Origin of the sequence: Psychromonas sp. SA13A (assembly GCF_011378715.1) — a bacterium.
In the GTDB taxonomy this organism is placed as follows: domain Bacteria; phylum Pseudomonadota; class Gammaproteobacteria; order Enterobacterales; family Psychromonadaceae; genus Psychromonas.
The window spans coordinates 57,672-158,111 of record NZ_WTKU01000009.1 but is presented as its reverse complement, the minus strand read 5'-3'; the positions used below and the strand labels follow the sequence as shown (position 1 = coordinate 158,111).

Here is a 100,440-nt window from a genome sequence, read left to right as displayed (position 1 = left end):
CTCATCTGCAGTAGTTCAGTTGGTTGACTCTTTATTAGAGCACGCGACCTGTCTCGCCAGAGTTCACGTATTCAAATTCCATCCACCCCGCCAACAGTGTATAAACGTTTACTTCCAGATACATTCTGGTAATTAATTCTTAAAAAAAACTATAGAAAATTAAATTATTATTACTCTAATGAATAATAGCTCAGTTGGTTGACTCTTTATTAGAGCATGCGACCTGTCTCGCCAGATCTCACGTAATCAAGCCCAGTTCACTCCGCCAACAGTGTATAAACGTTTACTTCCAGATAAATTCCAATTATTAATTCTTGTGAAAAAATCCTATAAAAAATTAAACTATTATTACTCTAATGAGTAATAGCTCAGTTGGTTGACTCTTTACTAGGCTCCTCATTTATAAGAATGCGGGGTATCCCTCGCCAGAGCTCACGTATTCAAACTCCACTCTTTTCGCCAACAATTTATAAGAGATACTTTCGATGGTTTTAAAGTCTTGGATTCAATAAATGAGTGAGGTTAGTGGTTAGTTAGGGAATACCCATGAAAAAAGCGCCGAAGCGCTTGATGGGAATAATTGGCAGATTAAACTCTTAAATGAATAACTTTTTATTTACGAAAAGCTGAGCTCATCATCGCTTTTTGGTTCAAGGGTCAAACCACCACTTTTTTTACTGCTATCTTCTTCTAAATCGGCAATATTGCCTTTATCGAGTTTAAATTTAAGTGCTAAGTTAGTTGGCGAGTCTGAATTTTTTATCGCTTCCTCTTCGCTAATGCGCCCTTCTTTTACTAAATCAAATAATGCACTATCAAATGTTTGCATACCAAGCGACTTCGATTTTTCCATTACTTCCTTTAATAACTCAAATTGACCACGTTTAATCATATCGCGAATGGTTAATGTGCCCATCATGACTTCTACTGCGGCACAACGCTTTCCATCTACAGTTTGAATCAGACGTTGTGAAACAAAAGCTTTCAAGTTATTACCTAAATCATTTAATAATTGAATACGTCGATCTTCAGAGAAAAAGTTAATAATACGGTCGATTGCTTGATTGGCATTATTAGCATGCAATGTTGAAATAACTAAATGTCCTGTTTCAGCAAAGGATAATGCATGCTCCATAGTTTCTTTATCACGAATTTCTCCAATTAAAATAACATCCGGCGCTTGGCGTAAGGTATTTTTTAATGCGGCATGAAAACTTCGCGTATCAACACCTACTTCCCTTTGATTAATAATACTTTTTTTATGCCGATGCACAAATTCAACGGGATCTTCAATAGTGATAATATGGCCAGATGAGTTTTCGTTTCGATGATCGATTAACGCCGCTAAAGATGTTGATTTACCCGACCCAGTCCCACCTACAAATAAAGCTAAACCACGCTTCATCATAATCACTTCTTTAAGTACTGCAGGTAGTCGTAAATCATCGAACTTGGGGATATCTAATTTAATATTACGCGCGACGATAGAAATTTCATTGCGTTGTTTAAATATGTTAATACGAAAACGACCAACACCACTTAATGAGATAGCAAGATTCATCTCTAATGTTTGTTCAAATTCAGCTTTTTGTTCTCCATCCATTATTTGATATGCGATGTCACTCACTTCACCAGGTTTTAAAGTAGTCTCTATCAGAGGTATTAATTTTCCCTCAAATTTTCCAGAAGGTGGCGCCCCAGTAGCTAAGTAAAGGTCTGAACCATCCCTAGTTGCAAGTTCGTGTAACATTTTTTCAAATTCCATAACTTCTCTACTAACCTATTAATTTTAAATTGCATTGATTATAGTCTTGAATTACATTTTTTTATTTATTTACTAATTATTCTGCTTATTTTATTACACCAAAAATAGCATTTACGTGTGTCAACATCAGCAGTATTTATAATCCACTCAATATAAGCCTAAAAAGCGAACTTAAATGTGAATTAAATGTTAATAAAAGTGCATAAAAATTCATTTTTTAATTTTTTATCTTTTCTATAAAGAAATTCATCTTCCTAAAGTCATACTAAATACTCATCTTCACTATGTGAACTTTAATCACAAAAACAATACTATAGATTCCTTATGTGACGAACTGCTCAATTTTCATTCGATAAAATATGATCTAGCTCTTTGTCTCGGCGTACTAAAATAGTGAATTTAACATACTATTAACGCACGCTTATTTGATAAGGAAATTATTTTTTAAGTCGTTAGATAAGAGCTAGAAAGTGAATGCTTATTTTTTGTTTGATTAATGTTTAAATTAAGCACAAAAAGCCTGTTTTCGCTTTTAAATCTCTTCTTCGTTAAGACCATTAAGGAGAATGACAGTGAGTTTTGAAGACGCAGAAAAAGCAAAGGGATATTGGAATGAAAATCTAAAACTAGTGATTAAATTATTGGCTATTTGGGCTTTTGTCTCATTTGGTTGCGGCGTATTACTCGTTGATATATTAAATCAATTCAGTTTTATGGGCTTTAAATTAGGATTTTGGTTCGCTCAACAAGGTTCAATTTATGTCTTTTTAATACTGATTTTTGTATATGTAAAAAAATCAAACACACTTGACAAAAAATATGGTGTTGACGAATAACAGGGAGTAGTAAAAATGGATGTTCAAACATTAACCTATATAGTGGTTGGGGTTACATTTGCCATGTACATTGGCATTGCAATTAAAACACGAGCGGGTTCAACAAAAGAGTTCTATGTAGCAGGCGGTGGTGTACCACCTATTTTAAACGGTATGGCAACAGCAGCGGACTGGATGTCAGCCGCTTCATTTATATCACTAGCGGGTATTGTTTCTTTCGTTGGTTATGACGGTAGTGTTTACATTATGGGTTGGACAGGCGGTTATGTACTGCTTGCGCTGTTGATGGTTCCTTACCTTCGTAAATTTGGTAAATTCACCGTGCCAGACTTCATTGGTGACCGTTACTATTCACAATCTGCTCGTACCGTGGCGGTTGTCTGTGCAATCTTCATCAGCTTTACTTATATTGCTGGTCAAATGCGTGGTGTAGGTGTTGTATTTTCTCGCTTCCTAGAAGTAGAAGTTGATACCGGCGTTTATATCGGTATGTGTGTAGTATTTTTCTATGCTGTTTTAGGCGGTATGAAAGGGATCACTTACACTCAAGTAGCACAATACTGTGTCATGATTTTTGCTTTCATGGTACCTGCTGTTTTCCTTTCAATCATGATGACAGGTCATATCTTCCCTCAATTAGGATTCGGTGCAGAATTATTGGATGCAACGGGTAATAGTTCAGGTGTTTATTTAATGGATAAACTGGATGGACTTTCTACAGATTTAGGGTTCTCATTATATACCCAAGGCTCTAAAGACATGATTGATGTGCTATTTATTACTGGTGCATTAATGTTTGGTACTGCGGGTTTACCACACGTAATCGTTCGCTTTTTCACCGTACCAAGAGTGAAGGATGCGCGTAGCTCTGCTGGTTGGACATTATTGTTCATTGCCATTATGTACACGACTATCCCTGCACTTGCTTCATTTTCCCGAGTAAACATGATCCAGTCTATTAATGGTCCAGAAAGCCAAGGTGTACCTCATGCCGAAGCCCCTATGTGGATTGAGAACTGGGAAAAAACAGGTTTAATCAAATGGGAAGATAAGAACAATGACGGCAGAATGTTCTATTCAAATACTGAAACAAATGAAATGAATGTTGACCGTGACATCATCGTATTAGCAACACCAGAGATGGCAAATTTACCTGCATGGGTTATTGCATTGATGGCTGCAGGTGGTCTAGCTGCTGCACTATCTACATCGGCAGGTCTATTGTTAGTTATTTCAACTTCTGTTTCTCATGATTTACTGAAAAAGAACTTAATGCCCAATATCTCCGATAAAAAGGAGTTAATGTATGCGCGAATGGCATCCGGTGCCGGCATCATCATGGCAGGTTACTTTGGTATTAACCCACCAGGATTTGTAGCCGCCGTGGTCGCCATCGCCTTTGGTCTCGCCGCTTCCTCTTTATTCCCAGCGATTACGATGGGCATTTTCTCTACGAAAATGAATAAGGAAGGTGCTATCGCAGGTATGCTTGCAGGTTTATCATTTACAACGGCTTACATTGTTTATTTTAAATTTGTAAACCCAGCTGCGAATATGTCTGAAAACTGGTTGTTTGGTGTGTCTCCAGAAGGTATTGGCATGCTAGGTATGGTGATCAACTTTGCAGTTGCCATTATAGTCTGCAAAATGACTGCACCAACGCCGCAAGCAGTAGTCGATATGGTTGAATCAATTCGTTTCCCTAAAGGAGCAGGCGAAGCACACGATCATTAAAATAATCTCTAATTTAAAAGCGCTTCGGCGCTTTTTTTTAGATCTTTTAACCTCAAAATTTCCCACAACTTATAGCTAGGTGCTTATGGATAACAGTGAGTTACAACCCATTTTTGATTTCATGCGCAGATTAGCTCCTTTTGATTCTTTACATGAACAAACTATAAAAAAATGTTGTCAGGAATTAACTATTTCCTACTACAGCAAACAACAAAAGTTAGTCAATGTAGATAGTGACGAGCCCCAATTATATATTGTACGTAGTGGTGCATTTGAAGTAACCACACAACAAGGAGAGCTCATTGATAGAGTCGCAGAAGGCGAATATTTTGGTTTTAGCGGCATGCTCTCGGGTGAAAAAGTTGTCAATCAAGTACATATTTTAGAGGATGCACTGGTTTACCACCTTTCAGCTAAAATGTTTGATCAATTACGCGCCAATAGCCATTCATTCGATCGTTTTTTTAATCAAGCCTTTGCCAAACGATTACGCAACCAAGGGTCATTACAGCATAGCCACATCAGTACTGCACGTATTACTCACATTATGTCCAGAGATCTCACCACCATCACTGCCGATGCCACCATTCATGAAGCTGCACAGCTAATGTCTAAGAAACGTCTCTCCTCTCTTGTTGTTGTTAACCAAGATAAATTATGCGGAATCTTAACCGATCGCGACTTACGTAATCGTGTCTTAGCAAAAGGACTGGGCGGTGACCTACTAGTCGAACAAATAATGACCAAAGAACCAACTGTTATCGAACCAAATGCACTAATCTTTGAAGCGATGTTAAAAATGAGTGAAAATAATATTCATCACTTACCCGTGGTCGACCAAGAAAGACCAATCGCGATCATTACTAGTACAGATTTAATCCGCAGTCAAAGCTCTCAGCCGTTATTATTAATTGGTCAAATAGAACGTCAGAATAGCTTAGAAGCACTGATACAAGTTAGCCAGAAGATACCAGACCTATTACATAACCTGATTAGTAGCGATGCTAAAGCCATTGAAATAGGCCGTATTCTGACCTCTGTTACCGACTCATTAACACGTCGTTTAATAGTATTAAAACAAAAACAACTTGGCCCTGCCCCAATGGCATTCTGTTGGTTGGCATTTGGCTCACAGGGTCGCCAAGATCAAATGGCAGGGTCAGACCAAGATAGTGCATTGATTTTAGAGAAAACGCCTTCTGAACAAGATAAATGTTATTTTAAGCAACTTTCTGAATTTGTTTGTAGTGCTTTGAATGAATGTGGTTTTCCATTTTGTCCCGGTAATATCATGGCACAGAATCCACAGTGGCAATTAACACTACAACAGTGGCAACAACAATTTTCAAAATGGGTCAATACTCCTCAGCCCAGTGCATTATTAAACGCGACTATCTTCTTTGATATGCGCGGTATTTACGGAGATTTAAGTTTATTCACAACCTTGCAAACAACAGTATTAAACAAGACCAAAGGAAACGACATATTTCTTGCAGCGCTAAGTCAAAATGCATTGCAATCAACAGCGCCATTAGGATTCTTCAGAAGCTTTGTCATTGAACGAGATGGTAGCGAAGTAAAAGGAATAGATTTAAAGCATAAAGGTAATGCTTTAATCAATGATATCGTTAGAACCTACGCACTAGCAGCAGGTATAGAAGAAGTAAATACTAGCAAACGTTTAGAAAGTTTAATCGAAAAATCTAAAATAGATAAAGAAGTTGCGATGAATTTATTGGATGCTTGGGAGTTTATTGCCCATAAACGTCTTACCAATCAAGGACAACAATTTAATAATACACAACCTGTTTCTAACTATATTTTACCCGATAGTCTGTCTTCATTAGTTCGCCATCAATTAAAGGATGCCTTTAAAGTGATTCATGAAGCACAAGGCACAATTAGGTTAAAATTCTTAAGGCAATTTTAATGTTTCAACGATGGTGGTTACAGTATCAATTAAAACGCTTGGTTAAAAATAGCAAGCTGAATGCCCTACAAGATCATTATCAATATTTATTAAGCCAACTAGATAGTCCTATTTCAGACATTAAGCTATTAGCATTAGATATTGAAATGACAGGCTTAGACAGCAAAAAAGATCAAATGGTGAGTATCGGAGTGATCCCTATCATCAATGCCAAGATACAGCCTAAACTTGCACAATATAAGCTCATTAAAATACAAGGAACCGTAGGACAAAGTGCCGTTATTCATGGTGTTTTAGATAGGCATCTGACCAATGCGCTACCCTTACAAGAGGTGCTGCAATGGTTATTTGAGCAGTGTAAAGATAAAGTCATCGTTGCTCATTATGCGAGCCTAGATTTACAGTTTTTACAGCAATCATTAGTAGGTGCGGAAAAACAATCTTTTGCACTATTTGCCATTGATACCTTACTGATAGATAAAAAAAGAGAACTACGTAAACATCAATCTTTAAACACCAGTAGCTTGCGTTTAAATGCCTGTAGAGAGCGCTATAATTTGCCTATCTATAACGCACATAATGCATTAACCGATGCTTTAGCTTGTGCTGAATTATTACTAGCCCAATTAAGTAAAATGGGCGGCATAGATAAAGTCACGCTGCAGCAGTTACTAAACAAACATTAGAATTTATTGCTATTACAGACTTGGTATTAGATGTTAGATATTTTTTAATCAAGATAAATTATTGAGTCTGCAACTTTAGGAGTCATTAAAAAGTATTAATAGTTGGAAAGTATGAATGGTTGGAAAGGGTTATTAAAGAAAATAGTTAAGCAGCAATAAAAAGGTCTGCTTTGAGCAGACCTTTTTAGTCACATATTTATGGTTATATTAACCAGCCCATGAGTCACGTAATGCAACCGTTCGGTTAAACACTAACTTATCAGCACTTGAATCTTTATTATCAGCACAGAAGTATCCTTCACGCTCAAATTGATAAGCGACTTCAGGTTGTGCGTCCACTAAGCTGTTTTCAACAAAACCATGTTTTACAACTAATGAATCAGGGTAAATTACACTATGGATATCTTCCACTGCCGCAGGATTTTCTACCGTAAATAAACGGTCATAAATACGGAATTCAGCAGGATGATTTGACGCGGCACTCACCCAATGGATAACCCCTTTTGGCTTACGTCCATCTTCAGGATTTTTACCTAATGTAGTTGGGTCGTAAGAACAAAGAATTTCAGTAATATTACCTTCTTGATCCTTAATAACCTCTTCAGCTTTAATCATATAAGCATTACGTAAACGCACTTCTTTACCTAATACCAAGCGCTTATATTTTTTATTCGCTTCTTCTCGGAAATCAGCAGCATCAATATATAACTCACGTGAGAATGGTACAGTACGCGTTCCCATGCTTTCATCTTTAGGGTGAGCTGGTGCAATTAATTGCTCTAACTTACCTTGTTCATAGTTTGTAATCGTTACTTTGATCGGATCAAGCACAGCCATCGCTCGTGCGCCATTAGCTTCTAGATCTTCACGAACACAAGCTTCTAATGAAGCAAACTCAACGGTATTTTCTTGCTTTGTTACACCAATTCGTTTTGAAAATTCGCGTAATGATGCCGCAGGGTAACCACGACGACGCATACCAGAAATAGTAGGCATACGAGGGTCATCCCAACCGGTGACGATGTTTTCTTCAATTAATGCATTTAATTTACGCTTAGACGTTAATGTGTATTGCAAGTTTAAGCGTGAAAACTCTATTTGACGTGGTTTACACTCGATACTGATATTAGCTAATACCCAGTCGTATAATGGACGGTGATCTTCAAACTCTAACGTACATAAACTGTGAGTAATCCCCTCAATCGCATCCGAAATACAATGTGTAAAATCGTACATAGGGTAGATGCACCATTTATCACCTGTTTGGTGATGGTGTGCAAAACGAATACGGTAAATAACCGGATCACGCATTTTCATATTTGGAGAAGCCATATCGATTTTAGCACGCAGCATCATCGACCCTTCTTCAAACTCACCTGCACGCATACGTTTAAATAGATCTAAGCTTTCTTCGATCGGGCGATTTCTATATGGGCTATCTTTACCAGGAGACGTCAACGTACCGCGGTATTCACGTGTTTGCTCTGCATTTAATTCACAAACATAAGCTTTGTTATTTTCGATTAACTCAACAGCATAATCAAAAAGTTGTTCAAAATAATTAGATGAATAACGTACATCACCTTGCCATTCGAATCCTAACCAAGAGACATCTTTTTCAATCGCTGCAACGTAATCAGCATCTTCTTTAACCGGGTTAGTGTCATCAAAACGCAAGTTACAAGCAGCATTAGGATAATCACGGGCTAAACCAAAGTTTAAACAGATAGATTTTGCATGACCAATATGTAAATAACCGTTTGGTTCAGGCGGGAAACGTGTATGGATTGTCTGGTGTTTACCACTCTCAAGGTCGTTTTCAATAATGGTGCGAATAAAATTACTTGGGCGTGTTTCCAGTTCAGACATTGTGACCTCTAAAATACATGATTCATAAAGAGGCAATCATCGTATATTCTAGCGCTAAGCTCAAGTGAAATAATGGTAAATGAAAGGTTCGCGGTGATATCTACACCGATGTGACTTTAATATGCAAAAATCAGTATCTTCTGAGGTGAGCAGATTGTCTGCCATAAAGATGAAAATATATCCACTAACAATTGAAATTTTGCCTAACGCCAGCTTTATTGCGAAGAACAGGTTTAAATAACAACCCTCTACCAAAACGAAAATAGGCACTCATTGAGTGCCTATTGAAAAAAGTAATTGCCGTTTATTTTAGCAACTTCATTCTATTAGCAATGCTTTCAGCTTGCGGCCCAATGATCACTTGAAGATTATTATCTCCTAGTTTCACAACACCCATTGCACCTAGCGCCTTCAGTTCTGATTCTTTTATGATGCTACGGTTTTTTAAGGTCAAGCGTAATCGAGTAATACAGGCATCAATCACTTCGATATTATCAGCGCCACCTAGTGCAGCAACATAACTAGTGGCTAATTGGTCATTACCTTCAACAGCTTTAGTAGCGGTATTAACTACTTCCGTCTCGTTATCTTCGCGACCTGGTGTTTTAAGATTAAGTGTTTTAATTAATGTTAAAAATACAAAATAATAAATACCAAAGAAGACAACACCCTGAACTAACAGCATATACCATTGTTTAGCGAGTGGGTTTTGTGAAGAGAGTACCATATCCACTAAACCAGCAGAGAAGCCAAAACCAGCCATCCATTCCATATTAGCGGCAATAAATACTGAAACACCTGTTAATACTGCATGCACGACATACAATAACGGCGCTACAAACATAAATGAAAACTCTAAAGGTTCTGTCACACCAGTAAAGAATGAAGCTAATGCTGCAGCTAACATAATAGAAGCCACTTTTTGCTTATGTTCTGCTTTTGCTGTCGTATAAATTGCTAATGCAGCACCAGGTAAACCAAACATCATAATAGGGAAGAAACCAGCTTGATACATACCAACAGTACCGATTGCATTTTTACCTTCAGCAGCGAATTTAGTGATCGTATCCTGACCAGCTAAAAAGTTAGGGATATCATTAATGCCCGCCACATCAAACCAAAATACTGAATTTAACGCATGGTGAAGTCCAACAGGAATCAATAGACGATTAAAGAATGCATAAATACCAGCTCCAATATCCCCCATACCTGAAATCGTTTCACCAAAATGCTGTAAACCTGAGAAAATAATTGGCCAAACTGCCATTAAAATAAATGATACAACAATCATTACTACAGAAACGATGATAGGCACTAATCTACGACCAGAGAAAAACGCCAATGTATTGTGTAATTCGACTTCTGAAAACTTGTTATATAACTCAGCAGAAATAATACCGACTAAGATACCAACAAATTGATTTTCAATTCGTCCAAAAGAAGCATTAGCAGCTTCTCCAGTAATTTGCTCAACCGCACCAGGTGCCAGTAGTGTAGTAACCACTAGCCAACCTACTAAACCAGATAACGCAGCAGCACCATCTTTATCTTTAGACATGCCATAAGCAACACCCACGGCAAATAATAGCGCCATGTTGTCAATTACTGCAGCACCCGCTTTAATTAAAAAAGCCGCTAGTTGAGAATCACCACCCCAGCCATTTGGATCAATCCAATAACCAATCCCCATTAAAATTGCTGCAGCGGGTAATACTGCCACTGGAACCATTAAGGCCCTGCCCACTTTTTGCATATATCCTAAAATATTCACTATTTTACTCTCCTTGAAACAGCGACTTAATTCGCATTGATTATTATGATTAAAACCTGTTGTTATAACGTGGGTTCAATAGAACGCCTTTCATCAACATGTCTAGGCTATGACTCTAAAGAGTTTCTTAAATCGCGCAAATGCAATCACCCTATTCTGTGACTTAAATCACTTATATTTGACCTAATAAGTGAAAATGAGTGGCATTAAACCCAAACTTAATTTACGATGAGAATTAAGTAGAGATATTCATTACCTGGAGATTAAAATGCGCCTGATTCCACTTAACAACTTAGCCGATGTTGGTTTATGGTCTGCTCAATACATCGTTAATAAAATTAATAAGTTTAACCCCACTGCAGATCGACCTTTTGTTTTAGGCTTGCCCACGGGCAGTACGCCCTTGGCCACATATCAACACCTAATTGAGTTACATAAAGCAGGAAAGGTCAGCTTTAAACATGTTGTTACCTTTAATATGGATGAATATGTTGGCTTGGAGCCTGCTCATCCAGAAAGTTACCATAGCTTTATGCATAATAACTTTTTCAACCATGTCGATATTCAGGCACAAAATATCAATTTATTAAATGGTCTAGCTGATGATCTGAGCGCAGAGTGCCAACGCTATGAAGATAAAATAAAAAGCTACGGCAAAATTAATCTATTTATGGGCGGCGTAGGTAGTGATGGTCATATTGCTTTTAATGAGCCAGGTTCATCATTAGCATCACGCACTCGTGTTAAAACATTAACACCCGACACTCGCCTTGCTAACTCACGTTTTTTCGATGATGATATTAATAAAGTGCCTAAGTTAGCGCTGACTATCGGTGTAGGTACATTATTAGAGGCAGAGGAAGTATTAACTCTTGTCACTGGCCACCATAAAGCGTTAGCATTGCAAACTGCTGTAGAAGGCAGCGTCAACCATCTCTGGACTGTTACCGCATTACAACTACATCAAAAAGCAATTATCGTATGTGATTCAGCATCAACGATGGAGCTTAAAGTTAAAACACTTAAGTACTTCACGGAACTAGAAGCAGAAAATATTCGCTTCCTATAATCACTTCACATCAGGTTTAACGCAACAGACATACCGTTAGACCTGATTTATCACTTAGATTCAAATGCATCCATTTGTCTAATAAAGTATGCCTAGGAGAGATTTATAATGTATGCACTTACCAATTGCACTATTTATACAACTCAATCGATTCTTATTGATCATGCAGTCGTTATTGAAGATCAAAAAATCAGCGCTATTATTCCCATCACTGCATTAACCAATGATATTGATCGTATTGACCTACAGGGTCAGAATTTAACACCTGGATTTATTGATTTACAATTAAATGGTTGTGGTGGTGTTATGTTTAATGGCGCAGTAACAGAGCAAACACTAGCAACAATGCAAGCTGCTAATCTGAAATCAGGGACCACCAGCTACCTTCCAACCTTTATTACTGACACCGACCAAGGCATTAAGAAAGCATTGCATGTAACACGCGAATATATGCAAAAAAAGCCCAATGAAGTACTCGGATTACATCTCGAAGGCCCTTATATTAACGTGCAGAAAAAAGGTATCCACCGCCAGGAATTTATACGCCAACCCGATCCTGAAATGATTGATTTGATCTGTGCAAATAGTGATGTCGTCAGCCAAATAACCATGGCACCGGAGAAGACGCCGAACCAATTTATTGAGCAGCTAGCCAATGCAGGTATTGTGGTTTCTTTAGGGCACAGCAATGGCACTTATCAACAGGCTACTGAAGCGATTCAACACGGCGCATCTTCTGCCACGCATCTATTCAATGCAATGACATCTATTACCGGACGAGAGCCTGGCGTAGTAGGTGCAATTTACGATAATAATATCTACGCAGGCATTATTGTCGATGGTTTTCATGTGGCTTACGAAAATGTACGTTTATCAAAAAGAATCATGGGTGATAAATTAATACTAGTGACCGATGCAACGGCGCCTGCTGGGGCTGATATTAGTGAGTTTGATTTTGTAGGCACGACTGTTTATTACAAGCAGGGGAAATGTGTAGGCAAAGATGGCACTTTAGGGGGCTCTGCAGTCACCTTAATAGAGTCAATTGAACAATGTGTAAAATTTGTAGGCATTAGTTTAGAAGAAGCTATTCGTATGGCGACTATTTATCCTGCGAAAGCGATTTCCGTAGATAATAAACTAGGCAGCATTGAAGTGGGTAAAATTGCCAACTTAGCAATTTTTAACAATGATTATCAAGTCACCGGGACCGTCGTTAACGGTTGTTATAAAGCAACTGAATAACAAAAGTTTAATATAACGTTTAATGGATGAACACTAATGACGTGATCGATTGTCATGATCGATTGTCATTACCAGCTCAGCAAGCTCCGCATAACAATTATTATGGTCAATAGGCATACTTTTTTAAAGTTAATGCCTTTTGATTAAACCTCATCTGTGACCTAAAAAAATCTGCTATCATTGCGGCGAGATAAACACCACTGTAGGTATTCACTTAATGAACACAGTCAATCACGATACGATGCAAACAACCATTGCTAATATCGAACAAATCAAGCAATTAAATAGTGCCATCATTTATAAAATTATTGAGCAATACGCCCCTATTTCTCGCGTTAAAACAGCAAAGATAAGTAGATTAGCCCCAGCAAGTGTGACCAAAATAACACGCCAGCTAATCGAAAATGGATTGATTGCAGAAGTTGAATTACAAGCATCTACGGGTGGCCGCAGAGCCATCTCTTTAGCGCCAAATTCTGATGCGGTAAATGTAATTGCCATTAAATTAGGCCAAAAATTATTATCGATCGCGCATTATAATTTATCTGGCATTAAGTTAATGAGCAAACAAATAACTATTCCTAAGATTGAGACCAGTGCTTTTTTAATTGACTTTTTGATTGCTGAAATTGCAAAATTTATGACTCAACCACCGTTAATTAATGAAAAAATATCTGCTATTTCAATTACCCTTTCTGGTTTGGTTGATCCTAAAAAAGGTATCGTGGTTTATACGCCAACTTATCCTTTAGATGATTACTCTTTAGTGAATAAAATTGAAAGTACATTTAATATTCCTACCTTTATCGGCAATCATACACGCTGCCTTGCATTAGCTGAAAATTACTTTGGTGCCACCAAGAACACACAAGATTCAGTGCTTATTAGTGTCCATCACGGCGTTGGTTCAGGTGTTATTATCGAAAATAAAGAGCTACTAGGTAAAAGTTGTAATATAGGGGAAATAGGTCATATCCAAACAAACCCTGCAGGTAAGCGCTGTCATTGTGGCAATATTGGTTGTTTAGAAACAGAGGTCAGCGATCTGGTGATTTACGACAAAGTTAAAGAAGCGATTAATGCTGGTAGCGATTGCGTCTTGAATGTGAATACCATGAACATTGATGATATTTATCTAGCCGCGGCAAGTGGTGATAAATTATGTTATACAATCACTCAACAAGCAGCCCACTACTTGGGGAAAAATATTGCCATATTAGTGAATCTATTAAGCCCCGAAAAAATAGTGATCACAGGTAAAATACTACAAGCTGGTGAGGTTTTATTTTCTACCATTGCAGATTGCATTAAACAACAAACCCTGCCAAATTTTCATGATCAACTGATCGTCACTTCAACTGAGTTAAAACCCGATTTAACCATTGCTGCTTTTGCTTTAATTAAGCAGGCGATTTATGAAGGTGATTTATTACAAAGGATCAAGGTCTAACTGTTTTTCATATAAAAAGCTTAGCTGCTTTCTTTACATAAAAAGCTTAACAGCTTTCTCCACTTAAAATAGTTAATCACTTTCTGCAAATAAAAAGGCCAACGACATTAATCATTGGCCTTTTACTATTTTTCTTTCAGTTATTCTACATTTACTGAGCTTTCACTGTGTAATATCATTCAATATGAGTTAGCTCAGTAGAAACAGTGACGGCACACTATTGTTGTACAAACACTATTTTCCCCTCTTCAACGTCTGCCAATATGTTACTACCCGTGGTTAACTCTCCCGATAATATTTTCTGTGCTAATGCATTCTCTAGTAACTGCTGCACTGCTCTTTTTAAGGGACGAGCACCATAGGCAGGGTCATACCCAGCACTAACCAAAAATTCAATAGAAGCATCATTAAACGTTAGGTGGTAATCCCTTGCTTTAAGACGCGTCTGTAATGCGTGTAATTGAATCGTTGCGATTGATTTAATGTGTTTTTCACTTAATGGGTGGAACACGACCGTTTCATCAATACGATTCAAAAATTCTGGTTTAAATTGTTTCGCTAACACACCTAGCAAAGTATTTTTAACTTCGTCATAGGAAGCACGAGGGAACGCTTCTTGAATGATCTCTGACCCTATGTTGGAGGTCATGATGATCACCGTATTACGGAAATCAACGGTTCGTCCTTGCCCATCGGTTAAACGTCCATCGTCTAATACCTGTAATAGGATATTAAAGACGTCGGGATGTGCTTTCTCTATTTCATCCAATAAAATAACAGAGTAAGGTTTACGGCGTACCGCTTCCGTTAAGTAACCGCCCTCTTCATAACCTACGTAACCTGGAGGAGCACCAACTAAACGAGATACAGAGTGTTTCTCCATAAACTCAGACATATCAATACGCACCATATTATCGACACTATCAAATAAGAAGTTAGCAAGCGCCTTACAAGATTCGGTTTTACCGACCCCAGTAGGACCTAAGAACAAGAAAGAGCCAATAGGACGGTCAGGATCACTTAACCCAGCACGACTACGTCTAATCGCATTTGCAATAGCGTCAATCGCCTCATTTTGCCCAACAACTTGAGAATGAAGATGTTTTTCCATTTTCAATAATTTATCACGTTCACCTTCAAGCATTTTAGACACGGGAATACCGGTCCAATGCGATAGGATATCCGCAATTTCATTCTCTGTGACAGAGTGTTTTAACAATGTCATCTCTTGCATTTCAGCTTGAGACGCTAAATCTAATTGTTTTTCTAAATCAGGAATACGTCCATATTGAAGTTCAGACATACGTGTTAAATCAGCCGCGCGGCTAGCGACTTCTAAATCCATACGCGCTTGCTCTAAAGCTTGCTTGATATTTTGCGTACCAGATAGCGCTGCTTTTTCTGTTTTCCACACTTCATCTAAAGACTTATATTCTTTACCTTTAATTCTTAAGGTCTGGTCTATATCATTTAACCGTTTCACACTGGCTTCATCGGTAGCATTCTGCAGTGACTTTTGCTCTACGGTTAGTTGAATAATTTTACGCCCTAATTTATCTAAACTTTCAGGTTTAGAGTCCATTTGTAAGCGAATGCTCGACGCAGCTTCATCAATTAAATCAATGGCTTTATCGGGTAATTGGCGGTCAGAAATATAACGATGTGATAACGTTGCCGCAGCCACAATCGCAGGATCCGTTATTTCAACTTGATGATGTAATTCGTAACGCTCTTTTAAACCACGTAATATCGCGATCGTATCTTCAACCGTTGGTTCATCAACTTGTACTTTTTGGAAACGACGCTCTAGTGCCGCATCTTTTTCAATATACTGACGATACTCATTTAACGTAGTCGCGCCAACACAATGAAGCTCTCCTCGGGCTAACGCAGGCTTAAGCATATTACTCGCATCCATAGCGCCATCGCCTTTACCAGCACCTACCATAGTATGCAATTCGTCGATAAATAAGATGATTTGCCCTTCTTCTTTATTTAGCTCCGCTAACACTGCTTTTAAACGTTCTTCAAACTCTCCTCGATATTTGGCACCCGCAATAAGCGAACCCATATCCAATGATAATACACGTTTATTTTTTAAACCTTCCGGTACTTCACCGTTCACAATACGTTGCGCTAAACCTTCAACAATAGCTGTTTTACCGACACCTGGCTCACCGATTATCACGGGGTTATTTTTAGTTCTACGCTGTAGCACTTGTACCATGCGACGTACTTCATCGTCACGTCCAATTACTGGGTCCAGTTTACCTGCCGCAGCACGCTCGGTTAAATCGATGGTATATTTTTCTAGGGCTTGTTCAGGGCCGTCACCATTAACGTCATTAACAGTTTGACCTTGACGAATTTTCTTTAAAGAACTTTCAACTTTACTTTTTGTTAAGCCAAGTTTATTTAACACTTGTCCTAGTTCACCTTTATCTTCACAAACGGCGACTAAGAAAATTTCCGATGAAATAAATTTATCTTTTGCTTTTTGCGCATACTTATCACATAAATTAAAGGTAATGCCCAACTGATTAGAGAGCTGTATTTCGCCTCCAATACCAGATACTTTGGGCATTCTATCTAACATTGCAGATAGCTGTGAACGCATTAGGTTAATGTTAATTTCAAGATCAGACAAAATACCGCGGATTGCGCCACCGTCTTGATTAAGCATTGCTAACAAGACATGTGTCGCTTCGATATATTGGTGATCACGGCCTAAAGCAATAGATTGAGCATCGGATAATGCCAATTGAAATTTGCTAGTTAATTTATCTAAACGCATGATGATTCTCCTGAAATGTTTACCCTATAAAAGATGGGGGTAAAGAGAATTATTTCAAGGTAGGAAAGATAAAATAATGAACAAAAAAGAATATATTTATAAATTAAATATTAGAAAATTAATTATAAGAGAGTTAATTTTAAGAGTAGATTAGTGAACTTAAGATTGGATATAAAACTGAGGGAGGATAACTGCTATTTCAACATGTAAAATTGCAATAATTGAAGTTCTAATAAATGAAGCTTCAATAACTACAGTGCTATAAAAGCATCGCAACTATTTTTAGTTTTAATCAATCCAGATAAAAGAAGCAAGACGACCTGTTCTGCCATCTCGACGATATGAGTAAAATAACTCTGCATCGTTAAAGGTACACAAATCACTTTCTGTAATAGTAATACCTGTAAATTTTGTTAAACGTAACTTGGCTAGGAGATGCAAATTAGCTAACCATTTATCGTTAGACGCGACAAAAGCTTCACTTGCTTGTGTATTTTGTTGAACAAACTGCGCTCGAACTTCATCACCAACTTCAAAGGCAGTAGGCCCAATACAGGGACCTAACCATACTAATAGTTGATCGGGTTTGACTGATAACGTATTGCAAATATGTTCAATACTGTTTTCAATAATACCATCACATAATCCACGCCATCCGGCATGGATAGCCGCAACAAAACTGCCCTGTTTATCTGTCACTAGCACAGGTAAACAATCCGCAGTCATCACCACACAAGTTCTTTCATTATCATTAGTCCAACTTGCATCGGCATTAATTGCTTGCGCTGTCGTGGCTGATAATTTTATTAAATCATGACTATGAGTTTGATTTAACCAACAAAAATCAGGAGCATATAGTTGTTCATTAGCGAGTAAATGTTCTGTGAGTAATGCTCGATTTTTTAATACATGTAGATCAATATCCGCAACGTGAGTAGCCAGATTCAAACCTAAAAATTCACCTTCACTGATCCCACCTAAGCGAGTAGTTGAGTAAGCATGAATATGGGCAGGAGCTGCCCAATTAGGTTTAATTAATTGCATCTAAGTAAACTATAATAAACTATAAATCTAATTCGTTTTCATGCGAAATAGTATCCGCACGTAACGCAGCCGCTAACACTTTAAAATCTTCAGGTGGTTCAGCGTGCCATTCCATCTCTTCACCGGTAATTGGATGCTCAAGACGTAACATAGTCGCATGTAGTGCTTGGCGTCTAAATCCACGTAATGCTTCACTTAATTTTTCAGAAGCGCCTTTAGGTGGACGAGGACGACCACCATAGACAGGGTCACCCGCCAATACATGGCCGATAGACATCATATGCACACGAATTTGGTGAGTACGTCCAGTTTCTAAACGCAAACGTAAACGTGTATGTGCACGATACTTTTCAGCAATACGATAATGCGTGATCGCATCTTTGCCTCCCGTATGGTTAACGGCCATTTTAGTGCGGTGTACTTTATCACGACCAATAGGCGCATCTACTTTACCACCAGCAGTAAAACATCCCGAGGCAATCGCATCATATTCACGTGTCATCTGGCGTGCTTGCAAGTTCATCACTAAATGAGTTTGTGCAGGAACATTTTTCGCTACTACCATCAATCCTGATGTTTCTTTATCTAATCGATGTACGATACCAGCACGTGGTACTTCAGCAATACTTGGGTAATGGTACAATAATGCATTTAATAATGTGCCACTTGCATTACCTGCACCCGGGTGAACAACTAACCCAGCAGGTTTATTGATCACTAAAATATCTTCGTCTTCATAAACGATATCAATTTCAATTTTTTGTGCAACAAAGGTGACTTCATCTTTTAATACTGCGTTAACTTCTAACATCTGACCCGTAAATACTTTTTCACGAGGAGTAGAAGAGACAGTGCCATCAATTTGTACCAGGCCCGCTAATATCCATTCTTTTATACGAGAACGCGAATAATCTGGGAACAAAGCGGCAACCGCTTGGTCTAATCGAAATCCTAACTGTTCATCTGTTACTTCTGCAGATAGGTTTAATGCTTGGCTCATAATGCTCTCTTCTTGTAATTTTGTGCTGTTGTAATTGATTTTTAAAAAGTATTTTGTCAGACAGACTTATCTTGTCACATTTTATCTTTTTTTACTTTTATTTCTTTCGGCGATAGCCGATACTGTACTTTTTAATATTGGCCGACATTATAACACTTATGAATAAGATCCTTAGACTAATAACGACCAGTTTTTTCATTGCCATTTTTATTACTGGCTGTTCATCGAAAAAAAGCAATAAACCAAAGATTGCTGACAAACCTCCTGTCATTTTATATCAAGAGGCTTCTGTAGCGCTAGAAACAGCGAACTTTGAAAAAGCCACTGACATTTTAGAAGCGCTAGATAGCCGCTACCCTTTTGGACCTCACTCAGAACAGGTGCAATTAGACCTTATTTACGCTTATTACAAACGTAATGAAATGGCGCTTGCATTAGCTAATATTGATAAGTTTATTCGTTTAAATCCAACCCATAAAGATTTAGATTATCTTTATTATATGCGTGGACTAACTAACTTATCTTCTGACGATCACTTTTTCCAAAATCTATTTGGTGTGGACCGTTTTAATCGTGACCAAAGTTATGCACAACGTGCTTTTAAAGACTTTAATCACATTCTAAAGTATTACCCTAATAGCCAATATGCAAAAGATGCTCGCCAACGTATGGTGTTTATCAAAGATAGAGTCGCACGTTATGAAATATCAATTGCTGAATGGTATATCAAACGTGAAGCTTATATAGCAGCGATCAACCGTGGTAAAACTGTTCTCAATAACTACCCTGATACAGAATCTGTAAAAGATGCCCTAGAGATCATGATCATTGCCTATAGGGAGTTAGGGTTAGTAGAACCAGAAAAGAATGCATTAGCGGTATTAAAGCTTAATTACCCAAATAGCCGAGTGGTAAAACGCACAGAAAGCTGGAGCGTATTTGACTGGTAATAATCTTTGTAAATAATCAGCGTAATATAGGATTATTTATAGGGTCCAAACAATAAAAAGGAGAACTTAGTTCTCCTTTTTATTGTTTGTTATTTAACAGAAATCAGTTTAATACTGTCATAACGGCTATATCAACGATTACTTAAAAATCGTTTAAACTGCTTCGCCGTCTTCTTCACCGGTACGGATACGAATAACTCGCTCTACAGGAGTAACAAAAATCTTACCGTCACCAATTTTACCCGTTTGAGCCGTGCTCATGATCGCTTCAATACAACGCTCAACATCTTCTTTTCTAACTACTAATTCAATTTTAACTTTTGGTAAAAAGTCCACCATGTACTCAGCACCACGGTATAATTCAGTATGCCCTTTTTGGCGGCCAAAACCTTTTACTTCTGATACTGTCATACCTGTCACATCAATCTCTGCAAGTGCTTCACGTACATCGTCCATTTTGAATGGTTTAATAATTGCTTCTATTTTTTTCATAAATAACTCTTAATGTTAATTCAAAGTAAAAGTACATAAACCTCAAGTAGCTCTAAGTAGCATTATTTTTCTTTGAGCTTTAGGCTCCATATAATTAGTAATCTTACACTATTACCAAATCAATGAAATATAAAACTTAATCCTGATTTATTTCATTATATCCATCATTATTATTAACTGTCTGTCGTATGTGTCACTGATAAATAATCACACTAATAAAATAGATAATTAACTAAATCTACAAAATGAAAAAATATGAAATTGAAAAAACAATTCTACTTGGTAGATATTTCTATCAACAAGCAAAAAATAAATGAAATTTTACTTCACTCTATGGAATTTACATCAGTAATTGAGTAGCGATAATAAATAATTTTATTTTTATTAGTTTATGTAAAAAAATCCGGCAGACATTTAAATATAAACTAATATGTTTATTGATCTTATACTTTAGAGGTATGTAGAATGAATTCAGTCGATATTTGAATATATAATAAGTCAAAGAGTGTTGTATGAAAAAATCAGGTTTTACTATTACTGAAATGTTAATCACTTTATCTATATTAGCAATCTTATTAGCGCTTAGTGTTCCAAATTTTAGAAATTTAATCAGTAACGGCAATATGGTTTCAAATACCAATGCGATGATCGGTGCATTTAATTATGCACGCATGGAAGCAATTAAACGGGGCAGTACCGTAAATGTAAATCAAATTGGAGGAGATTGGACCGAAGGTATTGTTGTTTGGGCAAATACTGATGCTATTAATGCAATGTCGACTGATGAAGTATTGCGTATATGGCCTGCATTTGACGATGCGAGTACCGTATCGAGCGCTCAATCAACTTTCTCCTTTAATGCAGTAGGAGGGGTTAATAACAACAGTGTTTTTGAAGTTTGCGATAATCGAACCGGTGAACAAGGAATGCAAGTTTCTATTTTAATATCTGGTGTAATTATCGCTGATAAGGTGAATTGTGAATAACATGGATACAATTAAACGGTATCAAACCGGAAGTTCAATGATCGAGATTTTAGTCGCAGTATTTGTTCTCGCTGTTGGGTTGCTCGGGCTAGCATCAATTCAGATGATTAGCCTTAAAAATATTAACAACACACAATTTCATACCTTAGCGACAACTTATGCCTACGACATGGGGGAACGAATTAGATCTAACCGAGGAGGTCTAAGTGGTTACAATAATCTTTTATCTACAGTAGCTGACCCAGGTTGTACAACTTGCACTCCAGCGCTAATGGCGCAACTTGATGGTTTTGAATGGAATCAATTAATACAATCAGCTGTTATAGACGGAGGTTTGCCTGAAGGTCAAGGGACTGTCACTAAAATAGGGACACTCTACAATATAACAATTACATGGAAAGAGCAGCAAAGAACAAATTCAGGCGGAGAGGTTGGCGATGCAAGTTTTACCTTAAGCATTCAAATTTAAAGCTGTGTAAGTAAGCTATAGGTTATTTAGCAATGAAAAAAGTCCCAAGCTTAAAATAGAGAGAATGATGAGTGTGTTGAAAAATAAAAGTCACGATTTACCGAGCCAAACTGGTTTTTCAATTGTAGAACTAATGATATCGATTTCTTTGGGATTATTGGTGCTAGCTGCCGTACTTAAAATTTTTACCGCTAGCATGGAAGGTGTTCACTTGCAGAGTGCTTTTTCACGTGTACAAGAAAATGGACGATTAGCGACTGAATTAATAATACGCGACATTCGCGGTGCTGATTATTGGGGTTGTGTCGGAGATATAGATGAGATCACTAACAATCTGAATACTACAGATAGTGATTATGATGCATCAGTACTACCGACTGCAGGCGACGGCATTGGTGGGAGTAATGATGTGACATCTCAGACAATTTCTAGCATTAATGTTAAAGATAACACTGATACTCTAATACTCCGAGGTGCAAGCAGTATTTCTGGCGTAACGGTTACAACTCCTTATATGCCGACAACCGCCGCTGTTCTCCATATAAACACTGGTAGCAGTATTGCAAAGGGCGATATTATTTTAATTTCTGATTGCCAAGAAGCAGATCTTTTTTCTAATACGCAACAAAATACACCTACCAATGGAAATATAGGTCATAACACAGGTAATCTTGCTAGTGGAATAAATAACATAAGAAATACCTTATCCCATACTTATGGGGGAAATGCTCAAATTTTAAAACCATACTCTAAGCAATATTTTATAGGCGTTAATAGCGCAGGCTCAGACTCTTTGTATCGAGCAGATAATGGCGTTGCTAACGAATTAGTTCGAGGAATTAATAATTTGCAAATTATGTATGGAGAAGATACTAACGCTAATGGTTCGATAAACATATTTACCGCAACCCCTACTAATATGGATCAAGTACTTTCCATCAGAGTAAACCTTACCTCTGAAAGCGGCGAAAGCACACCAGGCTCTCCACTTGAGAGAACCTATCAGACAACAGCGAATATACGTAATAGAACATTACAATAGGTATTGAAAAAATGTTAAAAAAACAATCTGGGGCGGTATTAATTATCAGTCTAATTATATTAATTGTTCTCACCGTATTAGTATTATCTGGGACGCAATCGACGCTTATGCAAGAAAAAATGACCTCTTCAACTCGAGATTCCCATATTTCACTGGAAATTGCAGAATCAGGCCTAAAAGATGCCGAGGATATGATTGATACCTTGGTTGGAGTTAGTACATTTAATGATTTAAATGGATTATACAGCGTAAATAATGGGCCTAGCGATATTTTTTCAGACTCAGTTTGGACTGACAGTTTAAGCATTGCAGCGACCACAGAAATAACAAACGCAGGAATAGTGTCTCGATATTTCGTCGAAGATCTAGGGATACTCATATTTAATGATAATTTACCTGAACTTAATATAACAGGTTACGGCGAAACCACTGGCGGGGGAGATATTCGAGGTTTTAAAATAGTCTCTCGCTCAGTTGGTAGAGATGGCAATACCGAAAGAATAATTGTGGGTTATTACGGAAAACGTTTTTAATCTATCAATAGCGTAAAGGAATATGAAGATGAAGATGAAAAAATTATTCACCAAAACAGTAGTGGCTGAGGCGGTTATACTTGCAATCGTAGTTTGTTCAATTTCACCTACTGTGATGGCTGCTAAATTAAATTTACCAACAGACCCCTTAATTACGTCAACATCAGTTGAGCCGAACTTGATGATATTGTTAGATACCTCCGGCTCTATGAGTAATATTGTTCCTGATAGCCCTTACGATGAAAATATTGATTATTATAATTGTCCTTCTGACAATGAATTCAATACTGCTAAACAAATTGATATTCGGATTAGAAATGATGGCCTTATTTATTTGTACAGGAATGGTTATAACTATGATTTCTGGCAAGGTTCTCTTGGTGGTGCTAATAACTTAACCGAAAGATGCTTTAACGATGGCTGGACTTATACTGCTCGTCTCCTTGGAGATTCAGGAGGTTCGCCAAGTAGTTATTTAGCATCAAAATACACTGGCAATTACTTAAACTGGTATTTTTCTAATAGCACTAACACTGCCGCAGATGATTTTGATGATTTTGATAAAAAACCAGGCACTAAAACACGTATGGAAATAGCTAAAGCTTCTGCTGCAGCCATGGTTGATGATTTAGTAGGCATGCGTGTGGGTTTAGCGACTTATAATGGAAGTAGCGGCGCAAAAATTCGACAGAACATAAAATCGATTGGAACTAGCAGCGATATAACAACATTAAAAAATGCGATAAATTTGATTACAAACAGTGGTAGCACACCGTTAGGAGAGTCACTTGCAGATCTGGGCCACTACTTTGCGCAGAGAGCCGGTGGAAGTATATCTGGTCAATTAACGCTTCACCCAGATGGTATTGGAGATAAACCAGAAAAAGTTGTCAATGCAAGCAGTTTTTTTTCACATACGCCTAGCAACTCCCATTCACCAACAACAGATGTCATTACAAACTGGTGCCAAGACAGTTTTATAGTGGCCATGACCGATGGTATCCCTACAAGTGATACTAGTGTTAGCAATGATATGAAAAACTACTTTAATGGCGCAGATATCGTAGATGATGTAACTCGAGCGATGTATGATATAGATCTCAGACCAGATCTTACAGAAGGTTCGCTTGGAACACCTTGGAAAAATAACGTCATCACTCATATGGTTGGTTTTGCTGATACGCAAGTAACGAATAATTCACTAATAAGGAGTGCTGCTACGCAAGGTGGAGGAGAGTATTTGACAGCGAATAATAGCGCGGAATTAGTTACTGCATTTAGAAACGTAATAGATAGTATTGTTGATAAAGTAGCCGCAGGATCTGGAATCACCTTCAATACGAGTCAATTAACGGCTGGCACCTCGATTTATGCAGCTAGTTTTGATAGTGGCGAATGGTCTGGCAGTTTAAAATCCTATGCATTATCAGGGACAGGTGAAATAAGCAGCACAGCTAGCTGGGACGCAGCAACTAAGTTAGATAATTTAGCAGATTATAATACTAGAAATATATTCAGCTTTAACGATTCAACTAAGCAAGGCATTGTGTTTAACAAAACAAATATAGATTCAGCTCCTTCGCTTCTTGCTGACCTTCAAGCAGGCCCGGAAGGTAGTGCAGGTGTTGATAATTTAATTAGTTATCTAAAAGGTAATAAAGTAAACAACATCGGAACTGCTGCAACTAACTATCGTGACCGAGCTAGCCGGCTTGGTGACCTCGTCAATTCAACTGTAGTTTATGTGGGTGCTCCTGAACTAGATTGGCCAGATTATGACTCGACAGCTTCTGTTTCTTTTGGTGGTACTGGCCAAAACTATAGTGATTATAAAAATACTAGTAGAACAGCTATGTTATATGTGGGTGCCAATGATGGTATGCTACATGGCTTTAGTGCAACAGACGGTGAAGAAAAATTTGCTTATATTCCAAGTTTAGTTGCATCAAGTGCATCGGAAGAAGGCCTACACTATTTGGCTAGTACTGGTTATCAACATCGTTTTTATGTTGATTCTACACCAACGATCAGTGACGTATATTATGGTAGCACCTGGCACACAGTGCTTATTAGTGGTTTGCGTAGTGGTGGAAAAGGATTATTCGCGTTAGATATCACAGACCCAACTAAATTTGATGCTACCGTTACCGGCAATGCGGATGCGTTGTCATTATGGGAGTTTAGTAGTGCTAATGATCCAGATTTTGGGTACAGTTACAGTGAACCTACTGTCGCTAAAATGGCAAATGGTGAATGGGCTGTTATCGTAGGTAATGGGTACAATAATACTGGTGATGGCAATGCAAAATTATTTATTTTATACATCGATGAAGGATTAGATGGTGAATGGTCGGCAAGTGATTATAAGGAAATAGATACCGGAGTTGGTGCTGATAGTTCAGGCATTCCAAATGGATTATCAACACCACGAGCTGTTGATCTTGACGGCGATAGTGTTGTGGACCGTATTTATGCTGGCGATTTACAAGGGAATATGTGGGCATTTGATGTTAGTTCAAGCAATACAAACCAATGGAAGGTTGCTCATAAAACCGGCAGCACTTATGAAGCATTGTTTACTGCAAAAGATGGTAACGGTAAAGCACAACCAATTACCACTGCCCCTATTGTTGCTGACAATGTAAATGCTGCATCAGGCGCCCCAGATCTCCTTGTCTTTTTTGGGACAGGTAAATACATTGAAGAAACCGATAAAACCTCAACAGATCTTATGAGTTACTATGGTGTATTGGATAATGGAGAAGGCGCACAAACTCGCTCAAATTTAACACCAAGAGAATTATATTCTACTTCAACGACGCGTGTTATCAGCGGAACAACAATGACCTGGTCAAACAGTCGAGGTTGGTATTTTGATTTTGAAGATCAAGCTAATTCATTAGCGACTCCTACTAATATTGGTGAGCGAGTGACCTCTAATTCCCTAATAACAAGCAATATCTTATTATTTAATACGGTTATTCCAACGGTTGTAAATAGTGATATTTGTGTATCCAATAGTGAAAGCTGGATCATGGCGGTAGACTTAAATACGGGTAAAGCGCCAAACTATACTGTTTTTGATATCAATAATAATCGTGTATTCGACGACACAACTAGTATTTATGATATTGATGGAGATGGTGAGGTTAATTTAGACGATGTAACTAGTCATGCAGGCATCAAAGTTAATACTGCTATGATTGCCGGAGACATCGCAATTTTAGGGAATACCATTTATAGCAATGATGTTGATGGGAACTTAAACGAAGAGTCGGTAAGGATCGAAACAACAGCTAAACAAGGTCGATTGTCATGGGAAGAACTGATTCAGCAGTAAATACCATATGCTTATAATTAGGAACTAACAATGAAAAACAAGAAAGGCTTCACTCTGATAGAACTATTGATTGTGGTTGCTATCGTTGGTATTTTGGCATCAATAGCATACCCCTCTTATCAAGACTCAGTGACAAAATCACGTCGTGCTGATGCACAAGGTGCTTTACAAGGCTTAGCACAAGCAATGGAAAGGCACTATACGACTGAAGGTACATATACCGGAGCGGCAAGTGCTGGGTCACCTACAATATTTTCTACTAAATCACCAATTGATGGCACGGTTATTTATTATAATTTATTAATTGCATCAACAACTGCTTCTACCTATATCATTGGTGCAGAACCAACGGGTGTTCAGGCAGGCGATGGAGTGCTTTTATTGAGGTCAACTGGAGCGCGAGCTTGGGATGAAAACAACAGCGCTGCCGGTTCACTCGCAACTTTTATAACTGAAACAACTCCCTCTGAGCAATGTTGGAACTGTTAAGTATGATAGTTATGTTCGTTAGAAAATAGCATAACTAGCTACAGAGGCATCAATGCCAGTAATAATTTACTGGCTCAAATTCTACAAATATTCAAACTAAAATATTCTATTTCCAGTAAGATTAAAAATACTGAAAGCTCAGCATATTATTTTAATTAACCATTTTAATACGCAATTCTGCAGGGACTTCGAATACTGTGTTTTCTTCAACACCAGGATTCTCAATAACCACGTTTCCACCTATTTTTTGTAACTTTCTAATCACCGCTTGTACTAGTACATCGGGAGCTGATGCGCCAGCTGTTACACCTACCGTTTGTATATTCTCAAACCATTCATCTTTGATGTCGAACTCATTATCAATTAAGTATGAGGTGACGCCAACACTGGCTGCTTTTTCACGCAAACGATTGGAATTAGATGAATTAGTTGATCCAACAACTAAGACTAAATCCGTTTTATCAGCGAGATCTTTAACCGCGTCCTGTCGGTTTTGAGTCGCATAGCAAATATCATTTTTTCGTGGGCCTTCGATACTTGGAAATTTAGCTCGCAACGCATCAATAACATGCGCAGTATCATCAACTGATAAAGTTGTTTGAGAGCTATAACACAAGCTGGCTGGATTTTTAACTTCCAGTAAAGCTACATCTTCAGGTGATTCGACAAGGTAAATACCACCTTCCTCACTATCGTATTGCCCCATCGTACCAATAACTTCAGGATGGCCTTGATGCCCAATCAAAATACACTCTTGATGACGGCGACTGGCACGAGTTACTTCCATATGTACTTTAGTCACTAATGGGCAAGTCGCATCAAATACTTTTAATGCACGACGTTTTGCTTCTTCGCGTACACTTTGTGCCACACCATGTGCGCTGAAGATAACAATATTATCATCGGGTACTTCATCAAGTTCTTCAACAAATACCGCACCACGTGCTTTTAAATCATCAACCACATATTGATTATGAACAACTTCATGGCGCACATAGATAGGGGCTGGAAAAAGCTCTAACGCACGTTCAACAATATTGATCGCACGGTGTACACCTGCACAAAAACCACGAGGATTAGCTAAAATAATTTTCATAATGCTCTCAATATTTCAGTTATTTATAAAACTTCTAAGACATCAACGTCAAAAGTCACTGTTTGTCCTGCTAGTGGATGGTTAAAATCAACAGTCACACTATCCGCCACTATTTCACGAATAATACCTGGAATTTCATTACCGTCCGGTTGCGTAAAGCTAATGATAGTCCCTATTTCTGCAGGCACATCGGCAGAAAATTTGCTGAGTTCAATATAATGAAAGTTATCTGGATTCGGTAATCCAAAAGCAGACTCAGGCGCAAGCGTAAAACTCTGCGAATCCCCTTCTGTCAAACCTAACAGACACTCTTCAAAACCTGGTGTTAAGCTACCGTCACCCATTACAAATTTAGCCGGCTTATTATCGACCTTAGTACTATCAACGGCAGAGCCATCTGTGAGCTTAATTGAAAAGTGCATTAAAACTTCACTATCTGCAGTGATCACTTTGCTATTCTTGACTGTTTCATTGGCCATTTTTACTGTCATTACTATTATTCCTTATTTGTTCTCGTTTGCTTGTTTTTCACGCTTTTCAGCCCACAGTAGTGCATCGATAATAATCATTGCAGCACCAATAAAAATAGCAATATCCGCCACATTAAATGTTGGCCAACGATAAAAACCTAAATCAAAATCTAAAAAGTCGACCACATAACCAAACATTAAACGGTCCATTACATTGCCTATCGCACCAGATAAAATAAGAGCATATGCACTATTCATCCAACGGTGAGTTGCACTTGTAGTTTTCATTGAATACAAAAGATAAGCAGAAACTACAAAAGCAATCGCTGTGAATAAGTACTTCTGCCAACCTCCTGCATCACCTAAGAAACTAAAAGCTGCACCATAGTTACGTGCATAGGTAAAATTAAAGAAGGATAAAACCTCATAGGATTCATACAAATCTAACATTTGTATCGTTAAATATTTAGTCACTTGATCAATAATTAAAACCACAACAGTTAACCATAAACAAGATAAACCAGAACGTAAACTAACGTTAGAGGATGTTGATTTCTGTGTCATTGATATTCCCAAATAATGGTGATGGCAAAAATTAAAAAAAACGCCTTAAATCATTTTCATAACCAAGGCGTTTAGTCAAAATGCATTTAATATAAAGGCATTAATGTGTGTTATTGCCTATTAAGCAAATTGGCGAGTTTCACCTTCACCGTCAACGTTGGTAATACAACGTCCACATAACTCAGGGTGTTTCTCATCTTGACCAACTTCTTCACGATGATGCCAACAACGATCACACTTAGCCGCAGCACTTTTTTGTACTTGTACCGATAAGCCTTTTAATTCTGTTGCAACCGCATCAGCAGGCGCATCAGCAAAAGGTTTAACTGTAGCTTGTGAAGTAATTAGTACAAAACGTAATTCGTCTTCTAAGGTATTCAGTAATGCACTGATTTCATCTGAAGCATATAAAGTGACTTCAGCTTCTAACCCACCGCCAATCACTGCTTCTTTACGTGCAAGTTCTAAAGCTTTATTCGCTTCAGCACGAATCGCAATCAACTGAGTCCATTTATCATTACTGATCACTTCGCTATCAGATAAACCAAACAAACCTTCATACCAAGTTTCAGTAAACACAAATTCATTACGCTCACCCGGTAAACGTCCCCAGATTTCATCAGCAGTGAAGCTTAGAATTGGCGCAATCAGACGCACTAGAGATTCAACAATATGATACAACGCAGTTTGACAGCTTAAATGAGCATTACTGCCTGTTTTAGCTGTGTACTGGCGATCTTTAATAATGTCTAAGTAGAAACTACCTAAGTCAATTGAACAGAAGTGCATTAGTTTTTGATAAACAACATGCAGGTTGTAATTGTCGTAAGCTTCAATCACTTCATTTTGTAACGTTAAGGCTTTAGCAACAATCCAACGATCCAACGCAACCATATCTTCTGGCGCCACTAAATCAGTTTGCGGATCAAAACCATTCAAGTTCGATAATAAGAAACGTGATGTATTACGAATACGGCGGTAACTATCTGCACTACGGTTTAAGATTTCATCAGAAACGGTAATTTCACCCGTGTAATCTGTAGAAGCAACCCATAAACGTAAAATATCAGCACCTAGGTCATTCATCACCGTTTGTGGAGACATAACGTTGCCTAATGATTTAGACATTTTCTTACCATCGCCATCAACCACAAAACCATGTGTTAATACTTCTTTATATGGCGCTACGCCGTTAATTGCAGTACTGGTTAACAATGAAGATTGGAACCAACCACGATGTTGATCTGAACCTTCTAAATACAAATCAGCCGTAGCTTGAGAACCATCTGGTTGTGTATATTCTTCGCGTACACCAACAACTGATGCATGTGTAGTGCCAGAGTCAAACCAAACATCTAACGTATCAGTCACTTTACGGAACTGCTCTGCTTCAAAACCCAAAATAGATTCTGGCTCTAAATCGAACCAAGCTTGAATACCTTCTTTTTCGATTTTTTGTGCAATCAACTCCATCATTTCAATAGAGTTCTCGTGCAATTCATCGGTTTCTTTATTAACAAATAAAGTGATTGGTACACCCCAAGTACGTTGGCGTGAAACACACCAGTCAGGACGTCCTTCAATCATTTTTTCAATACGGTTTTGGCCCCAGCTTGGGATCCATTTAACGTCTTTAATTTCTGATAATGCGCTATCACGTAAGCCTTTTTGATCCATAGAGATAAACCATTGAGGTGTCGCTCGGAAGATAATAGGCGTTTTATGTCTCCAACAATGCGGGTAGCTATGTTTAATATTAACATGATGGATTAATGCATTACGTTCAGTTAAGACTTCCAATACTTTATCGTTGGCTTTAAATACATGCAAACCAGCAAAGAATTCCGTGTCTTCACGGAAAACACCATTGTCACCAACAGGGTTAGCAACTTCTAGTTCGTATTTTAAACCCGCAGAGTAATCGTCTTGACCATGGCCAGGAGCTGTATGAACACAACCAGTACCCGCATCGATAGTCACGTGATCAGCAACAATGGCTGGCACTTGTAATGCTAAGAACGGATGTTGAAATAACTGTTTCTCTAGTTCAGCACCTTTAGTGTTCGCTAAAGTAGTAAAGTTTTCGATACCGTAACGTGCCATACAGTCAGCCACTAAATCAGTCGCTAAGATCAAACGACGTTCGCCGGCTTGTACTAATGAGTATTCAACTTTTGCAGCAAGTGCAATGGCACGGTTAGCTGGCAGTGTCCAAGGTGTTGTTGTCCAAATAACAGCAGAAATATCGCCATGACCAAAGTCATCGGCTTGTTTTTCAAAACACGCTAAAACTGCATCAACATCAACCGCATTAAAGGCAACATCGATTGCTGGCGATAATTTATCTTCGTACTCAACTTCTGCTTCTGCTAATGCAGATCCACAATCTGTACACCAATGAACAGGTTTTGAGCCTTTGTGTAGATGATCATTTTTAATGATATTCGCTAGCGCACGAACTATATTTGCTTCTGTTTTAAAGTTCATGGTTAGGTATGGGTTATCCCACTCACCTAATACACCTAAACGTTTAAAGTCTTTACGTTGGCCATCAACTTGACGCGCAGCGTATTCACGACACTTAACACGGAACTCAGCAGCCGTTAGCTTTTTACCTGGCTTACCGTGCTTTTGCTCAACTTTAAGTTCGATAGGCAGACCGTGACAATCCCAGCCAGGAATGTAAGGCGCATCAAAATCAGATAACGTTTTAGATTTAACAATAATATCTTTTAGAATTTTATTAACCGAGTGACCGATATGAATATCGCCATTTGCATAGGGAGGTCCATCATGCAGAATAAATGTCTTTTTACCTTTCTTGGCAGCACGAATCTTGCCGTAAAGATCCTGTTTGTACCAATTTTTAAGCATGTTAGGCTCACGATTAGCCAAGTTTGCACGCATCGGGAAACCAGTTTTTGGTAAATTTAATGTACTTTTGTAATCACTCATCGGTTTTTATTCCATCTAACGATTTATTAATTAAGCTGATGCCATGCTCTAGCTTGCTGAATATCTTTATCAATCTGTATTTTTAGTTCTGCGAATGAATCAAAACGTACTTCATCGCGTAATTTTTTCTCAAGTAACACTTCAAGGTGACGACCGTATAAGTCACCTTCAAAATCAAATATATGTACTTCTAATTGTTGTCGTTCGCCATTAACGGTCGGGCGACAACCAATATTTGCAACACCTCGATAAACTTGTTGTTCAGTGCCTTCTTTATTCACACCAAGTACTGACACAACAAACACACCCGATACGGGTGAAACACGGCGTTTTAAAAATAAGTTAGCAGTCGGCACGCCGATTGTACGGCCCAACTTCTTACCATGTCCAACACGACCAGCAATACTATATTTCCTGCCTAGCATTTGCTCTGCTTGTTGTAATTGGCCTTTTGCTAATGCGCTACGTATTCGCGTGCTACTAACACGACAAGCATCTTGTGACAGACTTCTTGTATCAACGACTTCAAAGCCATATTTCTCGCCAGCTTCTTTTAGTAACGCAAAATCACCTAAGCGTTGATAACCAAAATGAAAATCATCGCCAATCACTAAGAACTTAACATTGAGTTTTTTAATTAATAACTGCTCAATAAAATCATTCGCACTGAGATTAGCAAATTCATGTGTAAAGGACACACACAGTAAACTATCTAAGTCTAATTTTTCAAGCTGTACGAATTTATCACGTAAACGACTTAATCGACCTGGCGCATTTTTACCTGCAAATAATTCAGCGGGCTGCGGCTCAAAGGTCATGACAGTGGCTGGCACTTGTAAACGTTTAGCTTCTTTTAACAAACGAGATAAAACAGCATGGTGTCCAAGATGGATGCCATCGAAGTTGCCAATGCTCAACACACAACCTTGTGGTTGATGCTGTAGATTATGAATTCCGCGTATTAATTCCATGATAATGTCATAATTAATTGCCAAAAATAGCGTTGAAAATATAAAAGAGCTGATTATATATTAAGGTTGCAAAGTAATCAGCTTTCATTTTAGCGATTTAGCATTAATTCTAGCGACTTACTTTAAAATGATGGAGTCGTAATCCAAAAATAAAGTTGCTCACTAAATAAAGCGCTGCACCACCTAAAATTAATGCGATGAGTTGCATTGCTGACTCAAGTAAACCAAAGTCAGCCCACATGACAAGACTAGGCGTCATATACAACAAACCTGCAACCATCACTAAACCTGACGCTATAATTCGTATTAATACAGCAACACTGCCTTTTTGCACTTGATAGACGCCGCTTTTATATAAACCAAACCATAATAATCCTGCATTTAACGTAGCAGATAATGAGGTTGCGATGGCTAACCCAACATAGCCAAAAGGTACTGCAAAAATAACATTTAATACCATATTACTGACCATCGCAATAATACCGAATTTAACCGGCGTTTTTGTATCTTGGCGAGAGTAGTAACCTGGCGCGAGTACCTTCACTAACATAAAGCTTAATAAACCACTGGCATAAGCCCATAAACTCATCGCGGACATACTGACATCTTGTAAATCAAATTCACCACGCATAAATAAAACACGCAACATTGGCTCAGCGAGTACCATTAAGCCCAACATGGCAGGAAAACCTAAGAAGCATACACTGCGGATCCCCCAATCGATGGTTTTAGCAAAAGCTTGTGGTGATTGATTAACATGCGAAGAAGATAAACTCGGTAATATTACCGTAGCAATAGCGATCCCAAATAAACCCAATGGAAATTCTAATAAACGGTCTGAATAATATAACCAACTAATGGAGCCTGTTTGTAAAAAACTGGCGATAAAAGTATCTAATAATAAGTTAATTTGGCTAACAGACACCCCGAACAAAGCCGGAATCATCAAAGTTCTTATTTTAACCACGCCAGGATGGTGCCATTGCCAACTAGGTTTAACTAATAACTTTTCTTTTTTCAAGAATGGAATCTGGAAGAAAAACTGAATCGCACCGCCTAACAATACACCAACCGCTAAACCGATTTCAGGTTGTTGAAGTTGTGGAGAAAGGAAAATAGCACAGCCAATAATAGCGATATTTAAAAATACCGGTGTAAAAGCGGCCACTGCAAATTTACCAAGCGTATTCAGAATGGCACCGGAAAGCGCAGTAAAAGTAATGAACCATAAATATGGAAAAGTAATTTTTAGCATATCTGAGGCAAGTTCAAACTTAAACGCATCTGCGCCACCGTTCCACCACTCTAGAAACCAACCAAAACCAAACAACGCAGTGATAACTGAGGAACCTAAAACACCTAAAATAGTAATAACGGTAACAATTGTGCCTAAAGTACCTGAAACTGCTGAAATCAGATCTTTTACTTGATCACGTGATTGTGTTTTTTCATATTCAGTTAATACCGGAACAAAAGCTTGTGCAAATGCACCCTCTGCAAATAAACGACGTAAAAAGTTTGGAATTTTATTCGCGAAGAAAAATAAATCAGCGGCGGCACCCGCGCCCATTAAATTAGCTATTACTATGTCTCGGACTAACCCTAAAACTCGCGAAATTAATGTCATTGAACTGACGATCATGCCTGATTTTATTAGCTTTTTACTCACACTTTAATTCCTACGCGCTTGGATGAGATATAACTCAATTAATTAAGAGATGTTAATGAGGGTGCTAAAATACACCTTTTAATTAAATTTAATAGCGTTAACTGCCGATATATCAAGCAATCATGCGACTCTAAATTTGCATCTGTAATTGGTTGAGTATAAAATGCGCGCAGTTTAACCATCCACCTGGTTTGTTGCCAGTTCTTTTATTGGTTAATAAAAAACCATTTGACAATATACGTGTTACAGGGCATATTCCACGACCTTTGATTATCCCTTGTTATACAGAATTTAGGAGTTAAGGTCTTGGCTAATATCAAGTCTGCTAAAAAACGTGCTTTATTATCTGAAAAAAGCCGTAAACATAATGCAAGTCGTCGTACAATGATGCGTACTTTCATCAAGAAAGTTGTTGTTGCAATCGAAGCTGCAAACAAAGAACTAGCTACGGCTGAGTTCGTTAAATTACAATCAGTTTTAGATGCTTACGCAACTAAAGGTCTGATCAGCAAAAACATGGCTGCTCGTAAGAAAAGTCGTCTTTCTGCTAAAATTAAAGCGCTTTAATTCTTATTTAAGAATTAGCTCTTTATGAAGCTTATTAAAAAACCGACCTAGTGTCGGTTTTTTTATAACTAAAATTCGTATCATGCTCATTTAAACAACTAAATTGCCCTCTTTCGCCTGAGCTAAACATAAATAACTCGCATAAATAATTTACACGAGTACTTATATAAATAAATTAGCCCTGAGCATTCACTCTTTATCTTAGTAAATTTTACTCACTTTTATTTACGTGCCGAATAACCACAGAGTTTGATTAAATACCCATTCCTGATAAAGCATTAATTAAATCTTTAACCACTTTACCTACCACTGGATTAGTTTCTTCAAACATAAGTAATTGTTCAGTTATTTTTTTATCTCTGATTAATTGTGCAGGATCACGAGAGCGGATAGCTAATTGTAATTGGTCATGTACTTTTTGTAATTCACCGGCCGTACATTCGTCAGCCACCACACCATCAGCTAAGACTTCTGACAATTTATCAAATTCGGATTGCACTTTTTTAATTGGCATAGACACCTCTTTTTCAATAATAGATAAATACAGGACTTATTTTCAGTGTAGCATCAGTCCTTTACCGTCACCTTTAAAAAATGGTCAATCAAACGAGCAAACACTAAAAAGATGATCACAAACAGAATACTTAACACAATAAGTCCTACTTTAGACCAACTTTCCTGATCATAAGCTTGTAAAAATAAGCTAGATAGATAAATAGCAAGTAACCAATAAATAATACGTAACAGATAAGACCAAATAGGATAGCTCTTATCGGTTAACCATAACTTTGCCATTTTTTATTCCCTGTATTTTGTTCAAGCTATTTTGTGCCTTAAGATTAAGCATTATCAACGCTAAAGCTCAATACATCATTAATATGAGATTGTTTGCTCGATAACATTAACAACCTATCTAACCCTAACGCGACTCCGGCACAGTCAGGCAAATGATCTAAGCAAGCAACAAATTTATGATCGATCGGCATTTCAGCTAACTTCATTTGTTGTCGTAATTGGTTATCCGCTTGAAAACGGCTTAGTTGCTCTTTGCTACTATTTAACTCATAAAAACCATTCGCGAGTTCAACACTTTTATAATACACCTCAAAACGATCAGCAACACGTGGATCTTTTTTATTAATTCTTGCTAATGCAGCCTGTGAAGCAGGAAAGTCATAAACAAAACATGGTACGTCTTGACCTATTTTACATTCGATGGCAATACAAAATAACAATTGTAAAATGGTATCTTTATCGGTTTCATTATCCAGTACTTCACCTAGTTGCAAATGCGCTCCAGCAGATTTAAGTTCGGTAATTGTTGCCGTTAAGGGGTCTACATTTAAATGTGTTAAAAAGGCTTGTTGATAGGTGCAACGTAGCGGCGTGTCACAGTGTAAAATACCACTGAGCAAGATAGACATTTCATCCATCAACTGATGGTGATCAAAGCCAACTCGGTACCATTCTAATAAAGAGAATTCAGGGTTATGAAAACGTCCCGATTCTTCATTTCTATAAACTTTTGAGATCTGATAAATACAGCCACTACCAGCAGCGAGTAAGCGTTTCATATGAAACTCGGGTGACGTTTGTAAATACAAAGCCACGCCACCATCAACCAGAGGTTTATCACTAATATTACGGCCTACAAACTTTGTTTTAAAACATTGTAAATGTACATCCGTAACGCCTGCTTGGCTTAAAGAAGGTGTTTCAACTTCCAATACTTGCCGTTCGCTAAAAAACTCTCTGATTGTTTTTAGCATATCGGCACGTGCCTGTAATTGTGCTAATGAGGCACTTGGTAACCAATTCATTTTGTTTCCTTTTTTGAGCGCAAGCTTGATAGTAATAAGACTCATAAATAGTGCTTTAAAAACATTAAAAAGGAAACAATTATAAGAAAGATTAAAGCGATTAACGTTTATCAACATGGCTTGATTTTGATCCTGCCATTCATAAAAACAAGCTCATAAATTTTACGAAAAAGATATTACCAAGCACACACTTTTATAAACAATTTAAACTCATTTATTAGGTTTTTTAAGACGTATTTTTAATACATTGTTTTTATATTAATTTCACGTTAATTAACCATGTTTCGATCAATGTTTTTAAGGATCAAACTGATAGACTGATTTTCGAACAAATATTTCATTTTGTTGGAGAGTTTTATGCAGATAATCAAAACAGACGTTGCAATTATTGGTGCAGGCGGTTCAGGGTTAAGAGCGGCCATCGAAATTGCAGAAAATCACCCCCAACTTGAGATAGCCCTGATCTCAAAAGTTTATCCCATGCGCAGTCACACCGTTGCCGCAGAAGGTGGCGCTGCCGGTGTCGTTCAAGATAGTGATTCATTAGATCAACATTTCGATGACACTGTCTCTGGCGGAGACTGGTTATGTGAACAAGATGTGGTGCAATACTTTGTTGAAAATGCAGCCAAGCAATTAACACAATTAGAGCATTGGGGTTGCCCTTGGAGCCGCAAAGAAGACGGTAGCATTAACGTACGTGCCTTCGGCGGTATGAAAAAAGAACGCACTTGGTTCGCTGCCGATAAAAGCGGGTTTCATATTCTTCATACGCTTTTTCAAACTTCCATTAAACATCCTAAGATCACACGATTCGATGAACACTTTTGTCTAGATTTAATTGTTGAAGATAACAAAATACAAGGTGTTGTGATTTTAGATATCTCAGAAGGCGAAGCGAAACTTATTCAAGCTAAATCAGTGATCATGGCCACTGGTGGTGCAGCACGTGTTTATACTTACAATACCAACGGTGGCATAGTAACTGGTGATGGAATGTCACTAGCCTACCGCCATGGTGTGGCATTACGTGATATGGAGTTTATACAATACCATCCAACGGGCTTACCTGGTTCTGGTATCTTAATGACCGAAGGTTGTCGTGGTGAGGGAGGTGTATTAATCAATAAAGATGGTTACCGTTATCTTCAAGATTATGGGCTTGGACCAGAGACACCGATTGGTCAGCCTAAAAATAAACATATGGAACTCGGTCCGCGCGATAAAATTAGCCAATGTTTTTGGCAAGAACAACAAAAAGGTAATGTGATCAGTGGTGATCGAGGTGATGTGGTGTATTTAGACCTACGCCACTTAGGTGAAGCGAAAATCAACGAACGCTTACCTTTTATTCGAGAGCTTGCTAAAGCTTATGTTGGTGTTGACCCAGTGCACGAACCGATTCCAGTACGCCCAACCGTACACTATACCATGGGTGGCATTGCTACCGACGCAAAAACAGCCACTAGCTTAACGGGTTTATATGCGATTGGAGAATGTGCATCGGTAGGATTACACGGCGCTAATCGTTTAGGTTCAAACTCTTTAAGTGAACTCGCGGTATTTGGCCAATTAGCTGGCCAACAGGCAGCGCAGTATGCGCAACAAACCACACACCAAGATATCGCCCCACTACGCGAACAAGCAGAGCAAGTAATTGCCCGCACCGAAGCATTATTAAACAGTAATGGCACAGAAAAAATGGCAGATATCCGCCAAGAAATGGGCGACTGTATGGAGCAAGGTGTTGGGATTTACCGAACACAGGAATCAATGCAGCAAACTATTGATAAATTAGCTGAGTTAAAAGAGCGCTACAAACACATTCAAATCAATGATAAATCCAGTGTATTCAATACTGAATTTTTATATGCGATTGAACTAGGCTACTTATTAGATACCGCAGAAGCAATGGCGCATAGTGCGATTTTACGCCAAGAGTCACGCGGCTCACATCAACGAATTGATGACTTCCAAACCCGTGATGACATCAACTTTTTAAAACATTCACTAGCTTATTACCAAGCAGATAAAGCACCGGTGATTAAATATGCAGATGTCACTATCACCAAAAGCCAACCAGCAGAACGAGTGTATGGTGCAGCTTCTGAAGCGAAGGAGAAATGATTATGTCAGCGCAAACTATGCCTACTCAACAAGCAGTGTCAGATAAAGTAATAGAAGTCGAGATCCTTCGTTATCGTCCAGAGCAAGATGAAAAGCCATTTCCACAATTGTTTGAAGTGCCTTATAGCCCTGATATGTCAATCTTAGAGGCACTGCAATATATTAAAGATCATCTTGATAGTACCGTCAGTTTTAGATGGTCATGCCGAATGGCAATTTGTGGCAGTTGTGGGTTAATGGTTAACAATGTCCCTAAACTCGGCTGTAAAGCTTTCCTACGAGACTATTATCCACAAAAAATAAAACTTGAAGCATTAGCTAACTTTCCTATCGAGCGTGATTTAGTAGTCGATATGGGTGACTTCATTAAAAAGTTAGAAGAGATTAAACCTTATATTATTCCTGCAACTGATGATAAATGCTTGTCGGAAGGTACTTACAAACAAACCCCAGAACAAATGGAAAAATATAAACAATACTCGATGTGTATCAATTGTGGCTTATGTTATGCAGCATGCCCTCAGTATGGCCTTGATAGTAAGTTCACCGGTCCTGCGGCACTCGCATTATTAGCGCGATATAACCGAGATAGTCGAGATGCAGGTAGTGCTGAACGGATGAAAATAGTCAATCAAGAGGAAGGGGTTTGGTCTTGCACCTTTGTCGGTTATTGCTCCGTGGTTTGCCCAAAAGGCGTTGATCCCGCAGCGGCTATCCAGCTATTAAAAGTGGAAAGTAGTAAAGATTATTTAATTGGTATGTTTAAACCGGACTAAAGACACGATACAAAACATTGATCAGGTCATAGCAAACTATTTATATCGACTCGTATTAATATTCATGCCGATCACAGTAAGTTTGCTATCAGTTATTTTGGAGTAAGTAAAATGAGTAAACGTAAACCGTATCAACGTGAAATGAACAATGACTGGTGGTTAAAGAATGCCTTCTATAGCAAATATATGATCCGCGAAGGCAGCAGTATTTTAATTACTGTATACAGCCTTATTTTAGCTTGGGGAGTGTTTCGCTTGAGCCAAGGTGAAGAGGCATTCAACGCATGGTTAAGTGCCTTACAACACCCTATTTCAATCATATTCCATTTATTGGTTTTATTGATTGCCCTTTACCACACCATTACTTGGTTCTCATTAGCGCCTAAAGCGGTGGATCTCTACATCAAAGGTAAACCACTCGATGCAAAATTCATTGTTGCGGGTCATTACATTTCATTCATTATTGTCACTATCTTTTGCCTAGTGCTGATCATGCTCTAGAGGGGGTTTCATGAACGCTCAACAAACAACAACGAATCAATTACCAGAGAAAAAATATATTCGCTCCCATGAACCGATATTTTGGGGATTATTTGGCGCGGGAGGCATGTTAACGGCCTTCTTAACACCTGTGATGGTATTAGTCACAGGGCTATTAATACCACTAGGACTGATTGATGCTGAGCATCTAAGCTATGAAAAACTGCATCAGTTTGTAAGCAGTTGGTATGGCGCACCAATCGTATTGGTATTAGTGGCACTACCTTTGTGGCATACCCTACACCGTATCTTCCATTCATTACATGACCTAGGTATTAAACGTGGTCGAGATTGGCAACAGGTAATTTGTTATGGGTTTGCATTTGCGGTCAGTGTATTTGTTTTTACTTTATTATTACAAATGCTCAGTCTGTAATACTATTTAATAGTGTTTAATTTGGGCTTATTATTACTTTAATTAAAGCTATAAAAAAACCAGCAGATGCTGGTTTTTTTGTTTAAACGTAGTATGAACAACGCTAAATATTCAATACATTCAATCGCTTATTTTTTAACACGACCAACGTATTCACCGCTACGCGTATCCACTTTAATTGTTTCGCCAATCTGAATGAATAAAGGCACACGTACAACCGCGCCAGTTGACAACGTTGCAGGTTTACCACCAGTTCCAGCCGTATCGCCCTTTAAGCCAGGATCTGTTTCAGTCACTTCTAATTCAACAAAGTTAGGAGGCATAACCGCAATCGGTGAATCATTCCACGTAGTGATAGTACAAATATTTTGTTCTACTAACCATTTGTCCATATCTCCTACTGCATTAACATCTGCAGCGATTTGTTCAAATGTGTTGTTATCCATAAAGTGGAAAAATTCACCGTCGTTGTATAAGTAAGCAAGATCAAAGTCCATTACATCAGCAGATTCTACTGTTTCATTTGACTTAAATGTTTTATCCACTACCTTACCTGAAATAAGTTTGCGGTATTTAACTCGACTGAATGCTTGGCCTTTACCAGGTTTAACATATTCATTTTCCATGATCACACATGGTTCATTATCGAGCATGAATTTTAGCCCGCCTTTAAAATCACTGGTACTATATGTTGCCATTATAACCTCTATTACTAAACTGATAAAAAATGCCCAAAATTATTAACGTGAATAATACCGCTGACTTGCCAACATGGCAAAAGGAACTAGCAGAAGCAGTGAAAAATCCGCAACAACTGTTAGAAATATTGGAGATTGAGCAGGAAAATGACCTAATCAGTCAACTTGCGAGAAAACAATTCCCGATGCTGGTGCCCATGCCCTTTGTAAAGAAGATGCAAAAAGGCAATATTAATGATCCTTTATTAAAGCAAGTATTACCCATTAGCGATGAAGAATTGACTGTTAAGGGATTTACTACCGACCCATTGGTGGAGCAAAATAATCAACAGCAAGGGTTATTACATAAATATAAAAGCCGTGTTTTACTCATTTTAAAAACAGGTTGTGCGGTAAATTGCCGATATTGCTTTAGACGACATTTCCCTTATGCTGAAAATAGCATTAACAAATCAGAGCTAACTAATATTATTGCTTATATCCAAAATAATCCTGATGTGAACGAAGTCATTCTCAGTGGTGGAGATCCGTTAATGACTAAGGATAAACAGCTATTTGAGTTATTTGATCAACTTGAAGCCTTGCCACAGTTAACCCGTTTACGTATACACACTCGTTTACCCGTAGTGATCCCATCTCGTATCACGCAAGGCCTAGTGAACCGTTTACAAAAAAGCCGCTTTAACATCGTCTTGGTATTACATATCAACCACCAGCAAGAGATTGATGCAGACTTTGCAAATGCAATGCAGCGTTGTCATCAGGCAGGCATACACCTATTAAATCAAAGCGTTCTATTAAAAGGTGTGAATGATCACGCAAGTCAATTAGTGGCATTGAGCGAAGCACTATTTTCCGTCAATATCTTGCCTTATTATTTGTTTTTATTAGATAAGGTACAAGGTGCTGCACATTTTGATATTGATGAAATAGATGCACAAAAGCTACATAATGCGATGCAAGTAGAGCTACCCGGTTATTTAGTACCGCGCTTAAGCAGAGAAATTGCAGGACAACAAAGCAAAACGTTAATACATTCGTTATAATAAATAATTACAATGAATTAATAACAGTAATTAACCACAACGAATTAATAACACTCAATAAGATCGATTTTGATATCGACAAGTTCACACAGGAGAATCTGATGAGCAAAGAAAACGTACAAGCACAGCTTCAAGAGAATATTAAAATCATTTACCACCGCGCAGTAGATGCAGATAAAGCGCTAGCTGAATTACGTAAACAAAAAACCGCGGGATTTGCTCATATTTTCACTAATGATACGCCGTTTACTAACCACTCAGATACTTTTTTACCCTACGTAGAAGAATTAGCCGCAGACTTACAAGCTATTCAAACGGATAACGAAGAACACTACAGGACCCAATTACCAGCGATTGTGGTTAAGATTGAATTATTGTTTAAAACGCTAAATGCTTTTAAAGAAAATTTAAAAGCAAAGCAGTAGAATAAGACAGTGACATGCGACCTGAATGCTCGCATGTCATAAAGTGTGTTATGAATTCATGCCATAAACAACCGCTACTCATTATCCTCGATGTCAGGACTGTACACACAAAGCTTATTACGCCCTGTCTGCTTAGCTTGATAAAGCGCTTTATCGGCAAATATCAATTGTTTTGATGCATCTTGAATATCTTCTATTTTTTGCACTTCTACTAACCCGATACTGGTCGTAAAGCTAATTTTTAACTTACCAATAATACAGGGTGTAGAATTAGTCTCTTCAATGATGCGTTGCATTAATATCGTCGCATTATGCTTATTAGTCCGCGGCATTAATAATGCAAACTCCTCACCACCAAAACGCGCAAATATATCTGTTTTACGCATTTTTTCAGATACTCGCTTAGTAAACTCAATTAACACCCTATCTCCGATATCATGACCATGAACATCATTAATATGCTTAAAATGGTCTAAATCGAACATTGCTAAACAATAAGCCTCTTTGTAGCGTAAATAACGTACATGTTCCTTCAAAAAATTCGCATCAAAATAACGACGATTATAGATATTAGTTAAACCATCATGGGTTGCTAAATGTTTTAATTTTTTATTATTCTCAGATATTTCATGTTCTTTTTTTAACAGCTCATCGATATAACTTTTAACGGCAATAGCCATTTCACTGAACTCATCTTTACCTTTAATTGGGATTTCATGCTGGGTATTATTATATCCTGCGTTAATCACTTTACGGATCAGCTCTACGCGTTTTAAAAATCCAATTTGTAATAAAGCTAAAACCAATGCCGTTGAAAAACAAATAAATAATAGAATATACAAACGCGTTTTACGTACTGCTATTTCTTCTTCTATTTTATGGAGATTAATCAGGAATTTTTTCTGTATTGATAAAATGCTCTTACCGGTGACAGAGGCAATTAAATAACTCAACTGTCTATTATCCAAACGTAATTTTTTGATACGTTCAAGTTGCGCAACATAGCTTGAATAGATAGAAAAAAGCGAATCATCGGCAATAAATAAAGCCGTTAACTGGGCATACTCTTGCTCTGGTATCTTATCTTTAATTTCATTAATCAGTGCGCTTACATCATCCAACTTCACCGTTTGTTCTATGGCCAAATTTTTATTATTCATAGGATTAAAAAGAGATAGGATATTTTCAGTCGTACTCACTAACGTATGGTCACCTTGCTGCATTTTTTGATGCTTGTAGGCTTCTACTTTTGTATATTGGATATAAAAATCATCGGCTATATCATACTTCTTCAACATCGCAGCCAAGGTATCATCAGTCTGCTCATATAGACTACGTTTCAGTTTATCTAAGTCTTGGTAATTATCGGTTGCATCAGCAATTTTTTTAAATAATTTTTCCGTCCATTGTTTTTTATCCGTGACATGCAAAACATCCCATTGCAGATCATTTTTATTTTCAGCCAAAAACATACCACTGGTAGTTCTTAACATCTCATTAGCTTGGCCTTTTAACTCTGTTATATCGAGTAGTGTTTCAAAGTGATCATCTTTTACTTTTTGATAATCCTCTTTGAACTCTTGCAGCGAGAGAATGCCAGAAACCCCAACAATGCCACTCATTGCAGCTAAAACGATGGTCAAGGTAATGACGCGTAAACTTAGTCTGTCTCGTATGCGTACCATATTATTATTGCACTACTACATTCATGGTCTTACTTCTCCAAGAAATTTGTGAAAAAATCAGAGCCGGTAATGGCTCATCTATCCAATATCCCTGCAAACGACTATCCCAAATACCTGTTTTCGGCAACATCATTAAAAAGACACTAGCGGCATCTTCAATTAATAACCTTTGTGCCTTTTTCAGCAGAGGGTTGCGCTGTAACTGCTGCGTTGTTTGCATTAACTTTTTCATAAGCTGCTTATATTCAACATTACTATAATTAAAATAATAATTGTCTTTAGCAAAAATCTCTAAGTCATTCGCTTCCGTATGTGCAACGACTGACAAATCATAGTCTTTGTCAATATACACTCTTTTTGTCCATTCCTCCCAAGTCAACGACTCCACAGTCACTGGAATATTAATCTGTTCTAACATTTGTGGAATATATACCCCTATGTAACGTGCGTAGGTGGTTGGTGGAATAATTAAACGTAATGGTTTTATCGCTACTTTATTGCCTCCCATTAACGATTTTGCTTTATCTAAATTGAATGAATACCCTTCAGACAAATGTAAACTAGCTTCGTGAGAAGCAGGAAAAAAACTACTAATCAATTCACTTTCACCAAAATACAAATTAGATTTTATTTTATTTTTATCTATCGCATAACTAATGGCTTTGCGGATCGGCAAAGAAGCTAACATTTTATTAGCATGATTAAAGGCGATAATAATTTCACCTTGCGTCTGCCCAAACACTTGCTGATAACGAGATTGTGTACTCAAGGTCTGTAAAAAATTAATTTCCGACATATTGTCATAACCATCAATTGTACTCTGCGCTAATAACTCAACGACTTCTGAGCGTGTAGGCGCAAAAGTAATAAGCACTTGTTTGATGGAGGGTAAGGTTTGCCAATAATTAGGGTTAGCCCTAAGCTTTAGAAAATTTCCTTTTTCCCATTCCTGAAAAATATAAGGCCCAGTCCCCGTTGGTTTTTGGCTATTAGTCGAATAACTCTTTGGCTCTTGAATTACCGCACAACCCAAACCTAAGTTAAACAAAAAATGGATGTCTGGCCATTGCAGTTGCACCTCTACTTCATTGTCATTATTTACAGTAATAGTATTGATATGCGTAAATTTATGCTTGATGGAGTTTTTACTATCCTTACTCGTTAGACGTAACAAAGAGGATCGAACAATATCAGCAGTAAGCAAAACACCATTATGAAAATACACATTCTCATGCAATAGGAAGGTATAAGTTAAGCCATCATCACTGACCACCCAACTTTTTGCCAAACTAGGTAAAACTTGCCCTTTTTGATTAATCTGAGTTAAGCCTTCAAAAATATTTTGATAGGTAATACGTTGAATAACGGCGGAAGCATCTGTGGTCGGATCTAATGAAGTAGGCTCTAAAGTCAGGCCTATATGTAATTTTTCAGGATCGATAATCGACTGTTCATTTTCAATTGCAAAAGCAAAACTAGTCATTAATAAATAAAAACAAAGTACAGAAGAAAACAGATGAAAAAAGGTTAAATTACGAAAAAAATCATGCCGGGCCATATATACGCTCAATCTGAAAAAGGTTAACGCAATTGACTACATCAACAATAAATAAAAACAGCCCTATATTAACTCATATTATGCAAGAAATATAAACAGATTCGATGCAATAGAAGAAAGTAGATAGTCAAAATTCGTGTTACGTTACAGTTTTATGACAACATTAATTTAATTGATAAAAGTATTGTGAATTATTTCTTTAAAAAGCAATGAAAAAATACTCCTGCCAGGATTGACAGGGCTTCAGGAGAGGTAAGGAGGTAAGGAAGAAAGGAAGGAAAATGAGAAAGCTATACTCAATAAATTAGTTATAGGCTAACTAGCAGAATTATTTACAGGGGCTTATTTACAGATTCTTATTAAAAGGGGCGAGCAAAATCCCAGCACTCATCAAGTTACTGGAATCTAAATTCCGGACACCACCTTAAATTACCTTACCTTAAACGACCTTACTTTCGGCAGCTTCGCTTTCTACCGCAGGCTCAGGGTTTCTAAATTTTTCAAATCCTTCTAGAATGAATGACATGGTTAGGTCGATATCTTGTTCAACATCGCCCTCTAACACCGACAATGCTTTTAAGATATCTTTTGCTTCGCCAATTCCTTCCTCAACACCTTCTAACATTAAATCAGCAAACGTATCACGTGCCTGCTGTGGATCTAATTCTGGATGTTGCTCTTGATAAGCATTAAAAAAATTAGTACTAAAAGTCACAATACGTTCTGCCGTTGCCTCGGGACTAAAGTCGACTTCAGACTCATAACTTTGTTGCAGTGATTGAGCTGGCTCAATCTCTTTTAATGCATCATTAATACCTTGCAATGCGGTTTTTAAAACAAGGGCTAAGGGTTGATCTTTGATACTACTACTCGTCTTATTAGACTGCTCAATGGCACTTTGTAATATCGCTGCATTGAGCTGCTTTTTATTAATTTGTTGCAAGCTTTCAGTACTAGCCGGTTCATTGTTAGCCGCTACAGATTCATTTTTAGGGTTTTTATCACTTTGTTCAACTTCAACATAAGTTTGACGCGAATTAATTTGCATAGACACCTTCATCAATCTAAATAATGTAAAGCGTTATCGGCACAACACGCTAAAACTGAAGAAAAAATAAGCATTTTTTTGAAAGCTGCAAGCCAGTTCATAAAAATAAGAAAAGAAAACTAATATTTGATAATATCCCGCCCTTATACATCACCCTATTGCGTGTTAATTATTTAAAAGGATCGGCGCAATCTATTAAAAAGGTATCTTTATGTTAACGCTACTTAACGCCATCAATGGTTTATTATGGGGACAAATCCTCGTTTATTTACTGATCGGTACAGGGGTTTACTTCACTATACGATTAGGTTTTATCCAATTCCGTCATTTCTTTCATACCTTCACTGTCATGAAAGGCAGTCGTAAATCAGACAAAGAAGGTATCTCTTCTTTTCAAGCATTATCAACCAGTTTAGCCGCACGTGTGGGTACAGGTAACTTAGCAGGTGTTGCAATCGCGATCACTGTTGGTGGTCCCGGTGCTATTTTTTGGATGTGGGTGATCGCCTTATTGGGGATGGCAACCAGTTTCGCCGAAAGTACACTCGCTCAAGCTTATAAAGTGCACGATGAAGATGGCAATTTTCGAGGTGGACCAGCTTATTATATGGAACGAGGGTTAAATGCACGTTGGATGGGTAGCCTATTTGCTATTTTCCTCATTATTGCCTTTGGTTTAGTCTTTAACGCTGTACAAGCAAACTCTATCACCGCCGCATTACATGAATCATTTCAGTTTGATAAATTAACAGTTGGTATCGTCTTAGCCATTATTTCTGGTGCGGTTATTTTTACCGGTATTCGTGGTATTGCTAAAGTAGCTGAAAGAATTGTACCGGCGATGGCTTTTGTATACTTATTGATAGCATTGTTTGTTGTGGTGACTAATATAACTCAGTTACCTGCAATCATTGGTCTCATTATCGACTCTGCTTTTGGATGGCAGGAAGCGGCAGGTGGTGCTTTTGGTGCCATGATCATGACCGGTGTACAACGTGGTTTATTCTCTAATGAAGCGGGTATGGGTAGTGCAGCTAATGCAGCAGCAACCGCATCTCCTTACCCTCCACATCCAGCATCACAAGGTTATGTACAAATGTTAGGTGTATTTATTGACACCATCATCATTTGTACAGCAACGGCATCAATCATCCTATTATCAGGTGGATTAGAATCATTCACTGGCATGGGGGGCGTAGAAATAACACAACGCGCGCTGGATATACAAGTAGGTGATTGGGGTGGTTCGTTTGTGGCCATTGCTTTATTGTTCTTTGCCTTTACTTCTATTATTGCGAATTACTCTTACGCAGAAACCAACCTTGTATTTTTACAGCATAAAAATACACGCGGTTTGATTGTTTTACGTATTACGGTATTGGCTATGATCCTTTTTGGTGCAACGCAAAGTAATAGTGTTATTTGGTCTTTAGCAGATGTTTCAATGGGGTTAATGGCAATCGTCAACTTGATTGCTATTCTATTGCTTTCAAATGAAGTGATTAAATTAGCAAAAGATTACAACCAGCAACTTGATGCCGGAAAAATACCTACTTTTGATCGCACTAAACTGCCTGAATTAGATAAAAAAATCGAACCAGGTGTTTGGGAAGTAAAAAAATAAAGTAGCCTTTATGGCAGATACAAGGCTATAACAAGGCTAAAGCTATAACAGCTCCAAAATAAGTCCTTATTTTGGAGCTGTTTATTATCTATCTCAGTACTTTCAATCTCCTCCTTCAATGAATACTTTTCTCGCACTGCCGCTCAATCTTTAAATACACAGTCCACTCAATCTTTAAATTCACTGGCGACTCAAACTGTAAATAAACTTTACTAATAACTTTCAAGCATAAAACCTAAAACCAATAGTAAAAGTTATAAATTGACTTGGATCGGGATAACTAAACAATTAGAGATAATATGAATTGATCTTTTTTTTCGATAGTCCACACTGAAAGTCATAATATTTTAAATACTATTAACATTAGCATTAGACTGAAAGGAGAAAAAATGTACCCAAATCTTAAAGATGTCGGCATCCGTAATCCAGAAAATATCAAACGCTATTCATTACGTCAGGAAGGTGAAAAAGATATTTTAAAAGTATATTTCCGTAAACATAGCGGCATGTTAATCGGTCGAAGCAGTAAATTTAAATTTCAGCGCCAAGTTAAAAGAGTGAGTGGAGGCCAGAATACTGAAAGGTTTACTGACTTATCTGAAATCAATCCAACATTACATAAAATTATTCAAGAGCTAGATAGCCTTAGCCTACAAGAGAGTTCAGAGAAAGAACTTAAACAACAAATTTTGTCGGATTTAAAACATTTACAATTAGTGGTAGATAGCAAAATATCAGAGATTGAGAAAAAAATAGAAAAGCTATAAACCTTACGTAAAAATAACGTAACTACTCAGCCCATTAAAACTGAGTGCTTTTTACCAAAATAAAAACGTAAATGCTCAGGGCTAAGCTATATATGCTTAGTTCAAGGCGAAAAAGCGCAGTTTAGTGGTTTAAATGAGCATTTTTCAACGAAGAAATAGGCTTAAATAGCAACGGCCTGAGTAGTTGCAAAATAACAAAGTAACATTTTATTGCTACACAGTCTTAACGCTAAAAACCACAAGCGACGCTTATCCCGTCGCTTTTTTATTGCCGACTCCCCTTTAATCAGCACTCAACCTGTTAAATGACTTTTATAGCTTGTGAGCTAGCCCTAAAATTAACACCTTGCCACCCTGGTCATATTGTAATTAAGTAATACAAATGATATAAAATACAGACTATGAAGTGTTGAATAACTCTCACACTTGCAATACAACCAATACGAATGAGTGATAAAACGGTGAAATCATTACAAATGAATGATTTACCTTATTTCAGCTCAATATTTTACCCCAACGCGATTAACCTGCGAGATAATAAAGCGACTTAAAAGCATTGGCATTATTTAACATACCTTGCTCAACACAATAAATAAGTGACATTGAACGAGGCTATTACATAGATTTATTAATTTTATAAATTAGAGGTATTAAATGTCTAACAAGTCTTTTGATGCAATAAAAGCGATCAAACTAGAGAATGACAAGTCTGCTGGCAATCTACTTGATGTAATGCCAGTTCAAGTTCAAAAAGCAGATATTGACCTGTCTTTTCTTGATAATTTAAGTGTTGAGCATCCTCGTCTATTAGTTCAAAGCAAAGACCTTCCAGCATTCAGAACTAAACTTAAAAATGACGCAGGTTACTGTAAATTTGATGCATTTCTGAATAACTCAACAAACAAGTTCCTAGAAACAACTCCCTACTCAGAGCCAAAAGCTTATCCGGAAGAAACCGTAGGCAAGGCCTCTTTATGGCGTCCTTACTGGCGTCAAATGTACGTTAGCTGTCAAGAAGCCTTCAATGCAACCCGCAACCTTTCAATTGCTGGTGTAGTGTTAGAAGACCAAGCGATGATCGCAAAAGCAAAAGCGTGGACATTACAATTAGCTTCTTACGACCCTGAAGGTGTAACGTCTCGCGGTTATAACGATGAAGCGGCATTCCGTGTTATCGCAGCAATGGCTTGGGGTTATGACTGGCTGCACGCTTACTTCTCAGAAGAAGAGCGTGAAATTGTAAAAGCCGCATTAATTGTGCGTTTAGAAGAGATCATGCATCACCTCAAAGTGACCGTTGACCTATTGGCGAACCCGCTAAACAGTCACGGTGTGCGTAGTATTAGCTCAGCAGTTATTCCTACTTGTATTGCACTTTACAATGAATACCCTAAAGCGCGCGAGTATATTGAATACGGTATTGAATATTACGCAGTGCATTACCCACCATGGGGCGGCAAAGATGGCGCATGGGCAGAAGGCCCTGATTACTGGAACACGCAAATGGCATTCCTCGGTGAGTCTTTTGATTTACTGAAAAGCTACACCTCTATCAATATGTTTAATAAAGAGTTCTATAAAAATACCGGTGATTTCCCGTTGTATTGCATGCCTGTTCACTCAAAACGAGCAAGCTTTTGTGACCAATCAAGTATTGGCGATTTCCCAGGCCTTAAACTTGCTTACAACATCAAACATTTTGCCGGTGTTAACAATAAACCTGAGTACATCTGGTACTACAACCAATTAAAAGCGCGTGATACTGAAGCACATACTAAATTCTACAACTTTGGTTGGTGGGATTTTGGTTACGATGACCTACGTTTTGATTACCTATGGAATGACATGCCTGAGGTTAAACCTTCAGACAAACCATTACTTAAAGTATTCCCAACCACTGGCTGGGCAGCATTTCACAGTAATATGACCAACCGTGAAGAGCATATTCACATGGTTTATAAATGTAGTCCATTTGGCTCTATCAGCCATTCACACGGTGACCAAAATGCTTACACATTACATGCCTTTGGCGATACTTTAGCCGCAATCACAGGTTATTACGGTGGTTTTGGTGTGGATATGCATATCAAATGGCGTCGTCGTACCTTTTCTAAAAACTTACCGCTATTTGGTGGTAAAGGTCAGTACGCAGAAAACACCACCACTAAGTTTGAAGGTGTTCACCAAGATCGTTACTGTGTTGAAGCAGGCGGAAAAATCAGTGATTACGATACAGAATCTGACGTATTATTTGTGGAAGGCGATGCATCAACATCGTACCAATTCCATAACCCTGATTTAGAATCTTACAAACGTAAAATTTGGTTTGCTAAAGGTAAAGTCTTTGTAATGCGTGATACCGCGACGTTAAAAACAGAGCAAGATCTGACTTGGTTATTACACACAACATTCAAAACAGAAACGGCTCAAGACTCATTCCAAATCATCGGTGACAATGCGCTATTAGACGTGTCATTTATCAATGAGAGTAAGAATGATCTTTTATCCATTGAAAACGTTGAAGGCTTTGGAGAAGTTGACCCTTCTGAATTTGCAGACCTTGAAGTTCACCGCCATGTTGAAGCTAAATTTAAAGCGAAGAAAGAGCATAATATTTTAACGCTGTTAGTGCCAAGTAAAATCAATGGCCCTAAAACGGATGTTAGCTATAAATTAGTGGGTAATACATTAGAGCTAACAATTGATGGCGAAGTAGTGACTATCGAACTTTAAGTTTTGTAGTTAATACATACGTTAAGTTTGTAGTTCATACTTACTTAGTAAAAAGTTAAGAAGGCCGCCTATAGTGATATAGGCGGCCTTTTTTTGTTGTCGCAACAACTGGTGTTTTTGGATTTAGTTTGTATTTTAGTAAAGTAAGATTCGTCTACGCTCATTGAGGCTGTTTGATATTTATTAACTTTGGTTTCGCCCTGTCGGCGACTCTACTTTTTCTTACCAGAAGAACAAAGTAGGCAAAAAGACTGGCACCGAATCGCTTTCTTATCCAAACAATCAACGCATTTTAAACGTACCGTTTATATGATGTCTTCTACACTGAGCTAATAACGGCAAAGGGCACGCAGAGCTTAGCCCGCTCATATAACTATGCTGTCGCATAAATCGCTCCATGCACTAGCCTCAACTAATCCAAACATCCTGTTTGGGTTTACTAAAATAAGTCAATTGCTTGGGAAATCTCAACGGTGGAAGTTGCTGCCATTATGAGTATTGGTTCGTCTGTGCTCATCGATGCGGCTTACTATTTATTAGCTTTAATTTCTCTAGAACAGTAGAGAACCTGTACCTATAAATAACTCAAAGAGAGCTGGCACCGAATCGCTTTTTAATCCCAATCAAGTAATCATTTTAAAACGCACTGTTTCGAAAGTGTATCCATGCACTAGCCTCAACTAACCCAAACATCCTGTTTGGTTTTACTAAAATGAATTAATTGCTTGGGGAAACTCAACGGTGAGGAATTTTAGCAGCATTGAGTTTCGTCTTACCTTAATTTATCCAACTATCTTCTTTTTCAACTATCTTCCTCATTGAGTAAGGGTTAAAATCCGCACGCTAATTTAACTTAGCAATTCTCAGGGCGGGGCGAAATTCCCCACCGGCGGTAAACCTAATAGGTGAGCCCGCGAGCGCTTTATTGATTATTTAACGTAGTAATAGTAGCAATAAAGGTCAGCAGATCTGGTTTAATTCCAGAGCCGACGGTTAAAGTCCGGATGAAAGAGAAACCAAAGTGCTGCATGTGTAGTGCTAATTTGCATCATCTAATAATTGGATGATGTGATTCTCAATGCCCTGATTCTGGTAACTATTCAAAGGAAAATACCATGAGTCAGTCTCTATTAAGTTTATTCGGTGATGCACATTCTCGTGTATTAAATGCCATTCAATCAATCCAAAACGGTTCAGGTGTGTTAGTTGTAGATGATGAAGACAGGGAAAATGAAGGTGACTTTATTTTTGCTGCTGAAACATTAACAACCCCACAAATGGCCATGATGATCCGTGAAGGCAGTGGCATAGTTTGTTTGTGCTTACCTACAAAAACCACTCAAAAGCTTCAACTTCCACAAATGGTCAGCAATAACACTAGCCAAAATACCACCGCTTATACTGTCAGTATTGAAGCAAAGCATGGTGTGACAACAGGCGTTTCAGCTGCAGACCGTGTAACTACTATTAAAGCGGCAGTCGCACCCAATGCAACAGCTGATGACCTATCTCGACCAGGTCATGTTTTCCCGCTACAAGCAGTGGCTGGTGGTGTATTAGTACGAAGAGGACATACGGAAGCTGCAGTTGATTTAGCAACATTAGCAGGGTTTGCTCCCGCAGGTGTGATTTGTGAGTTAAGCAATGAAGATGGCTCAATGGCTCGTTTACCAGAAGTGGTGAAGTTTGCGCAACAGCATGATATTCCAGTAATGAGTATTGATGATTTAGTGAATTATCTTCAAGCAGAACAGGTAGCCTAGTTTTGGATTAGCTCAGGTTTGGTTAGCTAAAACGTCTAAAGTTGAAATAGGTGATGAATTAGTGGGCTGTCTATAGAAATATAGATGGCCTTTTTTTTGTCGCCACAACGAGTGCTTTTTCAAATTGAAGTCCTATTTAATTAGCATCAAAATTCGTCTTCGCTCAACTTAGCTTAATGAATAATTGTAATTTAGTGTTCCGCCCTGTCGGCGTATAGCGTTAGAAGAACCGAAACATTGTTTCGCAGTCTGAATAAGCAAGATTCTTTATACGAACAAAGAAAACAGAACCAAAAGAAACTCGCCCATATCGTTTTTTTAATCTGAATCAATAACTGCCTTCTTAACACACCGTTCATACGCCACATCCCTGTGGCGATCTGAACTAGCAACGCCTGTTCATAACACAATACTGTCGTATAATTCGCTGCCTTACCTTGCTAAAGGCAGTGATTGATTCAGAAAAAAATGGGAAATTGATGTAGCCGCATTGCTTGTCGAATAACAGGCGCTTAAAACTAGGTTAACGCTAAATAAATTAACGTTATTTTGCCTTTCCGTTGTTAATACCAAATTATTCTATATATCAACATGATTAATATTTGACTTTTGTCTATTGGTCACTTTAATTGTTTGATTTATAGTTGCAGCAACGTATCGTTGAAAGAATTTTTAACAAATTAACATATTCCGTATTTCTGGCAAAATCTGGAATTATTCTACTTAATCGTGCTGTATAAGCCTAAAAAGGAGTTACGATGAAATTTACTATTTTAATAATTTTAAGTCTTTTATTGTTAGGGTGTGCAACACCAGTAAGTCACACCAATATAGCCTTGTCTACGTACGATAAAGATACTGAGTATGGTATAGAAAAACGAGATGATGGCTTTGGAGTTACAGTTTACTATTCTAGATACCAATTTATTCCAGAAAGCGATGCAGTGGCTACTGCTTGTAAAAGTCAACTAACTGCCATTGCTTGGGAACACTCAGATAAAATAGGTAAAGAAATTCAACCTATGAATGAGCAACGTATTCGTATTTCTATGGGGCGTAATGGTTTTTCTGGTATCACTTCATGCCAAGCAGATGCTGTTGTAAAGTGGAAGTAGGCTTATAACAAGGACTTTAAATCGGACAAAAAATAGTTTGGTTTTTTCGTTCCTCACACAATAATAACCAACTATTTTAGGCCACTTAACGTGATGCCATCTTACCCTGGAGAGTTTCATGGATATTAATCAAAATATTCTGATTAGCGTTCTTAGTGGGTAATTACAAGTGCTTTAATATTCTTATGTATAAGTATATTTAGGAATACTATAAAGTATGTTTTTCTGAAAAAAGAGAAATTCTACAGCCTCGTTAACCCCGTTAATTTATCGTAGACGTTGGGAATCAATTTTCAAAAGGGATTTACATGGATGCAAAAAGTTGGGCTGTATTAATATCAATGTCCGCATTTATTTTGTCACTATTCAGTATATTTAAAACCCATATTTGGAATTCGTTTAAATTTAATTGTCGCTTAGTTTCGTTTAGTTGGAAAATTGAAAACGATGATAACTTCTGCGAGAGTAAATTTTTCATTTCATGCTCAGGGAATAAAAATCTATATATTGATAAGCTCTTTATAAACAAAGGCAATGACACTTCCATTAACGTTGAAAGTAAAAGAGTAGATATACAAAAGCTTTTAAAACCTGGTGAAATTGAAGAATTTATTTGTAAAACTGATACTTCAATATTTTCTCATAATCAAACCTATTCATTTATTTTCACGCTGATTTCTGTAGACACAGATCAATTTCATTGTTGTCTAAAAATGACGACAAAAAAACAAGAGAATAACAACCTAATTGTGTTTGCTAAAAGCCTAGGAAGTGGAAACTTTAGTCTTAATTCGTTTAGCTTCTTTCGACTGAATAAAGTCCGTCAAAGTAGATCGTTGCGTAGGAAAAACTAACAAGGCGTTGAAATCAGATGCTAAAACAGAGCGTTGAGGCTGTAGAATAACTCGGTTTTTATAAAAGGGCCAAACCTTGCTTTTTGACTTTTAAAAAACTTTCCACCAAATCCCAAGAAAAACGATGCTTAATGTGGCTACAACTTCCCCACCGTAAAGCTTTCCCAAGCGATAAATGACTTTCAGCAACAGCAAACAGGACGTTTGCTGTAAGTTCATTCAGCACATGGATGTGCTGTATGAACTGGTGCGTTAAGAAAGGCAATTAGCGTTTGGATAAGAAAGTGCTCCGGTGGCCAGTTTCTTTGCATCCTTTCTTTTCTGGTAAAAGAAAGGATGTCGCCGACAGGGCGAAAGCACTGCAAATAAATAGCTAGCTGTCAGGGTGAGCGCAGACGAATCAACATTAAACGATTAAAACCGAGTTTTTCTAATCTATCTAGCCTCCAGCTCCACCACCCTGCAGACGGTTCACCATATAATGAATAGTGAATGTGAATTCATAAATCCTTTAATGACATCAAACCTTGTCAGGCTAAAAACGCATTACTGATCGCTATATTGATCCCTTTGATCTTCGAACTACGACAAGGTCTTCTACTTGTACTTTTTATAAACCCACTGGCACAAGAAATAGCTAAATATTCACTGACACCCAGTTTGATCAATGATCTCAATTTCGTCCTTGGTTTACGCCATTACCGCCCCACTTCTTGATGAGAAAAACATTCACCGTCGGCGGCGGATCCAATGATCAGCTCAATCGTTAATTGGCAACCCTTGGCGATCAGAAAATAATTTCCCTATCCTCGTAAATACAGATTGAGTTTGTAGAGCTGTTTTCTCGTTACTATCCCACATTAACAAGCTTAGTTAACGCTCGCGTGTTAAGCCGATCTCCCCAGATAAGAGCATGTACTTTCTTTGCACTGCATCATTTACGGTGGTCATTAGATCACATGGTTTCATTGTCTTGTGCCGACTCACTTCTAGCCTACGCCTCATATGATGCTCTTGTTCATCAGCTCCCCTCTTTATTCACAAGGATGCTAGCAGACTCCACTAGCCTCATCCTCACGGATAAGCCCTTGCCATTCGCTAGTAGTTAGCGTTTAATCACCTAAGTGATTAAATGGTGACCTTCCTACAGAAGACTTTCATCTCATTAGTCCATGCTGGACGTACAAAAGTGCATCAAATCGCAACAAAAACAGTTAATTAGATTCCATTTTGATTAACATTATAACCCACAATGTTTGTCCGTTTGTGCGGGCGTTATATACTAGGAGGTAATTTGAAAAAGTTGTTTTATTTGATCATTTGTTTCACCGTCATTTCAGGGTGTTCTATGCTGCCTAAATCCAGTTTTGTTTACTACAAAAGTTTGGAACCATCATCATGTAACTTAGTTGTTGGGCTATCACAAGAAGGTAATCAGCTTGTATACAAAGTTAAAACAAATGCTCGATCGGCTAAAGGCACTTTTATGAAAAAGGGCCAACAAATTGTATTCTCCGGGTTGTATGCCTCAGAATCGCCACGTAATTCAAAAATCGAAGTAAGTGCGTTGCAGCAAGGTGATACCTTAACAATTCAAAATTACGGTAATAGCATGAATTCATTCACGCTTTTCTCTGAGTGCGAAAGCAAGTATCTCTCTCTAGTTAAAACTCGCACATAATATAAGAGCTTTCAAGATGGGCAAGTTAGTTGACTGCTGTTTGTGCCTCGCACATTTTAACCAACTGCAATTAACAACTTAAAACGACGCAGGCCTTCAGAAGTCAGTGCGGATAAACTCATATCATCACATAAACATTGGTTAAATACAGATGCAGTAAAACAAGTGATTTAGACACCTATTGGAAGTAAATCAGATCTTCCTAAAGAAATGCTTCAATTTAAAGAAATGCATTCTTCATTTTCTCGTTTATCAGTATTTTATGGTCTGATATTTGTTGTAATTAAAGGTTACATTGAACTTAATTTTGTAAATGAAGGTGTAGATTTACTTTTAGCTAATGAAAGCTTTTGTCGATGCATGAGATTATTTAGAAACGCTACATTTCATTATCAAAAACAAGCGATTCCAGAGAAGGCAAAAATAATTCGGTTCCTAAATATAATTGAGAAGTTACAGATATGAATAGATGGATGGCTTCAGTAACCAAGCCAGTAAAGGTTACAAGTTTAATTAAAAGTGCTTTGGATAAAGAAGCAGAGAAATTAATAGATAAAATTTTGAAGCCAAGAAGTGTTAAAGTACCTCTTCCAGAAAGCAGCTCTAATTATCTTGTCGATATATATACTAAGTGACATGGGAATTCTTTTTATTTTTGTTCTAAACATAATAGCCCAGGAAAAAATGCAATTTCACCTAGCTTTGAAATTAAATTTGCCAAAATGGTGCATGTAGGCGATGGAAAGTTCAATCTATCTTATATGCGATACAATGATAAATGGCTTGAATTGCACCGAAACCTAACTTTACAAGAATGCCTACATGCAATTGAGCATGAACCCTATTTTATGGTGTAATTTACCTAGTTGGGCAGACAAAGGTATCTAACCTTCCACACTACCGAGCATAAACCTTCGCACAGACTATTCATTTTCCTTTATGAATAGTGAATGTTACCCCTCATTATCATCAGTTTGATCTCTTAAGTCGCCAGTACTTAGCTTGCTGTTTACCAGGAGAGATCATATTATCCATGTCATTATCGTGCTTTGATTATCATCGTAATTTACAATATTGATGCTTATAAACAGGAGTTAAAATGAAAAAAAAGACACTATTATGTGCTTCATTGCTTGCACTAACATTTACATTATCAGGTTGTGAATCAGTTTATTACTCGGCAATGGAAAAGGTCGGGCTTCACAAGCGCGATATTCTTATTGACCGTGTTGAAGAAACAAAAGAGTCACAGCAAGAGTCGCAAGAAGAGTTTCAATCCGCACTTGAAGGGCTAACTACCCTGATCGACTTTAAAGGGGGCGAACTACAAAAGACCTACGATGCATTAAACGATGATTACCAGTCAAGCCTAAAAGCAGCAAACGAAGTATCAACTAACATTGATAAAGTGGAAGAGGTGGCTAATGCATTATTTGATGAATGGAACGAAGAGCTTGAGCAATATAAAAGTGCATCTTTAAAACGCCAAAGCAGTCAAAAGCTAGCAGAAACAAAGAGTCAATTTAGCACTCTTTTACGCTCTATGCGCAACGCCGAAAGCAAGATGGAGCCGGTATTATCTTCTTTAAACGATAACGTTTTATACTTAAAACATAATTTAAACGCACAAGCGGTGTCAGAAATCAAAGGTGAATTCACCAATCTAAAACGTGATATTCAGCAGCTAATGAACGATATGAATGAATCAATTGCCGAATCAAACAAGTTTATTAAACAAATGAATAGTGCGAGCTAATGACGTAACCAGTTAATTAACCACGTTAATGAGCCTGCTTAACCGCAGGCTTTTTTATTGTCAATAATCATGCCTTAGATAACGACATTGTGACCAAAAACTTTATATGAATCAAAGATGAAAGATGGAGTTAAGATGATAAACGTATATTTATTTGATTGGGGTGACACGTTGATGGTTGATTTCCCCGATGCAGTAGGAAAAATGTATGACTGGGAAGTAGTTGAAGCAGTTTCAGGCGCTAAAGAAACGCTTACCGCTTTGTCTAAAAATGCAAAGATATATATCGCAACAGGTGCCGCAGATTCCACTGAATTAGAAATTCAACAAGCCTTTGAACGCGTCGATTTAAATCAATTTATCTCGGGCTACTTTTGCAAAGCTAATTTAGGTCTATCAAAAGGCACACCTGCATTTTTAAATGCAATTCTTAATCAATTAAATATTAGTGCACCTGAAGTAGCAATGGTCGGTGATAACTTCGAGAAAGACATTAAGCCCGCGTTATCTGTTGGTATTAAACCCTTTTGGTTCACCCAGCAAACAATAAACACAATACCAATATCAATACCAAACAAGGTTAATTTCATTAAACAGTTAACAGAACTTTACGCTAATAAGTAAAATAGCGGGTAAAGCGAAATATTGATTTGCTGCGTTCAGATGAATAGATGTGAAACTAAAAAGCAAAACTAATACGCTACGCGATTACGCCCATTATTCTTCGCAACATAGAGGTTGTCATCGGCTTGGGTAAAGAGTAGTTCCGTTGATTGCCCACACTCGCTGTAATTAGAGACGCCAAAACTGCAAGTAACAGATCGCGCTAAAAAGAAAGCATTTGCTTCTTCCCCTTCCTGTACAGAAATATTCGATATTTGCATATCAACGGCGGTGACCTGACTTAAACCGTAGTGTCCCAGCTGTAGTCTATCTTCTATGGTTATGCGTACGCGCTCTGCAACGCAAACCGCCTCTTCTAAGTTACTATTAGGCAGTAAGATAAGAAACTCTTCACCACCAAAACGATAAGCATAATCTGTAGGTCGAATACTCTCCCGAATTAGTTCTCCAAATAAAGTTAACGTATCGTCACCCACACTGTGTCCGAAGTTATCATTGATCACTTTAAACTTATCTAAGTCACACATAATTAATGAAAAATCTGAAACTTCATCGTAATATACTTGGTTTTCGAGGCTGGTTAATTTACGTTGTAAATATTCTTTTTTACGTAGACCCGTCAGTGCATCGATAGAGATATAATGCATGGCATTGAGGTTTTTAGCAGCAAGGTCAAAACGACCATCGGCCATATGCTGATTATGAGAATCAAGAAAGCCGTAATTCATAATATCGCGATAAAAAATATCACATTGCAGTTCAGGGCAATTACGGTTTTTATCTTCTAAACATGTCTGTTTTATAAATACGAGTAAGCTAAAAAAGGGGTACCCAAAGCGGTATCCTTTATCCACTTCCATGGATTCACCTTGGCGGTTTAACACCTCCATTTTTGTTTCTTTCATCCCTGCTTTACTTCTCGCTAGCGTTTATTCTGGCGGCTTATTGTACAGCAATGTACCCAATATGGTTATTTTTAGCACCGACATAGTGCAAATATTATAAAAGTATTAGATCGCGAAATTTTAATTACATAGAAAGCAATGACTTAACAAATATAATTAGTTATTTTTTAAACATTAAAATGGCAAGTTACTATTAGACTCAGCTGTTTACACTGACCACCAGCGATTTTTAGTTTAATAAAACTTAAATAAAAGCGAGTGAATAGATTATTCAATCGCTTTTATTGATTAAGGTAGGTTCATTGAATAGTTAATTCAAACTCAATTAAGCGCAATAATGATTAGAAGAATCCCATTGGGTTAATATCGTAGCTGATCAACATATTTTTCGTTTGTTGATAATGTTCTAACATCATTTTGTGATTTTCTCGCCCTATTCCCGATTGCTTGTAACCACCAAATGCGGCGTGTGCAGGATATAAGTGGTAACAGTTTGTCCATACACGACCGGCTTTAATACCTCGGCCCATTCGGTAAGCTCGGTTACTATCGCGCGTCCATAATCCGGCTCCTAAACCAAACTGTGTGTCATTAGCAATTTCCAATGCATGGGCTTCATCTTTAAAGGTTGTTACACTGATCACCGGTCCAAAAATTTCTTCTTGGAACACGCGCATATCATTGGTCCCTTTTAATAACGTTGGCTGAATGTAAAAACCTGCATGAGCCCCTTCTACGTTTTCAATGGCACCACCTGCAAGTACTTCAGCGCCCTCTTCACGACCGATATCAATATACGAAAGAATTTTGTCATATTGGGCTTTAGAGACTTGTGCTCCAACCTGACTCTCGGTGTTAAGCGGATTACCTTGAATAATTGCTTTGGTTCGTGCAATAAGACGTTTAATAAATTCATCGGCAATTGACTCTTCCACCAATAAACGTGATGGGGAAGTACAAACCTCACCTTGGTTAAAGAATGCTAAAGTCGCACCTTCAACACATTTATCAATATAAGTATCTTCGTGATTCATAATATCTGCAAAGAAAATATTAGGTGATTTCCCGCCTAACTCTACGGTCGAAGGGATCATATTTTCCGCTGCACATTTCAAAATATGTTTACCAACTGGGCTTGAACCAGTAAAAGCAATCTTAGCAATACGCGTTGATGTGGCTAAAGCTTGCCCTGCTTCTGCACCAAAGCCATTAACTATATTTAATACACCAGGCGGTAACAGATCACAGATCAGCTCCATCAAGAATAAGATAGAAAGAGGGGTTTGTTCCGCAGGTTTTAAAACTATGCAGTTACCAGCGGCTAATGCTGGTGGGATTTTCCAAGCCGCCATTAATAATGGGAAATTCCAAGGGATAATTTGCCCCACCACGCCTAATGGTTCATGGAAATGATAGGCGACGGTATTTTGATCTATTTCACCAATAGAGCCTTCTTGAGCACGAATACAACCTGCAAAATATCTAAAATGATCAACGGCTAGCGGTACATCTGCGCCCATGGTTTCACGAATACATTTGCCGTTATCCCATGTTTCTACTAACGCCAACAACTCTAAATTTGCTTCAATACGATCTGCTATTTTCAATAATATATTAGAGCGCTCAGTCACCGAGGTATTACCCCATGCTTCTTTCGCTTGGTGCGCTGCATCTAACGCAAGTTCAATATCGTCTCCGTCAGAACGCGCAACTTCACAAACATCATCTCCGGTTACAGGTGTCTTGTTGGTGTAATACTTACCATTAACCGGCGCAACCCACTGCCCGCCGATATAGTTATTGTATTGTGCTTTAAAGACCACTGTCGATTCCATTGAACCAGGATTTGGATAAATCATGAACACCTCTCAGTTATTTTCACTCCATTGTGTAATAGTTATCATATTCATTAATTTGTAGTCTGCGTGACTGTAAATTCACAATTGTTGACTGTCAGTTCCAAATCTAAAGAGAATGATATTTATGATAAGTGAAAGCCTTAATAAGCAACGTAAAGCACATCAAGTCTTAATAGAAAGCAAAATATCCTTTGCTGGAGAGCAAGCTGAGTTGAGTGTTTATGACACTTTTGAGCAGGCAACCAATATTGAACTGGTTTCTGATCAACTCATGTTTTGTGGAATGTTGACGGGTAAAAAAATAATGCACAATAATCAGCGTGATTTTGAAACGCATTTTTTACCGCACGAATCCTTTATTATTGCCCCTAATCGCATGGTTGAAATAGACTTTCCTACGGCAACGATTGACAGCCCTACTACATGTATCGCTATCGAAATAAGCCAGAAACGTATAAAGAAGATTTGTAAGCAATTGAATAATAGCGCGCCACTTTCAGTTTACGAACAAGAATGGCGCTATGACAATAAATTAATGCACACTCACCATAATACTCAGACTCAAGCATTACTGGACCGCATGATAGGTATATTTAGCGAAAACCATCAAGACAGAAGCTTTATGATTGATTTGGCGGTGAGTGAGTTAATTACACGCTTACTGCGACACCAAACCCGTGACTTTATTATTTGCCACAGTTTAGCTCAGCCCGATCATAACGGTATTAATAGCGTCATTGATCATTTACATAAAAACTTAAGAGAAGAGATTAATATAGATAGTTTGAGTAAAATTTCATGCATGAGTCGCACTAAGTTTTTTAACGAATTTAAACAGGTAATAGGGAGCACGCCACGAGAGTTTCTATTTCAACTACGTCTTAAAAAAGCAGCCGACTTATTAAGAAAGAATAAATCAGTAACACAAGTCTGTTTTGCGACAGGTTACCTAAATACCAGTCACTTTAGCCGCAGCTTTAAAAAGTTCTTTGGTATGAACCCAAGTGAATACAAGCTTCGACACTGCCCTCCTTTATTAAGCTCGTAAATACTTGTTACAAACTTCCTTTGGCAGCGCCATATTCTTGAAAATTTAGATTAAACATAGCGATTGAACATAGCAATTGGACATAGCAATTGGACATAGCAATTAAACATTGCCTTTAGACAGCACCCTTAAGCAATATTATTAAATAATGTCCTTAAACAATGCCGTTAAAGAATGCCATCAAGCAATTCTATTAATGAGTGTTATTGCACAATATTGTAAATGTAAGCAGCGGTGATCAGAATCACCATACCAATGCCTTTCAGTAAGCCCTTTTTATTAGCTTGATCATCGACCTTCATATATTTACCAGAACCAAAATGAGCAAATACACACAGTAAAATAGCCAAAATCAAGGCAATTTGCTCCCCTTCTTTTGCACCATCAAAAGCAGAAAAAATGTCACCAATCATAAGGCTGATCGCCGATGGAATAACAAATAATGGCGTACGTGTCAGTAGAGAATAGGCAATAAAAAAGACAAGTATTGTTAGCGGCAGGCGGTAAGGGGTTAACTTAGACGGTTTCATAATGTTCTTCTATTAGGTTAAGTAATTATTAAACGCGTAGATTACCTAAGCGAATATTTTTAGCAATCTATTCGATCCATAAAGTCGTCAAACTCACTTAAGTAGTGACCTGCCACAAAAAATCAGCAGATTTAGTAACATAGTCTTTGGCTATTGCACTAATGACAATAAACGATTTAACCTAACTCTTATAAAAGGATAAATTATTAGGACATAACCTTGGAGAAATAATGAACCAACTCACTAATAATACTTTGTCTAAAAACCACTCACCGATGAAAGTTGGTAATTGCTCTGCACCCTTGCCAATTGAAGGTACTGCGCTAGTGGTTGAAGGAGGAGGACAACGAGGTATTTTTACAGCAGGAGTATTAGACAGTTGGTTAGCACATGACTTTAATCCCTTTGCATTACTAATTGGAACATCAGCAGGTGCACAAAATTTATCAGCTTATCTCACTCAGCAATCGGGTTACGCTAAACGTTCAATAATGCAGTTATCAAAGCACCCAGAATTCTTTAATATGAAGCGTTCATTTTTAGGCGGGCATACGGTTGATCTTGATTGGTATTTTAATAAGGCTCAAGAGCCTGAATACCAACTTAATTTAAACTGTGCACAAGCTCAACTGCAACATCGTCAGCTGCTTTTCTCTGCAACCAACACTAATGGCTTTCGCCCTGCGTTGCTTGAACCAACAGCAGACAGTTGGTTAACAATGCTTAAAGCATCCAGCGCGTTACCTTATTTATATAAAAAAGGGGTTGCGATTGATGGAAATTATTATGTCGATGGTGGTGTTGCACTACCAATACCCATTCAAGAGGCTTATCAACGCGGCGCTAAAAAAATAATAGTAATTAGAACCGTTCCAACCGATCAAAGTGCACATTCTCCATGGGCACATAAGATCAAATCTTGGGTATGTAAAACACAACGCTGCCCTCGTGTATTAGATTTAATTACAGGACATGAGAATGCCTACAGCGAAGCAGTAGACTTTATACATCAACCACCAGCAGATACTCAGATTATTGAAATAGCGCCCGCTAACAAGCTATCTAGCCGCTTGTTGGGAAGCAGCGATCAAGCATTAGCGGCAGATTATCAAATGGGATATGAAATTGGCACACGCTTTTTAGAAAGCCAGTCGGCACAATTATTCACACAGCATTAAAAGTAAAACGAATTAATGTTGTTTATATCAACGCTGCTTATATTGTGTAGGGCAATAGGCTCGACTTATCTCAGGTGACCTTAACTTAAGGTGCTTACTTTTGCGACCGCTGACACGGCGACGCCATAATTTAAAGCTACCCGCTTTCATTTTATTACGCATGAGTTTGATGACGCCTTGCTCATCAAGACCAAACTCTTGTTTAATCGCTTCAAACGGGGTTCTATCTTCCCAGGCCATTTCTATCACTCTAGACTCTTCACTTTCACTAAATACTGTCATTCAAATTTCTACCTTAATATTTAACCTGCGTCCTGCATAAGCAAAACGAACCCACACTGTTATTTAAAAAATGAATACGTTGAGCAAGCAATCTTGGTTTAACTGCTGGTATAAAAAATAACGTTATTACCCCACTTTTTTATTGGGCTTTAAATATTGCACTTTCAATATTGGACTTTTTAATATTAGGCTAAGGTTATTTAAGTCGGCTGTAAAATTTTTGAAGTGTAATAAAGCTGTCATACAGGTCCTTTAGGCTACTGCACATTGAATAAATACTCCCCCCAGAATAAGGAAGTCTAATGTCGCATTTTTTAGAAAAAGAAACTGATTTCAGTAAAATGGTTGATGCTCGTTTATCTCGCCGTAATTTTTTATTTGCTTCAGCAGCAGTCGGTGCAGGTGCATTTTTAGCACTCAACCCTGTCGCGAAAGCAGTGGCGGCAACGATGGATAGCACTCTATTAAACTTTACCGCTATTCCGACTTCAACAAGTGACAGTATTGTGGTGCCAAAAGGCTACAGTGTGAGCAACTTAATGTCATGGGGAGATCCTATTTTCAATAATGCACCGGCTTTTAATGCAAATGGTCAACAAGATTCAGCAGCCCAAGCGGTACAATTTGGTGATAATACCGATGGCATGAGTATTTTCCCGCTTTCCAAAGATCGCGCTATTCTTGCGGTGAACAATGAATACACTAATTATGAGTATCTGTTTGCACATCAAGGTAAAGCAATGACCGCTGAGGATGTTAAAAAAGCACAAGCTGCAGTGGGTATAACCATAGTAGAAATCACTAAACAGAATGGTCAATGGACGATGGATAAAGACGGCAAAGCAAATCGCCGTATTACAGCCAATACTGAAATGTTAGTGACAGGGCCAGCTGCAGGCCACGATTTATTAAAAACCAAAGCAGACCCAACGGGTAAAAAGGTATTAGGTACCTTCAACAACTGTGCGAACGGTGAAACACCTTGGGGAACTTATTTAACCTGTGAAGAGAATTTTAATGGGTTCTTTGGTGCAGAAGCTAATGTGCCATTAACAGCTGATGATAAACGTTATGGAATTAAAGCAGAGCAAAGTAAATATCAATGGCATAACTTTGATCCACGCTTTGACCTTGCTCAAAACCCAAATGAACCTAACCGCCATGGTTGGGTGGTTGAAATTGATCCAAACGATCCTACTTCAACGCCATTAAAACGTACTGCTTTGGGGCGCTTTAAACATGAGAATGCCGCATTAGTGGTTAATGATGATGGTCATGTTGTTGTTTACCTTGGTGACGACGAGCGTGGAGAGCATTTATATAAATTTGTCACTAAAAATAAATACCAAGAAGGCAACCACAGCGAAAATCGTAACTTACTTGAAGAAGGAACGCTTTATGTGGCTAAGTTTGCAATGCAAGCAGACAAGCTAGAGGGTGACGGTCAGTGGTTAGAGCTCACTTACGGCATGAATGGCTTAACCAAAGAAAATGGCTTTAATAGCCAAGCAGAAGTTATGATTTTTGCACGACGTGCAGCAACACAAGTCGGCGCAACTACCATGGACAGACCAGAATGGGTCGCTGTTCATCCTGATAAAAAACATGTTTTCTGTACCTTAACTAATAATAAAAATCGAGGCGTAAAAGAAGGGCAAGATGTTGAAGGCCCTAACCCTCGTGCCGAAAACCACTACGGTCAAATCGTACGCTGGGCACCAACAAATCATAACCACACTAGTGCAACCTTTAAATGGGATTTATACTTAATCGCTGGTAATCCAACCGTCCATAAAGATAACCTATACGCAGGCAGTCACAATATTAATAAAGATAATATGTTTAATAGCCCAGATGGTATCGGCTTTGATAAAGCAGGACGTTTATGGATCCAAACCGATGGCAATTACTCAAATGAAGGTGACTTTGCAGGCCAGGGTAATAACCAAATGTTATGTGGCGATCCTAAAACAGGTGAAGTACGTCGTTTCTTAACCGGTCCAGTTGGTTGTGAAATCACAGGCTTAACCTTCTCTGAAGATCAAAAAACCATGTTCGTCGGAGTACAGCATCCAAGTGGACACTTTCCTAATGGTAATACGAGTAAACCCCGCTCAACCATTGTCATGATCAGTAAAGAGGATGGTGGTGTGATCGGTAGTTAAAGATCGATACAAGGATAATGGCGTTGATTACGAACTAATGTTAACGCTATTAATTTGTCGGTATTGATTTTGAAAGGACAATAAAAAAACATGCTCGATACATTGGTATTGAGCATGTTTATTACTGATAAATAAATTGCTGCGGATAAATCATGGCAAATACATCGCAGTGACTTAATATAGAAAATACATTTCAGAAACTAAATATAGAAAATAACTCTCAGAAAACAAATCTCAGAAAATAAAAGCCACCAGCAGAGTTAACTGTGATGGCTTAATGATTACTAAGTAATTGATAAGTAATTTGCTATTAGTATTAAAGCTTTATCCATCCAATGAGATGACTAGTAGGTCAACCGTGGAAGAATTCATTAATCCACTAGCAGATGGGCTTAATCGACTCCAAAAATCATGGTGATGACCACATACGATCAAGTCTATACCCGCTTCTTTAACCGGTTTCTCTAAACTATGACTGATGTCCCCTTCAACGATAAACTTACGTTCAATAGGGTAACCAATATCAGCGGAAAAAGTCCCCAATTTATCACTCAGTTCTTTCGAACTTGGATTCTCAAACTCCAACCCTGCAAGCTCTATATCAATTAACCCACCGTATCCAGACTCATGAAACATTTGCCTGTTGGAATGGACTAAAGATAACTTAGCATTTAATGCTTTAGCCAGATTGACCGCTTTTTCAAGAACATTCTGGCTCCCCTCGTCGAAATCGATAGCAACTAAAATATGACGGTAGCTCATCTGTTTCCTCCTCAGTTATTTGCCTCTTTATAATATTAGTACTGAACGCATAACTGATTGTGTATTTACCTAACATAAATACAAAAATATCAGCCTTTCAAACACTCTATTGATCTAGATCATTATACTAATAAGCTCTTTCGGCACTTTAAAATTTCAGATAAATAATTAATGTAAATACAGTACTCCCTGCTTTGATTTACTTAACTTTAACGCAATTGCGTCCCGCAGATTTTGCACAATAGAGAGCTTTATCTGCTTTGATCAGTAATGGCGATAAATCTTCTTCATCACTATAATCAGCGACGCCCGCACTAACGGTTTGCTGTAAATTAGGTGAAATAGTTGACCAGTCATACTTAGCAATGTTCTCAACTAACCTATTAGCGATTTCTATCGCTTTAGTTTTATCGATATTAGGCAATAACACCACAAACTCTTCACCGCCGATACGACCGACTACATCTGAATCTCGCATCATACTTTTACTAATTAAGGCAATTTTTGTGAGTACTTTATCGCCCATATCATGTCCAAAAGTATCATTAACGTTTTTAAAATGATCGGCATCAAATGAGATAATTGAAAACGGTGTTGCAGATTCCTTAGCTTGGTTTAAAAATTGATTGCCTTGTACATAAATTTCACGTCTATTTACAAGCTTGGTAAGTTCATCGGTGCAGGCTAGGTATTTAAATTGTTGTTTACTTTTTAATTGCTTATAAGCGAAGATCAATGCAATCACTAAAATAATAAAAACCAAAATTAAAATGATGACTTGCATTTTTTCGTTACTCTGCAATATATCTAATTGCCTTTCTTTATCTTTAGATCGTTGAATAAGTACTTCATTTTCAGTTTTAATTTTGTTTGTATCAAACTGTGTTTGCATCTTCGCATTACGTTCAGTAAAAACCTTTTCATCTATTAATAAATGTCTGGTGATAAATTCATTTAATGCTTGATAAGCAAGTGACCAATGACCAGAAGCTTCATAAATATTGCTCTTTAGACGCAACGTATCAAGCGTTCCACGAATATGGTCACTCAATTCAAATGATTTTTCAGCAATAAGAATATTTTTTATTGCCTGCTCATAATTTGCTTGCTTGTAATGAAGTTGAGCCAGAAAGAAGTTAAGGTAACTGTATATATCATCATTGCCCGGCTTTACTATTTGCTGTGCTTGTAGCAGAAATTGATCAGCTTCTTTCAGCCTACCTAAACTGATTAAGTTAGCGGCAATACTAATAGTCGCGTCAACAGCATTCAATGGATCATCTTTTGCTAACCAAAAGTCATGAACTTTTTGAAAACGCAATATGGCTTCTTCGTAATGTTCGAGTTTTTCTAAAGAAAGCGCAATATCATTAGTTATCATATTCGCATCGTAAAAATTCTTATTCTTTAGATAAATCTGCTCTAATATTATTTGGTATTTAAGTGCCGTTTTAACATCCCCAAAACGGCGATAACTATTTGCTAACTCAGCTAAATTATTATTAGCCTGATAAGGTAAGTTAAGCGATTCATATATATTTTGCGCAACAATCAAATCTTCAAGTGCATCAGTAAAATTGCCTAGATAAGACAATATTGAACCTCTAATACTTCGACCGTCGGCAATTAAACGAGGATTTTCTATCTGGTAAGCATGTTTAATAGCGGTATCAATTTGGGCAACGACTCCTTCATTTTCACCCAGTATATGCAGATACCAAGTTTTGCAATATTGCAAATCAATTTGAACCGGTGATGTTGAAGAGTGCATGAATATTTGCAGGTATTTATCTGCATAACTGATAGCAGCTTGGATATCTTCTGTTGTTTCCTCAGGCAAATTCCAACAATTTAGGCGGATATAGCGTTTTTGCCGAGTAACATCATCTGCAGCCAAAATAGCTTTGTACTTGTCGAGTAACTCACGGTTATTTTCATCAGATATAAAATAGCCAGTTTCTAACAAGTTATAAATTTCATCGGCTTTGGGGTTGCTTAATGCATTTTCATTTGCACTTGCACTTGCATTAAAAACGAAGCTTACTGTAAAAATTATAATAAAGACGTGAAAAATAGGTGCTGTGAATGATTTTGCCAAGTGACACGCCCTTCTTCATCTGATTTTAATCTTAAAGTTACACTAATTTACATTATTAGCATCAAAAAAATATCGCTACACTTTAAATTTTTACAACTCTTTAACATCGCATTCATTAACACATTAGCTCTCTTATGTTTATAGAACACCTTAATTCATAGGCTTTCAGAGATATACCACTCCCTGCAGACAACAGATAAATTATTATCACTTTTTTATATATCTATATTTTATAGGCAACTCCCCCATTCTTTCAGGGTAAGTTATCACCTCTAATTTTTTAGTGAGAGATGACTAAAAATTAGAGGGACACTTTTTTCTTGGACAGCTAATTACTTTTAAAATCAAATCGTAGTTAAAAAGACTATATTCATTAAACGTAAAAATAACGTAAATCAAAAAGTGCTCTAAATTAGTTTTTATAGATAATGACAAAAACTTTCAATAATTTATGCATAAAAAAAGCGAATACTGTTTTCACAATATTCGCTTAATAAATAGTTGTTTGGAGTTTCCAGCTAGATTGTTAGTTTCCAATTAGATGGTGCGTATTTCCAACTAGAATGACCGTACTCAACCGCTAAAAATAACTTTCTTAGCTAACACGCTCAAACAATAAATCCCATACGCCATGACCTAAACGATGACCACGAGATTCAAATTTAGTTAGCGGACGCCAATCCGGACGAGGTGCGTAATCACCTTCTGAACTAATGTTTTTGAAGTTGGTCGCTGCTTGTAATACTTCTAACATATGTTCTGCGTAATTTTCCCAATCAGTTGCCATGTGAATAACACCACCAATCGCTAATTTAGGACGCATGTTTTCAATAAACTCAGATTGCACGATACGGCGTTTATGATGACGCGCTTTATGCCATGGATCTGGAAAATATAATTGAAACGTCGATAAGCTTTGGTCAGGGATCATAAACTCTAATACTTCAACGGCATCATGATTCATCACGCGTAAATTAGTTACGCCCGCTTCACCAGCATCCGCTAAACATGCACCAACGCCTGGCCCATGTACTTCAATACCTAGAAAGTTTTTCTCTGGTGCATTTAAGGCCATTTCAATTAATGACTTGCCCATACCAAAACCAATTTCTAATACCACTGGGTTATCGTTACCGAACAATTCAGTGAAGTTTAATTGCTTCTCTTGGTAATCAACACCCATTGTTGGCCACAAATCATCGATCGCAGTTTGCTGACGTTTGGTCATTCGGCCTTCGCGCTTTACAAAAGAACGAATTTTACGAATATATTTTTCTTTAGTGCTTTCAATGCTGTTTTCTTCTGTTCCATTATCTGTCGCAGACTGGTCGTGCTCTGTCATTTTTTTACCTTTAATTGGTCAGCTATAACTGTAATTGGGCTAATGATATCACTTCCATTAATTATGAGCTTAAATTTTAAACAAAGAACTTCAGCCAATACAAAGCAATATTTCCTGTAAGCAATTGTTCTGTTTATAAAATTTTTAATGCTGTCATGGTTTAGTAAAACCAATTAAATTACTCAGCTATTTTAGTGGAGTGAATATTTGCCGTGCATTATGCAATGTTATATTAATTGTGCAACTCTGCTAGACTGTTGCTCTTTTTTATTAGCGAAGAGTTTCTAGTGAGTGAGTTGCATTTTAGCCAAAGAATCAATGATTGGCACCAACAACATGGCCGTAAAACCTTACCATGGCAGTTAGACAAAAGTTTGTATAAGACATGGGTCAGTGAAGTGATGTTGCAACAGACTCAAGTGGCGACAGTGATCCCTTATTTCAATAAGTTTATGCGTTCATTTCCCTCTATTTCATATTTAGCGAATGCCCCTATTGATGAAGTATTACATCATTGGACAGGGTTAGGTTATTACGCACGAGCCCGTAATCTGCATAAAGCTGCACAGATTATTCGTGACCAATTTGATGGACAATTTCCTGAACAGTTTGACGATGTGATTGCATTACCAGGCATTGGCCGCTCAACAGCTGGTGCAGTATTATCGTTAACTTTGAATAAGCATTTCTCTATTTTAGATGGCAACGTAAAACGTGTTTTAACACGCCATCAGAAAATTGAAGGCTGGACGGGTGAAAAGAAAGTTGAAAATAGGTTGTGGGCACTCGCTGATTCGGTAACGCCAGCAAAAGATACCAATGTTTTTAATCAGGCCATGATGGATATGGGTGCGATGATTTGCACACGAAGCAAACCAAAATGTGATCAGTGCCCTGTCGCCGATGATTGTTTAGCACTAGCAGACGATTGCATGACCGCTTACCCCACACCTAAGGCTAAGAAAAAAATCCCGGTTAAAACCGCGGTGATGTTGGTACTTAAAAATAAAGAAGGACGAATACAGTTAATACAGAGGCCGCCAGTTGGAATATGGGGTGGTTTATGGTGTTTTCCTGAATTTACAGATAGTGAAGCTGCTTTAGCGCATTTAATTGATTTAGGTATCAACAATTATCAAACAACAGAACTAGCGACTTTTCGCCATACTTTTAGTCATTACCATTTTGATATTTCACCTATATTGGTGGACTTTACCCAACAAGAATTAAATCAAGTAATGGAACAAAATGACCAGCTTTGGTATAACCTACAACAACCACAAAAAATTGGATTAGCCGCTGCCACAAAAAAGATATTTGCTGCCGTTAATAAAATCACGCACAAGGAATAAATAATGTCTCGTACTGTATTTTGTACTTATTTAAAAAAAGAAGCGCCGGGTTTAGACTTTCAATTAATTCCAGGTGAAGTTGGTAAACGTATTTTTGATAATATCAGTAAAGAAGCTTGGGCGGGATGGCAACAAAAGCAAACCATGTTGATTAACGAAAAGAAACTAAAAATGCTCAATCCAGATGACCGAGCTATTATCCAAGAAGCAATGATTGGTTATTTGTTTGAAGATAAAGATGTAGAGATTGAAGGTTTCACACCAGAGAACAAATAAGTCTATGTTGTTTGTGACTACATTTAGAGCACATAATGCTCAAAGTACGAACAAACGCATTAAATTATGAATAAATGCGTAAAAATAGGTTGACGCTCGACGCTAAAATCTATTTAATACGCCTCGTTCCTGATTCATTAGCTCGGTCACATAGATTGAAGTTATAATCATTAACAAGATACTTAGTTAACTCAGTCGAATAGATTAGACAGAGTTGATAAGTAAAAACGAGATACTTCGTTAGCTCAGTCGAATAGATTAGACAGAGTTGAAAAGTTATAAAAAGATGCTTCGTTAGCTCAGTCGGTAGAGCAGAGGATTGAAAATCCTCGTGTCCTTGGTTCAATTCCGAGACGAAGCACCATTATTTAGTTTTACTGAAAAGATTTATTTCAATCAGTAAAGAGAGTGAAAAACTCTCACCAAGTGGTTCATCTTTTAATATCAGAGACGAAGCACCATTATTTAAGTTTATTGATTAGTCGATAAACAAGAGCGAAAGCTCAGAACGGTTTATGTGCCGACTTAGCTCAGTAGGTAGAGCAACTGACTTGTAATCAGTAGGTCACCAGTTCGACTCCGGTAGTCGGCACCATTTACAACCCATCGTAAGATGAAATTTATTAGCTTAGTTAATAAATAAAAAGTTTTGCTTCGTTAGCTCAGTCGGTAGAGCAGAGGATTGAAAATCCTCGTGTCCTTGGTTCAATTCCGAGACGAAGCACCATCATTTAAGCCCATAGTAATTTATTACTATGGGCTTTTTTGTATCTGACTGGAAAGTCCTTAGTTTAACTTTTTATTTAACCCCTCAAAACAACCCCCGATCACTCAGTCATTGCGATTACTTTATTTGAATCAGCCTTTTATCAGCGGTCTTCAGGAGCGCAGAAACAAAGCGGTCATCAACAATCTATAATTAAAACAATAGAAAGGATTAAGATTTGTTATTATTTGCTAATCAATCGCTATCAACATAATGACTAAGCAAGGACATCGAGTGCCATTATTTTCTTATTGTAATTCTTTTAAGCTATTCAGTTTAACGGTGAGTTTACTGTTGCTGGCTGCTTGTACGCCTCCAGAAGAGCGTTTTACGGCGAGTAATGAAGATTATTGCCAAGATATTACTTTTCAAACTAATACCTCCATAACAGAGCAGCTTGCACCCTACTCATCTTATATTAAAGATAACAAAACCGGTGTTTATGTATTGGAGCAAGGTACTGAAGCGATGTTTACAAGAGCGTGGTTAAGTGAGCATGCCGAGAAGACGATTGATGTGCAGTACTTTATTTTTTCCACTGATAATATTGGGTTATTAGCGATCGATTATTTAGTACGAGCTGCAGATAGAGGTGTCAAAGTACGTATATTAGTTGATGATATTATGTTGGATGCTAAAGGCGATGAATTATTAACTTTAAATGCGCACCCTAATATTAGTATTAAGATATATAACCCCTTGGCTAATGTTGGCAAAAATCTATTACAAAAGCTAACCAACCTTGCCACTGACTTCCATGCATTCAACCAACGTATGCATAATAAGACTTTTACCGTTGATAGCCTGATCTCGATCACTGGCGGCCGTAATGTAGCTGATGAATATTTTGGTTATGACCATGAGTATAATTTTAGAGATAGGGATGCTTTGTTAGTCGGTCAAGCAACACAACAAATTGAGCAATCATTTAATCAATTTTGGCAGCATAAATTAAGTGTACCGGTCACTGAGTTATTAACTCAAACCGATACTAATATAACGCCTAACTTTGAAAAATTACATCAATATGCCTGTAACCCTAAACACTTTTTACCCGAGGTTAGAGCACAAATAGAAGCGATGCCCGCTGCCTTTAATCTGGCGGTTGAGTCAGGCGATGTGTATTGGTTAAATAATGTTGAGTATGTATCAGATACTCCGGGTAAAAACGATGCAAAAACATTTCTGGGTGGCAGTGGGATCGCTACAGAACGCTTAATACAATTGATTAAACAAGCTAAAAGCTCTATTACCATACAATCCCCTTATTTGATCACTACAGAGCTCAGTGAAGAACTCTTTAAGTCCCTCGTCGCTAAGGGAGTAGAAATAAAGATATTGACCAATAGCCTGGCCTCTAATGATAACTTAGATGCTTTTAGCGGATATCAAAGAAGTCGCAAGGCATTACTTGCAACAGGAATACAGATTTTTGAATTTAAGCCCGATGCGAAGATCAGGCAAAAAGTCATGTCTCAAGAGATGGTTCGTCAATTAAAACAGCAACCTATTTTTGGTTTACATGCAAAATCAATGGTCATTGATGATCATTTAACGGTCATTGGTACATTTAACTTAGATCCACGTAGCGCAAACTTAAACACTGAAAGTATTGTTGTGATCCCTTCAAAGCCTGTTGCAAAAAAGGTAAAAAAGGTGATGTTAGTTGAAATGCAGCCAGAGAATGCATGGCAAACAACAGTAGATTGGAACCCTGATCAAGAGGTTGATTTAAGTAAACGCTTAAAAGTTAAAACGCGCACCATTGTGCCTAAAAGTATTTTGTAAAATGCAAAGAGATCACAGCAAGATTAAAAGTAAGCCCTTGTATTCAAAACAGTGCATAGCTGAAAAGACTTTCTGTTTTAAAAAGTTGTCTTTTCTGAACGTTGTTAGGGCGAACTTAAATGTTTTATGAAGGGACGGAAAAACGTTTAGTGATCAGCACTAAAGGCCTTAACTTGTTTGATTTTGCAGATAGCTTTTGGTCAGACTTAGTCGCGCACTCTGGTGCAGAAGTATTATCAAGCATCACTAATGCAAACGTAAAAGCTTACTTACTTTCGGAATCAAGTTTGTTTGTATGGCAAGATAAACTGATTTTAATTACCTGCGGCAATACGCAACTGGTTAAAGCCGCTTTATTTGTTCAGCAACAATTTACTAAGCAACATATCAACACCCTTCTCTTTCAACGTCATCAAGCCTTAAAACCACAATTACAGCGTTCTAACTTCCAACAGGACACATTGCTATTAGAAAAGCAGTTTAAGGGCCAAAACATGCATTGGCGAGACGGCTATCAAGGGGATTTATTTGTATTCGGCGAGGTATCTGAAAATAGTATAATAACGCAAAGTATTTATATGCTACATGGATTAAATAGCGCTTTTGCCAACACACTCCAAACAAAAATATTAGACAAAAAAGCCGTTTTAGCTTCATTAAAGCTCGATTTGCTATTTGATCATTCACTATCTGATGACTCGTTATTGGATAAGTCGCTATGCAACCCAGGGCTGAATAATTTAATAATTGATCATTATAGCTTTAGTCCAAAAGGTTATTCTCTGAATGCGATTTGTGGTGCAGACTATATTACTCTGCACTTAACTCCAGAAAAAATGAGTACCTACCTCAGCATTGAAAGCAGTTTTTCAAAACAACGATGTGCCCATTTTATCAGCCATTTACAACAACTATTTCTACCCAGTGAGCTGAAAAGTATGCACTTCAACTCACTGTCACAACAGCTATTGATCAGTGTCGATTAAGGATTTAATAAAAATACGGCTTCCACTCGCTCATTTATTTCTATCTGATTATTTTGATAACTTGGTGCAATTTGATCACTTTCCATTGCTCGCATCAAAATAGGTTGTGCATTGTTGTTATGGTAATTAACTGAATACACATTACCTAATGAAGCGTGATAGCTTTTAGCCAATCCTTCAGCTTTATTAATAGAATCTTGCACCGCCAAGTCACGCGCTTTTATTTGCCACTGTAATGGATCTTTAAGTGCATAGTTAATTTGGCCAATATTTGAAATATCATTCTTCACTAAAATCTGTAAAAACTTATTTATTTTTTCTAAATCGTCTAACTGATAACTTAAATTACGTGTTGCTTTAATGCCTACTTGAGTACGCTTTTTCTCGATATATTCGTACTCAGGGCGTAATTGCACATCAGCACGAGTTAGCAGTGCTTGATCAAAGCCATTTTTTTGTAATTGAGACAGCACTTGTTGTACTTGCAAATCCACTACCTGTTTAGCATTATCTGCATCATTTTCTAAGGCAATAGACTGAAATTGGATACGAACAGTATCTGGTTTCACGGCTATTTTTGCCGCGCCTGAAACTGATATATGCGGTTGTTCAGGTAATGTTGCAGCCTGCCCCGATGTTATCACCGTTAATAAGCAGCTCAGCAGTATTGCATTGATTATTTTCATGTTCCCTCTCAGATTAGGCGGTTAATAATAAAGCTATATATTACCTAGGTTCGTCACTTAATACCAAGTAGCAGAAGTGTAAGATTGTAAATAATTAAATGACATCAATTCATTTATAGAGCATCAATCTAAGTTATAAGTAAAGCACCGCCCTAGTTTTATCAAACCTTGCTCGTATCAAGTGTTCAGAAAAGACAAGATACTCCTTATTGCTTATTGCTTATTGCTTATTGCTTATTGATTCGTTAAATATTTATCGTATTTAGCTACTTTTCTTAACTGTTTTTCTAACTATTTTTAGTTGGTAATTTACAGTAAAAATAAATGCGCTAACCTAATAAAAATTAATGTTAACCAAAGATTGTTAGGTATAGAGTAAGTACTCATACAGTTAAATGTATCAACTCCACTTGTTTCAATATAGGGACAGTCTCTTTGAGCGGATATTTATTAATTTTTGTTAACGTTTGTTTGTCCAAAAATAAATTAAGATCCTTTCAAACCATGGAAATACTAAGTGATTCAAATCTGAGTTGAACCTTAAATTCAAATGATAATCATTTGTATTTAAGAAATATTCAATGTATGTTGTGTATAACTAACTTTCAGAGGCTCAGCCATGCAAACATTTGAGAAACAACTTAATAGATTTAAAACAGAACCAGGATTTATAGCAGCATTAGACCAAAGCGGCGGCAGTACACCTACTGCACTTAAAGCTTACGGTGTAAACGAAGATGCCTACGATACCGACGAAGAGATGTTTAATTTAGTGCATAAAATGCGTTCTCGTATTATCACTAGCCCTTCTTTTAGGGGTGACCGCGTGATTGGTTCTATTTTGTTTGAAAATACCTTAGACCGCGAAATTGAAGGAAAGGCATCCTCACTTTATTTATGGGAAGAAAAAAATATAGTGCCATTTCTTAAAGTGGACAAAGGCTTAGAAGCGCAAGCTAATGGCGTGCAATTAATGAAAGCCATTCCAGGCCTCGAAGCTTTACTACAAAAAGCAAAAGCTAAAGATGTATTTGGCACTAAAATGCGTTCAGTCATTAAATTAGCAGATCCGGTTGGTATACAAGCGCTAGTTGAGCAGCAATTTAAAGTTGCTAAACAAATTTGTGCAGCGGGTTTAGTGCCAATCATTGAGCCAGAAGTAGATATAAATAGCCCGGAGAAAGGTGCTGCTGAAGTATTATTAAAACAAGAGATTTTAAAACAGTTAGATCTATTGAACAGTAATGAATTGGTAATGCTTAAGGTATCTCTGCCCGAAACTGCAAACTTCTACCAAACGTGTATTACTCATCCTAATGTGGTTAAAGTCGTTGCTTTATCTGGCGGTTATCCAATTGAAGAAGCAAACCGTCGATTAACCGAAAATAATGGCGTGATTGCTAGCTTCTCGCGTGTATTAACCAACAATCTCTTTGCAGAGCAAGCAGACGCGGACTTTAACAGCGCTTTATCTGCGACTATTGAGCCTATCTATATTGCTTCAAAAACATAAGCTTTTATAGACGAAAGTGAACTGCAAAAAATGGCAAAAAAAAGCCAGCAATTAAGCTGGCTCTATCTACTTATAAGTTAACCCTCTAAAGGATTAAATTATAGAACGTCTACTGCATTAAGGTCAGAGAACGCTTTCTCTAAACGAGTAACCATTGATGTTTGACCTGCGCGTAACCAAACACGTGGATCGTAGTATTTCTTGTTAGGAGCGTCATCACCCGTTGGGTTACCGATTTGACCTTGTAAGAAATCACGGTTAGCTGCTTCGTAAACGCGAACGCCATCCCAACATGCCCACTGTGTATCTGTATCGATGTTCATTTTGATAACACCGTAACCGATAGACTCTTGGATTTCTGCTTCAGAAGAACCAGAACCACCGTGGAATACGAAGTTTAATGAGTTAGTTGGTAGGTTGTGTTTTTCAGAAACGAATTTTTGAGAATCACGTAAAATTGTTGGAGTCAGTTTAACGTTACCTGGCTTGTATACACCGTGTACGTTACCGAAAGAAGCCGCGATAGTGAAACGTGGGCTAATTTTTGATAATTCAACGTATGCGTAATCAACTTCAGATGGTTGAGTGTAAAGTAAAGAATCATCCATATCTGAGTTATCAACGCCGTCTTCTTCGCCACCAGTACAACCTAGTTCGATTTCTAACGTCATACCCATTTTAGCCATACGCGCTAGGTATTTACCACAGATCTCGATGTTTTCTTCTAATGGTTCTTCAGAAAGATCGATCATGTGAGAAGAGAATAATGGTTTACCTGTTTCTGCGAAATGTGCTTCAGAAGCATCTAATAATCCGTCGATCCATGGTAGTAATTTTTTAGCAGCGTGGTCAGTATGTAGAATCACTGGAACACCGTAAGCAGCAGCCATTGCGTGTACGTGCTTAGCACCAGAAACAGCACCTAAAACAGCTGCTTCTTGACCGTCAAGTTTAAGACCTTTACCAGCGTTAAATACAGCACCGCCGTTAGAGAATTGAATAACAACTGGCGCTTTAACTTTAGCAGCAGCTTCAAGTACAGCATTGATTGAATCTGAACCAACAACGTTTACCGCTGGAAGTGCAAATTTATGCTCTTTTGCAACAGCAAATACTTTTTGAAGATCATCACCAGTGATAACACCAGGTTGTACAACGTCTAAAATCTTAGTCATGAGATATACCCTATCTATTGTTTTAAATTAAAATCTGTTTCGTTTCGCGATTCTAAGGCAATTATGTCACAAAGAATACGCATAAAAAAGCGAGATAAAATCTCGCTCTAAACATTTGAATTAATCGTTAGCACGCAATTCTAACATTGCCACTGCCGGTAACTCTTTACCTTCAACAAACTCAAGGAAAGCACCGCCACCAGTAGATATGTAAGAAACATCTGCAGTAATACCAAACTTGTCGATAGCAGCAAGCGTATCACCGCCACCAGCAACAGAGAATGCATCTGATTCAGCAATCGCTTTAGCGATGCCAGCTGTACCTGCTTCAAAGTTTTTGAATTCGAATACGCCAACTGGGCCATTCCAAAGAATTGTTTTAGCATCTTTTAAGATAGCCGCTAATACCGCTGTTGATTCAGGACCTAAATCGAAAATCATGTCGTCATCTTGTACGTCTGCAACATTTTTGATTTCAGCTTCAGCGTTTTCATCAAATGCTTTTGCACAGGCAACGTCTGTAGCAACAGGGATTGCACAATCAACCATTAATTTTTTAGCTGTTTCAACTAAATCAGCTTCGTATAATGATTTACCAACATTATGACCTTGTGCTGCGATAAATGTATTCGCAATACCACCACCAACAACTAGTTGATCTGCAATTTTAGATAATGACTCTAATACTGTTAATTTAGTTGATACTTTAGAACCACCAACGATTGCAACTAATGGGCGAGCAGGGTTATCCATTGCTTTGCCTAGTGCTTCTAACTCTGCGGCTAATAAAGGACCTGCACAAGCAACAGGAGCAAATAGACCAGCACCGTTAGTAGAAGATTGAGCACGGTGAGCCGTACCAAATGCATCCATTACGTATACATCACATAATGCTGCTAATTGCTTAGATAATGTTTCATCGTTTTTCTTCTCGCCTTTGTTAAAGCGAACATTTTCAAGCACAACCACTTCACCAGCATTAAGTTCTAAGCCATTTAAGTAGTCAGTTGCTAAACGTACTGGTACGTCTAGCGCTTCATTTAAGTAATCAACAACAGGTTGTAGAGAGAACGCTGCGTTTTCTTCAGCAGACGCGCCTTCAGTTGGGCGACCTAAGTGTGACGTAATCATCACTTTAGCGCCTTTTTCTAAGGCTAATTTGATTGTTGGAATTGAAGCACGAATACGCGCATCTGATGTTACTTTGCCATCCTTAATTGGAACGTTAAGATCTTGGCGGATAAATACACGTTTACCGGCTAAATCTAGATCAACCATTTTTTTTACTGACATGATGTCTCCTCTCATTTTATTTTGAAAACTATTTTTGAAATCATTTTAAAAACTTTTTTGAAAACTATTTTAAAAACTATAAAATTTCTTACCTATTCTCTACCGGCCCAATCGTTACCTAGATAGTGACAGGCTCTGCGTTGACGCAGTCTAAAATACAACATTATGTCGTTATATTCTGAATATTGGAGCGCATTATAAACCAAAGTGTTTGTTACATCGATCACAAATCGCAATGGTGTGTAATTTACCCTTTTAATTGGGTGCAGTGGTTTGATTTATATCATCTAAGTCAGACTTCTTTTAAAACGTTTAAAAAAACGACAGAAAATCAGTTTCTTTAATGGCACAAAAAGATATAATTTATTGCATTAAACGGGCTAAATAATGCAAAAAATAGATTTACTCCTACCCTAAATGAGTAAAATATGAATTTATTCTCATATTAACACCGCCAATTAGATGATAAAATCACGCCTTATTATTTATATCAGTTATTTATACACACAAAATAAAAGAGTACCGTTAATTAATGAAGATTTTTCAGTTAATTCGCCATACCTGGCTAATCTATTTTTGCCTAGTCGTGTTCACAACTATTCTATTGCTCACTACTGTATATGGTAAATATGATGAATTATTAACAAAAAGAAAATATGAACAACTGTATATAACTAAAATAGTTAAAGCAGATATCAATTCTTTATTATCTACCTATGAGTCTATATTAGATCTTATCAATGTTGGATTTAATGAAGACCATCAATTTAATCAATCGGTGTTACAAAAAATACTAAAGAAATCGGATTTATTAGCAGGTTTTGCTGTATTTAATTTAGACGGTACTTTACGTGCAAAAAGTGACAACCTTCCGCAAAAACTTTTTGAATTGAAAGGCGATCGCTACATTGAGCAAGGCTTTTATGGTCCTATCATCGCTGATAAATTAATGATCAGCCGTCCTATTTTTTCACCTATCACTAAAAAATGGATCATCCCGATACGAAAAGCGTTGATTGATAAACAGGGCTCTGTGACAGGTTTTTTATTTTCTGCGATTCTTATTAATAAATTACAACCCAAGTGGCCCCAATCAAAGTCCTTTGGCAACTCACTAATGCTGACTCTCGATCAAAGTTTCTATCGTCTTTTAGACACTGCAATGGGCTCTAAAGAATACGCAGAGAATTTTTCAACTCCGTTTACAGAACAACAACGCAATGAAATAGAAAAAGAACTCAAGAAACAAAATTTAACGCTTGAAATGTTGCGTGATACAGAAGAAGTGGTTCAATTCGGTTTCAATAACAAGGATAAAGAGGAATTACATAGTTTATCCTTTAATAAACAATATCAATTCTGGACGCATGCTAGCCGCTCATTAACCAGTATTACCAGTCAATTACTTTACACATCAGCCTATTACTTCATTTTATATTTTATCTTTTTAGCGGTGATTTTTTTCCTGTTCAAATGGATAATCAGAATAGAAAAAAATAAGTTAACAGAATTGGCCTATAAAACAGAACATGATGATTTAACTGGTTGTTATAATCGTTCAGTATTACCCCATTTAATCCATGATCTAACCAACGTTAAAAAACCATTTTCAATGTTATATATCGATTTAGATAACTTTAAAAATATTAACGACTCTTTTGGACACAAATATGGGGATGCTTTATTAAAGGCAGTTAGTCTTCGAATTCAACAGAGTTTAACAGGGGAAAAAGGGAAATTAGGTGATTTAATTCGCTATAGTGGTGACCAATTCATTTTATTAATAGAAATGGAAAATAAACAAAATATATCTGATTTTGCTAAAAAACTACTTGATGATTTAGCTGAGATGCACTGTATTTTTAATCACAGCTTAACTATTACTAGCTCAATAGGTATAGCCTGTTATCCGCGCGATGCAAAACAGTTAGACACTTTAATAAGCTATGCTGAAAATAGCATGTTGATAGCGAAAAAAACCAAAAATCACTATCTTTTCTTTTCACAAGAAGTCCATCAACATCTGCTCAAACAAACTGAAATAGAACAAGCATTACGTACTGCTATTGAAAAAAATGAAATCAGTCTCGTTTATCAACCGCAAATGGACACATTTAATAAACTCTACGGCGTAGAAGCATTGGTACGCTGGGAAAGTAAAACGTTAGGTGTTATAACACCGGATATTTTTATACCTATTGCAGAAAAAACTGGCTTAATGCCAATCCTAGGCCAACACATAATGAACAGAGCTATGTATGAAATAAGTAGCTTACAACGCAAGTCAAAAACAACGTTTGCTTTGTCGATCAATGTATCAGTGAGGCAGTTTGTACAGACAAATTTTTTTGAAGTGTTAATTAAAAGTATTCTCTATTTTGGAGAGAAAAACCTGCCTATTACTATCGAAATAACTGAAAGTTTATTTATTGAAAGCATTGATGTACTTCGCCCCATTTTTACTAAAATGAAAGATCACAATATCTCCTTAGCTTTAGACGATTTTGGCACAGGCTACTCCTCTCTTAGCATGCTTAGAGACGTGCCCATTGATGAATTAAAAATAGATAAAAGCTTTGTCCAAGACATCAACAAAAATAAAACAGATAAAGCGATGGTGAAAAGTATTATTGGTATGGGAAAAAACTTAAACATGCGAGTATTAGCAGAAGGCGTTGAAACAGCGGAACATGCAGAGATCCTTGCTGAATACGGATGTGATTTATTTCAAGGCTACCATTTCTCTAGAGCTTTATCGATCAAAGAGTTGGAGCAGTTTATTCAACAACGCCAATAAAGCGACATACATATTCATACGAGCAAAAAATTAAAGTAAAAAGTATTGCTTGATACCTGCTAGGACATTGGCCACCGCTACGGAGGCTAATATCATGCCCATCACTCGGCTAATAAGGCTCGCACCCGCATTGCCAATAACCCGGTGTATTTGGCTCGCCGCTAACATCAGTAACATTGTAATCAACAGGACTAGAAGCATAATTAACGCGGTTTGAGTTTGCTCCCAAATACTATAACTTGAATTTTCAGTTAATAAGACAATGCCTAGCATCGCGCCTGGACTGGCTATTGATGGGGTCGCGATGGGAAAAATGGCAGCTTCATTTTGCTTGGCTGACATCTTAAGTTCAATATCTGGTTTACTCTCTCCAAATATCATCGATAAAGCAAACAAAAACAGTACTATCCCTCCCGCTATTTGAAAAGCAGAGAGAGGAATTTCAATAGAGGTCAGGATAAATTCACCGGCGACTAAGAAAAAAAGCAAAATAACAGCTGAATAACCTGTCGCTTTTAGCGCTACTTTACGTTTCTCTTTATGGTCAAAATGACTAGTAACAGCCATAAACACAGGAACCGTACCAATCGGGTCAATAACTGCAAACAAGAAAATAAAAGTCGCGACATAATCAATCATAATAATATTATTCCTGTTTTATTTAATTACTTTTGATAAATAATATACCATAAAATAGTTATGCCCATCACATAATCAACACTCTATTCGTAGAAAAAAAAGCTCGATATTATAATGTTTAATCACAGTATTTATTAATTTGATCATGTACAAATGAAGTAAAAAGCCTACTATTAACTATCAAGAGGTAAAAAATAGACATAAGTGACATTTTACGATGAATTGAGGGAGCTGATTTGTTGCTTACTTAAAGTAATGAACGACCTGTAACAATCGACAATAAATCAGTTATATTTGACTTTTATTGCAAAGCTATTTTTCATAAAAGAGCGTCGTTATCACTACAATTGACTCTAACATGATGATCTTTCGAGCATTCAAGACATACTAACAGTAACCACTATTAACATTAATCAGCCATTAATATTATTAAAAAATGTGCTTAAAGAGGATCTAGGCAAACATGAAACTTTCAAAAGCATCTATCTATGTTTCCTTGTTTCTCTCACTGATCCTCTGTGCAAATTATTATGTCACTTTGGAAGTGAAAAAAGCTTACAACAATCTGATACAAACACAACAACATAGTAAAGCATCTATTAGCCTCACCAATGGATTACAAGTAGAAACTAACGAGCTAGCGCAATTGGTTAGGCTTTTTATTTCGACCAGTGAAACACGTTATCTTTTTTATTATTACGATATTATTGCAATTCGAAATGGCACTAGGCATGCACCTGTCAACTATATCCCGTCATTATATTGGGCAGACGTAATTGCCGAAAGGAAACCTCACACTGCATTAGCAACACAAGGAGGTATTTCGTTAACCACAAAAATGAAAGGCTTAGGCTTTACTCAACAAGAATTGCTATTACTTCAAGAGATTTTAAAGGCACTCGAAACATTAAAAAATGTTGAACAAATAGCCTTTGCCAGCACACAGGGGTTATATGACATTAAGGCTAATGAATATGTTTCTGACGGAGAACCGAATGTAGAGTATGCGAATAAATTAATATACAGCAATACGTATAACGCAAAAAAAGCCACACTCTCACACGCTTTATTCAACTTATCACAACAAGTACAAAAGCGAACCGATAATGCAGTACAAGAAGCGAGCACACTTTTAAATACTTTAATAACAAAAGCGAGTATCGGTTTGCTATTAACCTTTATCCTCATTTTTCTTATTTACCTGTTGTTTAGGCAATTTATTTTAAACCCTATAAGTTTACTTTCAAAAGTCGCTGAATGTTTAGCAGCGGGGCAATATTCGACACGCGTTTCTAAAATGCGAGCGGCAGAAGAGTTATTAACGTTAGGAAAAACGCTGGACCACATGTCTGAATCCATTGGCAAAGATATAGATAATAGAAACATAAGCCAAAAGAAATTAGAACATGCAAACCTGATAGTACAGGAAGCAACACAAGCCAAATCGATATTTTTAGCGAATATGAGCCATGAAATAAGAACGCCAATGAACGCTATTATCGGTATGGCCTACTTAGCGTTGAATACCAAACTTTCCTCACAACAAGCCAATTACATAGAAACGATTCATAATGCGGGACAATCCTTACTTAATATTATTAATGATATTTTAGACTTTTCAAAAATAGAAGCAGGCAAAATAGAACTGGAAAAAACCTCATTTCAATTAGAAACGACGGTGACCAATTCATTGTCCTTGGTCAAGCAAAGCTTAGCGAAAAAAGACATTGAAATGTTAGTAGAGATAAAAGGTAATTCATTATTGAATGACACTAAAGTGCTTATTGGCGACTCCATTAGACTCGGTCAAATATTAAATAATCTATTATCAAATGCGATTAAATTTACTCAACGTGGTTACATTAAACTCACTATCTCAACGGTAGAAAACACCGCTACACAAACTACACTTAACTTCTCAGTGGAGGATACTGGTATAGGTATGACAGATGAGCAAGTGAGTCGGTTGTTTCTAGAGTTTGAGCAAGCTGATAGCTCAACTACACGTAAGTATGGCGGTACAGGTTTAGGCCTTGCTATCACAAAGAATTTAATCGAGTTAATGGATGGAGAAATAAAGGTTAACAGCACGCCACATGAAGGAACTATTTTTTCATTCAGCGCAAAATTTGATTTACCAGAAAAGCAGCCTCTTTGCCATAACCAAATCAACGTTGCAAATTTACGCGTGTTAATTGTTGATCAACAACAAAAATCAAGGTTGCTTCTACAAGCAATGATGCAACAACTTGAAGTCGGCAGTGAGGTTGAGCATGACATTGAAATGACCGACAGCGGCCTTGAAGCCCTTCTCATGATACAAAATGAATATGATGCAGGAACACCTTATGATTTAGTCTTTTTTGATTGGACTAATAAAGATATTTCAGGAAAGCAGTTTTTACAATCCCACTGCGAGAAAAGATATTTAGAGAAAACTAAGTTGATTATGATGTCTGCCAATGAATATGGAAATATGCATAAAATAGCCACAAAATATGCACTTGAATATTTATTATCTAAACCTATTTTGCCGACTACGCTGAAGAATGTATTCAACTCCATTACCGCTTTAGAAAGCAAATTCACTCAGTCTGATTCAACTAAAAGCGAATTAAGTCTACAGGGTATTAGGATTTTATTAGTAGAAGATAATAAAACCAATCAACAGCTCGCGATAGAATTATTAAAAATGAAGGGCGCGTTAATTGATACTGCAAATAACGGGCAAGAAGCAGTACAAAAAATATTAAATGGCAAAATAACGCAATATAATATCGTGTTAATGGACTTGCAAATGCCTATCATGGATGGCTATGCAGCGACTAAATTATTACGAGAACATCAAGAATTTGCAGGCTTGCCTATTGTCGCGATGACAGCGCATGCGATGGAGCAAGATATTAAGAAAAGCCGTCTTTATGGCATGAACGGACATATATCAAAACCAATAATTCCCGAATTACTCTACGCCACAATTTATGAATTGCATAATAAAATGACTCTGTTGCCCCATGCAGTGAAAACGAATGAAACAATCGATAACAAGGACACATTTGTTCCTATTGTAGGGTTGAATACCGCCCAGGGATTAAAAAATTCAGCCGGAAGAACTGATTTATACCAAAAAGTGTTAGTTAACTTTTTCAACGATTTCAAAAATTTTCCTGAAAGGTTTACATTATTATTAGAAGCAAGAGATTGGAAGAACGCGGAGTTAATGGCTCATTCCTTAAAGGGGTTAACGGAAACAATAGGTGCTAATCAATTGACTCAACCTGCCGTTGAGCTTGAGCAAGTGTGTAAACATGCAAGCTACTCTTCGGCGACAGTGATCCTAAATAAACTACTCACTGAATTAACCCCATTATTAATCGAATTAAAAAAAATACAGCTTGATAGTGAACCTCAAAATATTTCAACAAAAACTGCAATTAACGATGTACTTATATTATTAGAGCGTCTACTTTTAGAGAGCGATGTAGAAGTTATCGAACAATGGAATAGAAACTATCCACTATTAACAGATGTATTACCTGAAAAAACTCTTTTACAAATTAACCAATGCATCAATAATTTTGAATTTGATAGTGCTTTAAATCACTTACAAGAATATAAAAATAGAGAAGGAATGTATTAATGACGGGTTTAAGTAACAAGCCTACTATTTTAATTGTGGATGATACACCGGCAAATCTAACCCTTTTAATGGGCTTACTAAAAGATAAATATCGGATTGTAGCGGCTAACAATGGAAAAAAAGCGATTGAACTTGCACTTGCTTCTCCTCCAGACTTGATATTACTTGATATCATGATGCCAGATATCGATGGCTATGAAGTATGTACTCGCCTAAAAGAAAGTGAAATAACACAGCACGTCCCTATCATATTTTTAACAGCTAAAGTGTCGGTAGAAGATGAAGAACATGGTTTTGAATTAGGTGCCGTAGATTTTATACATAAACCTATTAGCCCCTCAATAGTGATGGCGAGAGTGAATACGCATATTAAGCTGAAAGCTTGGCAAAGTTATTTACTTGATAATAACACTTGGTTAGAAAAAGAAGTGTCACGACGCTTAGCTCAAGTGAACCAACTACAAGATGCCACTATATATGTGATGGTCTCGCTTGCAGAGTTTCGAGATGAGTGCACAGGTAACCATATTCGTCGCACACAGGAATATGTTCGGTCACTAGCAGAGGAGCTGTCTAAATTACCTCATTATGCATCTACATTAACCCCTGAGGTCATTAACTTGATCACCAAGTCATCGCCATTGCACGATATTGGTAAAATAACCATACCAGATAATATTTTGCTTAAACCAGGCAGGCATACAGAGGCTGAATTTGAAATAATGAAAACTCACTCACAACGTGGTTATGACATTCTAAAACAAGCCAGTGGCTTAATGGGTGGGCAAGGCGAACTACTCAGTTATGCTATGGATATCGCACTGTATCACCATGAAAAATGGGATGGCTCAGGATATCCAGAAGCATTAGTAGGTCATAATATCCCATTAGCGGCTAGGTTAATGGCTGTCGCCGATGTCTATGATGCTTTACGCAGTGCTCGCCCATATAAAGAACCTTTTTCACATCAGCAATCAATGGAGATAATTGCTAAAGGTAAAGGCCATCATTTCGACCCTGAAATTGTTGAAGCTTTATTTGTAATTGAAGATCAATGCATATCAATCATAGATAACTGGCCAGATGATTAAAGCGTACTACTTTGATTCACCTTTTTATCGCTGTTACACCTAAACTGAAAGCGGAATAATGGCGGTAAAATGAATAACGTTAATATCAATGAATTAAATAGCCAAAATTTATTCTTTTTTCTCCAACCTAAAAATTGAAATGATTATTAACTAAAAACCCCATTAGGTGATGCGGTAACGTAATACGTGAAGCATCACCCTATTCTCCCGCATAAATACTCCGGCAATACAGACTACAACTAGGCTAACTCTTTTTAGAATAAAAAGTGACATGTTTTTATTTTCAATAATTTTAGATATCGATGTAAGTCACTAAGAATGTTAATAAAAATTAAATCCCTGTTCTAATAAGTATTTAACAACCAAAAAGATCAAATAAAAAAAATAAAATGGTCTAATCTATAGTTAATATAGGGTATATAATGAATGATAAGCGCTTACAAAAGCTAAAAGACTCATAAATTTTTTAAATTTAAACCCTTACAACACAAAACAGAGTAGATAAAAAAGAATACGATTCTACGAAATACTGATATCAATAAGTGGACTAAATAATTTATGTTGGAAATATAACTTGGCTATCAATAGTCTTTCTCATTACAAGCTCCTAATTAAAATGTTACCTCTGGCTATGCTTTATCATAACAATGCAAACGCAGAGATAAGTTATGATTTTTCAGGTTTTGGTACCCTAGGTTACGCTGTTTCAAATAATCCCTCACCATATATTCAATATATTGATAACGAAGGAACTTTTTCAAGAGACAGCCTAATCGCAGGGCAACTCGACATTAGATTTTCTCCCAAGTTAAGTGCAACAATACAAGCTAAACTCGCAGCCAATAACTCACAAGCTAACGGAGTGGATATTGATATCACCTGGGCTTTTTTATCTTACCGCCCAACCAATGACTGGCTATTCCGTATCGGCGAATTACAAGTACCTGGTTACCTAAACTCAGTCAATAGAGATGTGGGTGTCACTTATGATTACGCCCGCTTACCTGCAGAAGCTGATTCAACCTCTCCCATATATCACTTCACAGGAGCTGCAATTAGTAAAACATTCAACTTTGATGACAGCGACTTCACAGTGGATCTCTATGCAGGTAAAAAAACAACGGATCTTCGTTACTATATTGGTAATGAGATACCAGGCGCTTACACTCAAGGTAGCAGCTATAACCAAGTGAAGATTGATCTTGTTGGCCTAGCCTTTAGTTACAAAACACCTAAACATACCTTTGTGGCAGCAATCCATAGAGTAAAAGTGAAAAATGAAGGAGGTGAAGAATGGTTAAAAGAGATCGGATTCACTGAGATTATACCGGGTTCAGATATCGGGTATTATAACAATGAGCCTAGCAGTGGAGCCTCTATAACCAATCGCTTTGATTTATATCTTGCTAATATTGGAGCAGATATTTCTCTTGGTAATGACCTTCGATTAGCTTCTGAGTTAGTGTACAGAAAAACCAATGATCTCAATGTTGGTATAAATGGTGTTTTAGGTTACGTATCACTACAAAAAAGAATAGATAAATGGACCCCTTATATCTTCTATTCACAGATTAAGACATTCAGTAATGATTTAAAGAAACATCAGCGAATAGATAGTAATCAAGTCCCAAGTGCAATTCCTAACGCAGGCTTAATCAATGCATCACAACATGTTATAGCGGATATTTATCAAGCATATGACCAATTCTCTGTTGCCATTGGTACATCCTATCGCTTTAGCCCAGTGAGTGTATTAAAAGCTGAAATAATGTTTGTTGAAGTTGATCAAACATCAAGTCTATTTGATGTTTCATCTCAGAATGAAAGTAGTGATTTCTCGACAACAATATTTTCTCTCTCCTATAGCTTTGCTTTTTAGGAGGTGACAAATGACTAATCAAGGACTCATTATTACCTCACTCATATTAATGCTTTTTGTTTCCGCTCCTGCTAAATCAGAGCTAGTAATAATAGGCAATGATAAAACAGTATTTTCAAAGCTCAATACGCGTATTATCAGTCGAATTTATACGGGTAAAGTAATAGAAATTGAAGGAGTTTCCGTGATACCTGTTAATAGCACGCAGACAACTTCTTTACGAAATAGATTTTTAGAAAAGTATTTGTCACAGAATGAAAATGAATACTCAGCATATTGGACAGTGAGACGCTTCATTGGCAAAGGAACCCCACCTAAAGAATTTGCATCAGTAACAGATATTATTACTTACGTTGCTGAAACACCAGGTGCAATAGGTTATATCGACACCGATTTAATTTCTGTCCCTAGCTCTGTAAAAATAATAAACCGGTAGGTCATCACTAACTACTCCACTGTAAACGAAGAATAAATAAAAGCCTGATACAGAAAGCTTAAATCATTAGTATCAACTAGTTTTATATTTTTAACTTCACATTAATGCACTAAAGGGATCTCTTGATAGACTCAACACCTGTTAAACACCTCTATTTAGGTATATATTAATATTATTTATCATACAAAATATAAAAATAATCAACAACTAGGGCAAATAACTTCTAGGTACTAAGATCAATCTCCAACGTACAGTATAGTTGAACAGTAAATTAGAAGTTCATGGATGAATTGAAGCAATCTAATGGTAAGCAATATGTTAAGGATGAAAGTTGAGTAAAAAGTATCTTTATTATTATCAAGGACTGATAACAATTATATTGATGTCATCGCTTTTTATACCCTCTGTTAAAGCTGAAATAAGTTATGATTTTTCAGGCTTTGGCACATTGGGTTATACCATTTCAGACCAGCCTTTTAAATATGTACAACATATAGATAATAAAGGGTCCTTTGCTAAGGACAGTTTGATTGCGGGACAACTAGACATTAAATTTAATCCTAAATTTAGTGCAACAATACAAGCAAAATTAGCAGCAGATAACTCACAAGAAAATGGTGTTGAGCCAAGTATTACATGGGCTTTTTTATCTTATCGACCAAACAATGACTGGCTAATTCGATTAGGTAAATTACAGATCCCTGGCTACTTAAACTCGGTAAATAGAGATCTAGGTATTTCCTATGACTATGCTCGCCTCCCTAGCGAATTTGATTCAGTATCTCCTGTTTATAACTTTATAGGGGCTTCAATTAATAAAACCTTCACTCTTACCGATAGTGAAATTATTGTTGATGCCTACGCAGGTAAAACTAAAGCGAGTTATCGATATTATATCGGAGAGAGTATTGAAAACAGCATCAATCAAGGAGCTGATTATTATAAAGTAGATGTTGAAGTAATAGGTGCATCAATCACTTACAAAACCACCGACAATGTCTATTTAGCAGGTTTACACAGAGCAAGAATAAAGAAAAGAAATGGCAATTCATGGGATGCAAATGTAGGTTATTCTGATGCCATTCCAGGTTCTGGTTATTATAATACAGATGAAGGTAGCGGCACTTTAACAGTCGACAGTTTTGATTTATATATCGCCAATATTGGTGCAGATATCTACCTTGGTGATGGTGTTAGATTAGCCTCGGAATTGGCAGTGAGGAATTCAGATGACTTAGAAACAGGGCTTAATAGCATCTCAGGCTATGTGTCATTAAAGAAAAAAATTAATAACTGGACACCTTATATTTTCTATTCTCAAATCAAAACAAACAGTGCTGATTTGAAAAAATATTCTCAAATTAATAATAACCAAGTACCTTCATTTAACAACATTAACGCTTTACAACACGTTATTGCTGATACCTTTGAAGCTTTTGACCAGTTTTCTATTGCGATAGGGACGTCATATCAGTTTACGCCTGTTAATATATTGAAAGCTGAAATAATGATGGTACAAGTCAATAAATCCTCTAGTCTTTTTGATATTCCTTCAGGCAATGCCTCCCAGGATTATAGTGCGACTGTGTTTTCAATTTCTTATAGTTTTGCTTTTTAGGGAGAATGTATGAAAAATAAACACTTCACACTTATCTCCCTGCTATTAACCTTTGTGATATCTATCTCCGTTAAGGCAGAAGTTGTCATGATTACTTCCTATCAAACGGATATTACAGATCTTGATGCGCGTATTATCAGTCGACTTTATACGGGTAAAATAATTGAAATCAATGGTATTTCGGTCATTCCTATTAACCAAGATCCATCAAATCCATTAAGAGCACGTTTTTTACAAAAATATTTATCCCAGGATGAAGATAAATACGCAGCTTATTGGACAGTAAGACGCTTCATTGGTAAAGGAACGCCTCCGAAAGAGTTCTTATCGGTCACCTCAGCACTTGATTTTATTGTCGAGACTCCCGGCGCAATTGGTTATATCGATACCAACCTACTCACACTTCCTAAGGATATAAAAATCATTAGTAAACAGTGATATTGAGAGCTAACTCATTTAAACTATTGAAAAAATTCTAAGTGTTAATCAAAAAAATCAACAGTCGCGACTCAATGCGGCAATGAATGCGTTCAGCAAACTAAAAATCAAAACAGATAACTAGAACAGATAATTAGAACAGATAATGAAAACGAAAAGTTAAAGCATATTTGAAGTAATAAAACGGACTTAAATTATACATCCAATTGGAGTGGATTTTGTTGATAAAAATACTATTAGCAATCAGTATTGCAATCTTGTTTCATGGCAATGCCAGTGCAGCAATTAATTATACATTCTCAGCTTTTGGGACAGTAGGTTATGCAATATCAGATAAACCTTATTCATATATGCAATATATTGATAATGAAGGGACATTTTCACGAGATAGCCTTCTTGCGGGACAACTAGACATACAATTTTCACCTAAATTGACTGCAACAATGCAAGCTAAATTAGCAGCAGATAGATCACAGGAAAATGGTATTGCTCCAGCCCTGACATGGGCTTTTTTATCTTATCGCCCTAATAATGAATGGGTGATTAATTTAGGCATGTTACCTATTCCAGGTTATCTTAATTCCGTAAATCGAGACGTGGGCGTCACCTATGATTATGCTCGTCTACCTGCCGAATTTGATTCAAAATCACCTGTTTATAACGTATTAGGAGCTTCAATTAGCAATACTTATGCATTTGCTAATAGTGAGCTTATTATTGATGCCTATGCAGGTAGAGCAAAACATAAGTGGCGATATTATATTGGTGATGACCTTGATAACTCATACTCCACAGGTGCAACTTATAATAAAGTAACAATGGATCTGATCGGTACATCGATTACCTATAAGACAACAGAAAACACTTACCTAGCGGGATTGCATATGGCCACTATCAAAAATGATGGTGCTAGCCTATGGCTTAAGGAAGTTGGATACAAAGCGATAACACCTGATATCGGATTTTATAATAATGATCCCAATGATGGCGCAGTTGCGGTAAGTAGCTATGATATGTTTATTTTTAATTTAGGGGCCGATATACACCTAGGTAATGATTTTAGATTAGCCTCTGAGATAATATTAAGAAAAAATAATGATCTTGATATTGGTCTTAATACTCTCTCTGGATACATATCATTACGAAAAAAAATCAATAAGTGGACCCCTTACCTATTTTATTCTCAAATAAAAACCGAAAATGACACCTTAAATACCTACACAAAAATAGATAATAATCAGATACCTAATGGCATTTTTAGCTACATGCAAACGCAGCAGATTAATACATCGCAACATATTTTAGCGGACTTTTATCAAGGCTATGATCAGTTTTCAATCGCACTAGGCACCTCTTACCACTTTACCCCTTTGAGTGCATTAAAAGCAGAAGTAATGCTGGTGCAAGTCAATGATGCTTCAAATCTATTTGATATTCCATCTGAATATAAATCAAGTAATTATAGCGCAACGATCTTTACTGTTTCTTATAGCTTCGCTTTTTAGGGGAACATGTTTATTAAATGAGTAACAAAAGAAATAGCAAAACTAGAAATGAAAAAGCCCCGACATAAGTCGAGGCTTTAAAATGTGGCAGGGGTGGAGAGATTCGAACTCCCAACATACGGATTTGGAATCCGTCGTTCTGCCGTTGGAACTACACCCCTGCAGACGAGACGGATAATACCTAAGCAAATTTTAAAGTAAAGTAATTTTTCATGAATATCAACCAACTGACTGTAAAATAATCAATAATTAAAATACTTAACCTTTAAAGCAATCAACATAACAAGCGTTGCTATTAATTTAACTCAAAAAAGCTGCCGTCGTTTTCTGATCAGGAACAGAACCAGAATGTACTAACTTACCATCAATGGAAATAGCAGGTGTAGTGATCACTCCCGCTTCCATAATTTCTTGTAAACACATGATTTTTCTACTTTAATCGCAACGCCCATCGCGGTCGCTATTTTTTCTAATACTTCAGCAGTTGCAACACCGTTTTTATAGCCAGCTTTTTGCATCGTCAATAGTACAAAATACTTGTTTGTGTTGCAGGGCTTTGATGAAGGTATCTTGTAATAGATCTTGGGCTTGATCTTGATTACCAGTTTGCTTTATCAACCAGTTTTTTATTGCCACTTTTTATTGCGTATTCATTATCATGCCAAGCCTTCATCAAACAGCGCATAAGCACCTACCTTATTATTTCACTTCAGCGGTCATTAAATAAACATTAACGAAAATAATACTGTACAGCTTCAACAAATAGCATTACTTTTTATAGCCTTCAAGATATTTTCTTTAAAAGGACCTAACGACATGAGCACCAAACCACTGATTAAACCCGTCACTCCTAACTTCTCTTCAGGGCCTTGCGCTAAAAGACCAGGATATGACCTAGGGAAATTAGACCAGTCAACACTAGGCCGCTCACATCGCTCCGATATTGGAAAAAAGGCCTTACAGCAAGTGATCACCGATACTGCTGAGCTATTAAACTTACCAGCAGGCTATCGTGTAGGGATTGTGCCAGCATCAGACACTGGTGCAATGGAAATGATCATGTGGTCGATGCTAGGTCCTCGAGCAGTGGACATTTGTTACTGGGAGTCTTTTGGACAAGGTTGGTATGCAGATATCACTAAACAACTAAAGCTAGAAAACGTAAATGAAATTAAAGCAGATTACGGACAGTTGCCTGATTTAAGCCAAGTGAAAGCTGAAAATGATTGCATCTTTACTTGGAACGGCACCACTTCAGGTGTCAAGGTTGATAATGCAGACTTTATTAGCGATGCACGAGAAGGTTTAACTATATGTGATGCAACTTCTGCTGTATTTGCAATGGAAATGCCCTGGGAAAAATTAGATGTAACGACCTTTAGTTGGCAAAAAGTATTAGGCGGTGAAGGAGCTCACGGTGTAATTGTTTTAAGCCCTCGTGCTGTTGAACGTTTAGAAAGTTATACTCCGAGCTGGCCATTACCTAAAATATTTAGGATGACAGCAGGTGGAAAGTTAATTGATGGCATCTTCACAGGCGCGACCATTAATACTCCATCAATGTTATGCGTAGCAGATTATCAAGATGCATTAAACTGGGTTAAATCAATTGGTGGTGTTAATGCTTGCATTAAAAAGTCTCAAGCGAATTTAGCTGTATTAAGTGAATTTGTAGCGACCCATGAATGGATCCATTTTTTAGCAGAAAAAGAGAGCATTCGCTCTAATACTAGTGTCTGTTTCTCGGTAGATTTATCTGATAAGCAGTTGAAACAGTTTATTAAGTTACTTGCCGACCAAGAAGTCGCTTTTGATATTGGAGCTTATAAAGATGCACCAAGTGGGTTACGTATTTGGTGTGGTAGTACCGTCGAGCAAAGCGATTTAGAAGCTTTAACGCCTTGGCTAACATGGGCTTACCAAACAGTTACTGAGGGTTAATTTTTAAATTAAAGCAATTTACCATCAATTTAACAAAGAATTTAATAAGCAAGTTATAAAGAACGAAAAAATTGAGGTAAAAAGTAATTTAACCACGAAGTCACGAAGGGAAAGAAGTTAACGCTAAAAAATGAAAATCATAAACTCATTTTTCTTAGGTTCAAATAACATTCTCTCTTCATATTCTTCATCAAGCACAGTGCTTCGTGGTTATTTTTCTTTTTAAGTCAAAAGTAATTTACAATCAGGACTAGCAATACACGTTGAAGATACAAAAGTTTGCTTCTTGAATTCAAGTAATAAAACGCAAAATTCAATACAAGCGGTATAGTTTTTTGCTGCTATGCTGTAACTTACTATTCATAAAAAGGTAATAAAATAAGTCTTACTACCTAACCATATTACTCCTGAACAATTAATGAGGTACTCCATGAGCAACAAACAATTCGATTTTGATTACATCTGTATCGGCGGCGGCAGTGGCGGTATTGCTTCAGCTAATCGCGCTTCAATGTATGGTGCAAAAGTAGCGATAATTGAAGCTAAAGATTTAGGTGGCACCTGTGTCAATGTTGGTTGTGTACCGAAAAAAGTGATGTGGCATGGCGCACAAGTCGCTGAAGCCATTAACTTATATTCTGCTGATTACGGCTTTGATCTTGATGTAAAAGGCTTTAATTGGGCTAAAATGGTTGAAAATCGTCAAGCTTATATTGGTCGAATCCATGAGTCTTATGACCGTGTATTAGGTAATAATAAAATAGAAGTCATTAAAGGCTTTGCTACTTTTGTAGATAAAAACACCGTTGAAGTTAATGGTGAAAAAATTACTGCCAAACATATTACTATTGCAACTGGTGGCCGCCCTAGCATTCCTAATGTACCAGGTGCTGAGCTAGGTATTGATTCTAATGGCTTTTTTGATATTACCGAACAACCTAAACGCGTAGCCGTTGTTGGTGCAGGTTACATTGCCGTTGAAATAGCCGGTGTATTAAGTGCATTAGGTACAGAAACACATCTTTTTGTACGTAAAGAATCACCATTACGCAGTTTTGATCCGCTTATTGTTGATACCTTAGTTGAAGTAATGGCAGCTGAAGGCCCTACATTACATACCCACTCTACGCCAAAACAGATCACCAAAGAAGCAGACGGTAGCCTGACACTTGAACTAGAAAATGGTCAAAGCCACAATGTAGATACTTTAATTTGGGCGATTGGTCGCCACCCTGCTACTGACACGCTTAACCTTGAAGTAACTGGCGTTGAAACTAATGCAGCCGGATACATTAAAGTTGACCAATACCAAGAAACTAATATTCCTGGCATTTACTGTGTCGGAGATATCATGGAAGGCGGTGTTGAATTAACACCTGTTGCAGTAAAAGCTGGGCGTCAATTATCCGAGCGTTTATTTAACAACAAACCCGAAGCAAAAATGGATTATGATTTAATTCCAACAGTGGTATTTAGTCATCCACCGATTGGTACTATTGGGCTAACCGAGCAACAAGCCATTGAACAATATGGCCAGAAAAATGTGAAAGTTTATCAGTCAGGCTTTACTGCTATGTACACAGCCGTCACTCAACATCGTCAACCTTGTAAAATGAAACTAGTTTGTGCGGGAGAGAATGAAGTTGTTGT

The 100,440-nt window shown here is 37.3% G+C and carries 82 protein-coding genes, 4 tRNA genes and 1 riboswitch (1 of these 87 cut by a window edge); of the genes, 52 read left to right on the top strand and 34 right to left on the bottom strand.

Annotated features, from left to right (window positions below; all coding sequences use genetic code 11):
• Nucleotides 1-616: 616 nt before the first annotated feature.
• Entirely contained in the window at nt 617-1,765 is a 1,149-nt protein-coding gene (locus GQR44_RS10580; protein WP_166371777.1) for a PilT/PilU family type 4a pilus ATPase, read from the bottom strand.
• A gap of 572 nt (nt 1,766-2,337) precedes the next feature.
• Between GQR44_RS10580 and GQR44_RS10575 the strand changes: the two genes are divergently transcribed.
• From GQR44_RS10575 to GQR44_RS10560, 4 genes are all read left to right on the top strand, one after another.
• Nucleotides 2,338-2,601, top strand: coding sequence for a DUF4212 domain-containing protein (locus tag GQR44_RS10575; RefSeq protein ID WP_028867334.1), 264 nt, complete (start codon nt 2,338-2,340; stop codon nt 2,599-2,601).
• 15 nt (nt 2,602-2,616) lie between these two features.
• Entirely contained in the window at nt 2,617-4,335 is a 1,719-nt protein-coding gene (locus tag GQR44_RS10570) for a sodium:solute symporter family protein (protein WP_028867333.1), read from the top strand.
• Nucleotides 4,336-4,420: 85 nt separating this feature from the next.
• Complete coding sequence (locus tag GQR44_RS10565; protein WP_028867332.1) at nt 4,421-6,265, top strand: DUF294 nucleotidyltransferase-like domain-containing protein; 1,845 nt, start codon at nt 4,421-4,423, stop codon at nt 6,263-6,265.
• On the top strand, nt 6,265-6,951 hold the full coding sequence (locus GQR44_RS10560; RefSeq protein WP_028867331.1) for an exonuclease domain-containing protein: 687 nt from the start codon (nt 6,265-6,267) through the stop codon (nt 6,949-6,951). Before GQR44_RS10565 ends, GQR44_RS10560 begins: the two co-directional genes overlap by 1 nt.
• A 207-nt stretch (nt 6,952-7,158) precedes the next feature.
• Here the strand turns inward: GQR44_RS10560 and glnS are convergent, their stop codons facing one another.
• Complete coding sequence (gene glnS / locus GQR44_RS10555; RefSeq protein ID WP_166371776.1) at nt 7,159-8,820, bottom strand: glutamine--tRNA ligase; 1,662 nt, start codon at nt 8,818-8,820, stop codon at nt 7,159-7,161.
• A 304-nt stretch (nt 8,821-9,124) separates the two neighbouring features.
• Complete coding sequence (gene nagE / locus GQR44_RS10550; RefSeq protein WP_028867329.1) at nt 9,125-10,591, bottom strand: N-acetylglucosamine-specific PTS transporter subunit IIBC; 1,467 nt, start codon at nt 10,589-10,591, stop codon at nt 9,125-9,127.
• A gap of 268 nt (nt 10,592-10,859) precedes the next feature.
• Here nagE and nagB point away from each other — a divergent pair, with 268 nt between their 5' ends.
• From nagB to GQR44_RS10535, 3 genes are all read left to right on the top strand, one after another.
• The gene (gene nagB / locus GQR44_RS10545) at nt 10,860-11,660 is read left to right on the top strand and encodes a glucosamine-6-phosphate deaminase (protein WP_166371775.1); all 801 of its coding nucleotides are present in this window, start codon (nt 10,860-10,862) and stop codon (nt 11,658-11,660) included.
• Between the two features lie 108 nt (nt 11,661-11,768).
• A complete protein-coding gene (gene nagA / locus GQR44_RS10540) occupies nt 11,769-12,905 on the top strand; it encodes an N-acetylglucosamine-6-phosphate deacetylase (RefSeq protein ID WP_166371774.1) in 1,137 nt (378 codons plus the stop codon).
• Between the two features lie 217 nt (nt 12,906-13,122).
• Nucleotides 13,123-14,355, top strand: a complete 1,233-nt coding sequence (locus GQR44_RS10535) for an ROK family protein (RefSeq protein ID WP_240923619.1) — start codon at nt 13,123-13,125, stop codon at nt 14,353-14,355.
• A 217-nt stretch (nt 14,356-14,572) separates the two neighbouring features.
• On the opposite strand, the gene clpB is transcribed toward GQR44_RS10535, so the two are convergent.
• The 3 genes from clpB to rluD all read right to left on the bottom strand — a co-directional run bounded on the left by clpB (nt 14,573) and on the right by rluD (nt 19,193).
• Nucleotides 14,573-17,149, bottom strand: a complete 2,577-nt coding sequence (gene clpB, locus GQR44_RS10530; protein WP_166371773.1) for an ATP-dependent chaperone ClpB — start codon at nt 17,147-17,149, stop codon at nt 14,573-14,575.
• Between the two features lie 288 nt (nt 17,150-17,437).
• The gene (pgeF, locus tag GQR44_RS10525) at nt 17,438-18,193 is read right to left on the bottom strand and encodes a peptidoglycan editing factor PgeF (protein ID WP_166371772.1); all 756 of its coding nucleotides are present in this window, start codon (nt 18,191-18,193) and stop codon (nt 17,438-17,440) included.
• A 19-nt stretch (nt 18,194-18,212) separates the two neighbouring features.
• Nucleotides 18,213-19,193, bottom strand: coding sequence for a 23S rRNA pseudouridine(1911/1915/1917) synthase RluD (rluD, locus tag GQR44_RS10520; RefSeq protein ID WP_028867323.1), 981 nt, complete (start codon nt 19,191-19,193; stop codon nt 18,213-18,215).
• Between the two features lie 158 nt (nt 19,194-19,351).
• On the opposite strand from rluD, the gene GQR44_RS10515 reads away from it, so the two are divergent.
• Nucleotides 19,352-20,143 carry an outer membrane protein assembly factor BamD gene (locus tag GQR44_RS10515; protein ID WP_028867322.1) on the top strand — a complete coding sequence of 264 codons (792 nt, stop codon included), beginning with the start codon at nt 19,352-19,354 and terminating at the stop codon, nt 20,141-20,143.
• A gap of 153 nt (nt 20,144-20,296) precedes the next feature.
• Here the strand turns inward: GQR44_RS10515 and GQR44_RS10510 are convergent, their stop codons facing one another.
• Nucleotides 20,297-20,635 (bottom strand): P-II family nitrogen regulator, encoded by a 339-nt coding sequence (locus GQR44_RS10510; protein WP_028867321.1) that lies wholly within the window; start codon nt 20,633-20,635, stop codon nt 20,297-20,299.
• Nucleotides 20,636-21,147: 512 nt separating this feature from the next.
• Between GQR44_RS10510 and GQR44_RS10505 the strand changes: the two genes are divergently transcribed.
• The 6 genes from GQR44_RS10505 (at nt 21,148) to GQR44_RS10480 (ending at nt 27,494) form a co-directional block, all read left to right on the top strand.
• Nucleotides 21,148-21,621 (top strand): GspH/FimT family protein, encoded by a 474-nt coding sequence (locus GQR44_RS10505; protein WP_166371785.1) that lies wholly within the window; start codon nt 21,148-21,150, stop codon nt 21,619-21,621.
• Between the two features lies 1 nt (nt 21,622).
• Nucleotides 21,623-22,090 carry a type IV pilus modification protein PilV gene (pilV, locus tag GQR44_RS10500; protein ID WP_166371771.1) on the top strand — a complete coding sequence of 156 codons (468 nt, stop codon included), beginning with the start codon at nt 21,623-21,625 and terminating at the stop codon, nt 22,088-22,090.
• A 73-nt stretch (nt 22,091-22,163) separates the two neighbouring features.
• Nucleotides 22,164-23,132 (top strand): PilW family protein, encoded by a 969-nt coding sequence (locus tag GQR44_RS10495; RefSeq protein ID WP_166371770.1) that lies wholly within the window; start codon nt 22,164-22,166, stop codon nt 23,130-23,132.
• A gap of 11 nt (nt 23,133-23,143) precedes the next feature.
• Nucleotides 23,144-23,665, top strand: a complete 522-nt coding sequence (locus GQR44_RS10490; protein WP_166371769.1) for a PilX N-terminal domain-containing pilus assembly protein — start codon at nt 23,144-23,146, stop codon at nt 23,663-23,665.
• A gap of 28 nt (nt 23,666-23,693) precedes the next feature.
• Nucleotides 23,694-27,005, top strand: coding sequence for a PilC/PilY family type IV pilus protein (locus GQR44_RS10485; protein ID WP_166371768.1), 3,312 nt, complete (start codon nt 23,694-23,696; stop codon nt 27,003-27,005).
• A gap of 30 nt (nt 27,006-27,035) precedes the next feature.
• On the top strand, nt 27,036-27,494 hold the full coding sequence (locus GQR44_RS10480) for a type IV pilin protein (protein ID WP_166371767.1): 459 nt from the start codon (nt 27,036-27,038) through the stop codon (nt 27,492-27,494).
• 151 nt (nt 27,495-27,645) lie between these two features.
• Here GQR44_RS10480 and ispH read toward each other — a convergent pair whose 3' ends face one another.
• The 6 genes from ispH to murJ form a co-directional block, all read right to left on the bottom strand.
• A complete protein-coding gene (gene ispH, locus GQR44_RS10475; RefSeq protein WP_166371766.1) occupies nt 27,646-28,590 on the bottom strand; it encodes a 4-hydroxy-3-methylbut-2-enyl diphosphate reductase in 945 nt (314 codons plus the stop codon).
• 23 nt (nt 28,591-28,613) lie between these two features.
• Nucleotides 28,614-29,081 (bottom strand): FKBP-type peptidyl-prolyl cis-trans isomerase, encoded by a 468-nt coding sequence (gene fkpB, locus GQR44_RS10470; RefSeq protein WP_240923618.1) that lies wholly within the window; start codon nt 29,079-29,081, stop codon nt 28,614-28,616.
• A gap of 12 nt (nt 29,082-29,093) precedes the next feature.
• A complete protein-coding gene (gene lspA, locus GQR44_RS10465; RefSeq protein ID WP_166371765.1) occupies nt 29,094-29,624 on the bottom strand; it encodes a signal peptidase II in 531 nt (176 codons plus the stop codon).
• Between the two features lie 120 nt (nt 29,625-29,744).
• Nucleotides 29,745-32,579 carry an isoleucine--tRNA ligase gene (ileS, locus tag GQR44_RS10460; RefSeq protein WP_166371764.1) on the bottom strand — a complete coding sequence of 945 codons (2,835 nt, stop codon included), beginning with the start codon at nt 32,577-32,579 and terminating at the stop codon, nt 29,745-29,747.
• Between the two features lie 26 nt (nt 32,580-32,605).
• The gene (gene ribF, locus GQR44_RS10455) at nt 32,606-33,550 is read right to left on the bottom strand and encodes a bifunctional riboflavin kinase/FAD synthetase (protein ID WP_166371763.1); all 945 of its coding nucleotides are present in this window, start codon (nt 33,548-33,550) and stop codon (nt 32,606-32,608) included.
• A 109-nt stretch (nt 33,551-33,659) separates the two neighbouring features.
• Complete coding sequence (gene murJ, locus GQR44_RS10450) at nt 33,660-35,219, bottom strand: murein biosynthesis integral membrane protein MurJ (protein WP_166371762.1); 1,560 nt, start codon at nt 35,217-35,219, stop codon at nt 33,660-33,662.
• A gap of 306 nt (nt 35,220-35,525) precedes the next feature.
• Between murJ and rpsT the strand changes: the two genes are divergently transcribed.
• Nucleotides 35,526-35,786: a 30S ribosomal protein S20 gene (rpsT, locus tag GQR44_RS10445; RefSeq protein ID WP_028867309.1), complete on the top strand. Its 261-nt coding sequence runs from the start codon at nt 35,526-35,528 to the stop codon at nt 35,784-35,786.
• Between the two features lie 253 nt (nt 35,787-36,039).
• Here rpsT and GQR44_RS10440 read toward each other — a convergent pair whose 3' ends face one another.
• Genes GQR44_RS10440 through epmA form a run of 3 tightly spaced genes read right to left on the bottom strand, consistent with a single transcriptional unit; the run spans nt 36,040 to nt 37,606 of the window.
• The gene (locus GQR44_RS10440) at nt 36,040-36,300 is read right to left on the bottom strand and encodes a DUF4404 family protein (RefSeq protein ID WP_028867308.1); all 261 of its coding nucleotides are present in this window, start codon (nt 36,298-36,300) and stop codon (nt 36,040-36,042) included.
• Nucleotides 36,301-36,353: 53 nt separating this feature from the next.
• Nucleotides 36,354-36,581 (bottom strand): hypothetical protein, encoded by a 228-nt coding sequence (locus tag GQR44_RS10435; protein ID WP_166371761.1) that lies wholly within the window; start codon nt 36,579-36,581, stop codon nt 36,354-36,356.
• Between the two features lie 44 nt (nt 36,582-36,625).
• A complete protein-coding gene (epmA, locus tag GQR44_RS10430) occupies nt 36,626-37,606 on the bottom strand; it encodes an elongation factor P--(R)-beta-lysine ligase (protein ID WP_166371760.1) in 981 nt (326 codons plus the stop codon).
• A 357-nt stretch (nt 37,607-37,963) separates the two neighbouring features.
• Here epmA and frdA point away from each other — a divergent pair, with 357 nt between their 5' ends.
• The 4 genes from frdA to frdD all read left to right on the top strand — a co-directional run bounded on the left by frdA (nt 37,964) and on the right by frdD (nt 41,425).
• Nucleotides 37,964-39,733, top strand: coding sequence for a fumarate reductase (quinol) flavoprotein subunit (gene frdA, locus GQR44_RS10425; RefSeq protein WP_166371759.1), 1,770 nt, complete (start codon nt 37,964-37,966; stop codon nt 39,731-39,733).
• Between the two features lie 35 nt (nt 39,734-39,768).
• Nucleotides 39,769-40,509 (top strand): succinate dehydrogenase/fumarate reductase iron-sulfur subunit, encoded by a 741-nt coding sequence (locus tag GQR44_RS10420; protein ID WP_346774341.1) that lies wholly within the window; start codon nt 39,769-39,771, stop codon nt 40,507-40,509.
• Between the two features lie 111 nt (nt 40,510-40,620).
• The gene (locus GQR44_RS10415) at nt 40,621-41,010 is read left to right on the top strand and encodes a fumarate reductase subunit C (protein WP_166371758.1); all 390 of its coding nucleotides are present in this window, start codon (nt 40,621-40,623) and stop codon (nt 41,008-41,010) included.
• Between the two features lie 10 nt (nt 41,011-41,020).
• Nucleotides 41,021-41,425, top strand: coding sequence for a fumarate reductase subunit FrdD (frdD, locus tag GQR44_RS10410; RefSeq protein WP_051368907.1), 405 nt, complete (start codon nt 41,021-41,023; stop codon nt 41,423-41,425).
• 128 nt (nt 41,426-41,553) lie between these two features.
• Here frdD and efp read toward each other — a convergent pair whose 3' ends face one another.
• Nucleotides 41,554-42,123, bottom strand: a complete 570-nt coding sequence (gene efp / locus GQR44_RS10405) for an elongation factor P (RefSeq protein WP_166371757.1) — start codon at nt 42,121-42,123, stop codon at nt 41,554-41,556.
• Between the two features lie 29 nt (nt 42,124-42,152).
• Here efp and epmB point away from each other — a divergent pair, with 29 nt between their 5' ends.
• A complete protein-coding gene (gene epmB / locus GQR44_RS10400; protein WP_166371756.1) occupies nt 42,153-43,169 on the top strand; it encodes an EF-P beta-lysylation protein EpmB in 1,017 nt (338 codons plus the stop codon).
• Between the two features lie 101 nt (nt 43,170-43,270).
• Entirely contained in the window at nt 43,271-43,594 is a 324-nt protein-coding gene (locus GQR44_RS10395) for a hypothetical protein (protein ID WP_166371755.1), read from the top strand.
• 74 nt (nt 43,595-43,668) lie between these two features.
• Here the strand turns inward: GQR44_RS10395 and GQR44_RS10390 are convergent, their stop codons facing one another.
• The 3 genes from GQR44_RS10390 to GQR44_RS10380 all read right to left on the bottom strand — a co-directional run bounded on the left by GQR44_RS10390 (nt 43,669) and on the right by GQR44_RS10380 (nt 47,885).
• Nucleotides 43,669-45,279, bottom strand: a complete 1,611-nt coding sequence (locus GQR44_RS10390) for a GGDEF domain-containing protein (protein WP_166371754.1) — start codon at nt 45,277-45,279, stop codon at nt 43,669-43,671.
• Nucleotides 45,280-45,283: 4 nt separating this feature from the next.
• Nucleotides 45,284-46,837, bottom strand: coding sequence for an ABC transporter substrate-binding protein (locus GQR44_RS10385; RefSeq protein WP_166371753.1), 1,554 nt, complete (start codon nt 46,835-46,837; stop codon nt 45,284-45,286).
• Between the two features lie 439 nt (nt 46,838-47,276).
• Entirely contained in the window at nt 47,277-47,885 is a 609-nt protein-coding gene (locus GQR44_RS10380) for a DUF5610 domain-containing protein (RefSeq protein ID WP_166371752.1), read from the bottom strand.
• Between the two features lie 211 nt (nt 47,886-48,096).
• On the opposite strand from GQR44_RS10380, the gene GQR44_RS10375 reads away from it, so the two are divergent.
• From GQR44_RS10375 to GQR44_RS10330, 10 genes are all read left to right on the top strand, one after another.
• The gene (locus tag GQR44_RS10375; protein WP_166371751.1) at nt 48,097-49,509 is read left to right on the top strand and encodes an alanine/glycine:cation symporter family protein; all 1,413 of its coding nucleotides are present in this window, start codon (nt 48,097-48,099) and stop codon (nt 49,507-49,509) included.
• Nucleotides 49,510-49,898: 389 nt separating this feature from the next.
• Complete coding sequence (locus GQR44_RS10370) at nt 49,899-50,276, top strand: DUF3461 family protein (protein WP_166371750.1); 378 nt, start codon at nt 49,899-49,901, stop codon at nt 50,274-50,276.
• A gap of 654 nt (nt 50,277-50,930) precedes the next feature.
• Nucleotides 50,931-53,009 carry a DUF4962 domain-containing protein gene (locus tag GQR44_RS10365; protein WP_166371749.1) on the top strand — a complete coding sequence of 693 codons (2,079 nt, stop codon included), beginning with the start codon at nt 50,931-50,933 and terminating at the stop codon, nt 53,007-53,009.
• 855 nt (nt 53,010-53,864) lie between these two features.
• Nucleotides 53,865-54,029: riboswitch (FMN riboswitch) on the top strand.
• A gap of 95 nt (nt 54,030-54,124) precedes the next feature.
• On the top strand, nt 54,125-54,772 hold the full coding sequence (ribB, locus tag GQR44_RS10360; protein ID WP_166371748.1) for a 3,4-dihydroxy-2-butanone-4-phosphate synthase: 648 nt from the start codon (nt 54,125-54,127) through the stop codon (nt 54,770-54,772).
• A 758-nt stretch (nt 54,773-55,530) separates the two neighbouring features.
• On the top strand, nt 55,531-55,887 hold the full coding sequence (locus GQR44_RS10355) for a hypothetical protein (protein WP_166371747.1): 357 nt from the start codon (nt 55,531-55,533) through the stop codon (nt 55,885-55,887).
• Nucleotides 55,888-56,195: 308 nt separating this feature from the next.
• A complete protein-coding gene (locus GQR44_RS10350) occupies nt 56,196-56,741 on the top strand; it encodes a hypothetical protein (RefSeq protein WP_166371746.1) in 546 nt (181 codons plus the stop codon).
• Between the two features lie 1,486 nt (nt 56,742-58,227).
• Nucleotides 58,228-58,422 (top strand): hypothetical protein, encoded by a 195-nt coding sequence (locus tag GQR44_RS10345; protein ID WP_166371676.1) that lies wholly within the window; start codon nt 58,228-58,230, stop codon nt 58,420-58,422.
• A gap of 461 nt (nt 58,423-58,883) precedes the next feature.
• Nucleotides 58,884-59,057 carry a hypothetical protein gene (locus GQR44_RS10340; protein ID WP_166371745.1) on the top strand — a complete coding sequence of 58 codons (174 nt, stop codon included), beginning with the start codon at nt 58,884-58,886 and terminating at the stop codon, nt 59,055-59,057.
• A gap of 464 nt (nt 59,058-59,521) precedes the next feature.
• Nucleotides 59,522-60,178, top strand: coding sequence for a DUF2959 domain-containing protein (locus GQR44_RS10335; RefSeq protein ID WP_166371744.1), 657 nt, complete (start codon nt 59,522-59,524; stop codon nt 60,176-60,178).
• 135 nt (nt 60,179-60,313) lie between these two features.
• Nucleotides 60,314-60,802: an HAD-IA family hydrolase gene (locus GQR44_RS10330; RefSeq protein ID WP_166371743.1), complete on the top strand. Its 489-nt coding sequence runs from the start codon at nt 60,314-60,316 to the stop codon at nt 60,800-60,802.
• Nucleotides 60,803-60,870: 68 nt separating this feature from the next.
• Here GQR44_RS10330 and GQR44_RS10325 read toward each other — a convergent pair whose 3' ends face one another.
• Together GQR44_RS10325 and GQR44_RS10320 are read right to left on the bottom strand one after the other, a co-directional pair.
• Nucleotides 60,871-61,707 (bottom strand): GGDEF domain-containing protein, encoded by an 837-nt coding sequence (locus tag GQR44_RS10325; RefSeq protein WP_240923616.1) that lies wholly within the window; start codon nt 61,705-61,707, stop codon nt 60,871-60,873.
• Nucleotides 61,708-62,048: 341 nt separating this feature from the next.
• Nucleotides 62,049-63,566, bottom strand: a complete 1,518-nt coding sequence (locus GQR44_RS10320) for an aldehyde dehydrogenase family protein (protein WP_166371742.1) — start codon at nt 63,564-63,566, stop codon at nt 62,049-62,051.
• Between the two features lie 124 nt (nt 63,567-63,690).
• Here GQR44_RS10320 and GQR44_RS10315 point away from each other — a divergent pair, with 124 nt between their 5' ends.
• Complete coding sequence (locus GQR44_RS10315; protein ID WP_166371741.1) at nt 63,691-64,614, top strand: helix-turn-helix domain-containing protein; 924 nt, start codon at nt 63,691-63,693, stop codon at nt 64,612-64,614.
• 203 nt (nt 64,615-64,817) lie between these two features.
• Here the strand turns inward: GQR44_RS10315 and GQR44_RS10310 are convergent, their stop codons facing one another.
• On the bottom strand, nt 64,818-65,144 hold the full coding sequence (locus tag GQR44_RS10310) for a hypothetical protein (RefSeq protein WP_166371740.1): 327 nt from the start codon (nt 65,142-65,144) through the stop codon (nt 64,818-64,820).
• 230 nt (nt 65,145-65,374) lie between these two features.
• Here GQR44_RS10310 and GQR44_RS10305 point away from each other — a divergent pair, with 230 nt between their 5' ends.
• Nucleotides 65,375-66,322, top strand: a complete 948-nt coding sequence (locus GQR44_RS10305; protein ID WP_166371739.1) for a DUF6363 domain-containing protein — start codon at nt 65,375-65,377, stop codon at nt 66,320-66,322.
• Between the two features lie 27 nt (nt 66,323-66,349).
• On the opposite strand, the gene GQR44_RS10300 is transcribed toward GQR44_RS10305, so the two are convergent.
• Nucleotides 66,350-66,604 carry a TIGR03643 family protein gene (locus GQR44_RS10300; RefSeq protein ID WP_166371738.1) on the bottom strand — a complete coding sequence of 85 codons (255 nt, stop codon included), beginning with the start codon at nt 66,602-66,604 and terminating at the stop codon, nt 66,350-66,352.
• Nucleotides 66,605-66,906: 302 nt separating this feature from the next.
• Here GQR44_RS10300 and GQR44_RS10295 point away from each other — a divergent pair, with 302 nt between their 5' ends.
• Nucleotides 66,907-68,769, top strand: a complete 1,863-nt coding sequence (locus tag GQR44_RS10295) for a PhoX family phosphatase (protein ID WP_166371737.1) — start codon at nt 66,907-66,909, stop codon at nt 68,767-68,769.
• 324 nt (nt 68,770-69,093) lie between these two features.
• Here the strand turns inward: GQR44_RS10295 and GQR44_RS10290 are convergent, their stop codons facing one another.
• The 3 genes from GQR44_RS10290 to trmB all read right to left on the bottom strand — a co-directional run bounded on the left by GQR44_RS10290 (nt 69,094) and on the right by trmB (nt 72,971).
• Complete coding sequence (locus GQR44_RS10290; RefSeq protein ID WP_166371736.1) at nt 69,094-69,531, bottom strand: universal stress protein; 438 nt, start codon at nt 69,529-69,531, stop codon at nt 69,094-69,096.
• A 199-nt stretch (nt 69,532-69,730) separates the two neighbouring features.
• On the bottom strand, nt 69,731-71,629 hold the full coding sequence (locus tag GQR44_RS10285; protein WP_166371735.1) for a GGDEF domain-containing protein: 1,899 nt from the start codon (nt 71,627-71,629) through the stop codon (nt 69,731-69,733).
• A 595-nt stretch (nt 71,630-72,224) separates the two neighbouring features.
• On the bottom strand, nt 72,225-72,971 hold the full coding sequence (gene trmB, locus GQR44_RS10280) for a tRNA (guanosine(46)-N7)-methyltransferase TrmB (RefSeq protein ID WP_166371734.1): 747 nt from the start codon (nt 72,969-72,971) through the stop codon (nt 72,225-72,227).
• Nucleotides 72,972-73,258: 287 nt separating this feature from the next.
• Here trmB and mutY point away from each other — a divergent pair, with 287 nt between their 5' ends.
• From mutY to GQR44_RS10245, 7 genes are all read left to right on the top strand, one after another.
• Nucleotides 73,259-74,323: an A/G-specific adenine glycosylase gene (gene mutY, locus GQR44_RS10275; protein WP_166371733.1), complete on the top strand. Its 1,065-nt coding sequence runs from the start codon at nt 73,259-73,261 to the stop codon at nt 74,321-74,323.
• Between the two features lie 3 nt (nt 74,324-74,326).
• Nucleotides 74,327-74,599, top strand: a complete 273-nt coding sequence (locus GQR44_RS10270) for an oxidative damage protection protein (RefSeq protein WP_028870440.1) — start codon at nt 74,327-74,329, stop codon at nt 74,597-74,599.
• Between the two features lie 288 nt (nt 74,600-74,887).
• A tRNA-Phe gene (locus GQR44_RS10265) sits at nt 74,888-74,963 on the top strand.
• A gap of 155 nt (nt 74,964-75,118) precedes the next feature.
• Nucleotides 75,119-75,194: transfer RNA gene (locus GQR44_RS10260), tRNA-Thr, on the top strand.
• Between the two features lie 56 nt (nt 75,195-75,250).
• Nucleotides 75,251-75,326 (top strand) — tRNA-Phe (locus GQR44_RS10255).
• Between the two features lie 273 nt (nt 75,327-75,599).
• Nucleotides 75,600-77,153 (top strand): phospholipase D family protein, encoded by a 1,554-nt coding sequence (locus tag GQR44_RS10250; protein ID WP_346774340.1) that lies wholly within the window; start codon nt 75,600-75,602, stop codon nt 77,151-77,153.
• Nucleotides 77,154-77,272: 119 nt separating this feature from the next.
• Complete coding sequence (locus tag GQR44_RS10245; RefSeq protein WP_166371731.1) at nt 77,273-78,139, top strand: S-adenosylmethionine decarboxylase; 867 nt, start codon at nt 77,273-77,275, stop codon at nt 78,137-78,139.
• Here the strand turns inward: GQR44_RS10245 and GQR44_RS10240 are convergent.
• Nucleotides 78,136-78,825, bottom strand: a complete 690-nt coding sequence (locus GQR44_RS10240; protein WP_166371730.1) for an SIMPL domain-containing protein — start codon at nt 78,823-78,825, stop codon at nt 78,136-78,138. The genes GQR44_RS10245 and GQR44_RS10240 overlap by 4 nt on opposite strands.
• Before the next feature lie 619 nt (nt 78,826-79,444).
• Here GQR44_RS10240 and GQR44_RS10235 point away from each other — a divergent pair.
• Nucleotides 79,445-80,338 (top strand): fructose bisphosphate aldolase, encoded by an 894-nt coding sequence (locus tag GQR44_RS10235; RefSeq protein WP_166371729.1) that lies wholly within the window; start codon nt 79,445-79,447, stop codon nt 80,336-80,338.
• Between the two features lie 98 nt (nt 80,339-80,436).
• Here the strand turns inward: GQR44_RS10235 and fbaA are convergent, their stop codons facing one another.
• Complete coding sequence (fbaA, locus tag GQR44_RS10230; RefSeq protein ID WP_166371728.1) at nt 80,437-81,513, bottom strand: class II fructose-bisphosphate aldolase; 1,077 nt, start codon at nt 81,511-81,513, stop codon at nt 80,437-80,439.
• 120 nt (nt 81,514-81,633) lie between these two features.
• On the bottom strand, nt 81,634-82,806 hold the full coding sequence (locus tag GQR44_RS10225; RefSeq protein WP_166371727.1) for a phosphoglycerate kinase: 1,173 nt from the start codon (nt 82,804-82,806) through the stop codon (nt 81,634-81,636).
• A gap of 532 nt (nt 82,807-83,338) precedes the next feature.
• On the opposite strand from GQR44_RS10225, the gene GQR44_RS10220 reads away from it, so the two are divergent.
• Nucleotides 83,339-85,603, top strand: coding sequence for an EAL domain-containing protein (locus GQR44_RS10220; protein ID WP_166371726.1), 2,265 nt, complete (start codon nt 83,339-83,341; stop codon nt 85,601-85,603).
• Between the two features lie 30 nt (nt 85,604-85,633).
• Here the strand turns inward: GQR44_RS10220 and GQR44_RS10215 are convergent, their stop codons facing one another.
• Entirely contained in the window at nt 85,634-86,242 is a 609-nt protein-coding gene (locus GQR44_RS10215; protein ID WP_166371725.1) for a MarC family protein, read from the bottom strand.
• Nucleotides 86,243-86,705: 463 nt separating this feature from the next.
• On the opposite strand from GQR44_RS10215, the gene GQR44_RS10210 reads away from it, so the two are divergent.
• The 7 genes from GQR44_RS10210 (at nt 86,706) to GQR44_RS10180 (ending at nt 96,849) form a co-directional block, all read left to right on the top strand.
• Nucleotides 86,706-89,882 carry a response regulator gene (locus GQR44_RS10210; protein ID WP_166371724.1) on the top strand — a complete coding sequence of 1,059 codons (3,177 nt, stop codon included), beginning with the start codon at nt 86,706-86,708 and terminating at the stop codon, nt 89,880-89,882.
• On the top strand, nt 89,882-90,973 hold the full coding sequence (locus tag GQR44_RS10205; RefSeq protein WP_166371723.1) for a two-component system response regulator: 1,092 nt from the start codon (nt 89,882-89,884) through the stop codon (nt 90,971-90,973). The genes GQR44_RS10210 and GQR44_RS10205 overlap by 1 nt, the downstream gene beginning before the upstream one ends.
• A 616-nt stretch (nt 90,974-91,589) precedes the next feature.
• Nucleotides 91,590-92,852, top strand: a complete 1,263-nt coding sequence (locus GQR44_RS10200; protein WP_166371722.1) for a hypothetical protein — start codon at nt 91,590-91,592, stop codon at nt 92,850-92,852.
• A 10-nt stretch (nt 92,853-92,862) separates the two neighbouring features.
• Entirely contained in the window at nt 92,863-93,288 is a 426-nt protein-coding gene (locus GQR44_RS10195) for a hypothetical protein (protein ID WP_166371721.1), read from the top strand.
• 331 nt (nt 93,289-93,619) lie between these two features.
• Nucleotides 93,620-94,906, top strand: a complete 1,287-nt coding sequence (locus GQR44_RS10190) for a hypothetical protein (RefSeq protein WP_166371720.1) — start codon at nt 93,620-93,622, stop codon at nt 94,904-94,906.
• Between the two features lie 9 nt (nt 94,907-94,915).
• Nucleotides 94,916-95,344 (top strand): hypothetical protein, encoded by a 429-nt coding sequence (locus GQR44_RS10185; protein ID WP_166371719.1) that lies wholly within the window; start codon nt 94,916-94,918, stop codon nt 95,342-95,344.
• A gap of 218 nt (nt 95,345-95,562) precedes the next feature.
• The gene (locus GQR44_RS10180; protein WP_166371718.1) at nt 95,563-96,849 is read left to right on the top strand and encodes a hypothetical protein; all 1,287 of its coding nucleotides are present in this window, start codon (nt 95,563-95,565) and stop codon (nt 96,847-96,849) included.
• Between the two features lie 85 nt (nt 96,850-96,934).
• On the opposite strand, the gene GQR44_RS10175 is transcribed toward GQR44_RS10180, so the two are convergent.
• The 3 genes from GQR44_RS10175 to GQR44_RS10165 all read right to left on the bottom strand — a co-directional run bounded on the left by GQR44_RS10175 (nt 96,935) and on the right by GQR44_RS10165 (nt 97,485).
• Nucleotides 96,935-97,010: transfer RNA gene (locus GQR44_RS10175), tRNA-Trp, on the bottom strand.
• Between the two features lie 139 nt (nt 97,011-97,149).
• Nucleotides 97,150-97,272: a thioredoxin family protein gene (locus tag GQR44_RS19625; RefSeq protein WP_205963033.1), complete on the bottom strand. Its 123-nt coding sequence runs from the start codon at nt 97,270-97,272 to the stop codon at nt 97,150-97,152.
• A gap of 75 nt (nt 97,273-97,347) precedes the next feature.
• Nucleotides 97,348-97,485 carry a sigma factor gene (locus GQR44_RS10165; RefSeq protein WP_166371717.1) on the bottom strand — a complete coding sequence of 46 codons (138 nt, stop codon included), beginning with the start codon at nt 97,483-97,485 and terminating at the stop codon, nt 97,348-97,350.
• Nucleotides 97,486-97,665: 180 nt separating this feature from the next.
• Between GQR44_RS10165 and GQR44_RS10160 the strand changes: the two genes are divergently transcribed.
• The gene (locus GQR44_RS10160) at nt 97,666-98,790 is read left to right on the top strand and encodes a phosphoserine transaminase (RefSeq protein ID WP_166371716.1); all 1,125 of its coding nucleotides are present in this window, start codon (nt 97,666-97,668) and stop codon (nt 98,788-98,790) included.
• Between the two features lie 430 nt (nt 98,791-99,220).
• Nucleotides 99,221-100,440 carry the 5' portion of a glutathione-disulfide reductase gene (gene gorA, locus GQR44_RS10155; protein ID WP_166371715.1) on the top strand. The gene runs 145 nt beyond the window's last position, so the window shows 1,220 of its 1,365 coding nt (coding positions 1-1,220); its start codon is at nt 99,221-99,223; the stop codon falls past the right edge of the window.

Excerpts from the sequence above, each read along its gene's own strand:
- GQR44_RS10580 (WP_166371777.1), bottom strand. The coding sequence starts at position 1,765 with ATGGAATTTGAAAAAATGTTACACGAACTTGCAACTAGGGATGGTTCA.
- GQR44_RS10570 (WP_028867333.1), top strand. The coding sequence starts at position 2,617 with ATGGATGTTCAAACATTAACCTATATAGTGGTTGGGGTTACATTTGCC.
- GQR44_RS10565 (WP_028867332.1), top strand. The coding sequence starts at position 4,421 with ATGGATAACAGTGAGTTACAACCCATTTTTGATTTCATGCGCAGATTA.
- GQR44_RS10560 (WP_028867331.1), top strand. The coding sequence starts at position 6,265 with ATGTTTCAACGATGGTGGTTACAGTATCAATTAAAACGCTTGGTTAAA.
- glnS (WP_166371776.1), bottom strand. The coding sequence starts at position 8,820 with ATGTCTGAACTGGAAACACGCCCAAGTAATTTTATTCGCACCATTATT.
- nagB (WP_166371775.1), top strand. The coding sequence starts at position 10,860 with ATGCGCCTGATTCCACTTAACAACTTAGCCGATGTTGGTTTATGGTCT.
- nagA (WP_166371774.1), top strand. The coding sequence starts at position 11,769 with ATGTATGCACTTACCAATTGCACTATTTATACAACTCAATCGATTCTT.
- GQR44_RS10535 (WP_240923619.1), top strand. The coding sequence starts at position 13,123 with ATGAACACAGTCAATCACGATACGATGCAAACAACCATTGCTAATATC.
- clpB (WP_166371773.1), bottom strand. The coding sequence starts at position 17,149 with ATGCGTTTAGATAAATTAACTAGCAAATTTCAATTGGCATTATCCGAT.
- pgeF (WP_166371772.1), bottom strand. The coding sequence starts at position 18,193 with ATGCAATTAATTAAACCTAATTGGGCAGCTCCTGCCCATATTCATGCT.
- rluD (WP_028867323.1), bottom strand. The coding sequence starts at position 19,193 with ATGAGCCAAGCATTAAACCTATCTGCAGAAGTAACAGATGAACAGTTA.
- GQR44_RS10515 (WP_028867322.1), top strand. The coding sequence starts at position 19,352 with ATGAATAAGATCCTTAGACTAATAACGACCAGTTTTTTCATTGCCATT.
- GQR44_RS10510 (WP_028867321.1), bottom strand. The coding sequence starts at position 20,635 with ATGAAAAAAATAGAAGCAATTATTAAACCATTCAAAATGGACGATGTA.
- GQR44_RS10505 (WP_166371785.1), top strand. The coding sequence starts at position 21,148 with ATGAAAAAATCAGGTTTTACTATTACTGAAATGTTAATCACTTTATCT.
- pilV (WP_166371771.1), top strand. The coding sequence starts at position 21,623 with ATGGATACAATTAAACGGTATCAAACCGGAAGTTCAATGATCGAGATT.
- GQR44_RS10490 (WP_166371769.1), top strand. The coding sequence starts at position 23,144 with ATGTTAAAAAAACAATCTGGGGCGGTATTAATTATCAGTCTAATTATA.
- GQR44_RS10485 (WP_166371768.1), top strand. The coding sequence starts at position 23,694 with ATGAAGATGAAAAAATTATTCACCAAAACAGTAGTGGCTGAGGCGGTT.
- GQR44_RS10480 (WP_166371767.1), top strand. The coding sequence starts at position 27,036 with ATGAAAAACAAGAAAGGCTTCACTCTGATAGAACTATTGATTGTGGTT.
- ispH (WP_166371766.1), bottom strand. The coding sequence starts at position 28,590 with ATGAAAATTATTTTAGCTAATCCTCGTGGTTTTTGTGCAGGTGTACAC.
- fkpB (WP_240923618.1), bottom strand. The coding sequence starts at position 29,081 with ATGACAGTAAAAATGGCCAATGAAACAGTCAAGAATAGCAAAGTGATC.
- lspA (WP_166371765.1), bottom strand. The coding sequence starts at position 29,624 with ATGACACAGAAATCAACATCCTCTAACGTTAGTTTACGTTCTGGTTTA.
- ileS (WP_166371764.1), bottom strand. The coding sequence starts at position 32,579 with ATGAGTGATTACAAAAGTACATTAAATTTACCAAAAACTGGTTTCCCG.
- ribF (WP_166371763.1), bottom strand. The coding sequence starts at position 33,550 with ATGGAATTAATACGCGGAATTCATAATCTACAGCATCAACCACAAGGT.
- GQR44_RS10440 (WP_028867308.1), bottom strand. The coding sequence starts at position 36,300 with ATGCCAATTAAAAAAGTGCAATCCGAATTTGATAAATTGTCAGAAGTC.
- GQR44_RS10435 (WP_166371761.1), bottom strand. The coding sequence starts at position 36,581 with ATGGCAAAGTTATGGTTAACCGATAAGAGCTATCCTATTTGGTCTTAT.
- epmA (WP_166371760.1), bottom strand. The coding sequence starts at position 37,606 with ATGAATTGGTTACCAAGTGCCTCATTAGCACAATTACAGGCACGTGCC.
- frdA (WP_166371759.1), top strand. The coding sequence starts at position 37,964 with ATGCAGATAATCAAAACAGACGTTGCAATTATTGGTGCAGGCGGTTCA.
- GQR44_RS10415 (WP_166371758.1), top strand. The coding sequence starts at position 40,621 with ATGAGTAAACGTAAACCGTATCAACGTGAAATGAACAATGACTGGTGG.
- frdD (WP_051368907.1), top strand. The coding sequence starts at position 41,021 with ATGAACGCTCAACAAACAACAACGAATCAATTACCAGAGAAAAAATAT.
- efp (WP_166371757.1), bottom strand. The coding sequence starts at position 42,123 with ATGGCAACATATAGTACCAGTGATTTTAAAGGCGGGCTAAAATTCATG.
- epmB (WP_166371756.1), top strand. The coding sequence starts at position 42,153 with ATGCCCAAAATTATTAACGTGAATAATACCGCTGACTTGCCAACATGG.
- GQR44_RS10395 (WP_166371755.1), top strand. The coding sequence starts at position 43,271 with ATGAGCAAAGAAAACGTACAAGCACAGCTTCAAGAGAATATTAAAATC.
- GQR44_RS10390 (WP_166371754.1), bottom strand. The coding sequence starts at position 45,279 with ATGGTACGCATACGAGACAGACTAAGTTTACGCGTCATTACCTTGACC.
- GQR44_RS10385 (WP_166371753.1), bottom strand. The coding sequence starts at position 46,837 with ATGGCCCGGCATGATTTTTTTCGTAATTTAACCTTTTTTCATCTGTTT.
- GQR44_RS10380 (WP_166371752.1), bottom strand. The coding sequence starts at position 47,885 with ATGCAAATTAATTCGCGTCAAACTTATGTTGAAGTTGAACAAAGTGAT.
- GQR44_RS10375 (WP_166371751.1), top strand. The coding sequence starts at position 48,097 with ATGTTAACGCTACTTAACGCCATCAATGGTTTATTATGGGGACAAATC.
- GQR44_RS10370 (WP_166371750.1), top strand. The coding sequence starts at position 49,899 with ATGTACCCAAATCTTAAAGATGTCGGCATCCGTAATCCAGAAAATATC.
- GQR44_RS10365 (WP_166371749.1), top strand. The coding sequence starts at position 50,931 with ATGTCTAACAAGTCTTTTGATGCAATAAAAGCGATCAAACTAGAGAAT.
- ribB (WP_166371748.1), top strand. The coding sequence starts at position 54,125 with ATGAGTCAGTCTCTATTAAGTTTATTCGGTGATGCACATTCTCGTGTA.
- GQR44_RS10355 (WP_166371747.1), top strand. The coding sequence starts at position 55,531 with ATGAAATTTACTATTTTAATAATTTTAAGTCTTTTATTGTTAGGGTGT.
- GQR44_RS10350 (WP_166371746.1), top strand. The coding sequence starts at position 56,196 with ATGGATGCAAAAAGTTGGGCTGTATTAATATCAATGTCCGCATTTATT.
- GQR44_RS10345 (WP_166371676.1), top strand. The coding sequence starts at position 58,228 with ATGAAAAAGGGCCAACAAATTGTATTCTCCGGGTTGTATGCCTCAGAA.
- GQR44_RS10340 (WP_166371745.1), top strand. The coding sequence starts at position 58,884 with ATGAATAGATGGATGGCTTCAGTAACCAAGCCAGTAAAGGTTACAAGT.
- GQR44_RS10335 (WP_166371744.1), top strand. The coding sequence starts at position 59,522 with ATGAAAAAAAAGACACTATTATGTGCTTCATTGCTTGCACTAACATTT.
- GQR44_RS10330 (WP_166371743.1), top strand. The coding sequence starts at position 60,314 with ATGATAAACGTATATTTATTTGATTGGGGTGACACGTTGATGGTTGAT.
- GQR44_RS10325 (WP_240923616.1), bottom strand. The coding sequence starts at position 61,707 with ATGAAAGAAACAAAAATGGAGGTGTTAAACCGCCAAGGTGAATCCATG.
- GQR44_RS10320 (WP_166371742.1), bottom strand. The coding sequence starts at position 63,566 with ATGATTTATCCAAATCCTGGTTCAATGGAATCGACAGTGGTCTTTAAA.
- GQR44_RS10315 (WP_166371741.1), top strand. The coding sequence starts at position 63,691 with ATGATAAGTGAAAGCCTTAATAAGCAACGTAAAGCACATCAAGTCTTA.
- GQR44_RS10310 (WP_166371740.1), bottom strand. The coding sequence starts at position 65,144 with ATGAAACCGTCTAAGTTAACCCCTTACCGCCTGCCGCTAACAATACTT.
- GQR44_RS10305 (WP_166371739.1), top strand. The coding sequence starts at position 65,375 with ATGAACCAACTCACTAATAATACTTTGTCTAAAAACCACTCACCGATG.
- GQR44_RS10300 (WP_166371738.1), bottom strand. The coding sequence starts at position 66,604 with ATGACAGTATTTAGTGAAAGTGAAGAGTCTAGAGTGATAGAAATGGCC.
- GQR44_RS10295 (WP_166371737.1), top strand. The coding sequence starts at position 66,907 with ATGTCGCATTTTTTAGAAAAAGAAACTGATTTCAGTAAAATGGTTGAT.
- GQR44_RS10290 (WP_166371736.1), bottom strand. The coding sequence starts at position 69,531 with ATGAGCTACCGTCATATTTTAGTTGCTATCGATTTCGACGAGGGGAGC.
- trmB (WP_166371734.1), bottom strand. The coding sequence starts at position 72,971 with ATGACAGAGCACGACCAGTCTGCGACAGATAATGGAACAGAAGAAAAC.
- GQR44_RS10270 (WP_028870440.1), top strand. The coding sequence starts at position 74,327 with ATGTCTCGTACTGTATTTTGTACTTATTTAAAAAAAGAAGCGCCGGGT.
- GQR44_RS10245 (WP_166371731.1), top strand. The coding sequence starts at position 77,273 with ATGTTTTATGAAGGGACGGAAAAACGTTTAGTGATCAGCACTAAAGGC.
- GQR44_RS10240 (WP_166371730.1), bottom strand. The coding sequence starts at position 78,825 with ATGAAAATAATCAATGCAATACTGCTGAGCTGCTTATTAACGGTGATA.
- GQR44_RS10235 (WP_166371729.1), top strand. The coding sequence starts at position 79,445 with ATGCAAACATTTGAGAAACAACTTAATAGATTTAAAACAGAACCAGGA.
- fbaA (WP_166371728.1), bottom strand. The coding sequence starts at position 81,513 with ATGACTAAGATTTTAGACGTTGTACAACCTGGTGTTATCACTGGTGAT.
- GQR44_RS10225 (WP_166371727.1), bottom strand. The coding sequence starts at position 82,806 with ATGTCAGTAAAAAAAATGGTTGATCTAGATTTAGCCGGTAAACGTGTA.
- GQR44_RS10220 (WP_166371726.1), top strand. The coding sequence starts at position 83,339 with ATGAAGATTTTTCAGTTAATTCGCCATACCTGGCTAATCTATTTTTGC.
- GQR44_RS10215 (WP_166371725.1), bottom strand. The coding sequence starts at position 86,242 with ATGATTGATTATGTCGCGACTTTTATTTTCTTGTTTGCAGTTATTGAC.
- GQR44_RS10210 (WP_166371724.1), top strand. The coding sequence starts at position 86,706 with ATGAAACTTTCAAAAGCATCTATCTATGTTTCCTTGTTTCTCTCACTG.
- GQR44_RS10205 (WP_166371723.1), top strand. The coding sequence starts at position 89,882 with ATGACGGGTTTAAGTAACAAGCCTACTATTTTAATTGTGGATGATACA.
- GQR44_RS10200 (WP_166371722.1), top strand. The coding sequence starts at position 91,590 with ATGTTACCTCTGGCTATGCTTTATCATAACAATGCAAACGCAGAGATA.
- GQR44_RS10195 (WP_166371721.1), top strand. The coding sequence starts at position 92,863 with ATGACTAATCAAGGACTCATTATTACCTCACTCATATTAATGCTTTTT.
- GQR44_RS10185 (WP_166371719.1), top strand. The coding sequence starts at position 94,916 with ATGAAAAATAAACACTTCACACTTATCTCCCTGCTATTAACCTTTGTG.
- GQR44_RS19625 (WP_205963033.1), bottom strand. The coding sequence starts at position 97,272 with ATGTGTTTACAAGAAATTATGGAAGCGGGAGTGATCACTACACCTGCT.
- GQR44_RS10160 (WP_166371716.1), top strand. The coding sequence starts at position 97,666 with ATGAGCACCAAACCACTGATTAAACCCGTCACTCCTAACTTCTCTTCA.